Source organism: Pontibacter saemangeumensis, from assembly GCF_039541895.1.
Taxonomy (GTDB): Bacteria; Bacteroidota; Bacteroidia; order Cytophagales; family Hymenobacteraceae; genus Pontibacter; species Pontibacter saemangeumensis.
Window position 1 is genome coordinate 1 of sequence record NZ_BAABHC010000007.1, and the last position, 90942, is coordinate 90942.

The following is a 90942-nucleotide window of genomic DNA, read 5'->3' on the forward strand; positions in this document are numbered from 1 at the left end:
CGGGTAAGCCATAAGTCTGCAAACTTTTCTTACCCAACAGCCGGCACCTGCTTTTTTATCCAGCTAAATCAAAACAGCCTCTAAGTATAAATTTGGGTTATTGTTTTAGATAAACCATATATTGAGATAACAAAATAGTTTCACTAACGCAGGCACAGCACGTGGAAATACCTGACAGGAATAAAGTAGTTATGAATAGGGAAGCTTTCATGGAGGCTGTTTCAGATGAATCCCAGGTGTGGGACGTGCTGGTGGTGGGTGGCGGTGCGACGGGCCTCGGAATTGCGGTGGATGCCGCGTCGAGGGGCTACAAAGTATTGTTGGTTGAGCAGTCCGACTTTGCGAAAGGCACCTCCAGCCGAAGCACGAAGCTCGTGCACGGTGGCGTGCGCTACCTGGCGCAGGGCGACGTGAAACTGGTGTTCGAGGCTTTGCGGGAGCGTGGCCTTCTGCTAAAAAATGCGCCGCATCTGGTAAGGATCCAGTCTTTTGTGATTCCGGCTTACAGCTATTTTACCAAAACTTTTTATGGGGTGGGGCTGACTATATATGATATCATGGCAGGAAGGCTTCGTTTCCGAAAAACTGGCTTGTTATCGAGAGATGCGGTAACCCGGCGCCTGCCCTCCATCAAACGGAAGGGCCTGAGGGGAGGGGTTGAATATTACGACGGGCAGTTTGATGATGCGCGCCTGGCAATCAACCTGGCCCAGACCTGTGCGGACAATGGGGGAGTACTGTTGAATTATATGTCGGTGGTGGGGCTGCTGAAGGACAGTGCCGGGAAAGTTGCGGGGGTGAAGGCCAGGGATGCGGAGAGCGGCCGCGATTACACCCTGAAGAGCAAGGTGGTCATCAATGCTACCGGGGTTTTTGTAGATGCTGTGCTGCAAATGGATGCTCCGGGCCAGCATCCGCTGGTTCGGCCGAGCCAGGGGGTGCATGTGGTGCTGGATCACTCTTTCCTGCCGGGGGATAGCGCCCTGATGATCCCGGAAACGCCGGACGGGCGGGTGCTGTTTGCTGTGCCCTGGCATGCGCATGTGCTGGTTGGCACCACCGATACGCCACTGGATAAAAGCAGCCTGGAGCCAACCGCCTCGGAGCAGGAGATAGATTTTATTCTTGAAACAGCCGGTGCGTATCTTACAAAGAAACCCACCCGCCACGATGTGCTGAGTGTATTTGCCGGACTTCGTCCGCTTGCTGCTCCAGCGCAAGGCACCAACAGCACCAAAGAGATTTCCCGCAGCCATAAGCTGATCGTTTCGCCTTCCGGTTTGGTAACCATTACTGGGGGCAAATGGACAACCTACCGCAAAATGGCAGAAGATACCATGGACAAAGCGGTGGCCGTAGGCAAATTGCCCCCCAGTTCCTGCGTTACCGCTACCCTCAAAATCCATGGCCATGAAGGAGGGCATGCTGATTCTGGAGATGCAGCGCCCCTGGCTATATATGGCAGCGACGCTCTGGGCCTGCAAGACCTGGTAACGGAGCGCCCGGAGTTGGGGCAGCGGCTCCACGCCAGGTTCCCCAGCATCTGTGCGGAGGTGGTGTGGGCCGTGCGGCACGAGATGGCCAGAACCATAGAAGATGTTTTGGCACGCCGCCTGCGGATCCTGTTCCTGGATGCCCGTGCGGCCATCGACATGGCACCTAAGGTGGCCTCTGTGATGGCGGCTGAGCGGGGCCTTCCGCTTGCATGGCAGCAGGACCAGGTGAAGCGGTTTATTGAACTGGCCAACAGCTATTTGCTGGAGCCCTACCGGCCCGCCATCCAGGCAGATATGAATTTAAATCAACTCAACGATATATAATCCGAACTATGCCCAACTATATACTAGCTTTTGACCAGGGAACTACAAGCTCACGGGCCATCTTGTTCGACCGGAGGGGTCATATCAAATCGATTGCCCAGAAGGAGTTTACACAGATTTATCCGCAACCGGGGTGGGTAGAGCACAATGCCAACGAAATCTGGTCCACGCAGGTGGGAGTGGCAGCCGAGGCTATCCTGAAGGCGGGTTTACAGGCAACGGACATCGCCGCGATCGGCATCACCAACCAGCGCGAAACCACCGTGGTGTGGGACAGAAGAACGGGTGAAGCGGTTTGCAATGCCATCGTCTGGCAGGACCGGCGGACGTCTGCCTACTGCGATAGCCTGAAACGACAGGGGCACGAGCAAACGGTTCGGGAGAAAACAGGGTTGGTGATTGACGCCTATTTCTCCGCAACCAAGATCCGTTGGATCCTGGACCATGTGCCCGGTGCCAAGGAAAAGGCGGAGGCCGGCCACCTGGCTTTCGGAACCATCGACTCCTGGCTGATCTGGAACTTGACGGCCAGGAAGGTGCATGTCACGGATGTGACGAACGCCTCGCGCACCCTGCTCTACAACATCAACACCCTCACCTGGGACGAGGACCTGCTAAGCCTGTTTGATATCCCTGCCAGCATGCTGCCGGAGGTGAGGTCATCCAGTGAGGTGGTAGGGGAGACGGCCGCATCGCTTTTTGCCGCCCGCATTCCCATCGCGGGCATTGCCGGCGACCAGCACGCCGCGCTTTTCGGACAGATGTGCACCAAGCCCGGCATGGTAAAAAACACCTATGGCACCGGCTGCTTCATGCTCATGAACATTGGCGACAAACCCATCCTGTCCACGCACAAACTGGTGACGACGATTGCCTGGAAAATAAAGGACGAGGTGCGGTACGCGCTGGAGGGCAGCATTTTTATTGCCGGGGCTGTCGTGCAGTGGCTTCGGGATGGCCTGGGAGTGATTAGCAGTTCTGCCGAGGTGGAGCAACTGGCCCGCCTGGTAAAAAGCAGCGACGGCGTCTACCTGGTGCCTGCCTTCGCCGGACTGGGTGCCCCCCACTGGAACCAGCACACCCGGGGCACAATGGTGGGCATGACCCGGGGCACCACGAAAGCCCACATTGCCCGTGCCGCCCTCGAGAGCATCGCCTACCAGACCATGGAGGTGCTGAGCGCCATGGAGGCTGATTCCGGCATAGAGATAAAGGAACTGCGAGTAGACGGCGGGGCGACAGACAATGACCTGCTGATGCAGTTTCAGGCGGACATCCTAAATGTGCGGGTCGTGAAGCCGGAAGTAACGGAGGTGACCGCCATTGGGGCCGCCTACCTGGCCGGCCTGGCCGTCGGGTTCTGGCAAAGCGTGGAGGACATTCAGCAGCAATGGAACATCAGCCGCCAATACGAGCCCGCAGCCTCCGATTCGCATCAGGAACTGATCAAAGGGTGGCTTAGAGCGGTGAGGGCCGCTAAAGCCTGGGCCGACGACAGCGAGTAAGTTCTCATCATCTCAAATAACCATATTCTACCCCTATGTCAGCATTTGCAGCCGAGTTAATAGGCACTATGTTTTTGATTCTGTTAGGCAATGGCGTGGTCGCCAACGTTGTTTTAAAGGACACGAAGGGCAACAGCAGTGGCTGGATGGTCATATCCACAGGTTGGGCGCTCTCGGTTTTTGCCGGTGTTGTGATCGCGGCGCCTTACAGCGGCGCGCATCTGAACCCGGCCGTTACCCTCGGGCTCGCTTTCGTGGGCAAGTTTGCCTGGGACCAGGTCGGGTTGTACATTGTTGCGCAATTGTTAGGCGCGATGCTCGGTGCGCTGCTGGTGTGGCTGGTTTATAAACCCCATTTTGATTCAACGGAGAACCCCCTTTCGCAACTGGCTGTGTTCAGCACCGGCCCTGCTATCAGGAAGCCAATGTCTAATCTTTTCAGTGAGGCGGTGGGGACCTTCGTTCTGATTTTTGTGGTGTTTTACTTTACCAACCCTGCATTAGGAGATGAGAAAACACCGATTGGCATGGGGGCTTTAGGCGCTATACCGGTCAGTTTTCTGGTGTGGGGGATCGGTCTTTCGCTGGGGGGCACAACGGGCTATGCCATCAACCCGGCGCGTGACCTTGGCCCCAGGATGGTGCATGCGCTGCTGCCCATAAAAAACAAATGCCACAGCGACTGGTCCTATGCCTGGGTTCCGGTTTTAGGCCCTGTGTTAGGTGCCGGCGCAGCCGCCGTGTTATATATGCTATTAGAGATCTAAATGATGAACATTAATTCTGCATGTACCTTTGTGCTATATGGCGTATTGCTGATGGGATGCCTGCAGGCATGCAAAATAAAACAACCAGTAGCGGCAATGGAGCATACCTTTCCTGATTTTTATATAGAGGGCCATCGCGGGACAAGAGGGCTGATGCCTGAAAACACTATCCCTGCCATGAAGAAGGCGGTGGACGTGGGCGCGAATATCCTGGAGGTAGATGTTCAGATCAGCAAAGACAGGCAGGTAGTGGTGGCCCATGATCCGAAAGTAAATCCCGCCATCACGCTTTTGCCCAACGGAGAGGAAATACCCCAGGAGGATGCCGATAAGCATATTCTCCACCAGATGGACTATGCAGCTATCCGGAAATTTGACGTTGGATCAAAGGGCAACCCTGACTTCCCGGAGCAGGAAAAGAGGAAGGCGCACATGCCGCTTTTAGGTGAGTTGATAGATTCAGTGGAGCACTACACCGCTGCCCGCGGATTGCCACCAGTCATATATAACATCGAAATCAAAGCCGACCCTGCGAAAGACGGGCTTTACCAGCCAGTGCCGGAGGAGCTTGTGGAACTGGTGATGAACGTTGTAAAAGAAAAGAACATAGGCAACAGGTTCTACGTGCAGTCCTTTGATATCCGCCAGATCCAGGAGGTACACAGGCGGTATCCGCAGGTGACCATTGGTTTCCTCACATCTGACAAAAACGCCACGCTGGAGGAGAATATCAGCAGGATCGGTTTCCTTCCGCAAATCTACAGCCCTTATTATAAGCTGGTCACAAGCGAACTTATTGAGGAGAGCCACAGGAAAGGCATGAAGTTAGTGCCCTGGACGATGAATACCCGAGAAGAAATGCGGCAGCTACGGCAGTTGGGGGTGGATGGCATTATCACGGATTACCCTAACCTGCTGGTGGGGCAGGAATAAAGCAGGAGAACCAGTTATTTAGAACACCCTTATTCCCTGACAGCCCGCGCGACTTCCACGCGTGCTGTCAGGGAATAAGGGTGCCTTTGATATATAACCGCTCCGAAAGTTGCTAGGTTTGTATATAAACATCTCTCCATATATACAATACCGGGAATTGAAGTAGAATTATGTATGCCACCGTTCCATATGCGCAGCATGCGTCCTGAGGTAGGAGCCGGGCCGGTAGAACTTGTCGTAAAATGCGAGGTCCAGGTGGTGGGCCTGCAGGTAAGTAAGCAGGAAAATAGAAGGCACGGTAGCCGGAAACTTACCAAAGGTATCATATATATACTGCGCCTGCAGTGCCACGCACTCCCGGAACCGCTCGTCGTGCACCTGTGCGGCCGCCCGTACGTTCGCGGAATCCTTCCAATTGCCGGGCGTTTCCTTATTGTAGGGCCCGCCTTTTCCAAATTTACGCTCACATACAGCGTCCACTGCCGCTCTCATGTCCGGGAAGTGGGGAGGGCAGAAGCCTTCCATCACCCCCTCCAGGCCGGTTGGGTTTGGGTAAGGCCACCTCTCATTGGCATCATAGCGAAAGCCCAGTCCAGGCACCTCCGGCAAACCGCTCGCCCCTAAAACGCTGAACAGGTCAATCCCGTCGTAAAGCCAGCCCCCAAGCCCCATGGCCTGCAGCATCAACGAACCTGCATAACAACTGGTAGACAGCTCTACCGTAACCTCCGCCAACGAAATCTGCTCCAGGAAAGTGATGTTCCAGTTGTTGTTTACATCCACCATATCCTTAAACTTCTCTATTCCGGGTATAGCCCTTTTGTTGATGTCGTCTGTTAGTACGAAGCCATTCTGCAGCATATAGCAAAGGGCCAGCAGCACGTGCTGCGCCAAATCAGCCACGGGCATTACCAGCAAGGTGCCGGGTTTATTTGCCACCCACGTGTTATGCGCCTCCACAAAGGGCACCTCCGATGGGAGACGCAGTCGTCCATCCTGAAGCTTCCTGACGTTTCCCTTCAAGGCTTCCACAATTCTGTTCAAGTCCAGCGATCCGTCTTCCGCTTTGTCTGCGGCTGCAGGAGCATCGCGGTTATCCAGCACATACACGCCCTCATCGTCGGTGAAAAAGGTCTTGCTAGTATGGAAGCCTGCGGCTGACGGGAACGTACGCCCCCCAGCTGCCCCAGCGTAGTTAGATAAATGCGGAGCATAGCGCTGCGCCCGGTAGATCATGTTGTGCCAGCCCGTGTTCCCGCCACAGGCTGTTACTACCAGAAGCTTCTCCAGTTCAGAAAGAGGGACAGGTTCATGTTCCGACTTATAGGCAAATACACCATCCGGAATCTCGGCGCCCATAAAGAAACGGCGGGAGCGGCGGCCTAAGAGGGCTTCTACAAGACTGAACTCCATCATGTCCTGAAAGCCTGGTGGCAGAGCTTGGTTGTTCATTATATATCCTTTCTATATTTAACAATTAAACTGATTCTGAATTCAGATGAACAAAGAACAATAGGGCCTATAGGTGCCTGGCTAAAAGCATGAAGCTTATAGAAGCTTATATATGTACTAGGAATTTTTCATGAACACCTGCCTTACATCACCTCCTCACGTGCTTTCCGGGCGCCGTTTGTTAAATTGCTTCAGCAGGCAGTTGTTATATGGGGAAGAGCATGTCAGAATACATCTGACTATATTTTAAGCTACCTGTAGGTATGTTTGATACCTAATTTCATGATTCTTGAATTTAGAGTAGTGGAGGGGATGTGTAACAACGCCGCAGCGCCGTCTTTACCGGAGACCTTCCAGTGGGTCTTCTCCAGTGCCCGCATGATATTCTTTAGTTCGAGCTCTTTCATTTCTTCCTCTGTGAGTATTTTATCAGTTCCCTGTTCCGGCTGTCTATGTTTAGTCGGATGAGAAGCAGGGGCGATCAGCGGAATCAGGTTTAGTTTTCCATCACTGCTGATAATCATGCCCCTTTCGATGATATTCTGCAGCTCCCGTACATTGCCGGGCCAGTGGTAGGAGCGTAATGCCAGTTTATTTTTTTCATTCAGCAGCATAGGGGGGATACCCATACGCTTTGCGCATTGCCTTATGAATGCCTCTGCTAGTAGTATGACGTCTTCGCCCCGCTTCCGTAGAGGGGGCACGGGTATCGGAATTACATTCAGTCTGTAATACAGGTCCTCTCTGAACTGGCCTTTCCCAACTTCCAGCAACAGATCCCGGTTCGTGGCAGTGACCACGCGCACATTTACTTTTTGCGTCTGACAAGAACCCACGGGTTCAAACTCACCCTCCTGCAGCACCCGCAGCAGTTTTGCCTGAAGCTGAAGCGGCAACTCCCCGATCTCATCCAGAAAAATAGTGCCGTTATGGGCAAGCGAAAACCTGCCCTCCCTGGTGGTGGCAGCCCCTGTGAAAGCTCCTTTCACATGGCCAAAGAGCTCGCTTTCGATCAACTCCGCAGGCAGGGCGGCGCAATTCAGGGTTACCAGGGGCTTTTCCTTCCGCTGGCTGCTGGTATGAATCGTTCTGGCAATCAGCCCTTTCCCGGTTCCGGTCTCCCCGTAAATCAAAACGGTTGCATTTGTGGGAGCCACTTTTTCGGCTAGTTCTACCGCTTCCAGCAGGGCAGTACTGTTGCCAATGATACACCCGTTATGCCTTGCGCTCACTTTCTCGCGCAACATCGCGGCTTCCACACTCAGATTTTTCAGCTTTTCCTGTGTCTTCAGCCGCTCTTTGATGTCACGGACGAAAAGTGCGAAATAAACCTCACGATCAACTTTGTACCTTGAAAGCGTTGCCTCCGCCGGAAAGGTAGCCCGGTTTGCCCTGACGCAGGTTAGCTGTCCCTGCATCCAGGTAGAACTCAGGAAGTTCTCCTGTTGCTCCAGTACACTGACAGACCTCAATAGCTTCTGTAGGGAATTCTCATCAAACAGTTCACTTATGGGTTTACCGGTAAAGTTCTCTTTGCCGATGTTATAGGTCTCGACCGCTTGCTGATTGACCTGTGATACCTCCAGTTGCTCATTAAACTCAACAATGGCCTCACAGGCACCGTTGATCAGGCGGTTTAGCTTTGCTTCTTTTTCGGTCAAAAGCTTTTCGTAGCGCAGGCGCAGAAGTTCGGCTGCGGCGCGTGAAGCAAAGATTTTAAAGATGGCAAAAGCCTCCGGAACTTCCTCCATGGGTTTGTTATCCAACAGCGACAAATGGCCGAGCACTCTGCCATCCATATCTTTCAGGGCAACGCCCAAATAGCTTACCGCACCCCAAGACTTCAGATCCGGATCATTAGGGAATAACTCCACCACCCTGTCGGGTATATGGCAGATGCCCTGAGTCCCCAAAACTCTCTCGCAGGGGGTGCCCCTTACGTCGTACTCATACTCTTTAACAAAATTATGATCCAGCCAAAAGGCCAGTGCCCTTAGCCGGTTTTCCTTTTGCAGGTATTCCGTTACCCAAACCCCATATACGTCCAACACTTCCGATAAATTCTGAACAAGAGACTCAAAAAATCTCTGCCCTGTGCAGTCGGACGTACCTTCCACTATTTTCTTCAAAGCTAACAGGCCTGAGAGTTTTGGCGTTTTGGTAAGCATTGATTGAAAAATATTCTGTGTGTGTTGACGATATTTAGTTAACGAGATTTCGCCATTAAACGAATTTTCGAAAGTAACTGCCTTGGTTTTTTTGCCATTAATGTTGATTATCAATGTTTTATACGACTGGCATGCTGTGTGGTAAAGCTAAAATAAAATTTTATTCAACCTTTAAATATTAGCACAATGGAAACCACACAAAGAACAGTAAATGGCTTTAAACCAGAAGACATCACAGCAACTATCAATGCGCTGAAAGAGGACCCGGCGCTGGCCAAGTTCCAATGGAGGGCACGCAACAAGTGGATATCAGGGGGCCACAACAGGAGTAGAATTCAGGACTTCTATGGAGGTGGAAAAGAAGATGCTTCCAGGACAGAGCCTTTTGTGGTGGACAACGCCGAGCCACCAATTCTGCTGGGTAATAATGAGGGGCCGAACCCGGTTGAGTTTATCCTGCATGGGCTAGCGGGCTGCATGACTACAACAATGGTTTTACACGCAGCTGCGCACGGTATTTCGATAGACAGTGTGGAAACAAGCCTGACCGGCGACTGGGATGCACAAGGCTTTCTTGGGCTAGATGAAAATGTGCGGAACGGGTATCAGCAGGTTAATGTAAATTTTAAAATAGAGGGCGACTTAACGGAGGAGCAGAAAGAACAGCTGATCTCTTTCGCGAAAAAATCGCCAGTGTACGATATCGTAACCCATGGTGTGCCAGTAAAAGTAGGTTTACAGGAAGCAGAGGCTGTCATTTAGCCTGTGAGTAAGAGCTGCGGTACACCCCGCCTTTTTAGAGAGGCAGGGTGTACCGGTTTTATATATAGCCGGCTTGCCCACAAACCATCCGTGTGTCAATAAGAACTTAATAATGGATATGATTATGAAAGAGAAACTCGTGCAAAAAAAGACCGCAGTGCGTTCGGAGGAGGGCGCTCAATTTGACTTCGGTGGATTCGGTGTTCATTGGAAGATAGAAGGCGCTGACACAGGGAAGCGCTTTTCAATCGTGCATCACCCGATCGCTCCCCATGCGTTAGCGGCTCCGCTGCACTGTCATCATCATGAGGATGAGTACTCCTATGTGTTAGAGGGAACACTTGGTGCACTTTTGGGAGACGAAGTAGTGACCGCTGAACCAGGGACGTGGGTGCTTAAACCTCGTGGGCAGTGGCATACCTTCTGGAATGCAGGTGATACGCCATGCCTCATTATCGAAGTGATCTCACCAGCAGGCTTCGAAAACTATTTTCGTGAAGTGGCGGCAGCCTGGGGTGATAAGGATCGTTTTGCGGAGATAAATAAAAAGTACTCGCTTGATATGGATTTCGAAAGCGTGCCTCGGCTGTGCGAAAGGTTTGGCCTCACTTTCCCAAAACTTTGATCCATATGCGGTCGAAGACAAGAGCAGGTACTCAAGAAAAACTCGGGTAGTAACATATTAGCGAGGGCGCTTCTTCAGACGCAGCCCTTTTTATCAGATAACATCTATACATAACCGTTCATAATGTTGGATGTATCGTATAAAATATTTGACTCTTATTTTTTAAACGCCTCAACTCCAGGACAATACTTTGTTTTATGGAGCAAACAGTGAGTTTGTGTCAATTTGTTAAGCAGCGCAATTCTTCCCTTACCTTAAAAACAACTTAAACATGTTAGCAGAAGCAACTCCTCATTCAGAGCTTTTGACGCATATGCGTGGGAAACTGATAGAACCGCAAGATCCTGAGTACGATACAAGCCGAAAAGTATACAACGGCATGATCGACAAACGGCCTGCCATGATTGCCCGCTGCGTGGACGAAGCCGATGTGGTGGCCGCAGTGAACTTCGCCCGTGAAAACAACCTGCTGGTAGCGGTGAGAGGCGGGGGGCATAACGGAGCCGGCCTGGGTATATGCGACGACGGTTTGGTTATCGACCTATCGTTGATGAAAGGAATCCATGTGGACCCGGTGGAAAGAACGGTGCAGGTGCAGGCGGGGTGTACCTTAGGCGACGTGGACCATGCCACCCATGCATTTGGAATGGCGGTACCAACCGGTATCAATTCCACCACTGGTATTGCAGGGTTGACGCTCGGGGGCGGGGTAGGTCACCTTTCCCGGCAGTGCGGCCTCACCATCGACAACCTGCTTGAAGCCGACGTAGTGCTGGCGAACGGAGATTTTGTGAGAGCCAGTGAACATGAGAACGCGGACCTGTTTTGGGCCCTGCGGGGCGGCGGCGGCAACTTCGGGGTTGTGACCTCCTTCCTGTTCCGTACGCACCCGATCAGCACCGTGTATGCCGGGCCGATGCTATGGGAAATGGAGGAGGCAAAAGAAGTGATGAAGTGGTACCACGAGTTCATCAGCAACGCGCCCGATGAGATCAACGGCTTCTTCGCCTTTCTGACCGTGCCTCCGGTTCCCCCTTTCCCGGAACATCTCCACCTGAAACAGATGTGTGGCGTGGTGTGGTGCTACACCGGTCCTATGGAAGATGCCGCAAAGGCTTTTGAACCCATCCGGAATTTTAAAACCCCGGCACTTGATTTTGTCGGCCCTCTGCCGCTGCCTGCCCTGCAAAGTATGTTCGATCCTTTGTACCCGCCCGGATTGCAATGGTACTGGAAAGGCGATTATGTGAAAGATATGACAGATGAGGCGATCGATGAGCATATAAAGCATGGTTCACAGTTGCCATCCATGCTTTCTACCATGCATCTTTACCCCATCAACGGAGCAGCTTCCCGTGTAGATAAAAATGACACGGCCTGGAGTTACCGCGATGCTATATATGCCAAGGTGATAGTGGGTGTTGACCCAGATCCAGCTAAGAAAGATGAGCTCATTAAATGGGCAAGGGACTATTGGAGCGCAATGCACCCGTATAGTGCCGGCGGCTCCTATGTAAATTTCATGATGGAAGAAGGCCAGGACCGGGTAAAGGCGACCTACGGCGAAAACTACCAGCGGCTGGTAAAAATCAAGACCAAATATGATCCTCATAACATGTTCAGGGTTAATCAGAACATCATGCCTGCCACATCATAGGCAGTTGTTGATAGGCCGCTCCTTGGCAAAACAGGAAAAGCATTCCGTGATGGAACAAAGTTTAACGCGCCAGTTCTTAACTGGCGCGTTAAACTTTATATAACAACTGAACAGGGTAATCTTAATGGCGCAGCAGATGCCGAAAGCAAGGTTATGTTCGTAGGAAGTCTGAACACATGCACCTCCCGGTACTATCACCTAGATAGTTTATGCGACAAATTCATTGTACCTTTATAATCTGCTACTTCTACCCCCCCAGGCATTCTTTCCCAGCCTGTTTTTCCGCCCCTTTTTACCCTTCTTATATATAGGAAACTTGCCGTTACACCAAGTACTTAAATCTTTGTACTACCAGGAAGTAAGCGATCCAAATAACCTTTTGAAATTAAATTCAAGCACATTCACAATAACATTTATAAAATCATATGTCAGGAAAAAATAATAAACAGTTCGGAGTTTGGATGGATTCAAATCAAGCGACTATAGTGGGAAGAGAAGATATAGACACCGGTGATTTTGTGGTTCTGACGCATATTAAAAACGAAGGCCAGGGAAGCAACTCAAATGAAAATGCCGCAAATAATGCTGAGAAGACCCTTCAGCAAAAGTTTTTCAAAGAGATTGCCTCGCATATGCAGAACGCTGAAGAAGTGGAGATTACAGGGACGGGTATAACGCAGGAGCAGTTTATGCATTACCTGGCTGATACTGCCCAATTTAAGAATACGGTTACCAAAGAAAGCACGTCGAACCAGATGTCAGACGAGCATCTGATTGAGTACTTCTCCGGGAAATTCAACTAAGTTGATTGACACCATCCGCAAATAAGAAAGCTGCTCCAAGTAATTGAAGCAGCTTTTTTATTTGCGGATTGTGACGTTATAAATCGCAGTAAAATTGAGCAGCCGTGCAGGTTATAGCCAATGGTTCTTGTGCATTACAAATAGCCTGGCTGCAAATTCACCTCCTTGGAAGGGCAGGAGTGGGTTTTGTAAAACAGCTTCGTGCGTGCTAATCGGTTGATAGTAGTATGAGACAGGTTACACAGTTATTGTTTGTATTTTATATATAAGCATATATATGTAAAGGGAAGCACGAACAAATCTTATTCCTTCACTTACTTGCCTGGCTCGTGCACATCGTCCTCTTCCACCGCGTGTGCCTCCATTTTACTTTCGGCCCATTCATGGTCTTCCTCATCTGCCTCAAGCCCTTCTTGGTCGGCACCGTTGGGTAGGTCGTACATCAGTTCTACCAGCATCGGGAAATGGTCTGATCCGTAATACGGCAACCGCTCTATATGAGTCAGCGTAAAGTGCTCGCTGTGGAAAAGATGGTCGAGGGGCCACCGCGCGAACCAATAGGCTGCATGAAAGGTGTTGAACATGCCACGGCCAATGCGTGGGTCCAGCAAGCCGCTTATTTTCCTGAAGAGACGGGTGGTCTCGGACCACGCCACATCATTCAGGTCTCCCGCGACGATGATAGGGATATGCTCGTCGGACACACTTTTTGCGATAACCAGAAGTTCAGCGTCACGTTCTGAGGATGCGGAGTTCTCAGTCGGACTGGGTGGGGCGGGGTGGAGGAAGTGTATCCGAACCTTTATGTTTGAGCGCAACATCACAAGTGCATGCACAGACGGTACATCCGGCTCCACAAGAAACTGAATGGCCATGTCTTCCAAAGGCAGTTTAGAGAAAACATGCATCCCGTAAAGATTGTCCATCGGGCATTTTATAGTGTATCTGTAATCAGTCTCCAGAACACTCAGCTTTTCCTGCCACCAAAGATCAGTCTCCAGGGTTACGAGCACATCCGGCTGGTACTTGGCGACTAAGTCCAGAAGGCCTTTGTAGTTTCGGTTGGGAGTGAGGACATTCGATGTCATGATGCGGATGCGGTTTTCCTCGTTCTGTATCCGGGATGCCTTAACTTCCACAGGAAAAAGACGGGTATAGGGCAAAATCCACCCCAGATGAAAACTAAAACACCCGAAGGCCAACCCTGCCATCAACCAGGACCCGTAGTGCGAAAGGTCCAGAAGAAGCGCATCTGCCAGTAAAATAAAAAGTGCTGTCACCATAAACTGGAGCCTTGGGAAATCGAGCCCACGCACCCACCAGGCTTCATGGCGCCAGAGGGGCAATACTGTCACGAAAACAAGAAATAAGGTAAGGAACGCCAGTATTTTTTCTGTCATTAGTCCAAGTCTTCGGAATGTCTATGCAATATAAGCTTCCTATGTAAATGATGATACGTGACATTAAAAGGAGTGGGGAATTGCGGTTTGTTTTTTCAAAGATATTGAAGCTTATGGAGGTATCACTGGCCAATAATTTCTGAAGAACTTGGAATGGGAGAACGCTGTTTTCGCCACTCAGGTTTTTGATTATTTACTCTGATCAGCTGATGAAAGAATTAGGTGAGAGAAAGATCTTACTACTCCTGATCGTAGTTTTCCCTGTTAAAATATATGATAATAATTATCCTATATATGGCATTCACACATCAGACACGAGGCGGTAACACTCGCGGAAATTTTAAATTAAGAAAACAAAGCCGTTCTCAAGCGTATATAGGTGAATAAAGGCACTTGGCTTATTTTCAGCGTTCTGGAGGGCCGGACTTTGGAGCACAGGGTCGTTCTTTACTTTTGCAGAGCGGGAATTTTAAAGAGTAAAGCTTCTATATATACATAAGAGCATCTCCCTTATGAAATTGCTGAATGATCCCTACCTCTTTCCGTGCAGCAGCAGGAGAGGATACAGGGCTGGCGGTGGGAGTGTATAACCCTGTTCCTGTGTATGCAATTCTGAAAGCCCATACGAGTGATCTGTCTGGTATGTCACTTTACCAATAAATAGGGAAAGTTAAATTTTAAGCAGAAATAAAATATTGATTATCGGCACCCCAACAAGTACTGCAAGATTGCTATCGGTATGTTCAATACCCGGTGCATCGCTTATTTGCTGTTGTGCGATCTTGTGGTTGACGGGATGCTCGCGAAAGGTTGCCGACATTGCACTTCCTTATGATACCCCGGAAACTTTCTCGTTGCCCGGTGAAACAGAGGTTCCGGACCAATGGTGGTTAGCCTTCCAGGATCCGGAGCTTAATTTATTGATCGACTCTGCTTTGCAATCCAATCTGCCGCTGAAGATAGCCTGGTATCAGTTCCGGGAGGCCGGTGCCCTGGTGGATATAACGGCATCAGCAAAGGTGCCGGATGTGTTTCTGCAGCTACAGAGCGGGATAAGCCGTCCTGAACCTGATTTTGTAGGGGGAGAAAACACCCAACTATCCCTGAGAGCCAGTTATGAAGCCGACCTGTGGGGCCGTATCAGGTACGGCGTGCACGCGGAGGAATACCGTTTTAAGGCCAGTTACTATGATTACAAGACAGCGGCAGTCACGCTCACAGGCGAAATTACACTGGCGTGGCTCAGGCTGAAGGCCACCAACATTCAGCTCCAACTGCTGGACGAACAGCTGGAGACAAACAACCAGGTGCTGGCCCTTATCCGGAACAGGTTTGCAAGCGGGCAGGTAAGGGGTGTGGATATTCTGCGGCAGCAGCAGCTGATTGAGAGTACCAGGCAGCAGCAGATTGCGCTTGAGCTTCAAAGGGAATTACTCCAAAACCAGCTGTCCGTGTTGCTCGGGAAGCCTCCGGGTGTTGTCCTGGAGGCCGCTGCTGCGCTACCCGATTTACCGCCCTTGCCCTATACCGGCGTTCCGCTACAGCTTGTGAATCGCAGACCGGATGTACAAAGCTCCTTTTACCGGCTCCAGTCGGCTGACAGGGAAGTGGCCGCTGCCATCAGCAACAAATACCCGCGGTTAAACCTCTCCCTGAACGCCGCCCTCCGATCTAATAATTTAATCGGGTTGTTCGAGTCCCAGGCTATATCGCTTGGCACTAGCCTGCTGGCCCCCCTTTTCTATGGAGGCAGGTTAGACGCCCAGGTTGATCAGGCCGAGGCGATCCGACAGCAGCTCCTGAATGACTACGGGCAGACAGTGCTCATGGCTTTTCAGGAGATAGAGAACGCTCTCATTCAGGAAACTAAGCAACGCCAGCGCATCGAGGTGATCGCGGAGCAGGTGGAACTGGCGGAGAAAACATTCGGGCAGCTGCGGATAGAATATCTCAACGGATCAATCGCTTACCTCGATGTGCTGGTGACACTGAACCAGCAGCAGCAGCTTCGAAGAGACCTGATCGATGCAGAACTGGACCTGCTGGAAATAAGGGTAGCCCTTTACCGGTCGCTGGCCGGAGGTTTTGAAACGGAAAGAGAAGGCCTGCTTGAGGAAAATACAGGGGAGGAATAGCACAGGCTTTTGATCATATATAAATGTAAATGACTAAAAAGAAAACGTTCCTGATAAGTGGGATTATACTGCTGGCAAGTGCTGCCATCACCCTCCTGGTGTTCATGACTGCTCCGGAAGCGCAACGGGAAGGGGCGGCCAAAACAACCGCCATGCTGGTGGACGTGGTGCAGGTGAACAGGGGCGACTATACGCCTACCGTGATCGCCACAGGCACTGTGCAGGCGGCAAAGGATATTACCTTAAGTACACAGGTAGGAGGAGAGGTGGTACGTATCTCCGAAAACTTCACACCTGGCTCCTTTGTGAAAAAAGGCGAGGTACTGCTTCAAATCAACCCGGCTGATTATAGAAACACCCTGCAACTCAGGAAGAGTGATTTAGAGTTGGCAAAAGCAGACCTAAGTGTCGAAATGGGCAGGCAGGAGGTCGCACGCAAGGATTACGAACTGATTGGGGGAGAGTTTTCCTCTGATAACAAAGATCTGGTGCTGCGAAAGCCGCAACTGGAGTCCGCCAAGGCTACTGTTGCGGCGGCAGAAGCTTCGGTACAGCAGGCGCTGCTCAACCTGGAGCGCACAACGATCAGGGCACCGTTTGATGCCCATATCATCAGCAGAAATGCAAACGTAGGTTCGCAGCTGGCACCGGGGACAGAATTAGGACGATTGGTGGGGATGGACGAGTACTGGGTGGCTGCCAATGTGCCCGTTGCTAAGGTAAACTGGGTCACATTCGCCGAAAAGGAGGAGAGCAATGGCTCGGAGGTTAAAATCACAAATACCAGCAGCTGGCCGGATGGGCAGTATCGAGCGGGTGAACTATTCCGGCTAGTGGGAGCGCTTGACACGCAGACGCGCATGGCCCGGGTGCTTGTTTCAGTTCCTGACCCACTGGTACGGAAAACAGACACGGATACCATACCGCCCCTGATGATCGGGACGTTTGTGGAGGCGCACATCAAAGCCCGGGAAATTCCGAATGTCATCCGCCTGAACCGCGATCACCTCAGGCAGGGAGCAACCGTGTGGGTAATGAAAGACGGGAAACTGAACATCCGGAAAGTGGATATCCTATTTGAAGATGCCGAGTACGCCTATATAAGCAAAGGGCTTTCTGATGAAGACAAGGTGGTAACGACGGATCTTTCGACGGTGGTGGAGGGCTCAGCCTTGCGCACCGCGGGAGAGAAGTCTCCCCGGGACACGACTGGGAATGGAGGAATTCAGGAATAGCGAGATATGGACAGATCAAACAAACCGGCTGAAAATACACACAAGGGCGCCATCGCCTTCATGGCCCGTAACCCCATCATCACCAACCTGCTGATGTTTATACTGATCGGGGGCGGGATATGGACCATGTACAACATCCAGAAAGAAGTTTTTCCTCAGTTTCAGCTCGATTTCGTTGAAATCAGCGTGGTATACCCCGGGGCGGCTCCAACGGAAACTGAGCAGGGGATCGTGCTGCCGGTGGAAGAAGCCATAAAAGGTGTTCAGGGCATAAAGGAAGTTACCTCCGTAGCCAATGAAGGCTCGGGCAACATTACGGTGGAACTGGTGCCCGGCTCCGACAGGATGAAGGCGTTTCAGGACATCGATCAGGCCGTAAGCCGCATCCAGACGTTTCCGGATGATATAGAGCAGCCTCAGGTGACCTTGCGGGATCAGCAGCAGGATGTGATGCAGATAGGCCTTTTTGGGGACGTGGATGTATGGACACTCCGCATTTTGGCAGAAAGGCTGCGTAACCGGCTGCTGAGCAATGACCAGATCACACAGGTAGAGATCGGCAATGTGCCTGATTTTATAACGCATGTGGAGATCCCGGAGCATCGCCTGCGTGAATTCAACCTCACCCTGGGCCAGGTAGCGGCGATTATCCGTCAGTCGAGTGAGGATGTGCCGGCGGGATCTATCGAGACACAGGCCGGCGAAGTACTGCTGCGCATGGAGGAGCGGAAATTATGGGCCGAAGAGCTGAACAACATTGACCTGATCTCTTCGGAGACGGGTGCCACCGTAAAGCTAGGCGATATAGCGCAAATCACGGACGGGTTTGAAGAGACGGGCTTTCACGGGCAGTTTAACCAGCAGAATACGGTTGACCTGGAAATATTCCGGATTGGCAAGCAGTCCCCACTGGAAATAGAGGATATCGTGAAGAGCATCCTGGCGGACTATGAAAAATCTCTTCCGCCCGGAGTCAATGTAAGGATCGACAGCAACAGGGCAGAAGATTACCGTGAGCGCTTGTCGCTGTTAACAGAGAACGGTTTGCTGGCCATTGTGATCGTGATGGTCATCCTGGGGCTGTTTCTGGAGTACCGGCTGGCGTTCTGGGTGATGATGGGGATGATCATATCCTTTATCGGGGCGATGGTGTTGTTACCCATCGTCGACATCAGCATCAACATGATCTCGATGTTCGGTTTCCTGATCGTGATGGGGATCGTGGTGGATGATGCCATCGTGGTTGGGGAGAACATATATGAGTATCGCCAAAAGGGCTATTCCTATATGGATGCCGCCATCCTGGGTGCCAAAGATGTTTCCAAACCGGTTGTTTTCAGTATCCTGACCACCATCATCGCCTTTGTGCCGCTTCTTTTCATACCCGGGGAAACCGGGAAGTACTGGTGGCCTCTGCCGGTGGTCGTGATCGTCGTGCTGTCCGTATCGCTTTTTGAGGCGCTTTATATACTACCGTCCCATGTGGCGCATAAGCCCAAGAAGAACGCTTCAAAGGCTTTACAGAAGCTGGAGGGCTGGCAAAACTCCATAGCCGGGGCTTTCAGCCGCTTTGTAGAGCGCCGTTACAAACCTTTTCTCGACCTATGCCTGCGGAACAGGTACATCACCCTTACTTCCGCCCTGGCCTTGTTGCTTTTGGTGGGCGGCTATGGCTACAGCGACCATATGGGCATGGTGCTGATGCCGGAGGTGGCGGCAGATGAAATCGAAGCCGCCGTCAGGCTTCCTGTCGGCACCACGACCGAGCAGGCCGCGAAGGTGGCCACGCAAATTACCAACTCCACCCAGCGCATGTTTGACGAACACAACCTGTATGAAGTGGCGGAGGGAATCAAAACCAATGTGCGGGGAAAGGACTTTATCGATGTGGAAGTGGTGATGAAACCGCCGGATGAGCGGGACATGAGCCCCAAGGAACTTATCGCTTTGTGGCGTGAGGAAATAGGCGATATAGAGGGGGTGGACCAGATCACGTTTGAGGCAGAGCGCGGCCCCGGAGGTGCCCGGCAGGACATCAGCGTAGACCTGAGCCATACCGATATAAACGTGCTAGAGAGAGCCAGCCAGGCTTTTGTGGAGCGGGTAGAGACTTTTGAGGAAACCCGCGATATAAGTGACAATTATATCATGGGGAAAGTGCAGCTGGGTTTTGAGCTTTTACCGGAAGGCAGAAGCCTCGGCCTGACGCCCTCCGCTGTAGGCCAGCAGGTGCGGGATGCCTTTTATGGCGCACTGGCTGTCCGGCAGCTCCGTGGCATTAACGAAACAGAGATTCGTGTGAAGCTGCCCAGGGCTGAACGGCAGGACATGAATAACCTGGAGGAATTCATCATCCGGGCTCCAGACGGCACGGCGGTGCCTCTGCTTAATGTCGTGAAAGTGTCGGAAGGGGAAACGTTTACCAATATAAACAGAAGGGACGGACGCAGGGTTGTGAATGTAGGCATGGATGTAGAACCGGCCAACGCACAAACCCGTGTCCTGAAGTCATTGAATGAGGAAATCCTGCCACAACTGCGCGCCGATTTCCCGGGCATAACCTGGACCTATGAAGGCAGCCAGGCAGAGATGCGGGAATCGACGCAGGCACTTTGGTCTGGTTTTATCATTGCCATGCTCCTCATATTTGCCTTGCTGGCGGTGGCGCTAAACAGTTACGTGCAGCCCATTATCGTCATGCTGGCCATTCCTTTCGGCGTGGTAGGGGCGGTGATCGGCCATATACTGCTGGGGTATGATCTCTCCCTGGTCAGCCTGATGGGCATTATCGCGCTCTCGGGGGTGGTGGTGAATGACTCCCTGATCATGATCGATTACGCAAACAACCACAGGGGGGACCTCTCTGCTTACGATGCCATCCATGAGGCAGGGATCAGGCGTTTCAGGCCAATTGTCTTAACCACCCTCACCACCTTCGGCGGACTGACGCCTATTATTCTCGAAACGTCAAGCCAGGCTTTCCAACTTATTCCGATGGCCATCTCACTGGGCTTCGGAATAATTTTCGCCACCTCTATTATCCTCGTGATCGTGCCTTGCCTTTATATGATCCTTGATGATCTCGTGCAAATGACAAAGAAAAAGAAAGAGCTTGTAAGGATAAGCTAACAGCTCAGCACGCAAAAAAAAAGGATGTGCTGGCGCAGAGAGTCTGAGACTAAAGAATTGCCTTAACAAGGGAAATGGTAAATGATACCCATATCAACTGGTTTAGGCGCCTTACAATTAACCTGTCTGCCCCTGCCCCTCCCCGGAGGGGCAGGGGGGGTTATAGACCAGCGTCGTATGCAGGTGATAGGGTCTTGATAGAAGAAGTGCCTGGATTGACAGGGCTATGATATTCATCCGTCTCAACAGCAAGTTAAGCCTATAGAAAGAGATATGATAATCGGAGAGCAAAACTCATCTTTTACCCAAAGTTCTATATCAGTTGAGTTCTTTCGGTTTATATATGACAGGGACTTTTGCTTTCTTTAGATATAAAACTTTTACCAAGTGTCGCAACCCTATATATTAATTCCTTCCGCGATCGATAGTTGCCTCCAGCAGGGTGTCAATGGTGTAAATCAATTAACAGCTCTAATTTACATCCGGAAATATCATGTAGGGTATATAGGTACTGATAAATTAAAGCGGCTTATAACTTATCCTATTTTCTGCGTCTCTTTCGCCTGATACCTTGTAACGATCTTCCGAATAAACACCACCACTTTTTCGATGACAGCACCCAAAATGAGCCCGCCTATACCACAGGCAGTTGCTTTAACAAACCAGGAGAGGGCAGGCATGTGGGCCAGCGATTGCTCTAAATTATCCAGCGCATGGCTTGTGAAGGGTATTCCGTGCGCAATAATCTCAGCCCCCACCCACAACATAGCTGCTGTACCTATATAGCCCAGTATTTTTAGAAAGTGTGGCATAAAGGTCACGATACCGCGCCCAATGCTCCTGATTTGCGGGTGATGGTTATCTTTGGCCATATGCACCCCAAGATCGTCAGCTTTCACAATAAGCCCTACAAACCCGTAAACGGCAATTGTGATAAAGACAGCCACGGCCAGCATCACGGCAATTTGGGTAAACAAGGGTTTGTCCGCCACGGTGGCATAGGTGATGGCGACGATTTCGGCAGAAAGAATCAGGTCTGTGCGCACAGCCCCCTGCACTCTCGTCTTCTCCAGTTCTTCGGGCGTTATCATTTTCAAGCCTTCGCCCTGGCTGTGTTTGGCGTCAGCATGCTGATGCTTGCTGAACATGGAATGGACTTTCTCATATCCCTCAAAGCATAAATAGGCACCTCCCATCATCAAGATAGGACCTATCGCCCACGGCGCAAAAAAACCGAGAAGTAAGGCCGCCGGGCTCAAAAAAAGAATTTTATTGATCAATGATTTTTTCGCGATCTGGTAGATGATTGAAAGTTCGCGCGAAGGGTCAAGACCCACCACATACTTGGGAGTCACGGCAGTGTCGTCTATGACAATGCCGGATACCTTACCCGTGGTTTTCGCCACCTGCGCAGGAACATCATCCAGGCTTGCCGCACTTACTTTTACCAAAGCTGACACGTCGTCCAATAAAGCGAGAAGTCCTGTAGCCATTTATTATTACTTTTTTGAAAGATGAATGAAAATAAAGTCGCCGAAGATGACTCGCCTGTGCTCAAGCTCGCCACACCAGTTAGCGATATTACGGAATATATCTATAATCGTAATTTGGTGTCTATGAATTTATGCAAAGTCAATGTCACCGGCACTCCAAGAGCCACACTAACTCGGGCATGCTCCTTCGTGAAAATAGTGGTTTCAGCTATGATACGCACTTGCCGTTATGGCCGCTTAATTTTTTTAATGCCATACCGTGTTTTAGCAAACAGCCTATATAACGAACGCCTGCAAAGCAAAGTAATTTGCTTCAATTGCTGATGCAGAAACTTATCAATTCAACAGGTATAAATCAACACTGATTATATTCCTTTTGTCACATCAAAAGCAACAGACTGAGCAGGTATTTAACCTGCTCAGTCTGTTGTCATCTCAGCTAAATGAGTGATTTCAGATTCATTCAGATGGCGCCATTCCCCAAGCGGGAGGTTTCCCAATTCAAGGGATAAAATGCGGACACGCACAAGTTTGATTACCTGATAACCCAGTTTATAACACATTCTCCTGATCTGGCGGTTGAGTCCCTGTGTCAGGATGATGTTAAAGGTAGTTGCATCCAACTGCCTCACGAAGGAGGGCCTGGTTTTCTTTCCCATAATAACGATACCGTCAGCTAGGCATTTTATCGCCTGCTGAGTTAAGGGATGATCCACCGTCACCAGGTATTCCTTTTCCTGGCGCCTCTCTGCATGAAGTATTTTATATAATAATCCCCCGTCGTCAGTAAGCAGCATCAGCCCTTCTGATTCTTTATCCAGCCTGCCCACCGGGAAAACGCTTCGGGAAATATTTATTGCCTGTGAGAGGTTGTTTTCTATCTGTAGATTTAAGGTAGATTCTATACCGCGTGGTTTATGATAGGCCAGGTACACGTTATGCTTTGATTCTTTGATAACCTGCCCATCCACCCGCACCTCATCTTCCGGCAGAAGTTCCTGGTCTAACGTCCCTCTTTGGCCATTCACCAGAACCCTCCCAGAGAGAATATGTTGGATAGCGTCTTTGTTTGAGTATTTTAATTTCCGGACAATTAAGAACCTGAGGGAAGAATGGAAGGCTTTCATCAAACGCAGGAATGCGGGTAAGAGAATCAGGTGCATAAAAAATGGAGCTGTAATATAGCAAGTACTTCTTGATTTATGTTGTATTGCAGTTACGTGGGCTTAATAAAATGCAGCGCATCAGACTCAAATTATAGGACATAATGATAAACTGCACCCATTCCCCTTTTGGATTTGATTACTGAACGAAAACTTCGGCCTATATTCCACCAGCCCCCGGCTTCTGTTGCTGCAGCATGGCATATAACGCTTTGTTGAAAAGGTGGAGCAGCGTCCTCTCCAGGTGCTGCTCCACCACAGATGCTCGCTTTGAAGATTTTTTGATGTTGTCGATGCCCACAAACTTTCATTGCATCTGTTCCAAAACAGGAGGGATCAAAGCTTGCGAGCTTACTTCTTCCTTGTCTTGCCCTTTGTTTTAGGGAATACTTTTGACACAAAAAATGAATGACCGAATTTTATCCATATAGCTTTCACACTACTGGAGGAATGGCTGCATGAAAAGAGTGCCATGACAAGTATCACATCCCTATATATAACCAACTCGAGCAATCTTAGAGAACAGCTCTTCACAAAAAATGAATCGGATAAATAATGATACTGTGTTAAAAAATATAAGGATAAATAATAGTTATCACAAAAACCACCTTATCTATAACGCTGGCAGGCTTTATAGATTTTGCCTATTTGGTGATAGATAATTCGAATCATCATAAATTGTTTATAAGTCTTTGAATAAGTATATTTAGGTAATTACCAAGAATTGTATAGCGCATTATTAATTAGATTTTAATTTTTATAGCCAAAAATATGGAACACAAGAACGACAGGCATGTAGCCCCTAATACCCCTGTATGGGATACCAACGAGTCCAGGAGATGCCCTTTTATGGGTGGTTCTGTACATTTTACTGCAGGTAGTGGAAGGTCAAACCGTGACTGGTGGCCAGATATGTTGAACCTTCGGATACTACATCAGCATTCTTCCAAGTCTGACCCAATGGGGGAAGACTTTAATTATGCAGAGGAGTTCAAGAGTCTCGATTTACAAGCTGTGAAGCAGGACCTTTTTGACCTGATGACGGATTCTCAGGAATGGTGGCCGGCAGACTACGGGCACTATGGCCCACTATTTATCCGGATGGCCTGGCATAGCGCGGGTACCTACCGTATTGCTGATGGTCGGGGAGGAGCCAGCTCCGGCTCTCAGCGTTTTGCCCCCCTCAACAGCTGGCCCGATAACGCCAACCTCGATAAGGCCCGCTTGCTGCTTTGGCCCATAAAACAAAAATACGGTAAGAAAATCTCATGGGCCGACCTGATGGTTCTGGCCGGTAACTGCGCCCTTGAATCCATGGGTTTCAAAACGTTTGGCTTTGGCGGTGGGAGAGAAGATGTTTGGGAGCCAGAGGAAGATATCTACTGGGGATCGGAGGGAGAATGGTTAGGGAACAAGGAACGCCACGCAGGAGGGGTGCTGGAAAGCCCACTTGCAGCCTCGCATATGGGACTAATTTACGTGAACCCGGAAGGCCCGAATGGCAATCCTGATCCGATTGCAGCAGCTCATGACATCCGCGAGACCTTCGGCCGGATGGCGATGAATGATTATGAGACCGTTGCCCTGATTGCGGGCGGACATACCTTTGGTAAAACGCACGGCGCGGGCGACCCGCGTGAATTTGTTGGCGTAGAACCTGCAGGTGCCGACATTGCAGAAATGGGACTTGGATGGAAAAATACCTACGGTACCGGTAATGCGGGCTATACCATCACCAGCGGCCTGGAAGGGGCCTGGACTACCACCCCAACGGAGTGGAGCAACACCTTTTTCGAAAACCTGTTTGGCTTTGAGTGGGAACTGACCAAGAGTCCGGCGGGGGCTCAACAGTGGAAGCCAAAGGGTGGGGCAGGCGAAGGTACTGTGCCGGACGCACACGACCCATCGATAAAGCATGCGCCCTTTATGCTTACCACTGACCTTGCCTTGCGGATGGACCCAGCGTATGAGAAAGTTTCCAGGCACTTCCTGGAGAACCCTGATGAATTCGCAGATGCATTTGCCCGGGCCTGGTATAAATTAACGCACCGTGATATGGGCCCTATTGCGCGCTACCTAGGCCCGGAAGTGCCCCAGGAAGAGCTGATTTGGCAGGATCCTGTTCCTGCCGTAACACATGAACTGATTAACGAGCAGGATGTCAGTGATCTTAAAAGCAAGATACTGGACTCCGGGCTTTCTGTCTCTCAACTGGTTTCTACTGCCTGGGCTTCTGCCTCTACTTTCCGTCATTCTGATAAGAGGGGAGGCGCGAATGGCGGAAGAATCCGTTTGGAGCCACAGAAGAATTGGGAAGTTAATAACCCGGCCGAGCTGGATAAAGTGCTGAAGCAGTACGAAAGCATACAGCAGGAATTCAACAATGGTCAGACTGGTGGCAAACAGGTTTCCATGGCCGACCTCATTATATTAGGAGGTTGTGCAGGTATCGAAAAGGCGGCCAGGAACGCCGGATATGAGGTGCAAGTACCATTTAGTCCGGGGCGCACAGATGCTTCACAGGAGCAGACCGATTGGGACGCTTTCGCTGTCCTTGAGCCAAATGCAGATGGGTTCCGCAATTATTACAGGAACCGGGACAACATATCTGCCTCAGCAGAGGAGATGCTCATTGACAAGGCACAGCTAATGAGCCTTACTGCACCTGAGCTGACTGTGCTTGTAGGCGGTATGCGCGTGCTGAAAACCAACTATGATCAATCCAAGCGTGGTGTGTTCACCAACCAGCCAGAGGCACTTACGAACGATTTTTTTGTGAACCTGCTCGATATGGGCACCACATGGAAGGCAACTTCAGAAGCTGATAAAGAATTTGAAGGGCGTGACCGAAAAACGGGCGAAGTGAAGTGGACTGGTAGCCGGGTTGACCTGATTTTTGGTTCAAATTCAGAACTTCGGGCTATAGCAGAGGTTTATGCCTGCTCTGATTCTAAAGAGCGGTTTGTAAAAGACTTCATCAAAGCCTGGAATAAGGTAATGAACGCAGATCGTTTTGATTTAAAGTAAGGATGCGAGATTACAGCGGGGTTTCAACGACCTCGCTAAGCGCTCCATACGCAGATTAAAGACATGATGCCTCCTGAATTCTAAGGATAACATAAATAAACCTCCTGTATGAGTTTAATTTCACTAATACAGGAGGTTTATTTATGTCTATTAGTTCACTGACTATACAGCATGGTTTAGTGCTATCTTGCTGGCCAGCAAGTTGTTAGTAGATCAGCTGGAGGAAGAGGAGAAGTATGACCAGGCACTCACCATTTCTTAATTAAACCACAAGCCAAGTTATTGAACCAAAAAAGCCGCTCCATCATACATGAAGCGGCTTTTTAACTTTGTAGACCTAGTACCACTATCAGTTTGTTCATGCGCATTGCATATTAACTGTCTGCAGATTCCCCTCCTTGGAGGTGCAGGGGTGGGTTTTATAGAACATCTTCGTGCGCAGAGTTCAGCTGATAATGGTATAAGGAGGATAATACCGAACCATATCTACAAAAATTTAGAGGCTGTGAAAAAACAAATAGCCGTAGTGGAGCAACAGTAATTATTTTGTATCCTGCTTTTTGACAGCATAGCTGTTTTCTATAGATATGTAAGTATGAGGTAGGTCAGTAATATCAGATTTAAGGGCGGGGACCAGGTACGCCAAAGCATAGTTTCTTCACCTTATTCCTTTTATTATGTCAGGAGAATTAATTGTAATCTATAATTATAAAATATCGTATAAAAAATTAGTTTTTATATACATAGCCCCCTCCGCCACGGGACAATCCAGCAGCTTCAGGAGCATTAAAAGGGATTGTATGACATAAGAATTCAGCTTAGTTCTCCCCATAACTTTCAATCTCACCACCATGTTAGCAGAAGCAACTCCTCTATCATTGTTAAAGATGAGCCTGCGAGGCAGGATCATCGAACCCCAAGATGCAGAATATGAGACTAGCCGCAAAGTTTATAACGGCATGATCGATAAGCGCCCCGGCATGATTGTTCGCTGTGTGGATGAGGCAGATGTGATAGCCGCCGTGAACTATGCACGGGAAAACAACCTGCTGATTGCCGTCAGAGGCGGCGGGCACAACGGGGCTGGTCTGGGCATGTGCGACGGCGGCCTGGTCATCGACTTATCATTGATGAAAGGAATCCATGTGGACCCGGTGTCAAGGACGGTGCAGGTGCAGGGAGGCTGCACCCTGGGAGACTTGGATCACGCCACGCATGCCTTCGGCATGGCTGTACCTACTGGCATACAATCCACTACAGGCATTGCCGGGCTTACTTTGGGAGGAGGTTTAGGGCACCTGACGCGCCAATGCGGCCTTACCATCGACAACCTTTTGGAGGCCGACGTGGTGCTGGCAAGCGGCCAGTTTGTGAAGGCCAGCGCAGAGGAGAACCCTGACTTGTTCTGGGCCCTGCGGGGCGGGGGCGGCAACTTCGGGGTGGTTACCTCCTTCCTGTTCCGGACCCATCCCATCACTACCGTGTATGCCGGGCCGATGCTCTGGGAACTGGAGGACGCAAAGGAAGTGATGCGGTGGTACCACGAGTTTATCACGAACGCTCCTGATGAGATGAACGGTTTCTTCGCCTTTCTCATTGTTCCGCCCGGTCCGCCCTTCCCTGAAGATTTCTATATGAAAAACATGTGCGGCGTGGTGTGGTGCTATACCGGCCCAATGGATGAGGCGGAGAGGGCTTTTGAGCCGATCCGCAGCTTCAAGAAACCTGCGCTGGACTTTGTTGGACCTATGCCTGTGCCTGCCCTACAGAGCATGTTCGATCCTTTAGTGCCATTTGGGTATCAGTGGTACTGGAAAGGCGACTACGTGAAAGACCTGCAGGATGAGGTTATCGACTTGTATATAAAGTACGGCTCACGGTTGCCCACCATGCTTTCCACCATGCACCTTTACCCTATTAATGGGGCAGCAGCCCGTGTGAATAAGAATGCCACCGCCTGGGGATACCGCGATGCTACCTATGCCATGGTCATCGGAGGCATAGACCCCGACCCGGCTAATAAAGACCTCATCACCAACTGGGCAAAAGACTACTGGAAGGCTGTGCACCCTTACAGCGCCGGAGGCTCCTATGTCAACTTCATGATGGAGGAGGGCCACGACCGGGTGAAGGCGACCTACGGCGACAACTACCAGCGGCTGGTGGAGGTGAAGACCAAATACGACCCGCACAACCTCTTCAGGGTAAACCAGAACATCATGCCTGCGGCAGCGGATCAATGGTAAGGATTCAGGCAACTAATAGTTTAGATAGTAGCCATATGCTATAGGCATCTTTTGTAGAGGCTGTTGCCAGCATCAGCCTCTACAAAAGATTGTTTACTTGCAACCTCAGTTTTTCTATGAAATACCACATATGCTATGGTCAAGGAATTAACAAATACGCAAAATCTTTCCCTCTATGAAAGATTAGGAGGCGAACCAGGGGTTAAAAAGATTGTGAATGATGTTCTGGATAAAAATCTAAGTAACCCTCTTATAGGCCACCATTTCCGGCACGTTGATATGAATAAGCTCAAGCAGTTGGTTTTTGAATTCTTTTCTATGGGGACTGGCGGGCCTCATACGTACACGGGCAGGGATATGCGTACGGCACATACGGGTCTTAATATAAGTGAGAACGATTTCACTGAGGCGAATAATGATACACTTCTGGCTTTAGAGGAAAACGGGGTTGGGCAGGCAGAAATAGACGAAGTTATAGCGATACTTAATTCTTTGAAAGGAGAAGTTGTTAGACTTTAGCAATTTTAAGCCTAACAAGTTGTTGCGTGCACAATAGCGATGTTATAGATTGGCGCCAAAGCAGAGGAATTCAAGATGGCAAGGGATATATGAATGATTCCCAGTCGGAGATTATTGAGGGAAGCCGATCCTTTCCAATATGTGCTGAAAACGTGGGTCCTCCCGTAGCGATGCTGGTATATAAGGAGCTTTATTGATGGTTAGGATATGGGGGTCAAGCTCATCACAGGCTTTTTCCAAAGCGGTGAATGCCCTATCCAAATCTCCCAAATAAGCCGCAGAAAGTCCGTAATCATAATGAGCGCTTCCTGGCTTAGAGTCTAATTCCTTCATCAGCAAGCTTGCCTCCTCAAATTTACCCTTACCACAGTAAGCCCAAATCAACCCATTGATTGCCTGTTGATGCCTGGCGGAGAGATTCACCAAATACTGAAACGTAGCAATGGCCTCATCATAGCGCTGCAACACGATGTAGCAAAGACCAGTGATGCGATGCGACAAAAATGAGTTGTTGTCTAACTCGATACCAAGTTTGGCAACAGTAAGGGCTTCCTCAAATTTGCGCGCCATTAACAGGGTCCATGCTAAATCGGCATGATCAATAGCGCTCAAAGGTTCAAGCTTGATTGCTGCTTGAAGTTGCTCTTCCGCCCCTTCAAAATTCCCGTCTACCCAGCCTAAGCAAATCATACCTAACATAGACCTTGCCTGCACAAATTTCGGGTTAAGCTCGATGGCCTTGTAGAAGGTTTTCTTCGACTCCTCCCAGTTATACTCGAAACACACATAATAATATGCTAAGGAAAAATAAGCCTCGCCAAGAGAATCATCGAGCTTTATGGCTGTCTTAGCCGCTCTTTTTACTTCTTTCTTTACTTCTTTCCCTGAAAAGAAATTATAAGCTGCGGCCAATGTTTGGGCGTCGGCATAACAGGCATATGCCAGGGCAAAATCAGGGTCAACGGCTATGGCCTTTTTTGAGAACTCCAGTCCTTTCAGAATAGCGCTTCCCCGCCTATACAGATAGAACCTTGCTTTCAGATACAGTTCATAGGCTTCTGCGTTGTGCGTGTAGGTTTTAGTGATCTTTTCCCGGTCCTTCTCAAACAATACTACTTTTAACTGCTCCGTGATGGAGAGTGCTATCTCATCCTGAATGGCGAAAACATCATCTATCGAGCGGTCATACTTCTCTGACCAGATATGAAAGCCATCTTCCACATGAATCAGCTGAGCGGTAACCCGAAGGCGATTACCCTGTTTGCGCACGCTGCCTTCCAGCACGGTGCTCACACCCAGACTTTCTCCGACTTTGCGCAGGTCAATATTTTTCCCTTTGAATTGAAAAGAGGAGGTGCGGCCTGCCACTTTCAGGTCTTTTAAGTGGTTCAGGGAATTGATCAGTTCCTCTGCCATCCCGTCGCTGAAGTACTCCTGTTCCGGGTCGTTGCTCATGTTGACGAACGGCAGCACGGCGATGCTCTTGGGCGCCAATGCTTGAGGCTCGTCTTTTTGTAGCAGGTATGACTCTGATGATTCGGCTTCGTCATTCGTCGGGCGCACCTCATATACCCGTACCGGTTCTCTCACATTCTTAAGTATTTTCTCACCCACAAAGGTAGTAGCTACACCAGATTTGTTAGCTACATTCTGGTACACGGCCTCCGACACCCATATACCTCCAGCCGGAGCCAGCGCCTGCAGTCTGGAAGCGATGTTCACCCCGTCACCGAACACATCCTCATTCTCAAACACCACGTCCCCCAGGTGGATGCCGATGCGCAGGCACAGGCCGTTCACCTTCCCGCAGCCTTTCACCAAGGCGCAGGCACAGTTTACGGCATCCGTAACGGTGGGGAAGCTGGCCAGCACCCCGTCACCCATTTCCTTTATCCATTTGCCGCCATATCCTTCGATGAGTGGTTTGTGGAGCCGGCGGTTCTGGTTCAGCAGTTCAAAGGCTTTCCGCTCGTCGCTGCCCATCAAGGCGGTGTATCCGGCAATGTCGGTGAACATGATAGCAGCCAGTTGACGGGTTAGGGTCATGGGGGAGCTTCTATCGTAACCATTACAGCAATGATCGTGGGGGTGTAGCATTAGGCCTGTCCAGAGGCAACGGCGGGGTCTGGTGCTCCTTAGAGGATACGATGAACGAAACAATTTAGTGCATCTATCCTGCTGGCAATTTTCAATTTGCCAAGGCGGTTAGTTTGGTGTGGAAATTCTGTCATGCACCACCTTCACAATTATTCTGGAAAAAGGCGGTTCCTCGAAATGAGGAGGGACATCTCTAATGATGGCACATTGTTGAAATGCTGAGGTAATGTTGAAAATATATAGGACTACTGCTCAGGTCAAGCTAGCCAGGTAAAACATCTACCTATGGTCCTCCTTTGATGCTTTTAAGTTATTTTGAGTATTTCGCTGCAGGTAGCGGAAGTTTCTTCCTGCGCTTTCCGCTGTCTCGTACAACTCCCTAATAACTCAATGTAAAGAGGAGGGGCTCAATGAATAGGTTAGGTTGATTCTATGTAAAGCCTTTCTTGAACTATAATACTTTATCAAGGAGCTGTATGCAGGGTAGGCTCTTTGGCTATAGGAACATAAGGAAGCACAACCGTGAACTCTGTCCATTCCCCTTCCTCCGTGGCCACGCTCAGCTCCCCTCCATGCCCCTTGGTGATGATGTCGTAGGAGAGCGAGAGCCCCAGGCCGGTTCCCTGGCCGGTGGGTTTGGTGGTGAAGAAGGGTTGAAATACTTTGTTTTTCACATGCTCCAGGATACCCGTGCCATTGTCGCGTATTCTGATTTCTATTCTTCCATCGAGGCGATGGGTAGTTACTTTCACCTCCGGCTGGTACTGCCCATTCAGCTGCCTTTTCTTTTCCTGGGTAGCGTAAAAGGCATTGTTGTAGAGATTCAGCAGCACCCGCCCCAAATCCTGGGGTACTGCCTCCACTTTCCCGATACTGCTGTCGAATTCCGTCACCAGGTTCGCATCAAAACCCTTGTCCTTGGCCCTGAAGCCATAGTAGGCCAGGCGCAGGTACTCGTCCGTCAGGGCATTCATGTCGGTGGGCTCTTTTTGCCCGGCGCTGACGCGGGAGTGCTGGAGCATGTTCTTGACGATGGCATCGGCCCGCTGGCCGTGGTGGTGGATTTTAAAGATATTTCGGTCTAGGTCTTCCAGCATATCACCGGCTTCTTTCCTGTCTCCCTCGGGCAGTTTCAGGAAAGGCCCAACCCGCAGCTCTTCCACCAACTCGGTGCTTACCTCCGAGAAGTTGTTGACGAAGTTGAGCGGGTTCTGGATCTCGTGGGCGATGCCGGCGGTGAGCTCCCCAAGGGAAGCCATTTTCTCCCGTTGGATTAATTGTTCCTGCGTGGATTTCAGCTCATCAAGCGACAGCTTGAGTTCTGCCGTGCGCGCGGTTACCTGTTGCTCCAAAATTTCGTTTTGGCTGGCCAATATTTGCTGTTTTTCGCGTTCCTGAGCAAGGCTTTTTTCGGAGAGCTCATTTACTTCTTTAAGTTTTTGCTGTAAGGAATCATTGACAAAAGCAAATTCAAGACCTAGATAAATTGAAGCTGCCATTGGAATACCCAACTGATATATATTAAAAAGGACGGTGGGTAAAGGCGATATAGTTAGAAAAAAGTCGGTGTTACCAGTACCCGGTACCAGAAAGATCACAAAGCATATAAAATTAAGCATAGCGCCGGCAACCATAATCAACGCCCCTCTATTTTGCCTTCGCAGAGCCAGAAGAGAGATGCGAAGTATATTAATGTGTATCAGGTTCTGCGCCAGAACGCCGCCAGCCAGCCTACCCCACCGATAAGGCCCCGCGTTCAAAAAAAAGCTGATGATTACATAAACAACCAGGCTCCAATAGAATAAATCTTTTTTTTGTTTAAGCAGGTAATGAATAGCGGTAAGCAAAAAAAGGTTACCGACCATAAAAAAGACAAATGAAAAATTAGCCAGGAAAAATTTATATTCTACCTCGTGCGCTTCTAAGTAAAATATATGTTGTAAAACGATTGCCGTAACGTAAAAGAGAGCAAACATAGCAAAGTAAAGGTTTGCTTTTTGGGAAGGGTAGAAGAGGTAAAAGGCGAAGTGGAGTACGCAAAACAAAAAACAAACGCCAATCAAAAAAATATGAAGCAATTTAAAATGTGAAACTTGTTGCTCATAGAAACTAACTCCCGATTCCACGTCTTTTATTTGCATCCATAAGGCGTGGTTATTTGTTGTATACATGGTAGTATACCGGATATTGGGTTGACGTGCGAACCGAACTGCTAAAACCTGTATGGTATCTTTCTTTATAGGAAACGATACGGGTTTCCACAACGGATCATAGGCTTCTACATTTGCCGGATTTGAACTTACAACCCCAAAGCGATGGATCAATTGCCCATCCAGATAAATCTCTGAGGCACCGGATTGCTGAATTATTAACGCCAACTGTCTATCCAGTGATGTTATCAGACGCAACCGAAACCAAACAATTCCAGATTTTGGAATCTGTGGGAGGTCATAAATATCTAACGCGGGGTTGATGGTTTCCCACGCTCCGTCGTCATACTCTGGACTTGCATAGGCGGGGTTATCACCAGAAAGATATTTCCAGCCTTTGTCCAGCACGATACCATCAGCGGGCAGGGTATGGAGGTACACGACAGAGTCAGCCATGCGCTGCGCCTGTACCTGCACAAAGGCAAAGAAGAGAGAACAGAGAAGCAAAAGGCATGGCTTCATGATGCAGCGTTGAAGATACTCTTGGCTGAATAGGGTGGAGGAGGCAGGCCGTAAGCTATAATTGTCAAGTCCACGACGCTTCACCTGCAGTTCTGCGGCATCACCCTTCGTAAGGCGGCTGTCGCCAGTTGAGAGGCTAAGAGTTTCGTAAAAGTTACTAAAAATATCTAATTTATTTTATATGTATTCACTAAAATCTGATATTCTAGTCCGTGTTACCTGCACTTCGCCTTGCCTCTTTTTTGATGCAGGTTCAATTCAAAGTTCATCATATCAGACACATCGCTTGCTGTCTGGAGTATAGCTAACTTCTGCCGCTTGCCGAAATACGGGCATATAGGCAGCTCAGCCTGGCCTGTGTTCTTTCTCTAAATAAAAAATCTGGGGCTCAGAATTGTTCATCAGCTCGTTTTTTTGGCCTGCCGCTGTTGCGGGACGTGCTGATTATTTCTTTTTCGATTTTTTTGAACTCCGTGTCGTTTTAGATTTCAATTCCTCGAATCTCAAATACGTGTCAAAGAAGGGCAACATATCGTTCAATGCTCTTCCATCTTCCGTCCAGAGCTTGTTGCCGTGTGTACCAATGTATTCTTCCGCATAATGGTTAATGCCCAGGCTCTCCAGCTTTTTACTGAACATCTTGCTGGTCACCGGAACAATAGCAAATTCTTCGTTTCTTCCCCAGTCGAGTTTCAGAGCTTTCAGTTTCCGGATGTTAGCGGCATACCGGTCAACCATGTACAAAGGAGAATTCCTGTTCCATACCTCCAACACTTTCTCGTTCACGATGACACTGTCTCCCTTGTAGGTAAAGGGTAAGTCGCAATAGAAGGGCGGTTTAGAGGCGTTGGGAGTATAAGCCCGTCCCATTGCCACAACAATATTGGCCAGGAACTCATTGTATCCTGTTATCAATTCTTCTCTGGACGTGATGCTTTGCGCCCGCCTGAAGGCCGGGCCATCTGCTCCGAATTCTTCAAACAGAGCTAAGGCGCCAGGACTCAATGCATAAACGCTTGTAAACACATCAGGGAAAAGCATTCCTAGTTTGATGGCACCATAACCTCCCATAGAGTGACCTGTAATGCCTCGGCTCTCTCTATCAGGAAGAGTTCGATATCGCCCGTCTATGTAGTTGACCAATTCCTTAGCGGTAAAATCGGCCCACTTTCCGGTTAAGGAGGAATTGGTATAGAAACTCCCTCGGTATTGAGTATACTGATCCGGCATCACGACAATAACTGGTTTTATTTTTCCATCCGTGATGGCTTTGTCTAATAGTTGGTCAAAATGATCGGAAGCAATCTGAAGACTATCGTTCCAGGTAAAGCCGTGTAAATAATAAATGACAGGATACCGGTTGGTTGTTTGGTCGTAGTTGGGTGGCAGATAAATCGTTACCCTTCTTACCTGGTTTTCTCCCCCGGTATTCTTCAAGGCAGGGGAATTGATTCGCTCCACAATCACTTTTCCTTTGGGTTCTTGTGCTTGCCCGAGACAGATGCCCGGAATAAATGAGAGTAGAAAGAAGAGCTTTTTCATTGACCGTTTAGTTAAGGTGACAGAGAACTCAACCTGGCATGTCCCGCAACGGATTAGTACTTATAGCGGGCAAGGCGTAGCCGGAGCATAGCAGCTATGCTTTGATATCTGGAGTTATTCTTTCTGTGCGGCAACCGGTTCACCTGACCAGCCCTTGCCGCCCGCCAGACCGTGTGAATTCATTTCCCCGCTTCGGCCATTTTCCTGCCGATATGCTCCATCACCTCCCTGAACTCCCGCTCCGGGCTGAACTCCACCAGTTTCACATCCTCTTCCACGATGGCGGTGTGCCCGGCGGGCCAGTAGAATAAGTCCCCTTCGCGGGCGACCTCCTCGGATTTGTCATCGTATATCAGGCGTATGGCGCCCTGCAGGATGTAGCCCCAGTGAGGGCAGTGGCAACTGTCATTACTGAGCCCCTGAAGCAAGGGCCTCAGGTCGGTTCCCTTGGGCACCTGGTTGAAGGCAACGGCCATGCCCCCAAAGCCGGCGGCGTTGCGCATCACGGTGCCGGGGGCCTCCATGGCGATGGGCAGATCCTCTTTGTTGATTTTCATAGCTGTATCTTTTTGCTGGTGAATGGGCTTGCTTGCTGCTTGCCTCTACAGTGTATACGTCACACGCACCGTTTCCGCTTGCCGCAAGGAGGTGAAGTTTCCGGGTAGGAGCCTGCAGGCAAGTCTCCGATAAAGCGAAAGCAAGCCACAGGCAATATGTGTTCATGCCCTGCTTGCTGAAGCAGGGAACCCATCGCGGCTTTTGGGCTCTTTGTAGTTCACAGGGTGAGTGTTCGTTTCTGTCTTGTCCTGGAAAACGGCAAGTATTCGGGACGAAAAAACATGAGCTGAGGCGGCTCAACCTTAAGCGCGGATACCAAGGCAGCTAATAGCAGGCTCTGCCTCAAAGCTTGAGGCACTGTTGAGCCCCCATACTCTTTTCACAGCGTTCCGGAAGAGTGTCAAAAAGAACATTGTACTGACGGCGGGACAAGTAAAGGCAGCCTCGGTTCAGGTGTTTTGCCGCCCGCTCCGCAAAAGCGAAACAGGCGGCTGCCCAAAGAGTATATTTTGCCTCTTGTCAAAGGGTAGCTAGGTCAATGACAAACCGGTACTTCACGTCGCTCTTCTCCATCCTTTCATAGGCCCGGTTGATGTCCTTGATGTCAATCACCTCGACGTCTGCCGTTATACCGTGCTCCGCACAGTAGTCGAGCATCTCCTGCGTTTCCTCTATCCCGCCAATGATGGAGCCTGCTACATTCCTGCGCTGGAACAGCAGGGGGAAGGCCCCAACCGCAATGGGCACTGCGGGCACACCTAGGCAAATCAGGGTGCCGTCCGTCTTCAGCATGTTGAGGTAGAGGTTGTAGTCATGGGCCGTGGCAACGGTGTCAATGATATAGTCAAAGTAGCCGGCCAGCTTCTGTGTCTGCCCCTCGTCCCTGCTGTAAACGAAGTTGTGCGCCCCCAGCCTTCTGGCGTCCTCCTCTTTCGAGGGTGAGGTGCTCAGGACAGTCACCTCCGTTCCGAAAGAGGCGGCGAACTTGACGGCCATGTGCCCCAGCCCACCCAAACCTACAACGCCAACTTTATTGCCTTTGCCAATCCCCCACTTCCTGAAAGGGGAATAGGTGGTGATGCCCGCGCAAAGCAAGGGCGCCACCTTCTCCAAAGGAAGGCTGTCGGGGACGCGCACCACAAAATCCTCGTTCACCACGATTTGGCCGGAATACCCGCCGTAGGTGATTGTCTTGCCGTCCCTTTCATACCAGCTGTAGGTGAGCACCATGCCGTTGAGGCAGTACTGCTCCAGCCCGTTGTGGCAGTTGTCACAGCTCCTGCAGGAATCAACCAGGCAGCCGACGCCCACGGTGTCGCCTTCCTTGAACCTGGTCACCTGGTCGCCAGCATGGGTGACAACGCCAACGATCTCATGCCCGGGCACAAGCGGGTACATGGAGATGCCCCAGTCATTGCGCACAAAGTGGATGTCCGTGTGGCAGACACCGCAGTAGCGTATCGCTATCTGCACATCGTGCGGCCCCGGGGCCCTTCTCACTAGCTCCCAGGGGGAGAGCCCGGAGACAGCGTCCAAGGCGGCGTAGCTCTTGACATGAAACGGTTCGGTCGCAGTAGCCTTATCGGCTGTGGATTCTTCTGAAAGCATAAACGATTGGTTTTGAAGTGATGAATGAGAGGAGGCAACAAGACACAGGGAAGGAAGAGCGAGGCAAACGCCTCCTCCTAAAGGAAGGTTCTGATACGTACCGTGAGGTGGCTCACCCCTTTAACCCGTTGCGCCGCTGACGGCGCTTACAATGGATCAGCTAACGATACTTAGCAAATGCAAATTTATCTGCATAAGATTACATAAAAAGATGGCATTCCCCAATATTTTCACCAATTATTTTAATATCCTGCACACTTTGATGAAGGGCTGGTTGCTTCTATACCTATTAGAACAATATTTCCTGGAGGCAAAACCTGATATCGGTTCTTGTAGCCTGTCTCTTAGTGGGGGTGCTCATGATATGGGAAGAGGCACCTGCCATGGTGAGGTCTTGTTGACTGACTAATACTTTCCTCTTACGCCCTGCTTTGGCGCTTCTAAGATTTTTGATGTTTGATGCCGCAGGTGGTGGATGTCTATGTGCCGGTCCCGCGAAACGGAAGAATTATGGGATGAGAGATATAGTTTAGTAATTTGCTCCCTTGTTGTCTCGATTTTCCGTCTCACCAATTAAAAGGAGGTTTTGAATCTTGAGATGAGTAAGTGATATGAAGAAAAGCCATGATTGGAGCGGATAAGCCCATAGCTAATGACTCATCCGGACACATAAGGTAGAGGAGGAGCAACTACGGAAGATATTCCGCCACAGTTACTTTAACCTCACAAAGGAGCCTCTGGAAAGGTTGGTTGAAGCGTAGTAAAAAGAAGAGGGGCAATATTAGTGTCCGAATAGTGTCCGAAGGTCATAAAAAAACGCCCTCAGATGCATCTGAGGGCGTTTGCTATAGACCGAAGGAGTGAATTATCGAACCATATCCACAAAGATTTTATGGCTGTGGAAAAGTATCTGCAGGCGGGGGAGGAGCGGTAAAGGCTGCGGGCAGTTCTTTGGATAGAGGAACAAAGGGCAGTACAATGCTGAACTCTGTCCATTCCCCTTCTTCAGTGGCCATGCTTAGCTCTCCGCCATGCCCCTTTGTGATGATGTCATAGCTGAGCGAGAGGCCTAAGCCTGTCCCTTGCCCTGCAGGTTTGGTGGTGTAGAAAGGCTGGAAGATTTTACCCCGCACCTTGTCGGGGATTCCGATGCCGTTGTCAAGAACCCGTACCTCCACCTTATCAGCAAATTGACGCGTGCTAACCCGTACCTGCGGCTCGTAACCCGGCAGATCCAGCGTTTGTTTCTGCCGCACGGCATAGAAGGCGTTATTGAAGAGGTTCAAAAGCACCCGCCCCAGCTCCTGCGGCACCACCTCCATCTTTTTAAGGCTTTGGTCATAGCAAGTATCAAGGGCGCAGGTGAAGTCCTTTTCCCTGGCTCTCACTCCTGCATATGCCAGACGTATGTACTCTTCAACCAGGGCATTGATGTCAGTCAGCCGCTTCTCCCCCGTACTGGCGCGGGAGTGCTCCAGCATTCCTTTGACGATGGCATCGGCCCTTTGCCCGTGGAGAAGGACCTTTTTTTGGTTCTGTGACAGATCCGAGACCAGCTCCTGCAGATTCGCCTTCTCTCCAGGGGATAAGCTCAGCTGTCTCACCTCCTCCTGCACTTCCTGGCACAGCTCCTGACTTACCTCCGAGAAGTTGTTGACGAAGTTCAGGGGGTTCTGGATCTCATGGGCAATGCCTGCCGTCAATTCTCCCAACGATGCCATTTTCTCCTTCTGAACGAGTTGCGCCTGCGTCTGCTTTAATTCATGGTAGGCCCTCTCTATTTCGCGCGCCTGCGCCAGTTCCCTTTCCCGTGCCTTCTCCCTTTCTTTTTGAATCAGCCTCTTCCGCTGGGATTTGTCTACCACTAGAACCACTGCAATGAGGCAAAGCGTGTAGAAAGCGTAGGCCCACCAGGAGCGCCACCAGGGCGGGTGGATAATAATCCGCATGGAAACCCCTTCGTTGTTCCAGATGCCATCGTTGTTAGAACCCTTCACGTGAAAAACATATTCTCCCGGGGCTATATCCGTATAGCTCGCCACGCGCCTGGTTCCGCCGTAGACCCAGTCTTTGTCTATACCAACCAACTGATACGCATATTGGTTTTTAGATGAGTTTTTGTAGTTAAGGGCCGAGAACTCGAAGGAGAAGAAGTTCTCACCATGCTGAAGGGTTATTTCCTTCGCTTCCTCTTTTCCGGGGATCAGCTTGTCAAAGAGCCTGAACTCGGTAATGACAACAGGTGGAACATAGCGATTCGGCTTTACCAGCATCGGGTCAAATACGATAAGTCCGTTATTGCCGCCATAGTACAAAGTTCCATCGGCTCCTTTGAGAGGGACTTCGCTAGCAATGCCGCTCGGCATAATATCGCTAAAGTCATAGTTGTGGAAGATTTGGGAGGATGGAGAAAACCGGGACAGCCCTCTGCCGGTTACCAGCCACAGATTGTGTCTATCATCTTCAAGGATAGAGTAAATAGTGTTATCGGCGAGCCCTTGTTTTTTGGTGTAAGTGGTAAATTTCTCTGTTTGGGGATCAAACCCGCATAATCCTCCGCCACTTGTGCCAAACCACAAGGTGCCCCTGTAATCCTCATAGATACTGTAAACAATGCTGGTGCTGAGGCTGGTGGAATCGTCAGGATCCGGCAGATAACGGGTAAAGACACCTGTTTTTTTATCTAACTTGCTTAGTCCCACACTTCCATGGCCAACCCAAATGTACCCTTTCCTATCCTGGAGGATAGCATACACCGAATGGTCACTCAACCCGTTTACATTTCTGGGGTCATGCTTATAGTGCATAATTTCCCCTGTTTTCCGGTTAAAGCTTTTGAGGCCGTTATAAGTGCCCAGCCACAGGAGGCCTTGCCGATCGGTGTACATGGTTTGGACAATATCAGCATCCAGCTGGCGGTAAGGTGCTTTATCATATGGATAGTGCTCGATGGTTGCTGTTTCCGGACTAAAAAAAGACAGGAAACTACCGCTCCTGATCCAGATACCGCCGTCACTGCTCTCAGAGATACCAAAGATGGAGTCGCTCCTGATGCTTTCCGGGTTGCCCGGCTCGTGCCTGTAGTGCCTGAACTTCCCGGTCTTCCTGTCAAAGGCATTCAGCCCGCCCCCCAGGGTGCCAATCCAGATATTCCCCTTACTGCCAGTTACGCCGGTAATGGTGTTGTGGCTTAAGGAACCGGCATCAGTAGGGTTATGACGGTAGTGTTTGAACGGCTTTTGCTGGAGGTCCAGCTTACTGATGCCCTCTGAGGCAGAACCAATCCAAAGAATGCCCGCTTCACTCAGGAAGAGTGAGTATATAAAATTGCTGCTTATGCTGGTGGGATCATTAGGGTCATGAGCAAACCTGGTAAAATACGTTCTCTCCTGATTCAGCTTGTTTAAGCCATTATCAGTGCCGATCCACAGATTCCCGGACGAATCCTCCGTAATAGTGTTTGCAGTAATAGTGTTGCTGCTGATGGAATTCGGATTGTTAGGGTTATACCTGTAATGGGTAAAGCTGTTTGTTTTGCGGTCAAATGAGTTTAATCCTCCACCGTCAGTTCCTATCCACATTAATCCGGCCTTGTCTTCGAACACAGCGGATACAAAATCAGAGCTCAGGCTGTTTGGTTTATCCAGCTCATGCCCATAATGGGTAAAGCTCACGGTTGACGGCTGATTCTCTTTTCCTCTGATCAGGTTGACCTGGTAGAGCCCGGAGCTGCTGCCCACCCATAGCGTACCGGACCGGTCTTTGTATATGCAATATACAGCAGCTCTATTAGAGACGAAAGTGCCTTTGGCCATGTTCTGACGGTAGTCCAATTTGAATTGCTGCGGCAGGAATTTGCCGTTTTCTTTGTCAAACCTACGCAGCTCCCCTCCCCAGTTACCTACCCACAGATAACCCTCACTGTCTTCGTTGAATGCTGAGACAGCCCGAAAAAGGGGTATGTATGTTGAGGTGTCCTTTTCCGGCCGGTAGTGTGTGAACTTCCCGCTTGTCCTGTCAAACTTGCTTATCCCGCTCTCGGCCGTTCCTATCCAGAAAAAGCCGTCTCTGTCCTCCCAGAGGCTGAAGATATTATTTTGCATGAGAGAAGTAGAGTCCTGAGGGTCATATTCATAAGTGGTAAAACTGTAGCCGTCATATTTGTTCAAGCCGTCTTGCGTGCCAAACCACATATACCCTTTTTGGTCCTGCAATATGGGTGAAACAACGTTGTTCGAAAGGCCGTCACTGACATCAAGATGCTCAAATTGAATATTTGGAGCTTGGGCGTAGTTAAATTGCGTGATGCTCTGGAGCAGTGACAGGATAGGCAGGGCTGAGGATAGGAGCGTTCTCATAGAAGAGGAATCGGGGGCTTGGTGGGCACGGGGAGAGGCTGATCTGTATATGAAATGAGCTTCCGCTATAGTAAAATATCTTACCATTTGTGCTCCATCCGCAGCTCTCTGCGGTGGCTCATGCTGATGATGCCTTGAAATTGGACAAGCATGAACCTGTTCAATGGCAATGGCTTCGTGCTGAATAAGTACCTTTCAGCTGGGGTTCAAGGCTTTCCAGTATAACTACAGCATGCTAAAGGCTAGCGCTCCTGCTGCTTAGCAGCACTGTTCCCCCTGATGCTTTCTAATGAAACACCACGTGTTCCTAAGGGAGCATTATCTAATACATGACGCAAGCAAACTATGAATATTGTTTTAATACGATTAATTCATAATTTAATACAGGTTGTTTAAGCTTTTAACAATAATTTATGTTCAATGAAATAGGCGGCGGCTCTCATCTACATGAGCGTAATGCGGCTATAGGTTATAGTCTGCCAAGGCACCTTCTGTGCCTGTAGAGGGAACACAGAAGTAGAATTCAGTTCACTCCCCGCTTTAGGGAATGAACCAAAGCTATCGCAAGTGTTAGAGTTTTCCTTACGAGATTACATAACCACACTTTGCAGGGCAGGGGCACCAAATGGCAGCGCAAAATAAAATACCTTAGCTCCTGCTGATGTTAACCTTTATAGCAGAAAGTAACTTCGTAAGTTTATGGAAAGCAATATTAGTGTCCGAATAGTGTCCGAAGGTCATAAAAAAACGCCCTCAGATGCATTTGAGGGTGTTTGCTGTAGACCTCAGTATTGAATTATCGAACTTTATCCACAGGGATTTAGTGAACTTGAAAGAATTCTTAGAAACTATGTTATTGATTTAGTTACCCTTCAGAAGACATTAAAATATAACATAAGTATACTGTTTAAATAACTGTACTATAGTTAATTAACTTATACTTCCTTTTATTTTGCTGTTTTGCACCTTTAAGTGCTGCCTAATGCAAAGTAAAGTAATCCTTCTCTGGCTGACTTGGTGCCTATATCCTCACAATCTCAGATAACGAGGTAAAACCAGGGTTGATTTAGATATTGCTTATGTAGAGGCGTCTTATTTACGCCCTACTATACACTCTTTTGCTTCTCAAGCATGTTGCGTCAGGTGATGGCCTTTGGGAAATTTGCTGTTAGTATAAAGCAGCGGAGCTAATCTGCAGATGGTACCTCAGCGGCTGTTGGCCTAGCTGATTGCCCGTTCTTACTGCTCCCAGTAATCGACGTTCAATGCTTTGGTCGACCTAAATGAACTGTTTATCTCATCTGGTTCCCTATACACCGACGATAAAATTTACCCTCTGTTTTCCACCTTATATTTAGTTTAAATCTAATATTTAAAGTTATGAAAACAGTATTTAAACTTTTAGGAGGACTGATGCTCCTCGTTAGTCTCGGATCATGTGAAAAGGATGAAATGGAGTCCTTAGATCCCAATCTATCAAACTCAGCGGATGTTAATGGTATTCAAAACTTTAACAATGGCATGATTAACTCATATAGTAGTGAGGTAGTGCTTCAGTGGAATGAGTTGTTAAGCAAGTCAATTGATAATCGTATGCCGCAGCCAGCAGAAGTTAAGCTTTATACGATGGTGACGTTAGCGATGCACGATGCCTTGAACAATGTAGTTCCGAAATACGAAACCTATGCGCTGAATAACATAAGTGTTGATGCCAGCGATGTTTCCAAGAACAACATCCACTCTATTGCTGACGCTGCAGTCTCACAGGCAGCACGGGATATGCTGGCAAGCGTTTATCCACCTGCCGTGGCAGCTGCCGACGATCTATTGGGTAAAATCCTTTCAGATATCGAGGATTCAGATTTGAAAGCCAAGGGTGTCATTATTGGTAAAGGAGCCACGGCTGCTGTTTTAGCTAAAAGGTCCAATGATTTCCCCATGGGTTTTGCAGCCTATTCCGGAGGCACTGCACCAGGCGAGTACCGAACTGATTTTATGCCGTGGATGGTGGCTAACCCGCCTATATGGCCTGCAAACGCAGCTTACGCTCCTAACCTAGGAAGCCTGACACCATTCGGTATCGAATCCGGAGACCAGTTTAGGAATGAAGCGCCGTACTCTTTAAATTCAAAGGAATACATAGCGGATTATAATGAGGTTAAATCCCTTGGCTGCACCAACTGCCCCTTAAGAACTGATGAACAAACCCAGATTGGGGCTATTTGGATAGAAAACACCTCTAGCTCCATGAACAGGATGGCCAGAACTTTAATAGTCCAAAGAAAACTGGATGGTTGGGAAGCTGCAAGGCTGATAGGGCTAATCCAAATGTCTCAAATCGACGCCTACATCGCCTCGTTCGATGGGAAGTACTACTTCGATTTTTGGAGACCAATCACAGCCGTTAGAGCAGGCGATTCTGATGGAGTTGACGCGACAGCAGGGGACGGTACATGGACACCTACTTTTACCACGCCTCCAACTCCGGAGTTTCCATCCACACATGCATACAGTGGAGGTGCGGCGGCAGCGGTTTTTAAGTCATACTTTAAAAGTGACCATCTGAACCTAAATGTCATCAGCCCATACTATTTGCCCGGAGTGGAACGTCATATCAGCAGCTTCTCGCAAATGGCCCATGAAAATGCTATATCCAGGATCTATATAGGCTATCATTTCAGGCATGCTGTAGAGGTTGGTGAAAGGCAGGGACTTCAACTTGGAGAATATGTTTTTGAACACAATTTGAGGGAGCTAAAAAAGGTTCTCTGATTCGGGGTTACTTTCAGAACAGTCCGGTTATCAAGAACCGGGCTGTTCATGTTGGCAATGATAGCTTGATGACATTGTGCTCCCAAAGTATCTAACTAACTAAGTTCTAATAATATCGTAATACTATTTATATATTTAGTTGGATATTTAGACTGGCTCGTTCAGGTAAGACAATGGTGTTTTTGCTTTACGTTTTATATAGTATGTCTGTCTAAATAGCGCATCTATGAAGCCTGTTTACCTGTTTTTTCTGTTGTTCAGTTTGCTTAGCCGAGGTTTATATGCAGAAAGTGGCCTTAAAGGACAGGTAGTGGACGAATCGGGCACCGCTATACCAAACGCAACTATATATGTTGAATCGGTTAAAAAAGGGCAGGTATCTAATTCTGATGGGCATTTCCTTATGGTACTTAATAAGGGAGAATACCAGGTCCAATTTTCGGCAATAGGTTTTGCTACAAAAGTCTTACCCGTTACTGTTACCGATCAAATTTCATATCTTGGAAAGATTGTATTGATACATTCCAATGAAGTGATAAATGAAATTGTAGTTTCCACTTCCAGAATACAGGAAAAAATTACCAAGGCGCCAGCTACCATCAACATCATCACCTCCTCCCAATTTGAAAATTTTACAGGAAGCCCTGAGGAATTGTTTGCCCTGCAAAAAGGAGTTGATTTCACTAGAATCGGAAATTTTTGGGGCAGCATTAGCATCAGGGGGTTTAATTCTGCATTTAACCAGAAGATGCTCATTTTGGATGATAACCGGATCTCCCATACAAGAATCAGAACGCCCGTAGGTCCTATGAGTGCATTCATTAAGGAGGATATTGAAAGAGTGGAGATTGTGCTGGGACCTTCTTCTGCATTATACGGTCCAAATAGTCTGAACGGGGTATTCTATACCGTTTCAAAATCCCCATTTAAGTATGAAGGAACTGAAGCTGTAGTTGGGGCCGGTTCCAATATCAACTGTAACTTCAGGCTTCGTCATGCTAATGCCATTAAGGAGAAGTGGGCTTACAAAATTACTGCTGAATATCTCCGTGGATTTGAAGATAAATGGTCAGATTCAATTTACATGGCTACTTCAACACCAGGTGAGTTCGAAGGTAAATCTGAAGTAGGAGTAACCAGGGAAGTGTCATTTTTTAAAAGTCTGGCAGGTCTTTACTTTAAACCGAATCCTGTTAGTGAGCTTAGCCTGAACTACGCTTTTAACTTGAATAACAGCATTTCAGTAGGCGGTGTTGGAAGAAATAATCTGAAAGACTGGAACAATTCCAGTCTGCAGGTAGCTTATAAATCTCCTCATTGGTATGCCCAGTTTTACAGAACATGGATCATACTGGACAGGTCGGTGAACCTGCTTACCCGAACCACTAATTATTATACGTTGATCAAGCAGGGACAATCTCCAGAAGCAGCTTTGGAGAACTCTTTGGCTGGACCTCAGAGAGCCAGTGTTGAAGAGGACTCTTACCGAAACAACGCAGAGGTGCAAGGCAATTATTCCTGGGAAAAAGTTGATGTTGTAGCCGGAGCGCAATACCAAAAGGAGCATGCATTCACTAATCACACTTACTTATTGGATGAGGATGGGGCTATAGAACTAGAACAGTTTGGTGTATACGGGCAGCTGACCTATAGATTACCGAAAACAGGCTTGGAGTTTCTGCTAACGGCACGGGGAGATGATCATAGCATGTATGGGTTTACTTTCTTACCCAAAGCTGGCATCATTTATCATTCAGAGCCAGGTACCCTAAGGTTTACTTACGGGGAAGGGTATTCTACACCAACCCTTATCAACACACATCTTACTTTAGGAGGAGGCATCGTGTTGGGCAATAGTGATGGCTTTACCCTGTCGGATGGTTCTATAATTGATCCCATACGACCTGAAAAAATTAAAACGCTGGTGATAGGGTATAAAACCATTCTTTTTGAGCGAAAGTTATTTCTGGATACAGATGCCTATTATAACTGGTCAAAAGACATGATTGGTCCTATCTTTAACATCGTGCCAAAAGGCACCTCGGGAGGACCCATTGTCACCCATCGGGGAGACAGGCCAATAAGCGATTTCACCAATGGCGTAGCCCCGGGAATACTTCCTGCAGGTGCTGTGATAAATACCAACGTTAATTTTGGGATGGTCCAAACCTACGGCTTCGATATTGGACTAGATTACTACTTCTCCAACTACTATAACCTGACACTGAACTATTCCTATTTTGATTACAACCTAGATAAAGATGACTTAAAAAATGACGGCAACTTTGACGGTAAGGTTACGCACGATGATCTTTCAGTAAATACACCGAAGCACAAAATCAGTGCAGCACTCAACACAAGGTTTGAGAACTTCTATGGAAGCATCTTTGCCCGATGGGTTCAGAAATACGATTTTTTTTCTGGCAGAAATGTATCTGCTGCTACAAATCCTGAAAGCATCTACAATGGCTCCCCTGTCATTGAAGGACAAAGAGTCGGGACGCAGTGGAATCACGGTCCGCTGGGAGGGTTCTTTTTAAGTCTGAACGGAAACTATCAGCTTTCAAAATGCTTTAATTTGGGAGTTTATGTCAACAATCTTGTAGGTAGAGGGAATTACGAGTTTATCGCTTCAGCTCCTACTGAAACCACTTTTGGAGGTGAATTGAAAATTACCATCGCCCGGGAGTGAAGCCTTATTGCTTCTTGTTGCTCACCTTTCGGCTACACCATCGGGTAAATTTTCATTGTTGGGCGTCAATTTAATGAAGACACTTGTAAAGCTTTTTCCAATAGGAAGCTCAGTGCTGCCAATTTCAACGTCGGTTTTGGTGAAGGCTGTGATTTTATTGATGGAAGCGATGAAGGATCTGTGAATCCTTAGGAACTGGTCATCGGGCAACATCCCTTCTACGTGGTTTAAGGTAATCTTAACCCTCAGTTCCCTTGCTTCTTTCATGTGGATTACCACATAGTCTCTGAGGCTTTCGATATACAGGATCTCATCCAGCAAGACCTTGATCATTTTTCTATCAGCCCTGAAATAAACGAAACTAGGGGTTAAAGAAGGAGTTTCAGGTAGAGGATGATTGATTTGCAAAACTTTATTGACCGCTTTTAAAAACCTTTCAAAAGAGATGGGTTTGAGCAAATAGTCAACTGCATCAAGTTCAAAGGCCTCCACTGCAAAAGTTTTATGAGCCGTAGTGAAAATTACTTTTGGAGGATGGGGTAATGTTCTTAGCAGCTCAGTGCCGATGAGCTTCGGCATATGAATGTCTAGAAATATTAGGTCAACCCTCTCCTTTGTGAGGAGACTTAACGCTTCGAATGCATTCTTACAGGTCCCACAAATTTCCAGTTGAGGAAGCATCTCAATATATTTTTCCAGAACCTTAATTGCCGGGGGTTCGTCATCAACGATGATGCATCTGCAAGCCATAGTCAAGTCATTTTAATCAGTTGTAAGTGATCTATATACTGCTCTTCCAGCAGCTCCAATTGAAGTTCAAGGTTTACTACATAAACTTCCTCCAGTTTTTGAGTATCGAGTTTATATTTCCCCTTATACAAAATATCAAGTCTTCTCATCACATTTTCTAGCCCAAGCCCACCAGGTACGGCCAAGTCTTCTTCATTTGATGGGTCAATACTATTGATAAGCTTAAAATTCATCGAGGAACCGTCCATCGTCAGATTGAGGTTTATCCAGCATTGATCGATCTGTTTACTTGTACCGTGTTTAAAAGCATTTTCGAGAAAGGGGAGTAGTAAGAGTGGTGCTATCTGGAAATTTTCAACATCTCCAGTAACACTCACCGACAGATCCAACCTGTCTCCATAGCGCAATTTTTCCAGGGAAATGTAATCCTGCAGCAAGTCGATCTCTTTTGCCAAAGGGATTCTCTGGGCATTACTTTCATAAATCATGAACCTGAGCAAAGCAGAAAGCTTTAAGACGATCTCCGGTGATTTCGGTGAAAATTCAAGCGTATGTGAATACAGGTTATTGAGTGTGTTGAATAAGAAGTGGGGATGAAGCTGAGCCTTCAGTAATTTAAGTTCGGCAACTGATCGCTGCTGCTCGGCTTCCAGAGTTAGCTTTCTCTGAATGTACCAATACTTTAGAAGTTTAATAGAGGTAGCGATAGCTGCTACATGGATGAATGGCAGGATATTCCTTCCTACTGAGAAACTTGCGCCTTGAAGTCGTGGATCTGCAACAACAGACAATTGGGCCACCACAGTATATAAGGCGCAAAATACAAGGACGATAATCAAGCCTAAAAAGAATTGCCAGTACTTTCTGTTCAGGAGGAACTTCGGAACCAGAAAATACAGGATGCAATAGACAATTAGTATGTGACCTGGAAGAAAAAACAACACATTGTAGATAGATTTTACGGGAGCCACATCCAGACCAAACCCCCAGGCAAAATAGAATACAATCAATATCCAGAAGAGAATATGCAGGCCTACGGTTTTAAGTATGTTACCCAACTTTCACATGTTAAGAGTTATTGTTAAATCTTTCAAAATAATTGAAGAACGAGGCAAGGGGAGTAACTCTAAACTAGAGGAGTAGTTTTGTTTGATGATTAATAAGAGATAATCTGAACTTTTAAGATATATTTAATAGTACGAAGTTACTTTTAAAGTAGATTAATTTATACTTTGTTAGCACATAATTTATGAAGTTATTCCGAAAGCGATTAATTAAGATTACCTGATTTCATTAGTGTCTTCAACTTCAATATAGTCCATTGTAAGGCAGACATCCTATAAAAATCATAAACTGGTTCTTTAGGAGCAGAAAGTTGTGGAAACAGGTCAAGGATGATCTGGGAAGCGTGACAGAGTGCTTCTCTAAAAGTTCGATAAGCCTGACCGAAGGGGAAATTTATCGAACCTAAAAAGCCGCTCCATTCGATGTGGAGCGGCTTTTAATTGTAGTAGCCCGTAGGGGAATCGAACCCCTGTTACCAGAATGAAAATCTGGCGTCCTAACCCCTAGACGAACGGGCCTTATTATTTAATTGCGAGTGCAAATATACTGTATGTACAAAAACCTGCAAACAGTTTACTAAAATTAAATTGAGGTTGTAAGCAATCAGCCTGATAATCAGCTTCAATAAATCCAGAAACCGAATATGAATAGTTATTCTAACCAATGCGTGCGTAATTCGTTAGTATAAACCAATTGAATTCACAGTAAGAGAGTAAGTATGGCGAGGAGATTACTTTATGAAGGTCTAAAACCAGAGGCCTTTGAGCAGTTAAAAAACAAGCTGCAGACTCTTGGGCTGAATTTGCAGCATAATAGTGGCAGCTTCAAAGAAAAAGGGGTCTCCGGAAGCTATTCTTATAACCCTGAAAACGAGATGCTGGAATTGGATGACCTCAACATCAGTTTCCCTGCTAGCATGCTGCTCAACATGGATAGCCTGGAACGTCGGATGACGGAGGCGGTGGTACAGCATGGTGGTCGGCCGCAGCAGGCCTGATGAAGCCTTTCTGGGAGCTAACCGTATATTTTAAAACAAGTATTAAGCTAAACAAGATAAGACAGACTATGGAAAACAATACATCACAAAACCAAAGTAACAGCAGCAATTCTACCAACACTGGGAACAACAGCAACAAGGACAATAAAAACGCGCAGCACGGGAACAAGAGCCAGCAGGATGCCAGTGTTCTCACCATGCTGCACCCACACGATATGTCAAGAACGGTGGAATCGGCGCTGCACGTGTTCCAGGGGAATCATGATAAACTCCCCGAGCTCATGCAGGATGTTGGGCAGATCATTCTCAAAGCAACCCGCCGTTTTACGACCACCCAATTGATTCTTGCTGCAGGTGCAGTGACAATGGGTGCAATCTTACTTGCCAGGTACAGCCATGGACATGACGAATATGAAGAGGCGTAGACCTGACTTATAAATTGGCAAGAGCCCCGGACATTCATGTTCGGGGCTCTTTGTTTTTCAGCACCCCAAAGTATTGGCACATGATTTGATTAAGCAGCTACTATATAGATGGCAGCTATATTGCTGCTCTACATTTACGAAAAACATCATGTCTATGAAAAAGTCAATTCTATTGCTCGGGCTTCTTTGGGTCGTTAGCTTGTCCCAGTCACAGGCGCAGCAACAAACGCTGCCACCGCTGGTAAATGTTACAGGCGTAGGGGAAGTACACGTGCAGCCTACCGAGGTGGTGGTGAACCTGGGGGTAGAGACACGCCAGAACTCATTAGAGGCTGCCAGAAGTGAGACCGACAAAAAAGCGGCAGCCATCATCAATTACCTAAAAAAGCAGGGGGTAGATGAAAAAGATATTCAAACCTCTTATGTGACGCTGCAACCCATGTACAACGGGGCCGAGTACGGTAGAACGAGCCCTGATTTTTATCTGGCACAAAAAAATATGACAGTAAAAATAAAAAAACTGAACAAGTTCGATGAACTGATGGCGGGCATCTACAAAGTAGGTGTTAACCAGGTGCATGGGATTAATTTTCAGGTTGCAGATGTAGAAAAGCTAAAAACCGAGGCCCGGAAACGTGCTGTTGCTGATGCAAAACAAAAAGCCACCACACTTGCCACAGAACTGGAAGCACGCGTAGGGCGAGTTTACCAGATCAACGAGAGCGAAGGCGGGGGAGGTCCGAGGCCCATGTACAAAACCGTCATGATGGAGTCGGCCGCGTTCGACGGAAGCGGGGGACCTTCTATAGCGGGCGGGGAAGTAACAGTGACTTCTAACGTAAATGTTAGTTTTATTTTGGAAGACTAAAAGAGCAGGGGCGACCTATATATGGTAGGCGCCCCTGCTCTTTTTTATATATGGCTTCTTATTTATGGAATCTCTCCAGCACTTGGAATTGGTTCTTATCATCCAGCAGAAAGCTCAGCGGCATTGCTGGGTTACGCAGTATTTCCTGCTCCCTTATATCCCATGGCTTCAGCATTTCCTCCAGCATATGCGCATAGGCTTTCATGTCCCATGGGTTAAAGATCTCATTCCGGATGTCGTCGATCAGCGTGTCCAGCACAAGGCGGTCGTCATCAGGCTTCACGGGACGTATAAAATATTCTGGCACCACATTGAAGATATAAGCGGCATAGAAAACCCGTGCTTTAAATTCCGCCACCTGTATGGGATGCAGTTGCTGCCCACTTGTGAGGGCGTAAAGCTTAGCCATTGCCCGCCGGATAATGCCATTGTCTAAGAGCGTGCACACCATCACCACGGAACCTAACTTTATGCTGAAGGCCATACTTGTCAGCTCATCCTGGTACTCAAACGGTAATTCATCCTCTAACGCATTGACTTCGAGCAGGAACAGCGAGCAGGGTATGAAATCCGAAAACACCATCGGAACACGCAATGATTGCAGCACCTGGAAAAACGAGCCAAACCTGCCCAGCATTTTAGGGTCCTCGCTCACGGCATACTGTGGCTCCATGAACGGGTTCATCTCCTTGATCAGTTCGGTCACAAGGGTGCCGTAGTACATCTTCCCGACCCACTGAAACAGCTTCTGTTCCTCCAGCCCCTTAAGCCCGGCAATGCCCTGCGCAGCTGCCTGCTCCACTTCAGCCTCAAGAGGAAGTATATAATGCGTTTGGCAAAGGGCACAGCAGGGGATCGTTAAGTCACCGAAGGTGGCCACGCTCTTATCCAGTAGCAGCAGCTCTTTCTCCTTTAGATTATACTTTTGCTGCAGCCACTCCCCAAAAACGGGTGTACGCAGCGCCGGAGAAATAGCAGTGCCGCACAAAAAGCAGTTCGTTTCGGTGAACTGCATCCGCTCGAACGGATCGTATAGTGTCAGGTCAGACATGTTTAGGTGAAAAGTTTTCAGGCTGCAAAGATAGATAGCCGGGAAACGAGTTCCGAATGCATAGGCCTGTTAGGTAAAGTTGAAATTTATTATGAGTATATAGGGAGAAAGGTGTAATTTTAGTTTGCCTATGCCTGGAACACCTGTATATAGAAACTCATTTTTAATGTTGCTTAACCAGTTATGAGTGTTCAAGTTATAGTACAGGCTGCTGTATGAGGAGCAGTATATAGGGAGACAATGGAAGGAGTGTGGAGGAGCACAAAAATAACAGCAAGCCTGTAAGCCGGGTTCTGTTCCCGACGAATCGGGATCTTATCATTTATCTAGGCCTGCACTCGCGCGCAGGCTCCATCGACCTACCCACTGACATCGGACGAGCAGCCCTTAGCCCCGCCGAAACGAGGCGCTGCCAGCCTATTTGGTCTTTCAACTCCTAAGGTTTACCCAGCCGGACTGGTCACCCAGCCGCTGGTGCGCTCTTACCGCACCTTTTCACCCTTACCCCAAACGGATTCGGGGCGGTATTTTTCTGTGGCACTGGCTGTATCCCGATTACTCAGGACCCTTCCCGTTAGGAAGTAGGATGCTCTGCGTTGCCCGGACTTTCCTCTCCTCCTTGCGGAGCAGCGATAAGACGGCTTGCTGTTAAATTCTTTTGCTGCGTAAAGATACTATAAAACCCGCTGCTGTACATAAAAAGATAGAAAGCTTATAGGAGTTCCCTGAGGGTGCTGATGAGCAGGTTTATTTTACGCCTCTTTAAAATAAATGCTCTCCACCTGGAGTTAATCAACTATTCCAAGACTATATAACCAGTTAACGTTCAAGCAATACTTACTTCAGTTTCACCAAAGTGGCACCGTAGCCGAACTTCTCCTTGCGGGCATCTTCGAAAAACCTAATGCCGGCTGTGCGGCTCAGTACTTTCTGCAGCTCTTTCCGGAGGATGCCGTTACCAGCACCGTGTATAAACACAATCTCGTGCATGTTAGCGGCTATGGCGCGCTCGAGGCTGTCCTGAAATTTCTCTAACTGTATCTTCAGGATGGCGCTGTTGCTCAAGCCGCTATAATCATCTACCAGTTTTTCAATGTGAAGGTCAACCTCGTGCTCCGGCGCCTGCAGCTTAAAGCTCTCGTGCTGGGCTGTGGCGTTAATCAACTTCTCCGTGATCTTATCGGTGTCCACGGCTACAGGCTTTTGGTCAAGTTGAAAGAGGTAAGCCTCTTTATTAAGAACCGGTGCAGTTTTCTTACTCTTGTAGAACGAGTTTGCCCTGAACTGTACCCGCTTCGTAACCGGCTCGTACAGGGTGGGGCTTCCGTTGCGGTGCTGTATGAACTGCACGAGCATTCCGGGCCACTTCTCAAAATCCTTCAGGTGATAGTGCGTCACGACGCGTGTTGTCTTTGGCGTCAGGCGGTCGTTCTGCAACCCGCGGTATTTGCCTTCGCGCTCTTCGCCGGAAGTAAACAGCACATCGTAGTCAGAATTGTTGATGATCGTCACGGCCAGTAACTCCTCCGATTGATGCACCAGCGCCAGGTAGATGCCCTGTGCCGCAAACACGGGAGCGGCAGTCACTTTTTTAACGGCAGGTTGTATATCCTCGTCATCCTTCAGGTAGTTTGCCTCCTCCTTTGCAATAACCACCACCTCGCGGCGCGCCACCGGAATAGTGAAATCATTGTCAATGGCGACTTCTACAATGTTGTTATCTAAAATGCGGGTAATAATGCCTTCCTCACGGCCCGACATCAACCGCACGCGGTCTCCTACGTTCATGTTTTTGTTATTCGTATATTATTTCTGTTGATGTTAGCTTACGGGCGCCTACTGCCCGGAGCCAATCAAACAGCACCATGCAAAGGTACGGATTTAACCGGTCAGTGTCATGTATTCAGGTAGGTGGCCTGGGCCGGGCATATATAAATAAGCTTGCTTAGAAGTAAAGTGGGTGCAGCTTCAGGCCATCTATTTTGTTGTACTCCAGCGCCGGCGCCGGAATTTTGATGATGCTGAGTATATATAAAACCGTATTCAGCGCTTTGCTGCGTCCTTTGAAGTGCATCAGGTTCAGGTCAGGGCTGAGGTAGTACTGGCGGTGCGCGTAAAAACCGGCCGCTTCGTTTGCCGGCGTGTGGTTATAAACGAGTTCTTCCGCGCCATACCCGACCGCAAAATTCAGCCACTTGGGGTATTTACTCTCTGCTTTAATAAAGGCTCCTATATCCGCTGAAATCCAATACGTTTGCCCGTTGTAGTCTTTCAAAAGCTGCTCTTGAAAGTTGCTTCCCAGTGTATTCGGCCGGGCTTCGGCGAAACGAGTCTTGTGGAAGGAGAACTTGGGCATGAGGCGGATTTCGTGCCACGCCAGTTGCTGCCCCACCACCGCGGCGGCACCAGCCGTGTTTGCGATCAGGTCACTCACGGAGGCACCATACTGCGGCTGGTATCCATCAAATAGCTCAATGGGTGTTTGCAGCAGAATCCCCGTCAGGCCGCCGAGCAGGATGGCTTTTTGCTCGGGTACGCCTGCCCAGCGCAGCATATCGATTCCAGCGCGGCTTTGCTGAAAGGCTCCCCAGAAATGGCCTGCCTTGTCAACGTTCCGCCACTCGCGGGCATCGTTGAAGAAATGAAAGTCGGTCCGCTCCCCTGTATACCACGAATTGTTCAGCGACACCAGTACTGCAGTATAACCCACTGCAAACGTAGCCCCAGCCGCGATCAGACGAGGCTTACTGACAGAAGCAGTATCCGGCTGCGCCTGTGCAATTACAGTTCGTGAAAGCAGCAGCAGCAGCAGCAATATATATAGCACTGGTCGAAACATCAACCAAAGATACGGAATAAGGCTAATGCGAAGTAAGCAAAGTACGCAGGATGAACTGACTGTCTATAAAATTAACATATTTGCTGCTGCCTTTCACTTCAAGAATTACCTGTAAACTATGGGTTCAAACTATAGTTAATCACAAAGTTATATACCAAATGCTGTAATTGATTTCTTATAGGCTGCTATCGCTCTGTCTCTGGCACTGGCATGATTTACCATGGGCGGAGGATAGTTGGCCGTATTGAATTCCGGTAGCCAGCGCCTGATGTAGTGATAGTCTTTATCGAATTTTTTTACCTGGCTATCCGGGTTAAATACGCGAAAGTATGGCTGCGCATCAGCGCCTGTGCCGGCCGCCCATTGCCAGTTGCCCACATTGCTGGCCTGCTCATAATCCAGCAGCTTGTCAGCAAAATACGCTTCGCCCCAGCGCCAGTCAATCAGCAGGTCTTTTACCAGGAAGCTCGCCACCACCATACGCACCCTGTTATGCATAAAGCCGGTGCTGTTCAGCTCCCGCATACCAGCATCCACCAGGGGGAATCCTGTTTTGCCGTCGCACCACTTCTGGAATTCCTCCTCGTTGTTTAGCCAGGCGATGTGGCGGAACTTTGAGGCAAAGCTCTCCTGAGCAGAATGCGGGAAGTGATAGAGCAGTTGCATGAAAAACTCACGCCATATCAGCTCCTGCAGCCAGGTATCGTTGTGCTGCACGGCTAGTTGTACCGCCTGCCGTACACTGATGGTGCCGAAGCGCAGGTGCGGGCTCAGGCGCGAAGTGGCATCAAGAGCCGGAAGGTTGCGGTTTTCCTCATACCGCTGAAGCACATCTGCTGACAGCCTTGGGAGAGGCGTCTGTATTGTAGCTGGCTCAAAACCCATTTCCTGCAGGGAAGGGATAGGGCCTTCATGGTGCCTCATCAGCTGGTGCAGGTGTTGCTCCACAGGGTATGCCCGCGCCATAGATGCTTCAAAAGCTTTTTTCCAGGCATTCTTATAAGGGGTATATACCTTGTAGGGTGAGCTGCTTTTTGAAAGGATCTCACTTTCTTCGAACACCACCTGGTCCTTGTAGGATTTATATATAACCCCGTTCTCCTGCAGCATTTTCTGTACCTGCTCGTCGCGCTGGCGGGCATAGGGCTCGTAGTCGCGGTTGGTATAAACTTCCTCCACGTCATACGTCTCCAGCAGCTCCTGCATTACTTCAAGTGGTTTGCCATATTTGATTAACAGCGTGCTGCTATATACCTTCAGTTGGCAATGCAATTCTGTAATCGTGTTGTGGATGAAGGTGACGCGTGCATCATTTTGATCACTAAGCTTTTCGAGGATGTCAGAATCGAAGATGAAGAGCGGCAGTACGGGCTTTCCGCTTTTCAGGGCATGGAACAATCCAGCATTATCGTGCAGTCGCAGGTCGCGGCGGAACCAAAAGAGAACCATTTTGGGGAGTTAGGTATATATAATTTTAAAAAAGCCGGACAGCGCTCATGCCGCCGTCGATGTGAAGAACCTGGCCCGTCATCCAGGAGGATTCGTCAGAAAGCAGAAAAGCGGCAGCGGATGCCATGTCTTGTGGTTTACCGATGCGGCCCAACGGGTGGCGTTTGGACGAAGCTTCCGTCTTCTCCGGCGTGCTTAGCAGCGACTGGGCTAGGGGCGTGTCCGTCAGGGAAGGGGCTATGGCGTTAAAACGAATACCGCTTGCAGCATATTCAGCCGCCAATGACAACGTCAGTCCCTGCACAGCGGCTTTGGCCACGGCGATGGAAGCATGATATGGCATCCCCAATGTAACCGCCACGGTACTAAACAAAACCACACTGGCTCCGTCAGCCTGCTTCAGTTTTGGCATCACCGCCTGCAGCACCTGCACAGCACCCAGCACGTTTAATTCAAAGTCTTTTAGAAAATCGCTTATGCTGAGGCGCTCGAACGGTTTCAGTTTAATGCTTCCGGGGCAATAAACCAGCCCATGAAGCTCTTCGGGAAGTTCAGCCGCGAAGCTTTTTTCAAATTCTTGCACATCCAAAGGCAAGTGGGGAAGCCCAAGATCACCGATATCCGAGTTGAGATGGCGTGAAGCTACGATCACGTTTGCTCCTTTCCCTTTCAAAAATTTCGCTGTTTGCAAGCCAATGCCGGACGTACCGCCAACAATCAGTATATTTTTACTTTCCATTTTTTAGAAACAACCTTTCGTCTTCACTTTTGTTTCTACTTACATGCTTTGGCTTTAAAGTGGGTTATGATGACGATCCGACAGGATTTTTGTGTAAAGAAGAGGTTGCTGCCAAATTGGATTTGATTATTTGCGATGATTTAACTGTCTTTGTAGAATTTTTAAACCTTTAGCCTTGCATCCTACGCTTCTGGCTGCCCTTGAAGCACCTCCGAGTATAATTGGATCAATTGAAAGTCGAAATTCATGTTTATAGCCTTAAGTACCTTTACAGTAGCCAATGATATGGCTCCCCAGATAAAAGAAGCCTTCATCAACAGGCCGCATCTTGTTGATAATGCCCCGGGTTTTATCCGGATGCAGGTGCTGAGCCCGCAGGAAAACCCGAATGAGATCTGGATGATGACCTATTGGTCGGACGAGGCGAGCTACACGGTGTGGTACAAAAACCATATGCAGGAGTCGCACCAGAATGTGCCGAAAGGGGTGAGGCTGGTCCCGCACAGCACGAAAGTGCGCTTTTTTGAGCAGATCTGTGAATAATCAGGAAGTAATCGCCAGCACATGGGCAGCAGCTTTCTCTTCGTGCTGCGGCTTATGCAGGCTTGTGCAGGTGCTAATCATTCGTGCATTTTTATATATACAATCTCCAAAAAACCACGCACCTGTGGTTTTTTGGAGATTGCTTTAGCGGGTCTTATTACGGCGCAGAACTTCTGTAAATAGAGTTGCCTCAGAAAAAATGTAGAGCCTAGATTAGAAGGAGGGATGCGTTCCAGTGAAGGTATAAGCTAATACCCCAACCAAAATAAGATGGGCAAACTGTATTTTGGAATTCTGTCAGCTATATATAACTCGCCCTTCCAAGGGAATTATATATAGCTACCAGGGCTAACAAGCGCCTTTATATACCCTGAAATCATACAAACCACAACTTTTTCCGGTCTGGAAAGTTTTAGATATAAGACTTGGAAATATGCTGCATGCATACTATTTTTGATTAAGCCATACGAGTGAGACCGGTAGCAGATCAGTCATCCTCATAATCAAGGCCCATCATCTTGTTATATGCCTGCTGTAGCTCCGAAAATGCGTGCATGTTACCTTCCTGGCGGCTGATCTTCATGCCTTTTTTATATATCTGCTCCGCCATATCGTTCTGCCCTGTTTCCTCGTACAGTTTAGCGGCGTGGTAGTAGGTGCCAACGTAGTTCTCATGCTCGGCCAGTAGTTTCTCGTAATAAGCACGCGCCTTTTCCTGGTCTGCCTGGCGGTATTCCGTGGCGATGGCGTATAAGAGGAAAGGGTCATTCGGGTCGTCTTCCAGAAACCTGAAGAGCTGTTCCAGTCTGCTTTCGTTCATTTCGAATTGGCTATATTTTAATTAACTTCGCACAAATCTAAAATTTTAAAAGCTAACATTTCTAACCATGAAAATATTAGTTTGCATTAGTAACGTACCAGATACCACAGCTAAGATAAATTTCACGGCTGATAACAAGGCGTTGGACAAAAACGGCGTGCAGTTCGTGATTAATCCCTGGGATGAATACGCCTTGACGAGGGCCATTGAACTGAAAGAGGCAAAGGGCGGCACAGTAACAGTACTAAACGTGGGGGAGGCTGACACGGAGCCCAACATCCGCAAGGCGCTTGCCATCGGGGCGGACGACGCCATACGCGTCAACACCTTCCCAAAGGATTCCTTCTTCGTGGCGCAGCAGATTGCTGCCGTGGCCAAAGAAAACAACTATGATGTGATCCTGATGGGCAAAGAGTCCATCGACTACAACGGTTCGCAGGTGCACAACATGGTGGGTGAGCTGTTGGGAATACCCTCTGTGGTGCCGGCTTTCAAACTGGACATGGTGGATGATCAAACGGCTCGCCTGGAGCGGGAGATAGAAGGCGGAAAGGAAATTGTGGAGGTAAAGCTGCCCTTTATCGCCAGTGCACAGCAGCCTATGTCTGAACCCCGTATCCCGAACATGCGCGGCATCATGACGGCGCGGACCAAGCCGCTGAAAGTAGTAGAGCCAGTAGCCGCAGATGTGAAAGCCGACTATGTGACTTACAGCAAGCCCGAGAAAAAAAGCGGTGTGAAAATGATCGCCCCTGAAAATGCAGGGGAATTAATTACATTATTGAGAAACGAAGCTAAAGTACTATAAGATATGTCTGTATTAGTATTTGTAGAAGGCCTTAACGGGGAGATCAAAAAATCTTCGTTAGAGTCGGCCACCTACGGAAGTCAGGTGGCACAGAAGTTAGGCACAACGGCCACGGCCGTCGCCATCGGTGAGGTGCACGAAGAGGCGCTGACCAGGCTGGGGGAGCAGGGGATAAGCAAAGTGCTCTATGATGGGGATTCCCGCCTGAACCAGTTTGTGGCCGATGCCTACGTGAAAGTGATCGCCAAGGCGGTGGGGCAGGAGAGCGCTAAGGTACTGGTATTCTCCAACTCAAATATCGGGGCTGCCATCGGGGCTAAGCTGGCTGTGCGCCTGAACGGCTCGCTGGCGACAAACGTAACGGCCCTTCCCAAAATCGACGGGGGGAGCTTTGTGGTCACGCGCGGTGTATTTTCAGGCAAAGCCTTTGCTGATGTGGCGCTCACCGCCGACCTGAAAATTATCGCCATCAAAAAAAATTCCATTGATATATCAACTAGCGGCGGCACTGCAACCGTACAGAGTATTTCTGCTGATCTGACGGATGCAGACTTTGCCGAGGTGCCAAAGGAAACGGTGATGCAGGAGACGGACGGTGTGCTGCTGCCGGAGGCCGCGATTGTGGTATCGGGTGGCCGCGGCATGAAAGGCCCTGAGAACTGGCACCTTATAGAGGACCTGGCCAGTGCGCTGGGGGCTGCCACTGCCTGTTCCAAGCCTGTTTCTGACATGGACTGGAGGCCGCATCACGAGCACGTCGGCCAGACGGGAATCACAGTGAGCCCAAATTTATATATAGCGGTCGGTATTTCTGGCGCTATACAACATCTTGCTGGGGTTAACTCTTCTAAAGTGATTGTCGTTATTAATAAGGATCCTGAAGCGCCGTTCTTCAAAGCCGCGGATTATGGCATCGTGGGCGACGCGTTTGAGGTAGTACCGAAACTAATAGAAGCTGCCAGAGCTTTAGACAAATAGATTAAAGAAAACTGTGGAGAAAATTCAGTTAGAGATACTTGGTCTTTCATCAAGCCAGTCTCAGACAGGCTCATTTGCGCTTGTACTCGGGGAAAGAGATGGAAACAGAAGATTACCTATCATCATTGGCATGTTCGAGGCGCAATCTATTGCTATACAGATTGAGAAGATTAACCCGAACCGGCCGTTGACGCACGACTTGTTTAAAACATTTGCGGAGCAGGTGGACGTTACCATCACAGAGATCCTGATATCGGACCTGAAGGAAGGCGTATTCTACTCCAAGATCATGTGCACAGACGGCACCAAGGATTTTGAATTGGATTCAAGGCCATCTGACGCCATCGCCATCGGACTGCGTTTCGGCGTGCCGATTTACACCGTAGAAAGTGTTTTGTCGGAGGCGGGCATTATCCTGAGTGACTTGGAGGAGGAAGAGGAAGATTCAGATGAAATGGCAGTGAAGAGCACTTCCCCATCTGCTTCATCCAGTGCTAAAGAGCCGCTAAATCAAACCTCTGTGGATGAGCTCAATAAGATGCTGAACGAGGCGCTGGAAAAAGAGGATTATGAGCGGGCCGCCAAAATCAGGGATGAGTTGAACAAGCGTAATTAGACTGAAGCTCCAGAAGACATAGGAAGTCCTGCGCCGTAGAGGTGCGGGACTTTTTGTTTTATAAGATATAAAAATTACTTTTGGCAAATTTTTCCCCTCAGCATGTACGATATTTTAAGAGGAGTAATAGGCTTGCTTCTCCTGTTGACTATTGCCTTCTTGTTCTCAAAAAACAAAAAACTCATTGATTGGAAGCTGGTTGGCTTCGGCGTATTCCTGCAGGTGCTATTCGGTGTATTGGTCACGCAGGTGCCTCTGGTGGCTGATGGTTTTGCTGTTGTAAGCAGGGGCTTTGTTACTTTTCTTGATTTTTCGCAGGCTGGCGCTCAGTTTCTGTTCGGTAACCTGGCGAACCCCTCGAACAACGGTGGCTTAGGATACATCTTCGCTTTCTCCGTTCTTCCTACCATTATTTTCTTCTCCACGGTTTCATCCGGTCTTTATTACCTGGGCATCTTGCAGAAGATCGTGTTCGGTATTGCCTGGGTTATGTCGAAAGGGATGCGCTTGTCAGGCGCAGAAAGCCTTTCTGCTGCAGGCAATATCTTTTTAGGTCAGACGGAGGCCCCGCTGCTGGTGCGTCCGTTCATCAGCCGCATGACACGCTCAGAACTGATGTGCCTGATGACAGGCGGCATGGCTACGCTGGCAGGCGGCGTGCTGGCTGCCTATGTAGCCTTCCTGGGAGGCGACGATCCGGCCCAGAAAGCCGTGTTCGCAGCACACCTTCTCACGGCCTCGATCATGAATGCGCCGGCGGGAATCGTACTGGCTAAAATACTGGTACCCGAGAACGAACCGGAGAAAATAACGACACGGCTTGAGCTAAACGAGGAGCAACTGGGCGTAAACCTGGTAGATGCCTTATCGCGGGGGGCTGCCGACGGGCTGAAGCTGGCTGCGAATGTTGGCGGTATGCTATTGGCTTTTATTGCAGTCATTGCACTCCTCAATTACCTGCTCACGGATCTGATAGGAGTATGGACCGGATTGAACCAATGGGTGGTCGCTACCACAAACGGCAGCTTTGAAGGCTTCTCGCTACAATATATCCTGGGGCAGATTTTCAGGGTATTTGCCTTTATCATGGGGGTGCCGTGGGGCGATACGCTGCTGGTGGGGAGTTTGCTGGGCCAAAAGACAGCAATCAATGAGTTTGTGGCTTACCTCGACCTGGCAGAAATGAAAGCTGCCGGAGCTTTGTCGCCGAAGGCTATTGTGATGGCCACCTATGCCCTTTGCGGATTCTCCAACTTCAGTTCCATTGCAATTCAGATCGGTGGCATCGGAAGCATGGCGCCGAGCCAGCAAGGGAACTTGTCCAGGTTGGGTTTCCTCGCCTTGCTGGGTGCTTCTTTAGCGTGTATGATGACAGCCACTGTAGCTGGTATGCTGTTTGAAATATAAACGCTTATTTCATCAATCCCGGTAAAGCATATATGGCCCGGCTGTTACAGCCGGGCCATATATGCTTTACCGGGAACAAGCTGCGGCTTAGGAGGAGTGGTGGCTGCCTTCTTCTCCCTCTTCTACCTTTTTTGCATCCCGCATCAGGCGATTGGCGAAAATGAATTCGTTCAGTTCGGGGACTTCGGTTTCCATGATGTTGTCACGGGTTCCTTCCCAAAGTTTCTTACCCTTATACAGGAACATGATGTTGTCGCCAATCTCAATCACCGAATTCATATCGTGCGTAACGATGATGGTGGTGGTATTGAATTCCTCGGTGATCTCCTTTATCAGTTCATCGATTTTAAGCGCCGTGAGCGGGTCAAGGCCAGAGTTAGGCTCATCACAGAACAAATAAGTACATTCTGGTGCGATGGCGCGGGCAATACCTACCCTCTTTTTCATGCCACCACTGATCTCAGAAGGCATTTTCTTATTTGAGTTTTCGAGGCCTACCCGCTTCAGGCAAAAGTTTACCCGGTCAAGACGTTCGCTCTTGGGCATGTCGGGCGTCAGCATCTTCAATGGAAAAGCAACATTCTCTTCCACGTTCATGGAGTCAAAAAGTGCGGAACTCTGGAAAAGCATGCCTATTTTCCGCCGGATCTCCTGCCGGATGCCCAGCTTGTTATTGGTGAAGTAGGTGCCATCGAAGGTTACGCTGCCGATATCCGGCTTTACCAGGCCCACAATGCATTTTAGCAGCACACTTTTTCCTGTTCCGCTGGCACCCAGCAGCAGGTTTGTTTTGCCTGTCTCAAACACACCGCTGATGCCATCCAGCACCTTTAGGTCACCAAATGATTTATGTATGTTGTGTATCTCTATCATAAGAAAAGGGAATAACTCACAGCAGCAGCTGTGCCAGTATAAAGTCAGCAATGAGTACTGCAATTACTCCGTTGGTTACTGCCGTGGTACTGGCGGCTCCCACCTCTAAGGCACCGCCCGACGTGAAGTAGCCCCTGAAGGAGGAAATAGAAGAAATAAGAAATGCGAATACGATAGACTTGATCAGGGCAAAAACGATGTTATAGGGGATGAAATCCTCACGGATACCGGTGATATACTCCTGGGACGTTAGTGCGCCTGACAAGGTGCCCGCCACAAACCCCCCTCCGATGGAGAGAAACATGGAAATGATCACAAGCAGCGGGAACATGAACAGCGCAGCTATAACTTTAGGCAGCACCAGGTAAGAGGATGAGTTAATGCCCATTACTTCCAGCGCATCCACCTGCTCTGTGATCTGCATCGTGCCAAGGCCGCCAGCAATGCTGGAGCCTACCTTCCCCGCAAGCACAATAGACGTAATGGTCGGGGCTAGCTCCAGAATCGTCATTTCCCGCACCATAAAACCAATGGTGGAGCGCGGGATGAGCGCATTGTTCAGGTTATAGGCGACCTGCACACAAGTCACTGCCCCAATAAAGGTGCTGACGATCGCAACTATGAAAATAGAGTTTATGCCAATCAGGATGGCTTCGTCGATGGTTCTGTTAAATATGATGCGGGGCGATTCACTGCGCGTGAAAAGGCTCGACATAAAAAGTAAATACTTTCCGAAGTGTTCCAGCATAGGGGTTTTAGTAGCTGTTTTATCATGCTATTCTGCAAGATGGCAAGCAAAAATACGCTTTAATACCTATATTACGTTGAAAATTGCAAAACATATAAAACAATACATATTTATGCAACGATACATTTTGGTGACAGGCGGTACAAAAGGAATTGGCAGAGCCGTAATTGAACAGTTCGCCAAAGAGGGATTTCATATCATCACCTGTTCCCGAAACGAAAAGGACCTGCAAAAGTTGAAGCTGGAGATCGAGCAGTCATATACGTTTTCGAAGGTTTATTACCGGGAAGCCGATTTGAGCGATAAAAAGTCACTGCAATTGTTTCTCGGGTTTGTGAAGGGGCTGGGGGTGAATGTGGAAGTTTTGGTGAACAACAGCGGCGTGTTTCTTCCTGGCAAGATCACTGAGGAGGCCGACGAAACACTGCCATATATGATCCAGACAAACCTTTACAACGCTTACTATCTTACTAAAGGGCTTGTGCATAGTATGATCGAGCGCCGATCCGGCCATATATTTAACCTTTGCTCCACTGCCAGCATCACCCCCTATATAAATGGCGGCTCATACTGTATTTCCAAATTTGCACTTTATGGGATGACAAAGGTTCTGAGGGAAGAGCTGAAGGAGCACAATGTCCGGGTAACGGCCATATTGCCCGGCGCCACGCTCACGGCAAGCTGGGAAGGGGTGGACTTGCCACCGGAGCGTTTCGTGAAGCCGGAAGATGTGGCCATGGCCATGTTCAACGCCTATGTACTGTCAAAGAACAGTGTAGTGGAAGAACTGTTGATCAGGCCGCAATTAGGAGACTTATGATAAAGTTATACTTCATGCACTTTGAAATAAGTGATCTAAGTTAATATTTAGTTAAACTTATGAGTAAACTTCTATGCTTTCATATCATATATATAATTGATCAATGATGTTTCATCAGTTATGGTTAAACCAAGCTTGTCAGTATAATAATTACCATTGGCTGAGAAGTATTGTGACAATTTCAAAGAATTAGCTGCGTATATATAACGATGGAGTTAGAGGGTAAAATAGCTGTAGTGACAGGCGTTAGCAGAGGCATTGGGCTTGCTACGGTAAAGCTGCTGCTGGAGAAAGGCATGCGCGTCGTGGGATGGGGAAGAACCGCTCCTGAGCTGCAGCATGATCGTTTTATATATATCCCGTGCGATGTGCGTAGCATGGAAGAGGTGCAGCACGCATATGCATCAACTTTGCAGCAAACAAATGGGCATGTGGCGGTGCTGGTGAACAATGCCGGCTTGGGTATTGCAGGTAAAATGGACGAGATGTCGCCGCAGGATTGGCACACCATGTTCGAGACGAACGTGAACGGAGTGTTTTACTGCACGCGCCTGGTGCTTCCCGATATGAAGGAGGCGGAAGAGGGGCATGTCATCAACATATCCTCTATTGCCGGCACTACCGGCATCGAACAGATGTCTGGTTATTGCGGTACCAAACACGCCGTGCGCGGTATCTCACATTCCCTGTACAAGGAAGTCCGTGACTATGGCATTAAAGTGACCTGCATCTATCCCGGCTCTGTGAAAACCAACTTTTTTGATCACATGGAGGGCGTAACCGTGAGCGAAAACATGATGCGGCCGGAGGATATCGCCTCAACAATATTGCACGCACTGGAATCTCATCCGAACTACCACCACGTGGACATTGAGGTAAGGCCCCTGATGCCGAAAGGGAAGCGGCAGAAATAGCACAGGATTGGCCCGTCTTTTGTAGCTTTGCGGGTCCGGTCACATGTGTAGCACATTATTCTGTATTGTGCAATGGAGCAATTATAAGCGCTACTTATCTTGCTTGCTCAGTTAGTCCTATGGGGAAAAGAGTCAAAGTCTAGTATCATCTGGTCTTCAGAAGCAATCTAATGGGCGTTTTGCAAATTTCTTATATATGCTGCAGTATTTAAATACTATATAAGTTGTCAGTAGAAGTAAAGAATCTTTCCAAAATATATGGCACACAGTATGCCGTGCATGACGTGTCCTTCACGGTAAAGCAGGGGCAGATACTGGGCTTCCTGGGGCCGAATGGCGCCGGAAAGTCTACGACGATGAAAATCGCCACCTGCTACCTTCCGCCTAGTGCAGGCACTATCGTGGTGCATGGTCACGATGTAGTGCAGAACCCGATGGCAGTGCGGCGCATGGTAGGTTACCTGCCGGAGCACAACCCCCTTTATCTGGACATGTATGTGCACGAGTACCTGCACTTTGTGGCTTCTGTATATGGTCTGAAGAACAGGCTGGCAAAGGCAAGGGTACAGGAGATGGTCGAGCTATGCGGCCTTACCCGGGAGCAGGGCAAGAAGATAGGCGCACTCTCCAAAGGCTACCGCCAACGGGTGGGATTGGCGCAGGCGCTGGTGCACGACCCGCAGGTGCTTATCCTGGATGAGCCCACCACCGGGCTCGACCCGAACCAGATCGTTGAGATCCGGACACTCATTAAGCATATCGGGCAGGATAAAACCGTTATTTTTTCCACGCACATTATGCAGGAGGTGGCCGCTATCTGCGACCGCGTCGTGATTATCAACCGGGGCAAACTTGTTGCCGACAGCGACGTGTCTGCCCTGCAGGCTGGAAACAGTCATCAGAAAGTAACTCTGGTTGAGTTTGAGCAGCCGGTAGAGACGGAGGTGCTGCAACTTGTGCCCGGGGTTATACGCGTAGCGTTGGCTCAAGGCTTTACTTACCGCGTTACCTCCGAGTATGATACCGACATCCGTTCAAATGTTTTCCGGATAGCGGCGGAGCGCAACTGGCCGCTGGTGGGGCTACGGCAGGAGGAAAACTCCCTTGAAAAGATATTCCAGGAATTAACGAAATAATTAGAAATTCAAAATTGAAAAGTAGAAATGATTGAAGTCGCTCCTGAGGTAGTTGCTAATACCGGCTTGTGCATGAGATGATTTCTACTTCTTGATTTTTAATTCGAAATAAATGCTCTCCATTTTAAAGAAAGAATTCAACGGTTTTCTCAACTCACTGATAGCCTACATCGTGATCACGGTTTTCCTGGTGGCGATCGGAATGTTCATGTGGGTGTTCCCGGAAAGCAGTGTGCTGGAGTATGGGTTTGCTGATCTGCAGACGCTTTTCAATATGGCTCCCTGGCTCTTCCTGTTCCTGATTCCGGCCATTACCATGCGTACTTTTGCCGAGGAAAAGCGGGAAGGAACCATTGAGCTGCTTCTGACTAAACCCCTCACGGACTTAGAGCTTGTACTGGGAAAGTACTTTGCTGCGCTGCTGCTGGCCCTGTTCGCGCTGGTACCCACGCTGCTCTATTATTACTCGGTGTATGCGTTGGGCAGCCCGCAGGGCAACATTGACTCAGCGGCTGTCGTGGGTTCCTATATAGGCCTTGTTTTTTTGGCCGGCGTGTTTACCGCGATCGGCGTTTTTGCCTCCTCCGTCTCCGACAACCAGATAATCTCATTTGTGGTGGCGGTGTTCCTCTGCTACATCATCTTTACAGGCTTTGATCTGATCTCCTCTATTCCTTTTTGGGGCAGTTCCAGTTACCTGATCAGCCAGTTGGGGATCTCGTATCATTATGCCGCAATCAGCAAAGGCCTTATCGATTCGAGGGATGTGCTTTACTTCCTGAGTGTGATTGCCGTGATGATTTTAGCTACGAAACTTGTATTGGAGAGCCGGAAATGGTAACAGCGCAGAAGCAAATCAAGAGCAGGCGTAGCAGCGACATCCTGAAGTTTATTGCCTGGGTTGCGGGCATTATCCTTCTGAACCTGCTGGCATCAAATTATTTCTTCCGTCTCGACCTGACCGAAGACAAACGCTATACCATTGCCCCGGTCACGAAACAGATGCTGGGGAGCCTGCAGGATGAGGTGGTGGTGGACGTATATTTAACAGGGAATTTCCCGGCCGGCTTCAAGCGGCTCCAACAGTCGGTGCGCGAAACCCTGGACGAGTTCCGCATCTACTCTGGCGGTAACCTGCGCTACAACTTTATCAATCCGAATGAGATTGGGGACGAGAAGCAGCGGAACGAATTCTTTACCTCCCTGGCCCAAAAAGGCATCATTCCCACCAACTTAAAGGCAATGGAAGACGGGAAGCAGGTGGAACGACTGGTGTTTCCGGGAGCGGTGGTAAAATATAACGGCAAAGAAACTGCCGTGAACCTGCTGAAGGGGAACCTCGCTGCCTCCCCGGACGAGCGCCTGAACCAGTCGGTGGAAGGGCTGGAGTATGAACTGGCCACGGCTATACGCAAAATAGCCTTTCCTGCTGATAAGGTAATCGGGTATATAACGGGGCAAGGGGAACTGGAAATGCAGCAGGTGACAGACCTGCTGGGCTCGCTGCAGGAGTACTACCGGGTGGCCAGAGGGGAGTTGGCTGAGATACCGACCCTGGAGGGACTTGACCTCATTATCGTGGCGAAGCCGACTGATCAGTTTACCGAAGCCGACAAATACAAGATCGACCAGTTTATCATGAAGGGGGGCAAGGCAGTGTTTTTTGTGGATGCCTTGAACGTGAACATGGACAGCGTGGGCGCCGGTGGAATGTTTGCACTGCCGTATAGCCTGAATTTAGACGACTTACTATTCCGGTATGGCGTGCGCCTGAACCCGACGCTGGTTATGGACCTAAACTCAGGTTTTATCCCGATGGTGACTGGTTATTTGGGTGAGCAGCCCCAGACAGAAATGATTAACTGGCGCTTTTATCCCTTGTTAAATAACTTTAGCGGCCACCCTATAACGCGCAATCTGGATGCTGTTTATGCCCGGTTTATTGGCACCATCGATACCGTAAAAGCAGAAGGTATCCGCAAAACGCCACTGGTGTTCACCTCGCCTTACTCCCGTATTCTGGAGCCTCCAGTGCCCATCTCGTTAGAGGAGGCACGCATGGAGGTAAACCCGGCGTTGTTTAAGGCGGGTCCGCAGGCGGTCGGGTACCTGCTGGAGGGGAAGTTCACTTCTCTGTTCCGATACAGGCGGCCACCGCAGGGCGTGCAGGACCAGCAGGTGAAGGAGCAGGGCGTGGAGACGAAAATTGCCGTGTTCTCCGATGGCGACCTTGTCCGCAACGAGATAAACCCACGCACCGGGCAAGCATATGAACTTGGGTTTGACCGCTACAACAATATCACTTTTTCGAACCGCGAGCTGGCCATGAACACCATTCACTACCTGCTCGACGCGGAGGGGCTGATTAACGTGCGGAGCAAAGAGATAGCGCTGCGTCCGCTGGATAAAGTGCGGGTAAAGGATGAGAAAGCCTATTGGCAACTCCTTAATCTGATAGCGCCCATTTTCCTTTTAGGCCTGTTTGGGGTGGCGCGGTATTATATGCGCAAGCGCAAGTACGAACGCTTCTAAATTTTATCCCCCTCTATTACAGCCAAACAGGAAAAAGGAGTCACGAAAGGCTTAGGAGAAATGCGAAATATTTATAACTTTGTCCAAATAACATTATAGGTATAATAATGAAATTCATCGTCTCTTCCTCAGCTCTTCTGAAGCAGCTGTCCAGCATAAACGGCGTGGTTACCAACAATCCGGTGGTGCCCATCCTAGAGAACTTCCTGTTTGAGATCAACAACAGCAAGCTTACCATCACTGCCAGCGACCTGGAGACATCCATGATTACGGAGCTGCCGGTAGAGGCAAAGGAAAATGGGCGCATTGCCGCCCCAGCCAGGATTCTATTGGAGACGCTGAAGAACCTGCCTGACCAGCCGGTCACGTTTACAATAGACGAAGAGACGTATACCATCGAGATCAGCTCCTCTAACGGCCGCTACAAGTTGTCAGGCGAGAATGCCACTGACTTTCCGCGTGTGCCGGTGGTGCAAGGCGCCAATGCCATTGAGATCCCCTCTAATGTACTGGCCAGGGCCATCAACAAAACCATCTTCGCAGTTAGCAACGACGAGCTTCGCCCAGCCATGACGGGCATATTTGTGCAGCTGCGCAGCAACAATGTTACTTTTGTGGCAACTGACGGCCACCGGCTGCTACGCTACCGCCGCACCGACGTGGGGACGCCACAGGAGGCTTCGCTGATAATTCCGCGCAAGGCCTTTATGCTGCTCAAATCGACGCTCCCTTCAGAGGCGACGCCGGTGCGCATGGAGTTTAACCAGTCCAACGCTTTCTTCAGCTTCGATAATATCCGTATGATCTGTCGCTTGATTGATGAGCGGTATCCGGATTATGAGAATGTGATTCCGGTGCAGAACCCAAACAAGCTCGTGATCGACCGTCAGGATCTGCTAAGCTCCGTAAAGCGTATATCCATCTACTCCAACAAAACAACGCACCAGATTCGCCTTAAGCTGAACGGCTCTGAGCTACAGGTTTCTGCGGAGGACCTTGATTTCTCGAATGAGGCCAATGAGCGGCTGGCATGCCAGTATGAAGGCGAGGATATGGAGATTGGGTTCAACGCCAAGTTCCTGATGGAGATGCTCAACAACATCGACTCGGATGAGATCACGTTTGAGCTATCTACGCCGAACCGCGCCGGTTTATTAATGCCCATCGTGAGCGAGGACAGCGAAAACGTACTGATGCTGGTGATGCCGGTGATGCTGAACAACTACGTTTAAGCAGCTTTACTGTAAGCAGGCAACGTTTTTAAATCCTATATAAAACAAGCGCAGCGGGCCATATAGCCCGCTGCGCTTGTTTTATATAGGATCATATAATCCCTTCCATAGCTACAATAAGTTCCAGCCCTCTTTATTCATCAGGAAGAAGTCATATATGGATGAAGATTCAAGAGAGTTGGTATTCTAATTCATTTGCTGACGAGAATCTATCAAGGCGACTGTAAAAAAGTTATTCAACAGATAGTTTTATTTGATAGTTTAGCAGCGGAAAAGATTAGCTCCCTCCTCTGATTTACCGCTCCTTCCGCACCTGAATATAGACAGGAAAGTGATCACTGTAGCCTCCTATATATAAATTGCCGGAGTAGGTTCGAATGGGAGTGTCTCTGTACCTTCCGAACAGGAATTTTATATCCTCGGGGTCATATATGGCTGCAGAGCCGCGTACATACTGCAGCCCCGTGTTCCCGTTCAGCAGAGACTTTGAAATCAGGATCTGGTCCGGCATCTGCATATCGCCCCGGTTGGCGTAACTGCCTTGCCCATTTACGTGAGGAAGGTAGAGCGTGTTAAACAGCTCTTCTTTGTAGTAAGGATTTGGTCTCCCGGTGGCTTTCAACACCTCCTGCATCACCGGGGCCGCTGGTTCGGTTTCAAAATCGCCCAGCACGATTACTTTCATGTTTTCGTCAGCTACCTGCTGCTCATTGATCTTCTTCCGGAGCGCGGCGGCGGCGCTGCGCAGGCGGCTGTCGTTCACTTTGCCTGCGCGGGTTCTGGAAGGTTCAGGCCAGTGCACCACATATATTGTCACAAGCTCACCGCGCAATTCACCCTTTACCTGCAATATATCGCGGGAGCTAAAACCTTTATCCTCGAAATCGATCTTGATCGTCTCGGTATGGGTGGGCTTGAAGTGCTTTGGCTGGTAGAGCAGGGCAACATCCAGCCCTTGCGCATCAGGCATGTCGTAATGGATGATGCCGAAGTTGTACCTGCGCAGGGAAGAGGTGGCCACCAAGTCTTCCAGCACCTGCTTGTTCTCTATTTCGCTCAAACCAACTACGGCTGGTCCTCCCTCGCCACCTATGCCGCTGATAACCTGTGCTATCTGTTTGACTTTTGTCTGGTAGCGCTCCTCTGTCCAGGCCATGTCGCCTGTGGGCGTAAAAGCATCATCAGCTGTTTTGGGATCATCCTTTGCATCAAACAGATTACCGGTGTTATAGAAGGCAATGGTGTTAAGCCTGCCTTTGCTGGAGATAGAGGGCAGCCTCGAGCAACCCCACAGGGTGCTCAGGGTAAAAAAAAGTAAGAGGGTTTTAATTCCGTTTCGCATCGTGTAACTTTGTACGCATATATCTGAATACGCATATTACGAGATTACTATACTATAAAGTTTAAAAATTGATCAAATGAAGAAGTCCGAAATATATGTAAGTATTGCCTTAGACGATAACCGCGTGCCGGAAGCCATTAGCTGGCGGGCAACAGACGCCGGGGAGAAGATCCATTTTGCGAAGGCCATCAATATCTCACTCTGGGACAGGGATGAGGCCGGCACTATGAAAATTGATTTATGGACAAAGGATATGCCGGTGGATGAGATGAAATATTTTTATATAGACACCATGGGAGCCATGGCGCAGAGCATTGCCACGGCTACCAGCGACCAGGTGATGGCAAAAAAAATGCGTGACCTGTGTGAGGAACTGATGAAGCATGTGGAGCAGCAACGCGAGCAAAACGGGTAGTGAGGCAAACAGATAAGCCCGTATATATAAACAGCAACGCCACCTATATAGGTGGCGTTGCTGTTTATATTATTTTTTTTTAACTACTGATTAAGTGCAGTAGCGTTCTGAGGAAGCCCCTGTAAATCATCCACACTTGCAGTTTCAGCAATTTTTTTATCTAATTCGTTATAATCTTTGCGGTGCCCGAAGTAGTCATTGTACTGCACAGTACTCAATACATTCTCCATCATTCGGTCACGCTCGGCATATATGTTTTTGCTTAGCCTGTCTATCTCCGCCTGGTTACCGGCATTTTGCTGCTCAACAGCTGTAAGCTGCTCTGCCACCTGCATATTGATATCCTGGATCTTCCTGGATTGGTAGTTATTCAGCTGCAGTCCGGTGATCATTTGGTTAGACAGTAATTTTGCTCTATTGCTCGCTAATGCTTTTGTCGCCTTGTCGCCTGTAGGCTTGGCAGCAACCTTGTTTGCACTTGCCTTTGTCGCGAAAGTCGACCCAAACATCATACAAAGCATTAAAAATATTCTCTTCATAGGTTTACCCTTCCTTTCCTCTTTTTGGTTTCCATCTACTTGTTTATACGAGTGATAGGGGGGAGAGCGTTGGAAATTTAATCTTTTTCTCAAAGATCCACTGGCAGATGCCCTTTTTAGATCATAATGAAAGCGGCACCCCTTATCGGAGGTGCCGCTTTCATTATTTCAAATTAACTGGGATACTGGATACTGCTTGTGAAGGGTTAGTTCACTGTCATTGTCTCAGGATTGTTTGCTGAGGCGATGCCATTGCCACCTGTACGGGCCATGGTAGCTTCAGCCATATATTGCTTATCAAGCGCCACCAGGTTCTTGCGGCTGCCATAATAATCGTTGTACTGCACTGTGCTCAGCACGTTTTCTAATTTCGTGTCACGCACCGCACAAACTCCACCGCATAACTCGTCAATTTTCTGCTGATTACCCGCATACTGCTGCTCAATCGCAAGCATCTGCTTGGCAACCTCCAGATTGATCTCATTTACTTTTCTTGCCTGGTAGTTGTTCAGCGCCAGCTCCCGAATCATTTTGTTTGAAAGATGAGTGGCTCGGTCCTTAGCAGTTATGCCTGGAGCGTCCTGAGCTGAAGCAGCGAATGTACAACCGAACACCATGCAAGTCATTACCAGTATCTTCTTCATAATTTCAGTTTCTATAGTTTTAGTTCGTTTCCTTTGCTTCTGTTTACAACGCGGCCCTAACTTAAAAAATTCCGGTCCGGCTGTAAATCCTTAACGACTTATATAGTACACATATTATGCCAGAAGGGCCTTTAAATGCAATAAAAACAGCTTTTTTAGATTAAAAGCCTGCTATTACCACACGTTTTTCCACATCATGGATTCAACCGGCGTAATGGTGCGGTGATTGTATTTGGCGTTCGCCTTGGTGTTGTAATAGTTCTCAATTCCACCCTTTACTTCAAAATAGATTAACTGGCCGATAGGCATTCCGTGGTAGACACGCACCGGCATTGAAACCGAAATCTCAAGGGTCCAGGTGTTACAGAAGCCCACGTCGCCTTTGCCGGCAGTCGCATGGATATCAATTCCAAGCCGGCCAACACTCGACTTCCCTTCCAGAAACGGTACATGGGCATGCGTCTCCGTGTATTCCAGGGTTACGCCCAGGTATAGCATTCCCGGCTGGAGCACAAACCCCTCTTCCGGAATATCAAACACTTCTATTTCATTGTGCTTACGCGCGTCCAGTACCTCGTCTTTGTATGTTGCCAGGTGGCGCCCCAGGTGCACATCGTAAGAGTTCGTGCCCAGGCAGTCGCGGTTAAACGGCTCTACGAGGATGGTGCCCTTTTCAATCTCAGCTAAAATCTGCTTATCTGTTAAAATCATGGTGTGGCGAATGTGGGATGTAAATTAAGCAAATCTGCCGTTATATGACAAGCAGTGCTATTTGAATGGCGTAGGATAACAATATAAACAAAGAAACTGCGACAGTGCTCGCTGCGAACAGCGCTAACAGAGCATCTATAAAGAGCAGCACCCTTATCAGGTGCTGCTCTTTATAGATGCCATAGGTTTTAGGCTTGTGCTTCTTTCAAAGACTCCAGGTTTGCCTGAATATACTGCTCCACGAGTTCTTCGGTAACTGCAGTCGAAACAAATAACGCCTCGTACTGCGAAGGCGCAAGATAGATGCCTCTGTTCAGCATGCTGTTAAAATATCGTCCAAAAAGGGCAGTATCGGAGGTTTTAGCAGTTTCGAAATCAACAACCTGCTCTTTGGTGAAGAAGATGCTAAACATCGATCCAATGCGGTTGATCGTGTAGGAAAGGCCCAACTGCTGCATGTTCTGCTGCATACCGGCCACCATACTAGCTGTCGTTCTTTCCAATTGCTGGTAGGTTTCCGGGTGATCCTTCAGGAAATTCAACATCGCCATACCGGCCGACATCGCAATCGGGTTGCCAGACAGGGTTCCTGCCTGGTAAACAGGCCCGGCAGGCGAAACATAGTCCATTAACGCACGCTTGCCACCATAGGCGCCTACCGGCATACCGCCGCCAATAATTTTGCCCAGTGTGCTCATATCCGGCGTAACCCCATATATCTCCTGGGCACCGCCCGGTGCCAGCCGAAAGCCGGTCATCACTTCATCAAAGATCAGCACGATACCTTCTTTGTCACATAGATCGCGGAGACCCTGCAGGAAGCCTTGCTGCGGTGTCACAAGCCCCATGTTGCCTGCCACAGGCTCTAAGATGATCGCTGCTACCTGTCCTTTGTTTGCCTCAACCAGTATGTTAACGGCCTCTAAATTGTTATAAGGCGCAGTAAGGGTGTCATTGGCGGTGCCTTTGGTAACACCGGGGCTGTCGGGTACGCCGAGGGTGATAGCACCGCTGCCCGCCGAGATCAGGAATGAATCGCCGTGGCCGTGGTAGCAGCCCTCAAACTTAATAATCTTGTCGCGGCCGGTATATCCCCGAGCTACCCTTATGGCCGACATGGTCGCCTCTGTGCCGGAATTAACCATGCGCACTTTTTCGATGCTGGGCACCATGCTCACGATCAGCTCTGCAATCTCTACCTCTTTGCGGGTAGGGGCTCCAAACGAAAGCGAGTTGGGAATAGCTTTTTGTACAGCCTCATTCACCACTTCCGCCGCGTGCCCTAAAATCATGGGGCCCCAGGAGTTGATCAGATCCAGGTATTGGTTGCCGTCTTCATCGTAGAGGTAGGGGCCTTTGGCTGAAACCATAAAGCGCGGGTTGCCTCCCACGGCCCGGAAGGCTCTGACAGGGGAGTTTACGCCACCGGGTATCGAATGCTGCGCACGTTTGAACAGCTCATTGCTGTTAGATGCTTCTTTCATAATTAAATTTTTGACTTAACAGGTAGTGCTGTTAGAAAACAGGATTTACCACTATAAGTTGCAAGTTCTCTAACTTAGTGATCGGGACATACTGGTTATCCGGTTGCAATTGCTGGCGAGAGTTGTCGTTGGTATAGCCAAAGCCAGCGTAGAATACCCCTGGCTGGATCCCTTCTGAGACCAGCTGCTGGTTAAACTGCGGACCGTATTTCTGCAACACGGTGCCAAAGTAATAGAGCATCTCAAAGCCAGCATAGGCATACACAGAGGGAGGAAGGTTATACCGTTTGATGTACTCTTCCCGGAACCAGGAATAAACAGGGCTCAGCCTGTTGATATACTTCGGGCTGATAAAATAGATTTCCAGGTTATCGAGCTGGCGCAGCGAGATCTGGTTAATGTCCAGCCATTTTTCATATGTTAGAAGAGGCATGGTCGCGGCATTTCCCTGCAATAGGCTTGTGGCATTTACAGCCGCCGTCATTCTATCAGAGAAAACCGCCATATGTCCGACATCCGTCAGGTCCAGGTTGTTGAAGACTTTTGCTGTGGCCGTTGATTGGGTTGAATTGATCTTCTTATAAGCTTTCACCTTGCCTCCCAGCTTCAGAAACTGCTGCCTGTAAAACGAGGCAAAGGTGGTGTCTTCCTTCGTGCTCTCGTAGACAATGACTGCTGTTTTAGGCGAAAAATTCTGGTAAGCATAGGTAGCTGCCTGCCGTGCCTGCGTCGCCACCGAAGACTCAAAAAGCAGTACGTTCCCGTTACCCTGCGCCATATCCAGGTCCTGGGAAAGCGGGTTAATGACGTTGATGTTATTCTGGGCAGCGAAACGTGCCGCTACCCTGGCCGTGTATTTATATATAGGTCCAACGATCAGGCTCATCTGTTTCATCTCCGGCAGGTCAAGCACCCGCTTCGCGCTGACGGTGTCGGCGCTGGTGTCGTACGTAAACAGGTTCAGGTTGATGCCTTGCTTCTGCAGTGAGTCTTGCGCCAGTTGCATGCCAGCATACATATCTGTCACAAACTGGCTTCTGCGGGCGGTTTGCGACGGGCTCTGGTTAAGCTGAAAGGGCAGGAGCAGGGCAACGTTATAGCCTTGTCTGTTGAGCGCGTCCTTGCTTAAGTAGCGGCTCTTATCCAAATTAAACCGGGATACGATTCTCTCCAGGGTCTGCCGGTCCTGGGCCCTGTACCACCCACCTATGAGTTTGTCCGCATAGAGCTGTGCAACTGTTTTATCGGAGTCAAACTTTTGCATCAGGCGCTCGAAGGCATCGCGTTCATTTAATCGGGTGAGGTAAAAGCGTTTAAGGCCTTCCGCATCACTTTCCAGTGCAGACCCTTTCAACTCCTGCAGTTTACTCAATGCTCGCTCATATTCTCCCTGCTCAAACAGAACATTGGCCAGCAGGTAATCGGCATCAGCCATTCCGGCCCACTTAGGGTGTTGGTTCTGCAGTTGCTGCAGCATCTGGTAAGCCTTGTCTGCTTTATTGCTCTTTAAGGCAGCCAGTGCGTAGAAATAAGAAGCTTCGGGTGCATACGGGCTATTGCTGCCCGTCAGGGGCAGCAGCTCGGCCATGGCTTGTTCGAAACGCTGCTGCTGCAGTAGTATTTTCCCGTTGCTATACTGTGTGGCTGCGTCCTGTGCCTGCGCGGGCCATGCCAGCGCGCACAGAAGCAGCAACCCCACAGCATTGTTCCAAAAGCGTTTAATCATATATCTCTTTGTAATGAACTGATAGACAAAGGATAATACGTTGCGGTAAACTTCCCCTTCTTCTAACATCCTATAGACACTGTTGCTGAAATTATTCCCACTCAATGGTGGCAGGTGGCTTTGAGCTGATGTCGTAGACCACGCGGTTAACGCCTTTCACTTTGTTTATGATCTCGTTCGATACATCGGCCAGGAACTCATATGGCAGACGGCACCAATCGGCTGTCATACCATCCACGCTGGTGACTGCACGCAGCGCCACCACATGCTCGTACGTGCGCTCATCGCCCATCACCCCCACCGACTGCACCGGCGTCAGGATAGCGCCCGCCTGCCACACATCGTCATATAAACCGGTCTTTTTCAGGTTGTTGATGAAGATATGATCCACCTGCTGCAGGATGTGCACTTTCTGAGGCGTTACGTCACTCAAGATGCGAATGGCAAGGCCAGGACCAGGAAATGGATGTCGGCCCAGGATCGTGTCGTCAATCTTCAGGGTCTTGCCTACTAAACGCACTTCGTCCTTAAATAGCGTCTTCAGCGGTTCCACCACCTGCAGTTTCATATAGTCCGGCAGCCCGCCCACGTTGTGGTGCGACTTTATGGTAGCCGAAGGGCCTTTCACGCTCAGCGATTCGATGACATCGGGATAAATGGTGCCCTGTGCCAGCCACTTTACGTCTTCGATCTGGTGCGCCTCGTCGTCGAATACCTCTATAAACACACGGCCTATGGCTTTGCGCTTTAGCTCCGGGTCTTTCAGTCCTTCGAGGGCAGCATAAAATTTATCTTTAGCGTTCACGCCCTTCACATTAAGGCCCATATGCTTGTAAGAATCCAGCACCGTCTCGTACTCGTCTTTGCGAAGCAGCCCGTTGTCCACGAAGATGCAGTACAGGTTTTTACCGATCGCGTGGTGTATGAGCATGGCAGCCACACTCGAATCTACCCCCCCGGACAAGCCCAACACAACCTTATCGTTGCCCAACTGCTCCTGCAGGCCCGCCACAGTGCTTTCAACAAACTGCTCGGAGGTCCAATCCTGCTGGCAGGCGCATATATGCACCACGAAGTTCCGGAGAAGGGTTTTGCCTTCGTCTGAGTGTGTGACCTCCGGGTGAAACTGGATGCCGTAGGTTTCCTGGCCCCGCAATTTGTAGGCGGCCACGCGCACGCTTTCGGTGCTGGCGATGACTTCTATGTTTTCCGGTATTTCTTTAATGGTGTCGCCATGCGACATCCATACCACGGAGCCCGGGGTAAGCTCTTTCAGGAGACGGTCGGCGTTGTGCAACTCGCTGAGCCGGGCGCGTCCGTACTCCCGGATCGTGGAGGGGGTTACCTCTCCGCCGTGCTCGAAAGCGATCAGTTGCGCACCGTAACATACTCCCAGTACCGGTAACTGGCCCAGGTATTGGCTCAGGTCAATGGTTGGGTGCTCATCGTCGCGCACGGAACAGGGGCTGCCTGAGAGTATGACGCCTTTTACATCTTCTGTAAGCGCCGGCACATTATTATAGGGGTATATTTCGCAATATACATTCAGTTCGCGCACCCGTCTGGCAATAAGCTGGGTGTACTGCGATCCAAAATCGAGAATGAGAATTTTTTCTGGCATGTGCAAAGTTAAGCTGCTTTTGCAGTTTTGCCAATTTTATTGGTCATAAGCGTCTTTGGAACCCGTTGATTATATATAAAGCCTGGCTGAAAGCGATGGATGAGATGATGAGGGTATAGTGGTGGAAGAAGAGGAAGGGGTAAATAAAAGTAAGATCTCATTTAAAATGCAAATTCATATATCTGTAGCAGACAGGGGTGATGTTTAGGCTGTTTTATATATAGATCGGGAAAATCCATATATAAACCTGTTGAGCCTCAGTGCGCTGTGATTTTTTGGCTATCATCATTAATTTTTTGCAGTCTCAGCCTTGCCAGGGAAACATTTTTTAGTACCTTTGCAATGGCAAATCGGCACGGCCAGCTCCTGCTAAACTCCCCCAGGACCGGAAGGTAGCAAGGGTAGGTGGTTGAGCGGCGCGATGTTCGGTTTGCCACTTTTTTTTGCCCCTCCCCAAGGCTTTGCCCCTCCTCTTAAATTTCCACCTTTAACTTTCCTGATTCCCGATTAATGCGTTAGATTTGTATGTAAATCTATAGACCAGCATTATGAAATTCTTTATCGACACAGCAAACCTGAACGACATTCAGGAGGCATACGACTTAGGTGTGTTAGATGGTGTGACCACTAATCCATCGCTGATGCACAAAGAAGGCATCTACGGACATGATAACGTGATGGCACACTACAAGAAAATCTGCGAAATCGTGGATGGTGACATCAGTGCTGAAGTGATTGCGACAGACTTCAATGAAATAGTGCGTGAAGGGGAGGCCCTGGCCGACCTGCACCCGAATATTGTTGTGAAAGTGCCGATGATCCGGGAAGGCATCAAAGCCATCCGCTACTTCAGCGACAAAGGCATCAAGACCAACTGCACGCTTGTATTCTCAGCCGGGCAGGCTTTATTGGCTGCAAAAGCCGGTGCCACTTATGTTTCGCCGTTTATCGGACGCCTCGACGACGTATCTACAAACGGCCTGAGCCTGATTGAGCAGATTGTGCAGATATATGACAACTACGGTTACCAGACCGAGGTGCTTGCAGCTTCGGTGCGCCATGTAATGCACCTGGTGCAGTGCGCCGAAATCGGTGCCGATGTGGTAACCTGCCCGCTGTCTGTTATCCTAGGCCTGCTGAAGCACCCGCTGACCGATAGCGGTTTGGCTACCTTCCTGGCAGATCACGCCAAAGGAAGCAAGTAAAATTCAGTTATGAATCTCGAGTTACGAATTACGAATGGGTGGAATGAGCAGAAAACAGTATGCACTCCTCCACAACGCTTCATTCGTAATTCGTAATTTTTTATTCATAATGATATATGTACATCATTAAAGTAAAGGGAAAGGCCAAAATCCCGGATTATATCCAGCTGCGCGATAACAATTTTGTTTTGATTGCTTATTTCAGGGCAGACCGTCCGCTTAAAAACCTTGACCGCTATGGGTTGGAGGGGAAAGAGGATGCGTTGGCTGCCGTCATCGCCTCGCTCGAGTTCGGCAAGCTGCAGGAATTAAATATTTAAGTCTTTTATGAGTTTTACCTCAACCCCTGTAGTGTCGCTGCGGGATGTGGCCATTTATCAGGACGTGAACACTATTCTCAGCAGTGTCAACTTTGATATTACCAAAGGAGAGTTTGTGTACCTGGTGGGCCGTACCGGAAGCGGTAAAAGCTCCCTTCTCAAAACCCTTTATGCCGACCTGCCGCTGCTAACGGGCCATGGCGCTGTTGCTGATTTTAAACTCACCAAGCTTCCCCGCCGCCAGGTGCCGTACCTGCGCCGGAAGATCGGCATCATTTTCCAGGATTTCCAGCTGCTGATGGACCGTTCGGTGGCGGAGAACCTTACGTTTGTTTTGCGTGCCACAGGTTGGAAAGACAAATCGAAGGTAAAGCAGCGCATATCGGAAGTGCTGATGCGCGTGGGGCTAGATGCCGCCGCCTCTAAAATGCCGCACCAATTGTCGGGGGGAGAACAGCAGCGCATTGTTATAGCCAGAGCCTTGCTGAACGAGCCGATGATCCTTTTCGCCGATGAGCCTACCGGTAACCTCGACCCAATGGTGGCAGACGAAATCATGAGTCTGTTCCTGGAGATCAACAACAGCGGCACGGCCGTGCTGATGGCCACGCATAATTATGAGATCATCAACCGCTACCCGAAGCGCGTGTTGAAGTGCGCCGACGGAAAAGTGCTGGACTCGCAGGTGCAGGAATTTACACTGATGAATGGCTTTTGATTTTTGTTCAACTATGCATTCATTGCTGCCATATATAGGTCACACTGCAAGATAACCTGTTCTATATGGCTCTGAGGCAGAAATTTAGTTTATATAGAAGAGAATCCCGGAGGATGATGCTGAGAAGGATCATCCTCCGGGATTCTCTTTCTTAACTACCGAGTAATGTTGCCAGATGCATCACTCCTCTAAATTATTCTGTGAGGCATACTGCTGCCTGATTTCTTTATACCTGTTCTGTGCCTGCTCGATTGCTGTGCGCGCTTGCTGGTCCAGGTTCGGCTCAATACTCCTGTAGCGGCTGCCAAGCGAGCTCCACCAGCCTTCAACCAGGTTCCAATCCCGTTCTTCAAACTTACCGGCTTCCTCAGCGACATTGTCTACGAAACGCTTATAGGTAGTGGCCATCTCCTCAGGCACAATGTCGCTCAGGTCATCTTCCTCTATTTCGATTCCCAGCAATTGCTGTCGCAGTTTATAACGGTGGCTCGCTTCCTCGTACTGTTTTTCGCGCGTCTCCATTGCCCGTTTGTATCGGTCATCCAGATCCTGTATCTCCTGCTTCCGCTCGGGAGGGTACTGGTCTAAATCCTGCTCCACCGCCTGCCGCTTTTGTTCGTATTGCTGCTCTCTTTCCGCCGTTAGCGCTGCCCATCTTGCACTGTCTATATCCGAGCCCCGCATTGCCCGTAACTCCACCTCCGAAAGGGTGTCCTCCTCAAAGTCTGTCACCAAATCGCGGTATTCAGTGTATGCAGCGTCGCTTTTAGCAGCTTGATCGTTGCCACCGCTGTTGCAGGAAAATAGGAGCGGGAAGGCCAGGGCAAGAAATGAAATTTGTATTTTTTTAAGCATAATTCCTTGTTTTGGTTATGTTCATTTGTAACGCAGCTGCAGAGGCTGGGTTTCGGATGCTGGTGTATAGCCGTTTCACAAAGCGGTAAAAGGTGAATTGACCATGCTTAGATAATATCTATATTAGCATCAAAGATCGGAATAGATGGAAGATATTAGGATGGTGGACCAGAAGGCGCCCTATGCCCGGCTTAAGTCAGAGTTGGATGCTGCCTTTAGCGCTGCAATGGCAAGTATGGGCGAAACGGATGGGCAGCTGGTAAAAAGCTTTGGAATGAAATTGGGCCGATACCTGAACATAGAGCACGTTTTTCCTTGCGCCAGCAGTGCGGATGCTCTGAAAATAGCCTTATTAGCCCAGGATTTACCGGCTGAAGCGGAAGTTATTGTCCCTGCTTTTGGACCTGCAGCCGGGGCAGAGGCAGTGAAGCTGCTGGGCTTGAAACCTGTTTTTGCCGATGTCTTACCTGAAACCTACATGATTGACCCCTCCGCTGTGGCGAAAGCAGTCACGCCAGCCACTGCCGCTATTATGCCAGTACATTTGTTTGGGCAGTGCGCCCCTATGCAGGAATTGATAGCGGTGGCAAAGCAGCATCACCTCTGGGTAGTGGAGGACACTGTACAGTCGCTGGGGGCGGTTTACGTGGGACCTGAAGGGCGGGAGGTGAAAGCGGGCACCATGGGCCATATAGGTGTCTTTTCTTTTTTCCCTCCCAAAGCGATCAGTGATCCAGGAGATGCCGGCGCGGTCATGACGAATGATGCCAGGCTTTCAGATAAGATCCGCGATATCCTCCAAATAAACCAGTCTGCTGCAGCGGAAATAAGATCTGCAGCTGTAGATTCTCGAATGGATGTGCTGCAGGCAGCCATGCTGGAGGTGAAAATCAAGTACCTCGATGAATACCATGCCGCCCGGCAGGAAGTAGCCCGTTTTTACGATAATGCCTTTGCCGAGACGGAACTGGTGCAGGCACCGCATCGCGTCCCCTATAGTTCGCATATCTACCAGCAGTATGCTATCACGGTTGCTCCGGAATTGAGAGACGGGTTGCAGGAGCACCTGCGCGCGCATCATATACCAAGTGTTATATATTACCCGCTACCGTTGCACCTGCAGGACACTTTTGCCTATCTGCACTACAAAGCAGGAGACCTCCCGGTGGCTGAACGATTGTCCAAATGCATACTTTCGTTACCAATGCACTCAGAACTGAAGGAGGACCAACTAACTTATATATGCCAGCATGTGTTGGAATTTGTGAAGCGGCACCGATAGCAATACCATATACCGGAGGTGGTAAAACAAAACCCTCATTTGCATATTTTGACATCAGATACGCCAGCCGGTCAGGTTGAACAGCTGCATTTTCAACCAGTAGTTCATGGGAGGGTAGATATCAAAACCTATACTCATGCCACCATATAGCAGGACGATCAGCAGGGAGCGCACGAGCATGTCGAGGTATACATTTCCAAGGAAAGGCAGCAAATAAGCCGCACCAAGCGAAAAAGCAGCCACAAGCAGGAGTTTCGCAGCGCCCCATGTGAAAGGCTGAATCTTATATACTGCCTGCACGAAGAACAGGCGCACCAGGTTCATCAGGCTATAGGAAATCATGGAAGCAAAGGCAGCGCCGTTGATGCCGTAGCGCGGTATAAAGTACCAGTTCGTCCAGACGGTGAGTGCGGCCAGGATGATGTTAAAGGCCAGGTCCCACCGGAACTTTTGGGAGGTAGCCAGGATCACTCCGTTCAGGCTGGTGGCTAGGTCCACGATGCGAGCCGCAGACAGAAAGAGCACCACGTACCTGCCAGCGCGGTAGGTGTCGGGCATGAAGGAGTACAGGTTATCTATGTTGGCCCAGATGCCAATGAAGAGCAGCAGCCCCACGATCAGGTTCACCATCGTGACGCCCTTGTACAACTTCTCCATGCCCGCCATGTCCGCATCTTTCCAGTAATCCGCCACCTGCGGGTAAGCGATCTTCAGGATTGACTTTGCCGGCACCATAATGGCGCTCGTCATGAAAAAAGCCGTGGTATATATACCATTTGCACTGAGGCTGTACGAACTGATCATCACCTGATCGATGGTGGTGATGATGGTGGTGGAGATATTGCCGAGGAAGGTGAAAAGTCCGTAGTAGAGCATCTCACGGAAAGGAATGATACGCAAGCCCATCAGGGTTGGGCGCAGAAAGAGCTGCTTCAGCCAGAGTGTGTAAAATACCAGTACCAGCGCCCCTGTAGAGTTGGCAATCACGAATAGCAGCACGAACTGCCGGAAATCGATCACCCGCAAGGCAAACAGGGATATAAGCAGCGTGGTGAGGATGCGGAGCAGGAAGTCCTGCACGAATGAGGAGACAATGGTTTTATAAAGCGACCGCAGGTAGGCCGTGAACATGTTAAAGAGCAGCGTGAAGAGCGCCAGCGGGATGATGAAGTAGTAATACTCCAGTATCAGCGGCGACTCCGCCAGGTAATAGTCCGCCACGGCGGGCTTGAAGAGCAGGAACAACGCAGTGGCCCCGGCAAAGCCAGCGAGCGGTACCGTCAGCAGCAGGAAAAGGAACCCATTGTGCTGCCTGGTTTTATCGCGGTAGTAAGGAAAATAGCGGGCGCTCATGTTCACGAACCCCAACGCAGAAAATTGAGCAAACATGACCGAGATTGTCAGCATCAGGCGCGTCAAACCGACCTGCTCCTCATCCAGAAAATTCGGGAAAAGCAGGATGGTGTTAACGTAGCCGATGGCGATGCCGGCATACGAGATCAGGGTGTTCCAGATACCTTCGCGCTGTAGTTTGCTCATGGGCTAAAGCTCAGACCTGCAAAGGTAGTTTTTAATTAGTATATAGGTGAAGGAATATAAGCCGTCTAAAAAATCAAAATATTCCGTAAATCCCGGGGTGGGTATTTTAAATCTGAAGGGCTTGATTTCGGTTCTTTACATTATCCTCCTACCAGCCTCTTGGAGTAAAAAGCAATGAAATACTAATAGGAGACGGGATTCGAAAGATCATCGCACTACTTCAACCCAGCCCTTATATATCTTCTGCGAGATGGGACTAGTAAACTGGTAGAAGTATATACCTGCCGGCACTTCAGCAGCCGACCAGGAATTGTCATACCGTTCTGCGTGGAAAACAGTGTTTCCCCAGCGGTTTAATATGACCAGATTCAGTGTATTTTGCTCCACACCCCGCGCCACCGGGTGCTTAAGCATCGGTATCAAGGAAAATAACATGTAGAGAGGTAGAATGAAAAAGCGTGAAGCATGTAAGAGGCGAAAGAGTATTGAATATATATGCTCCGTGCGTATATGATTGGAAGGACACGAAGCCTTGTAAATATATGTAATTTTATATATTAAGAATTGAGAAAGGAACTGATGTGGCTGATGGAGATATCGCCGCTATGTCCTTCGTCTGCGGTGCAAAGTGTGGCGCTATAGTACTTCGCTCTGCCAACCACGTCAGGCTTTGAGTTTATATGTAGCCGTAAATTATCGATCAGGCCTTCTGCTGACTCTGCCACATCCACTAAACCATGCCTGACAAATCCGTAGTAGTCGTTGAGCTTTTCTGAGGGGCTAAAGTCATAATATATAGACCACACATTGAGCAGCACCGCCTCCAGGTGAATACCAGAAGTACCGCTTATTTGGACGTCAAGTTGTCTCAGATACTCAAAAACCGGTTCTGATCGGCTATCGGAGAGGTATACATTCGGAGCGACACGGGCGAGGGCCGCTATATTCCGTGTGTCGCGGGGGTGGGGGCGGAGAATGAGTTTGATATCGGGTAGTTTTTGGGAAAGTAACCGCAACATCTTCTCAATCTCACCCAGGTCGTCCATCAAATTACATCCAATCCCGATCGTGCTGATATGCTTGCTGGTGTTTCTATAAGGGATATATTTGTCTGCTTTGGGCATGCCTACCAGTTCAACCCGCCCCGGTATAGGTCCACATTGTTTGTACTTGTCCAGCGAATCCTGTCCCTCTAATAAATTCAAGTCGTAGGAGAGGGGGGGGAACAGGGAACTCACGCTGGCGTGCTGTATATAAATTGTCTTGATCCCCAAATCCTTTGCCGCTAAGAGCATGGCACGGGCATCAGCATTATGGTCATTAGCGAATATAATTGCACTAGGACTGTAGCGCTGTAACTTGCGGTAATATACCTCATAAAATCCAACGGCATCATATAGAAGATCGAAAAATCGGATCGCGCTTTTTGGTTTCTTTCTCAGAAACTGGTAAAGGAGGGATGGAAGCTTATAGTAGTAAAGTAGTTTCCTACGCAGCGATAGCCGCTCAACCTCTTTTTGATAACGCCCAATGTTCTTGCTCTGCCCAGCTACAAAGACAGACCCTGGCAGGTTTTGCCGCACAAACTGCAGGCTGTCCAAGTTGTTTTGGCTTACCACGTACAGCCATACGTTTCCCTCCAGTTTCTCAGGCTTCTCTACCGACTGAAACAGATTGCCGATAAGACGCATAATCGTATAACCTCCTACTCTTATTAGTCGGTTGATTGGGTTTTGCGGTGAGGAGGCATTTTTAGCGCTCTCGGGGAGGCTATAATACTTTTCCGAGAAGTGCAGGTAAAGGATATTACTGTAAAGGGCGTACCATTTCTTCATGCCTTACACCATCTCCCAACTGAGGGGAGTGCCGCTTTTAATGAAGCCTTTGGCCTTTCTGCCCAGCAGCGTGTCGTAGTGCTTCGGCGCAAGCCCCAGGCCCGGCCGTAGCACGCGGATGTTCTCCTTTGTCAGCACCTCACCGGCGGCGATATCCTTGGCCGCATACACCGAGCGCTTGAAGAGGCGGCTTTTCTCCTCTGCCCGCTGTACCCCATACTGCACCCTGCCCAGGGCCAGCCTGGCCCGTTCCGTCTCCACCACCAGCGCCCTCAGCTCCGCAGGCTCCAGCGAGAAGGCCGAATCCACACCGCCGTCTGCCCTGCTGAGCGTGAAGTGCTTCTCAATGACGGTCGCCCCCAGGGCCACCGCCGCCACCGCTGCGCCTATCCCCATAGTGTGGTCCGAGAGACCCACCTGCACCTGGTAGAGCTCCCGCATGTGCGGGATCGTGAGTAGGTTCGTGTTCTCAGGGGAGGCCGGGTAGGTGGAGGTGCATTTGAGCAGCAGCAGCTCCCGGCAGCCTGCCTCCCGGAGCACCTGCACGCCCTCGGCCACCTCCTGCACCGTGGCCGCGCCCGTGCTCATGATCACGGGCTTGCCGGTGGCGGCGACCCTGCGCAGCAGCGGGTGGTCCGTGTTCTCAAAGGAAGCTATTTTATATATAGGTGCGCCCAGCTCCTCCAGAAAGTCCACGGCCGTCTCGTCGAAGGGAGAGGAAAAGGCAATGAGACCGAGCTCCCTCGCCCGGTCAAATATCGGCTTATGCCACTCCCAGGGCGTATAAGCTTCCTTGTATAGATCATACAGCTCCCGCCCCTTCCAAAGGGAGTTCTCGTCGGCAATGGTGAAGGCCCCCGGCAGCGTCATGGTGTCGGCGGTGTAGGTCTGCAGTTTGATGGCGTCAGCGCCAGCTTCAGCAGCAGCGTCCACGATGGCCAGCGCCCGCTCCAGCGACTGGTTGTGGTTGCCAGACATCTCCGCGATGATGAACGGTTTCTGGCCGGGGCCTATAAAGCGACCTTCTATCTGTATATCTTCAAACATGTGTAATCTTTCGTTATTTTGTTTAGGGTTCAAGCCAACGGCAGCACAAACCGGAGCGCGCCCGGATGCCCGGGGTCAGGGGCGCCGCGCCTGAAACCGGCTTTCTCAAAGGACCGCACAGAGGCATAGTTCTCCTGTTGCACGAGCCCCTCCACTTGCTCTATTCCTGCCAGGCTTTCCTTCAGCTTCTCCACGCCCCTGAGCAGGACGAGGTGTCCCAGCCCCAGGCCCCGGAATGCCGCGCTGATCATATAGCTGATGGATGCTTTCCCCCCAGAGGTGCTGAAGCGGATCTGGGCGGCCGGATTGCCGTCTACCTCCGCTATATACAACAGCGTCTTCCCGTCCGCCATCAGCTCATGGAACCATTGCGTGTGCCGCTCTAAGGTAATGGGGTCGGGGTTAAAGGAGTTCTGGCGCACCTGCGGGTCGTTGGCCCATTCAAACAGCAGGATTCTGTCATCCAGGGTGGCTTTACGCAGGCGCAGGCCAGCGGCCACGCTGAGCCCACGGAAAACCCGCCTCAGCCTCTCTCCGCTCTGCCCATCCAATTGCCGCCGCTGGCCAGCCGCCTGCTCCCGGAACATGGCGGGCAGGGAGGTGCTGCTTAAGACCTCAGGCAGTTCCTCATATCTCCGAGCCAGGCCGCTTGAGGTCAGGAAGCGGTATAGCGCCTGCTGGTTATCCGCCGTCTGCCGTATGAAAAGCAACCCTCCAATGGCCGCGTACTCATAAGCCACGCCGCTCGCCGCGGTGACGGCCACTGCGCAGCCTCGCATCAGCTCGCACATCTGCCGGGCATCCAGGTTGCGGTGAAGCGTGAAATTCTTGTGGTGCTGAAGCCAGCCCTGCAACACCACCTGGTGCCTGTAAGCCTCGCCTACCACGACCTCCACCTGCAGCGCCTCGCTCAAAGATGACAGTTCTCCCGCCAGTTGCAGGGTCACGTTTTGCGGGTCCGCGCCGCCAAGGCTCAGCAGCACCCGCATCCGACCGTCCGGTATGTCCCTGGCAACGTTAGCAGCTTCCAGGAAGGGGGGGCGGAGCAGCGCATAGGCGGGGCCAAGGCAGAGCCTGGTATAGGATGCATGGTTATATGCCGTTTCGCTCACACCCCCAGCCTGGTTGATCACCACATCCGCCACGAACCTGTAGGCATGGATGTCGTCGATGCAGACAAGCGTGGCCCCTTTGTTCTTGACGCCCTGCTGGTAGGCGGTGCCAAAGTGATACCCGTCCAGCACCACGATCTCCTCCTTGGAGATGTAGGCATCAAGCTCATGGAGGTAGCGCTCTTCGGCAGCGGCGCAGGGCGGCAGCACTATTACGCCCTCGCATACCTGCCGGATCTGCTGCTGCAACTCTTTGGCCGGGGCCTGAATCGCGAACACGCACTCAAACTCCCCGCGCAGCAAGTCCGCCAGCGCCAGAGAGCGCACCACGTGCCCCAGCCCGATCTGGCTGTTCCCGTCCGCCCGGAAGATAACACGTCGCTTTCTCATCTTTCCCGGTGGCTCTCCTGCTGCATGAGTTTGTATTTCATCTCCGCCATTTTCCAGTCCGTCAGGTTGTCGATGTCCTGCACCTCCAGTTCGCTGAGCTCCACGGCGCCTGTGTTGTCGGTGAAGAGCGCCTGCTTCTCCAGGAACCCCTTCACCGAGAACCAATAGAACTGCCCCGCGTCATGGAAGGCAGTGGGCAGGTCCTGCGACCTGCTGCCCAGGTGCTCTGGCCAGTTCATCACTGCTTTGCCGCCCTCTATCCTGAGGCTCCGCCAGATGGGGTAGCCGTAGCGGAGCACCGGGAAGACGGAATCGTACTGTTTTGCAGTCAGCAGCTCGAAGGCCGACCTGATAAAGGCCGTCTTCACCAACGGGGCGGTCGGATAGATGCAGCAGCCATAGTCATAGGTTTCCCCTGAGGTGGCGTAGGCAAGCAGGACTTCTGTCAGTACTGCCGCGGTGGTGGCAAAATCATCCGAAGTGGCGGTGCTCCTCAAGAAAGGAACCCTGGCACCGTACCTTCGGGCCACCTCCGCTATCTCTCCGTCATCCGTGGATACCATCACCTGCTCAAACAAGCCTGACTCCAGGGCCGCCTCTATGGAATAGGCTATAATGGGTTTTCCCAGGAAGTCCCGGATGTTCTTGCGCGGGATGCGCTTGCTGCCGCCGCGGGCCGGTATGATGGCGATGCGCTTCACTTCCCCGCAAACTCCTTTACTTTCTCAATCACATATGCCTGCTCCTCCTGCGTGAGCGAGGGGTACATGGGCAGGCTCAGGCATTCGGCGTAATACCGCTCCGCCTCCAGGAAGTCTCCTGTGCCGTGGCCCAGGCCGCGGTAGTAAGGCATGGTGTGCGCCGGGATGTAGTGCACCTGCGCCAGGATGCCGTGTCGCCGCAGGTGTTCGTACAGCCCCTTGCGGTCCTGCACCCGGATGACATACAGGTGGTAGGCGTGGCCTGTCTCGCCCTCCGGGCCCAGGGCCGCGCCGTTCGTGCTGACCGTTTCTATCCCCGCCACCCCTTCGAAGGCGGCCTCATATATCTTGGCGATCCCTTTTCTGCGGGCTAAACCGGCCTCGGCCCGGTGCAGCTGCGATAAGCCGAGCGCGCAGAGCATGTCGGGGATGCGGTAGTTGTAGCCTAGCTCCTGCATCTCCATGTACCAGCCGCCATGGTTTTCCTCCATCTCCTCCGGGTCGCGGGTGATGCCGTGGGTGCGCAGTTTCAGGATATTATGATATAGCTCTTCGTTATTGGTGGTGATCATACCGCCTTCCCCTGTTGCAATATGTTTCACCGGGTGGAAGGAGAAGATGGCCAGGTTGGCGAAGGCGCCGTTGCCGCAGAGCTGTTTCCCCCCCTTGCCATCGAAGAAGAAGCCGCCCGGGGCGTGCGCCGCGTCC

72 protein-coding genes, 1 tRNA gene and 2 other RNA genes are annotated in these 90942 nt (G+C 49.6%); 37 read left to right on the forward strand and 38 right to left on the reverse strand.

Annotation, left to right across the window (positions count from 1 at the left end; genetic code table 11):
- The first annotated feature begins 191 nt into the window (after window positions 1-191).
- From ABD920_RS08745 to ABD920_RS08760, 4 genes are all read left to right on the forward strand, one after another.
- Window positions 192-1820, forward strand: coding sequence for a glycerol-3-phosphate dehydrogenase/oxidase (locus tag ABD920_RS08745; protein WP_345158357.1), 1629 nt, complete (start codon window positions 192-194; stop codon window positions 1818-1820).
- 8 nt (window positions 1821-1828) lie between these two features.
- Complete coding sequence (glpK, locus tag ABD920_RS08750; RefSeq protein WP_345158358.1) at window positions 1829-3325, forward strand: glycerol kinase GlpK; 1497 nt, start codon at window positions 1829-1831, stop codon at window positions 3323-3325.
- A gap of 35 nt (window positions 3326-3360) precedes the next feature.
- Window positions 3361-4092 (forward strand): MIP/aquaporin family protein, encoded by a 732-nt coding sequence (locus tag ABD920_RS08755; protein ID WP_345158360.1) that lies wholly within the window; start codon window positions 3361-3363, stop codon window positions 4090-4092.
- A gap of 96 nt (window positions 4093-4188) precedes the next feature.
- Window positions 4189-5025: a glycerophosphodiester phosphodiesterase family protein gene (locus ABD920_RS08760; RefSeq protein WP_345158361.1), complete on the forward strand. Its 837-nt coding sequence runs from the start codon at window positions 4189-4191 to the stop codon at window positions 5023-5025.
- Between the two features lie 168 nt (window positions 5026-5193).
- Here ABD920_RS08760 and ABD920_RS08765 read toward each other — a convergent pair whose 3' ends face one another.
- The gene (locus ABD920_RS08765) at window positions 5194-6477 is read right to left on the reverse strand and encodes a hypothetical protein (protein ID WP_345158362.1); all 1284 of its coding nucleotides are present in this window, start codon (window positions 6475-6477) and stop codon (window positions 5194-5196) included.
- Window positions 6478-6728: 251 nt separating this feature from the next.
- Window positions 6729-8759, reverse strand: a complete 2031-nt coding sequence (locus ABD920_RS08770) for a sigma-54-dependent Fis family transcriptional regulator (protein WP_345158363.1) — start codon at window positions 8757-8759, stop codon at window positions 6729-6731.
- A 72-nt stretch (window positions 8760-8831) separates the two neighbouring features.
- Between ABD920_RS08770 and ABD920_RS08775 the strand changes: the two genes are divergently transcribed.
- From ABD920_RS08775 to ABD920_RS08790, 4 genes are all read left to right on the forward strand, one after another.
- Window positions 8832-9407, forward strand: a complete 576-nt coding sequence (locus tag ABD920_RS08775; RefSeq protein ID WP_345158364.1) for an OsmC family protein — start codon at window positions 8832-8834, stop codon at window positions 9405-9407.
- Window positions 9408-9531: 124 nt separating this feature from the next.
- Window positions 9532-10032, forward strand: coding sequence for a cupin domain-containing protein (locus ABD920_RS08780; protein WP_345158365.1), 501 nt, complete (start codon window positions 9532-9534; stop codon window positions 10030-10032).
- A 271-nt stretch (window positions 10033-10303) separates the two neighbouring features.
- Window positions 10304-11689 carry an FAD-binding oxidoreductase gene (locus ABD920_RS08785; RefSeq protein WP_345158366.1) on the forward strand — a complete coding sequence of 462 codons (1386 nt, stop codon included), beginning with the start codon at window positions 10304-10306 and terminating at the stop codon, window positions 11687-11689.
- 425 nt (window positions 11690-12114) lie between these two features.
- Window positions 12115-12492, forward strand: a complete 378-nt coding sequence (locus tag ABD920_RS08790; protein ID WP_345158367.1) for a hypothetical protein — start codon at window positions 12115-12117, stop codon at window positions 12490-12492.
- A gap of 314 nt (window positions 12493-12806) precedes the next feature.
- Here ABD920_RS08790 and ABD920_RS08795 read toward each other — a convergent pair whose 3' ends face one another.
- Window positions 12807-13892, reverse strand: coding sequence for an endonuclease/exonuclease/phosphatase family protein (locus ABD920_RS08795; protein ID WP_345158369.1), 1086 nt, complete (start codon window positions 13890-13892; stop codon window positions 12807-12809).
- Window positions 13893-14746: 854 nt separating this feature from the next.
- Between ABD920_RS08795 and ABD920_RS08800 the strand changes: the two genes are divergently transcribed.
- Genes ABD920_RS08800 through ABD920_RS08810 form a run of 3 tightly spaced genes read left to right on the forward strand, consistent with a single transcriptional unit; the run spans window position 14747 to window position 20391 of the window.
- A complete protein-coding gene (locus ABD920_RS08800; protein ID WP_345158370.1) occupies window positions 14747-16027 on the forward strand; it encodes an efflux transporter outer membrane subunit in 1281 nt (426 codons plus the stop codon).
- Between the two features lie 29 nt (window positions 16028-16056).
- Entirely contained in the window at window positions 16057-17262 is a 1206-nt protein-coding gene (locus tag ABD920_RS08805; RefSeq protein ID WP_345158371.1) for an efflux RND transporter periplasmic adaptor subunit, read from the forward strand.
- A 6-nt stretch (window positions 17263-17268) separates the two neighbouring features.
- Window positions 17269-20391: an efflux RND transporter permease subunit gene (locus tag ABD920_RS08810; protein WP_345158373.1), complete on the forward strand. Its 3123-nt coding sequence runs from the start codon at window positions 17269-17271 to the stop codon at window positions 20389-20391.
- Window positions 20392-20927: 536 nt separating this feature from the next.
- Here ABD920_RS08810 and ABD920_RS08815 read toward each other — a convergent pair.
- Entirely contained in the window at window positions 20928-21884 is a 957-nt protein-coding gene (locus tag ABD920_RS08815; protein WP_345158374.1) for a DUF808 domain-containing protein, read from the reverse strand.
- A gap of 419 nt (window positions 21885-22303) precedes the next feature.
- Window positions 22304-23047, reverse strand: a complete 744-nt coding sequence (locus tag ABD920_RS08820; RefSeq protein ID WP_345158375.1) for a pseudouridine synthase — start codon at window positions 23045-23047, stop codon at window positions 22304-22306.
- Between the two features lie 771 nt (window positions 23048-23818).
- Between ABD920_RS08820 and katG the strand changes: the two genes are divergently transcribed.
- The 3 genes from katG (at window position 23819) to ABD920_RS08835 (ending at window position 28839) form a co-directional block, all read left to right on the forward strand.
- On the forward strand, window positions 23819-26074 hold the full coding sequence (gene katG, locus ABD920_RS08825) for a catalase/peroxidase HPI (protein ID WP_425568587.1): 2256 nt from the start codon (window positions 23819-23821) through the stop codon (window positions 26072-26074).
- A gap of 959 nt (window positions 26075-27033) precedes the next feature.
- The gene (locus ABD920_RS08830) at window positions 27034-28320 is read left to right on the forward strand and encodes an FAD-binding oxidoreductase (RefSeq protein WP_345158376.1); all 1287 of its coding nucleotides are present in this window, start codon (window positions 27034-27036) and stop codon (window positions 28318-28320) included.
- Between the two features lie 135 nt (window positions 28321-28455).
- Complete coding sequence (locus ABD920_RS08835; protein ID WP_345158377.1) at window positions 28456-28839, forward strand: group I truncated hemoglobin; 384 nt, start codon at window positions 28456-28458, stop codon at window positions 28837-28839.
- 111 nt (window positions 28840-28950) lie between these two features.
- Here the strand turns inward: ABD920_RS08835 and ABD920_RS08840 are convergent, their stop codons facing one another.
- Together ABD920_RS08840 and ABD920_RS08845 are read right to left on the reverse strand one after the other, a co-directional pair.
- Entirely contained in the window at window positions 28951-30885 is a 1935-nt protein-coding gene (locus ABD920_RS08840) for an adenylate/guanylate cyclase domain-containing protein (protein WP_345158378.1), read from the reverse strand.
- A gap of 515 nt (window positions 30886-31400) precedes the next feature.
- On the reverse strand, window positions 31401-32309 hold the full coding sequence (locus ABD920_RS08845) for a sensor histidine kinase (protein ID WP_345158379.1): 909 nt from the start codon (window positions 32307-32309) through the stop codon (window positions 31401-31403).
- Window positions 32310-33515: 1206 nt separating this feature from the next.
- On the opposite strand from ABD920_RS08845, the gene ABD920_RS08850 reads away from it, so the two are divergent.
- Window positions 33516-33641: a hypothetical protein gene (locus ABD920_RS08850; RefSeq protein ID WP_345158381.1), complete on the forward strand. Its 126-nt coding sequence runs from the start codon at window positions 33516-33518 to the stop codon at window positions 33639-33641.
- 411 nt (window positions 33642-34052) lie between these two features.
- On the opposite strand, the gene ABD920_RS08855 is transcribed toward ABD920_RS08850, so the two are convergent.
- From ABD920_RS08855 to ABD920_RS08870, 4 genes are all read right to left on the reverse strand, one after another.
- Window positions 34053-35150 carry an alpha/beta hydrolase gene (locus tag ABD920_RS08855; RefSeq protein WP_345158383.1) on the reverse strand — a complete coding sequence of 366 codons (1098 nt, stop codon included), beginning with the start codon at window positions 35148-35150 and terminating at the stop codon, window positions 34053-34055.
- Window positions 35151-35329: 179 nt separating this feature from the next.
- Window positions 35330-35707, reverse strand: coding sequence for a cupin domain-containing protein (locus ABD920_RS08860; protein ID WP_345158384.1), 378 nt, complete (start codon window positions 35705-35707; stop codon window positions 35330-35332).
- Window positions 35708-36227: 520 nt separating this feature from the next.
- Window positions 36228-37316: an NAD(P)-dependent alcohol dehydrogenase gene (locus tag ABD920_RS08865; RefSeq protein WP_345158385.1), complete on the reverse strand. Its 1089-nt coding sequence runs from the start codon at window positions 37314-37316 to the stop codon at window positions 36228-36230.
- 890 nt (window positions 37317-38206) lie between these two features.
- Complete coding sequence (locus tag ABD920_RS08870; RefSeq protein ID WP_345158386.1) at window positions 38207-41674, reverse strand: two-component regulator propeller domain-containing protein; 3468 nt, start codon at window positions 41672-41674, stop codon at window positions 38207-38209.
- Between the two features lie 1380 nt (window positions 41675-43054).
- Here ABD920_RS08870 and ABD920_RS08875 point away from each other — a divergent pair.
- A complete protein-coding gene (locus ABD920_RS08875; protein ID WP_345158387.1) occupies window positions 43055-44446 on the forward strand; it encodes a vanadium-dependent haloperoxidase in 1392 nt (463 codons plus the stop codon).
- A 226-nt stretch (window positions 44447-44672) separates the two neighbouring features.
- Window positions 44673-47138: a TonB-dependent receptor gene (locus tag ABD920_RS08880; protein WP_345158388.1), complete on the forward strand. Its 2466-nt coding sequence runs from the start codon at window positions 44673-44675 to the stop codon at window positions 47136-47138.
- 21 nt (window positions 47139-47159) lie between these two features.
- Here the strand turns inward: ABD920_RS08880 and ABD920_RS08885 are convergent, their stop codons facing one another.
- From ABD920_RS08885 to ABD920_RS08895, 3 genes are all read right to left on the reverse strand, one after another.
- Window positions 47160-47888, reverse strand: a complete 729-nt coding sequence (locus ABD920_RS08885) for a LytR/AlgR family response regulator transcription factor (protein ID WP_345158389.1) — start codon at window positions 47886-47888, stop codon at window positions 47160-47162.
- A 2-nt stretch (window positions 47889-47890) separates the two neighbouring features.
- Window positions 47891-48946, reverse strand: coding sequence for a sensor histidine kinase (locus ABD920_RS08890; RefSeq protein ID WP_345158390.1), 1056 nt, complete (start codon window positions 48944-48946; stop codon window positions 47891-47893).
- A 453-nt stretch (window positions 48947-49399) separates the two neighbouring features.
- Window positions 49400-49471 (reverse strand) — tRNA-Glu (locus ABD920_RS08895).
- Window positions 49472-49671: 200 nt separating this feature from the next.
- Here ABD920_RS08895 and ABD920_RS08900 point away from each other — a divergent pair.
- The 3 genes from ABD920_RS08900 (at window position 49672) to ABD920_RS08910 (ending at window position 51243) form a co-directional block, all read left to right on the forward strand.
- A complete protein-coding gene (locus ABD920_RS08900) occupies window positions 49672-49950 on the forward strand; it encodes a hypothetical protein (protein ID WP_345158391.1) in 279 nt (92 codons plus the stop codon).
- A gap of 68 nt (window positions 49951-50018) precedes the next feature.
- Window positions 50019-50375, forward strand: a complete 357-nt coding sequence (locus ABD920_RS08905; RefSeq protein WP_345158392.1) for a hypothetical protein — start codon at window positions 50019-50021, stop codon at window positions 50373-50375.
- A 154-nt stretch (window positions 50376-50529) separates the two neighbouring features.
- The gene (locus tag ABD920_RS08910) at window positions 50530-51243 is read left to right on the forward strand and encodes an SIMPL domain-containing protein (RefSeq protein ID WP_345158393.1); all 714 of its coding nucleotides are present in this window, start codon (window positions 50530-50532) and stop codon (window positions 51241-51243) included.
- Between the two features lie 58 nt (window positions 51244-51301).
- Here the strand turns inward: ABD920_RS08910 and ABD920_RS08915 are convergent, their stop codons facing one another.
- The 6 genes from ABD920_RS08915 to ABD920_RS08940 form a co-directional block, all read right to left on the reverse strand.
- A complete protein-coding gene (locus tag ABD920_RS08915) occupies window positions 51302-52294 on the reverse strand; it encodes a hypothetical protein (RefSeq protein WP_345158395.1) in 993 nt (330 codons plus the stop codon).
- 266 nt (window positions 52295-52560) lie between these two features.
- An RNA gene (gene rnpB / locus ABD920_RS08920) (RNase P RNA component class A) lies at window positions 52561-52943 on the reverse strand.
- Between the two features lie 188 nt (window positions 52944-53131).
- Complete coding sequence (locus ABD920_RS08925) at window positions 53132-54082, reverse strand: Smr/MutS family protein (protein ID WP_345158396.1); 951 nt, start codon at window positions 54080-54082, stop codon at window positions 53132-53134.
- A 157-nt stretch (window positions 54083-54239) separates the two neighbouring features.
- The gene (locus ABD920_RS08930) at window positions 54240-55133 is read right to left on the reverse strand and encodes a DUF2279 domain-containing protein (RefSeq protein ID WP_345158398.1); all 894 of its coding nucleotides are present in this window, start codon (window positions 55131-55133) and stop codon (window positions 54240-54242) included.
- 147 nt (window positions 55134-55280) lie between these two features.
- Window positions 55281-56582 (reverse strand): cryptochrome/photolyase family protein, encoded by a 1302-nt coding sequence (locus ABD920_RS08935; RefSeq protein WP_345158399.1) that lies wholly within the window; start codon window positions 56580-56582, stop codon window positions 55281-55283.
- A gap of 25 nt (window positions 56583-56607) precedes the next feature.
- Entirely contained in the window at window positions 56608-57321 is a 714-nt protein-coding gene (locus ABD920_RS08940; protein ID WP_345158401.1) for an SDR family NAD(P)-dependent oxidoreductase, read from the reverse strand.
- Between the two features lie 246 nt (window positions 57322-57567).
- Between ABD920_RS08940 and ABD920_RS08945 the strand changes: the two genes are divergently transcribed.
- Complete coding sequence (locus ABD920_RS08945; RefSeq protein ID WP_345158403.1) at window positions 57568-57864, forward strand: antibiotic biosynthesis monooxygenase family protein; 297 nt, start codon at window positions 57568-57570, stop codon at window positions 57862-57864.
- Between the two features lie 487 nt (window positions 57865-58351).
- Here ABD920_RS08945 and ABD920_RS08950 read toward each other — a convergent pair whose 3' ends face one another.
- Window positions 58352-58684 carry a tetratricopeptide repeat protein gene (locus ABD920_RS08950; RefSeq protein WP_345158404.1) on the reverse strand — a complete coding sequence of 111 codons (333 nt, stop codon included), beginning with the start codon at window positions 58682-58684 and terminating at the stop codon, window positions 58352-58354.
- A 67-nt stretch (window positions 58685-58751) separates the two neighbouring features.
- Here ABD920_RS08950 and ABD920_RS08955 point away from each other — a divergent pair, with 67 nt between their 5' ends.
- From ABD920_RS08955 to ABD920_RS08970, 4 genes are all read left to right on the forward strand, one after another.
- On the forward strand, window positions 58752-59492 hold the full coding sequence (locus ABD920_RS08955; RefSeq protein ID WP_345158406.1) for an electron transfer flavoprotein subunit beta/FixA family protein: 741 nt from the start codon (window positions 58752-58754) through the stop codon (window positions 59490-59492).
- A gap of 3 nt (window positions 59493-59495) precedes the next feature.
- Window positions 59496-60470, forward strand: a complete 975-nt coding sequence (locus tag ABD920_RS08960) for an electron transfer flavoprotein subunit alpha/FixB family protein (protein WP_345158407.1) — start codon at window positions 59496-59498, stop codon at window positions 60468-60470.
- A 13-nt stretch (window positions 60471-60483) separates the two neighbouring features.
- Window positions 60484-61086, forward strand: coding sequence for a bifunctional nuclease family protein (locus tag ABD920_RS08965; protein WP_345158409.1), 603 nt, complete (start codon window positions 60484-60486; stop codon window positions 61084-61086).
- A 102-nt stretch (window positions 61087-61188) separates the two neighbouring features.
- A complete protein-coding gene (locus tag ABD920_RS08970; protein ID WP_345158410.1) occupies window positions 61189-62493 on the forward strand; it encodes a NupC/NupG family nucleoside CNT transporter in 1305 nt (434 codons plus the stop codon).
- 87 nt (window positions 62494-62580) lie between these two features.
- On the opposite strand, the gene ABD920_RS08975 is transcribed toward ABD920_RS08970, so the two are convergent.
- Window positions 62581-63366, reverse strand: coding sequence for an ABC transporter ATP-binding protein (locus ABD920_RS08975; RefSeq protein ID WP_345158412.1), 786 nt, complete (start codon window positions 63364-63366; stop codon window positions 62581-62583).
- 16 nt (window positions 63367-63382) lie between these two features.
- Window positions 63383-64114 carry an MlaE family ABC transporter permease gene (locus ABD920_RS08980; protein WP_345158414.1) on the reverse strand — a complete coding sequence of 244 codons (732 nt, stop codon included), beginning with the start codon at window positions 64112-64114 and terminating at the stop codon, window positions 63383-63385.
- A gap of 112 nt (window positions 64115-64226) precedes the next feature.
- Between ABD920_RS08980 and ABD920_RS08985 the strand changes: the two genes are divergently transcribed.
- The 6 genes from ABD920_RS08985 (at window position 64227) to dnaN (ending at window position 70748) form a co-directional block, all read left to right on the forward strand.
- The gene (locus tag ABD920_RS08985; RefSeq protein ID WP_345158415.1) at window positions 64227-64934 is read left to right on the forward strand and encodes an SDR family NAD(P)-dependent oxidoreductase; all 708 of its coding nucleotides are present in this window, start codon (window positions 64227-64229) and stop codon (window positions 64932-64934) included.
- 209 nt (window positions 64935-65143) lie between these two features.
- Window positions 65144-65848 carry an SDR family oxidoreductase gene (locus ABD920_RS08990; RefSeq protein ID WP_345158417.1) on the forward strand — a complete coding sequence of 235 codons (705 nt, stop codon included), beginning with the start codon at window positions 65144-65146 and terminating at the stop codon, window positions 65846-65848.
- Between the two features lie 224 nt (window positions 65849-66072).
- Entirely contained in the window at window positions 66073-66984 is a 912-nt protein-coding gene (gldA, locus tag ABD920_RS08995) for a gliding motility-associated ABC transporter ATP-binding subunit GldA (RefSeq protein WP_345158418.1), read from the forward strand.
- A 112-nt stretch (window positions 66985-67096) separates the two neighbouring features.
- Window positions 67097-67825: a gliding motility-associated ABC transporter permease subunit GldF gene (gene gldF, locus ABD920_RS09000; protein WP_345158420.1), complete on the forward strand. Its 729-nt coding sequence runs from the start codon at window positions 67097-67099 to the stop codon at window positions 67823-67825.
- Window positions 67819-69516, forward strand: coding sequence for a gliding motility-associated ABC transporter substrate-binding protein GldG (gene gldG / locus ABD920_RS09005; RefSeq protein ID WP_345158421.1), 1698 nt, complete (start codon window positions 67819-67821; stop codon window positions 69514-69516). The genes gldF and gldG overlap by 7 nt, the downstream gene beginning before the upstream one ends.
- A 107-nt stretch (window positions 69517-69623) precedes the next feature.
- Complete coding sequence (gene dnaN, locus ABD920_RS09010; RefSeq protein ID WP_345158422.1) at window positions 69624-70748, forward strand: DNA polymerase III subunit beta; 1125 nt, start codon at window positions 69624-69626, stop codon at window positions 70746-70748.
- Window positions 70749-71043: 295 nt separating this feature from the next.
- Here dnaN and ABD920_RS09015 read toward each other — a convergent pair whose 3' ends face one another.
- On the reverse strand, window positions 71044-72090 hold the full coding sequence (locus ABD920_RS09015) for an endonuclease/exonuclease/phosphatase family protein (protein WP_345158424.1): 1047 nt from the start codon (window positions 72088-72090) through the stop codon (window positions 71044-71046).
- Window positions 72091-72166: 76 nt separating this feature from the next.
- Between ABD920_RS09015 and gldC the strand changes: the two genes are divergently transcribed.
- The gene (gene gldC, locus ABD920_RS09020; RefSeq protein WP_345158426.1) at window positions 72167-72505 is read left to right on the forward strand and encodes a gliding motility protein GldC; all 339 of its coding nucleotides are present in this window, start codon (window positions 72167-72169) and stop codon (window positions 72503-72505) included.
- 83 nt (window positions 72506-72588) lie between these two features.
- On the opposite strand, the gene ABD920_RS09025 is transcribed toward gldC, so the two are convergent.
- The 6 genes from ABD920_RS09025 to guaA all read right to left on the reverse strand — a co-directional run bounded on the left by ABD920_RS09025 (window position 72589) and on the right by guaA (window position 79230).
- Complete coding sequence (locus tag ABD920_RS09025) at window positions 72589-73044, reverse strand: hypothetical protein (RefSeq protein WP_345158428.1); 456 nt, start codon at window positions 73042-73044, stop codon at window positions 72589-72591.
- Window positions 73045-73250: 206 nt separating this feature from the next.
- The gene (locus ABD920_RS09030; RefSeq protein WP_345158430.1) at window positions 73251-73688 is read right to left on the reverse strand and encodes a hypothetical protein; all 438 of its coding nucleotides are present in this window, start codon (window positions 73686-73688) and stop codon (window positions 73251-73253) included.
- Between the two features lie 174 nt (window positions 73689-73862).
- Window positions 73863-74399, reverse strand: a complete 537-nt coding sequence (gene dcd, locus ABD920_RS09035; protein WP_345158431.1) for a dCTP deaminase — start codon at window positions 74397-74399, stop codon at window positions 73863-73865.
- A 188-nt stretch (window positions 74400-74587) separates the two neighbouring features.
- Window positions 74588-75883 carry a glutamate-1-semialdehyde 2,1-aminomutase gene (hemL, locus tag ABD920_RS09040; RefSeq protein ID WP_345158433.1) on the reverse strand — a complete coding sequence of 432 codons (1296 nt, stop codon included), beginning with the start codon at window positions 75881-75883 and terminating at the stop codon, window positions 74588-74590.
- A 31-nt stretch (window positions 75884-75914) separates the two neighbouring features.
- Window positions 75915-77609: an ABC transporter substrate-binding protein gene (locus ABD920_RS09045; protein WP_345158435.1), complete on the reverse strand. Its 1695-nt coding sequence runs from the start codon at window positions 77607-77609 to the stop codon at window positions 75915-75917.
- 91 nt (window positions 77610-77700) lie between these two features.
- A complete protein-coding gene (guaA, locus tag ABD920_RS09050) occupies window positions 77701-79230 on the reverse strand; it encodes a glutamine-hydrolyzing GMP synthase (RefSeq protein ID WP_345158436.1) in 1530 nt (509 codons plus the stop codon).
- A 341-nt stretch (window positions 79231-79571) separates the two neighbouring features.
- Between guaA and ffs the strand changes: the two genes are divergently transcribed.
- The 4 genes from ffs (at window position 79572) to ABD920_RS09070 (ending at window position 81473) form a co-directional block, all read left to right on the forward strand.
- An RNA gene (gene ffs, locus ABD920_RS09055) (signal recognition particle sRNA small type) lies at window positions 79572-79671 on the forward strand.
- A gap of 107 nt (window positions 79672-79778) precedes the next feature.
- Complete coding sequence (gene fsa, locus ABD920_RS09060; RefSeq protein WP_345158437.1) at window positions 79779-80435, forward strand: fructose-6-phosphate aldolase; 657 nt, start codon at window positions 79779-79781, stop codon at window positions 80433-80435.
- A 116-nt stretch (window positions 80436-80551) separates the two neighbouring features.
- Window positions 80552-80755 carry a fructose-6-phosphate aldolase gene (locus tag ABD920_RS09065; RefSeq protein ID WP_345158439.1) on the forward strand — a complete coding sequence of 68 codons (204 nt, stop codon included), beginning with the start codon at window positions 80552-80554 and terminating at the stop codon, window positions 80753-80755.
- Window positions 80756-80762: 7 nt separating this feature from the next.
- Window positions 80763-81473: a cell division ATP-binding protein FtsE gene (locus tag ABD920_RS09070; protein ID WP_345158440.1), complete on the forward strand. Its 711-nt coding sequence runs from the start codon at window positions 80763-80765 to the stop codon at window positions 81471-81473.
- 180 nt (window positions 81474-81653) lie between these two features.
- Here the strand turns inward: ABD920_RS09070 and ABD920_RS09075 are convergent, their stop codons facing one another.
- On the reverse strand, window positions 81654-82328 hold the full coding sequence (locus tag ABD920_RS09075; RefSeq protein WP_345158441.1) for a hypothetical protein: 675 nt from the start codon (window positions 82326-82328) through the stop codon (window positions 81654-81656).
- Window positions 82329-82473: 145 nt separating this feature from the next.
- Between ABD920_RS09075 and ABD920_RS09080 the strand changes: the two genes are divergently transcribed.
- A complete protein-coding gene (locus ABD920_RS09080) occupies window positions 82474-83610 on the forward strand; it encodes a DegT/DnrJ/EryC1/StrS family aminotransferase (RefSeq protein ID WP_345158443.1) in 1137 nt (378 codons plus the stop codon).
- Window positions 83611-83664: 54 nt separating this feature from the next.
- On the opposite strand, the gene ABD920_RS09085 is transcribed toward ABD920_RS09080, so the two are convergent.
- The 7 genes from ABD920_RS09085 to ABD920_RS09110 form a co-directional block, all read right to left on the reverse strand.
- A complete protein-coding gene (locus ABD920_RS09085) occupies window positions 83665-85149 on the reverse strand; it encodes an oligosaccharide flippase family protein (RefSeq protein WP_345158444.1) in 1485 nt (494 codons plus the stop codon).
- A gap of 207 nt (window positions 85150-85356) precedes the next feature.
- Complete coding sequence (locus ABD920_RS24950; RefSeq protein ID WP_425568589.1) at window positions 85357-85584, reverse strand: T9SS type B sorting domain-containing protein; 228 nt, start codon at window positions 85582-85584, stop codon at window positions 85357-85359.
- 122 nt (window positions 85585-85706) lie between these two features.
- The gene (locus ABD920_RS09090) at window positions 85707-86984 is read right to left on the reverse strand and encodes a glycosyltransferase family protein (protein WP_345158446.1); all 1278 of its coding nucleotides are present in this window, start codon (window positions 86982-86984) and stop codon (window positions 85707-85709) included.
- A 3-nt stretch (window positions 86985-86987) separates the two neighbouring features.
- Window positions 86988-88031 (reverse strand): pseudaminic acid synthase, encoded by a 1044-nt coding sequence (gene pseI / locus ABD920_RS09095; RefSeq protein ID WP_345158447.1) that lies wholly within the window; start codon window positions 88029-88031, stop codon window positions 86988-86990.
- 29 nt (window positions 88032-88060) lie between these two features.
- Window positions 88061-89533 (reverse strand): UDP-2,4-diacetamido-2,4,6-trideoxy-beta-L-altropyranose hydrolase, encoded by a 1473-nt coding sequence (gene pseG / locus ABD920_RS09100; protein ID WP_345157118.1) that lies wholly within the window; start codon window positions 89531-89533, stop codon window positions 88061-88063.
- Complete coding sequence (gene pseF / locus ABD920_RS09105) at window positions 89530-90234, reverse strand: pseudaminic acid cytidylyltransferase (protein ID WP_345158448.1); 705 nt, start codon at window positions 90232-90234, stop codon at window positions 89530-89532. Before pseF ends, pseG begins: the two co-directional genes overlap by 4 nt.
- The coding region (locus tag ABD920_RS09110) for a DegT/DnrJ/EryC1/StrS family aminotransferase (protein WP_345158449.1) at window positions 90231-90942 on the reverse strand (712 nt) is incomplete at its 5' end. The genes ABD920_RS09110 and pseF, both read right to left, overlap by 4 nt.

Coding starts and splice junctions, on each gene's coding strand:
- ABD920_RS08745 (WP_345158357.1), top strand. CDS start 192: ATGAATAGGGAAGCTTTCATGGAGGCTGTTTCAGATGAATCCCAGGTG.
- glpK (WP_345158358.1), top strand. CDS start 1,829: ATGCCCAACTATATACTAGCTTTTGACCAGGGAACTACAAGCTCACGG.
- ABD920_RS08755 (WP_345158360.1), top strand. CDS start 3,361: ATGTCAGCATTTGCAGCCGAGTTAATAGGCACTATGTTTTTGATTCTG.
- ABD920_RS08760 (WP_345158361.1), top strand. CDS start 4,189: ATGGAGCATACCTTTCCTGATTTTTATATAGAGGGCCATCGCGGGACA.
- ABD920_RS08765 (WP_345158362.1), bottom strand. CDS start 6,477: ATGAACAACCAAGCTCTGCCACCAGGCTTTCAGGACATGATGGAGTTC.
- ABD920_RS08775 (WP_345158364.1), top strand. CDS start 8,832: ATGGAAACCACACAAAGAACAGTAAATGGCTTTAAACCAGAAGACATC.
- ABD920_RS08780 (WP_345158365.1), top strand. CDS start 9,532: ATGAAAGAGAAACTCGTGCAAAAAAAGACCGCAGTGCGTTCGGAGGAG.
- ABD920_RS08785 (WP_345158366.1), top strand. CDS start 10,304: ATGTTAGCAGAAGCAACTCCTCATTCAGAGCTTTTGACGCATATGCGT.
- ABD920_RS08790 (WP_345158367.1), top strand. CDS start 12,115: ATGTCAGGAAAAAATAATAAACAGTTCGGAGTTTGGATGGATTCAAAT.
- ABD920_RS08795 (WP_345158369.1), bottom strand. CDS start 13,892: ATGACAGAAAAAATACTGGCGTTCCTTACCTTATTTCTTGTTTTCGTG.
- ABD920_RS08805 (WP_345158371.1), top strand. CDS start 16,057: ATGACTAAAAAGAAAACGTTCCTGATAAGTGGGATTATACTGCTGGCA.
- ABD920_RS08810 (WP_345158373.1), top strand. CDS start 17,269: ATGGACAGATCAAACAAACCGGCTGAAAATACACACAAGGGCGCCATC.
- ABD920_RS08815 (WP_345158374.1), bottom strand. CDS start 21,884: ATGGCTACAGGACTTCTCGCTTTATTGGACGACGTGTCAGCTTTGGTA.
- ABD920_RS08820 (WP_345158375.1), bottom strand. CDS start 23,047: ATGCACCTGATTCTCTTACCCGCATTCCTGCGTTTGATGAAAGCCTTC.
- katG (WP_425568587.1), top strand. CDS start 23,819: ATGGAACACAAGAACGACAGGCATGTAGCCCCTAATACCCCTGTATGG.
- ABD920_RS08830 (WP_345158376.1), top strand. CDS start 27,034: ATGATCGATAAGCGCCCCGGCATGATTGTTCGCTGTGTGGATGAGGCA.
- ABD920_RS08835 (WP_345158377.1), top strand. CDS start 28,456: ATGGTCAAGGAATTAACAAATACGCAAAATCTTTCCCTCTATGAAAGA.
- ABD920_RS08840 (WP_345158378.1), bottom strand. CDS start 30,885: ATGACCCTAACCCGTCAACTGGCTGCTATCATGTTCACCGACATTGCC.
- ABD920_RS08850 (WP_345158381.1), top strand. CDS start 33,516: ATGGAGGTACACGACAGAGTCAGCCATGCGCTGCGCCTGTACCTGCAC.
- ABD920_RS08855 (WP_345158383.1), bottom strand. CDS start 35,150: ATGAAAAAGCTCTTCTTTCTACTCTCATTTATTCCGGGCATCTGTCTC.
- ABD920_RS08860 (WP_345158384.1), bottom strand. CDS start 35,707: ATGAAAATCAACAAAGAGGATCTGCCCATCGCCATGGAGGCCCCCGGC.
- ABD920_RS08865 (WP_345158385.1), bottom strand. CDS start 37,316: ATGCTTTCAGAAGAATCCACAGCCGATAAGGCTACTGCGACCGAACCG.
- ABD920_RS08870 (WP_345158386.1), bottom strand. CDS start 41,674: ATGAGAACGCTCCTATCCTCAGCCCTGCCTATCCTGTCACTGCTCCAG.
- ABD920_RS08875 (WP_345158387.1), top strand. CDS start 43,055: ATGAAAACAGTATTTAAACTTTTAGGAGGACTGATGCTCCTCGTTAGT.
- ABD920_RS08880 (WP_345158388.1), top strand. CDS start 44,673: ATGAAGCCTGTTTACCTGTTTTTTCTGTTGTTCAGTTTGCTTAGCCGA.
- ABD920_RS08885 (WP_345158389.1), bottom strand. CDS start 47,888: ATGGCTTGCAGATGCATCATCGTTGATGACGAACCCCCGGCAATTAAG.
- ABD920_RS08900 (WP_345158391.1), top strand. CDS start 49,672: ATGGCGAGGAGATTACTTTATGAAGGTCTAAAACCAGAGGCCTTTGAG.
- ABD920_RS08905 (WP_345158392.1), top strand. CDS start 50,019: ATGGAAAACAATACATCACAAAACCAAAGTAACAGCAGCAATTCTACC.
- ABD920_RS08910 (WP_345158393.1), top strand. CDS start 50,530: ATGAAAAAGTCAATTCTATTGCTCGGGCTTCTTTGGGTCGTTAGCTTG.
- ABD920_RS08915 (WP_345158395.1), bottom strand. CDS start 52,294: ATGTCTGACCTGACACTATACGATCCGTTCGAGCGGATGCAGTTCACC.
- ABD920_RS08925 (WP_345158396.1), bottom strand. CDS start 54,082: ATGAACGTAGGAGACCGCGTGCGGTTGATGTCGGGCCGTGAGGAAGGC.
- ABD920_RS08930 (WP_345158398.1), bottom strand. CDS start 55,133: ATGTTTCGACCAGTGCTATATATATTGCTGCTGCTGCTGCTGCTTTCA.
- ABD920_RS08935 (WP_345158399.1), bottom strand. CDS start 56,582: ATGGTTCTCTTTTGGTTCCGCCGCGACCTGCGACTGCACGATAATGCT.
- ABD920_RS08940 (WP_345158401.1), bottom strand. CDS start 57,321: ATGGAAAGTAAAAATATACTGATTGTTGGCGGTACGTCCGGCATTGGC.
- ABD920_RS08945 (WP_345158403.1), top strand. CDS start 57,568: ATGTTTATAGCCTTAAGTACCTTTACAGTAGCCAATGATATGGCTCCC.
- ABD920_RS08950 (WP_345158404.1), bottom strand. CDS start 58,684: ATGAACGAAAGCAGACTGGAACAGCTCTTCAGGTTTCTGGAAGACGAC.
- ABD920_RS08955 (WP_345158406.1), top strand. CDS start 58,752: ATGAAAATATTAGTTTGCATTAGTAACGTACCAGATACCACAGCTAAG.
- ABD920_RS08960 (WP_345158407.1), top strand. CDS start 59,496: ATGTCTGTATTAGTATTTGTAGAAGGCCTTAACGGGGAGATCAAAAAA.
- ABD920_RS08970 (WP_345158410.1), top strand. CDS start 61,189: ATGTACGATATTTTAAGAGGAGTAATAGGCTTGCTTCTCCTGTTGACT.
- ABD920_RS08975 (WP_345158412.1), bottom strand. CDS start 63,366: ATGATAGAGATACACAACATACATAAATCATTTGGTGACCTAAAGGTG.
- ABD920_RS08980 (WP_345158414.1), bottom strand. CDS start 64,114: ATGCTGGAACACTTCGGAAAGTATTTACTTTTTATGTCGAGCCTTTTC.
- ABD920_RS08985 (WP_345158415.1), top strand. CDS start 64,227: ATGCAACGATACATTTTGGTGACAGGCGGTACAAAAGGAATTGGCAGA.
- ABD920_RS08990 (WP_345158417.1), top strand. CDS start 65,144: ATGGAGTTAGAGGGTAAAATAGCTGTAGTGACAGGCGTTAGCAGAGGC.
- gldF (WP_345158420.1), top strand. CDS start 67,097: ATGCTCTCCATTTTAAAGAAAGAATTCAACGGTTTTCTCAACTCACTG.
- gldG (WP_345158421.1), top strand. CDS start 67,819: ATGGTAACAGCGCAGAAGCAAATCAAGAGCAGGCGTAGCAGCGACATC.
- dnaN (WP_345158422.1), top strand. CDS start 69,624: ATGAAATTCATCGTCTCTTCCTCAGCTCTTCTGAAGCAGCTGTCCAGC.
- ABD920_RS09015 (WP_345158424.1), bottom strand. CDS start 72,090: ATGCGAAACGGAATTAAAACCCTCTTACTTTTTTTTACCCTGAGCACC.
- gldC (WP_345158426.1), top strand. CDS start 72,167: ATGAAGAAGTCCGAAATATATGTAAGTATTGCCTTAGACGATAACCGC.
- ABD920_RS09025 (WP_345158428.1), bottom strand. CDS start 73,044: ATGAAGAGAATATTTTTAATGCTTTGTATGATGTTTGGGTCGACTTTC.
- ABD920_RS09030 (WP_345158430.1), bottom strand. CDS start 73,688: ATGAAGAAGATACTGGTAATGACTTGCATGGTGTTCGGTTGTACATTC.
- dcd (WP_345158431.1), bottom strand. CDS start 74,399: ATGATTTTAACAGATAAGCAGATTTTAGCTGAGATTGAAAAGGGCACC.
- hemL (WP_345158433.1), bottom strand. CDS start 75,883: ATGAAAGAAGCATCTAACAGCAATGAGCTGTTCAAACGTGCGCAGCAT.
- ABD920_RS09045 (WP_345158435.1), bottom strand. CDS start 77,609: ATGATTAAACGCTTTTGGAACAATGCTGTGGGGTTGCTGCTTCTGTGC.
- guaA (WP_345158436.1), bottom strand. CDS start 79,230: ATGCCAGAAAAAATTCTCATTCTCGATTTTGGATCGCAGTACACCCAG.
- fsa (WP_345158437.1), top strand. CDS start 79,779: ATGAAATTCTTTATCGACACAGCAAACCTGAACGACATTCAGGAGGCA.
- ABD920_RS09065 (WP_345158439.1), top strand. CDS start 80,552: ATGTACATCATTAAAGTAAAGGGAAAGGCCAAAATCCCGGATTATATC.
- ABD920_RS09070 (WP_345158440.1), top strand. CDS start 80,763: ATGAGTTTTACCTCAACCCCTGTAGTGTCGCTGCGGGATGTGGCCATT.
- ABD920_RS09075 (WP_345158441.1), bottom strand. CDS start 82,328: ATGCTTAAAAAAATACAAATTTCATTTCTTGCCCTGGCCTTCCCGCTC.
- ABD920_RS09080 (WP_345158443.1), top strand. CDS start 82,474: ATGGAAGATATTAGGATGGTGGACCAGAAGGCGCCCTATGCCCGGCTT.
- ABD920_RS09085 (WP_345158444.1), bottom strand. CDS start 85,149: ATGAGCAAACTACAGCGCGAAGGTATCTGGAACACCCTGATCTCGTAT.
- ABD920_RS24950 (WP_425568589.1), bottom strand. CDS start 85,584: ATGTTATTTTCCTTGATACCGATGCTTAAGCACCCGGTGGCGCGGGGT.
- ABD920_RS09090 (WP_345158446.1), bottom strand. CDS start 86,984: ATGAAGAAATGGTACGCCCTTTACAGTAATATCCTTTACCTGCACTTC.
- pseI (WP_345158447.1), bottom strand. CDS start 88,031: ATGTTTGAAGATATACAGATAGAAGGTCGCTTTATAGGCCCCGGCCAG.
- pseG (WP_345157118.1), bottom strand. CDS start 89,533: ATGAGAAAGCGACGTGTTATCTTCCGGGCGGACGGGAACAGCCAGATC.